The organism is Acetobacterium wieringae, from assembly GCF_001766835.1.
GTDB classification, from domain to species: domain Bacteria; phylum Bacillota; class Clostridia; order Eubacteriales; family Eubacteriaceae; genus Acetobacterium; species Acetobacterium wieringae.
The window spans coordinates 57672-156997 of sequence record NZ_LKEU01000030.1 but is presented as its reverse complement, the minus strand read 5'-3'; the positions used below and the strand labels follow the sequence as shown (position 1 = coordinate 156997).

Annotated in this window: 82 protein-coding genes and 3 riboswitches (1 of these 85 only partly in view); of the genes, 24 read left to right on the top strand and 58 right to left on the bottom strand. The window is 46.8% G+C overall.

Going from position 1 to position 99326, the window contains the following annotated elements; genetic code table 11:
- Positions 1 to 142 precede the first annotated feature (142 nt).
- Both ACWI_RS10300 and ACWI_RS10295 read right to left on the bottom strand, forming a co-directional pair.
- Positions 143 to 988: a methylenetetrahydrofolate reductase gene (locus ACWI_RS10300; RefSeq protein WP_070371356.1), complete on the bottom strand. Its 846-nt coding sequence runs from the start codon at positions 986 to 988 to the stop codon at positions 143 to 145.
- A gap of 240 nt (positions 989 to 1228) precedes the next feature.
- Positions 1229 to 1822, bottom strand: a complete 594-nt coding sequence (locus tag ACWI_RS10295) for an SLC13 family permease (RefSeq protein ID WP_278278292.1) — start codon at positions 1820 to 1822, stop codon at positions 1229 to 1231.
- A 115-nt stretch (positions 1823 to 1937) separates the two neighbouring features.
- Between ACWI_RS10295 and ACWI_RS10290 the strand changes: the two genes are divergently transcribed.
- From ACWI_RS10290 to ACWI_RS10275, 4 genes are all read left to right on the top strand, one after another.
- Positions 1938 to 3863, top strand: a complete 1926-nt coding sequence (locus ACWI_RS10290) for an oxidoreductase (RefSeq protein WP_070371355.1) — start codon at positions 1938 to 1940, stop codon at positions 3861 to 3863.
- Positions 3864 to 3999: 136 nt separating this feature from the next.
- Positions 4000 to 4815, top strand: a complete 816-nt coding sequence (locus tag ACWI_RS10285; protein ID WP_070371354.1) for a MerR family transcriptional regulator — start codon at positions 4000 to 4002, stop codon at positions 4813 to 4815.
- Between the two features lie 26 nt (positions 4816 to 4841).
- The gene (locus tag ACWI_RS10280; protein ID WP_070371353.1) at positions 4842 to 5777 is read left to right on the top strand and encodes a diacylglycerol/lipid kinase family protein; all 936 of its coding nucleotides are present in this window, start codon (positions 4842 to 4844) and stop codon (positions 5775 to 5777) included.
- A 225-nt stretch (positions 5778 to 6002) separates the two neighbouring features.
- The gene (locus tag ACWI_RS10275) at positions 6003 to 6251 is read left to right on the top strand and encodes a hypothetical protein (RefSeq protein ID WP_070371352.1); all 249 of its coding nucleotides are present in this window, start codon (positions 6003 to 6005) and stop codon (positions 6249 to 6251) included.
- Between the two features lie 65 nt (positions 6252 to 6316).
- Here ACWI_RS10275 and ACWI_RS10270 read toward each other — a convergent pair whose 3' ends face one another.
- Together ACWI_RS10270 and ACWI_RS10265 are read right to left on the bottom strand one after the other, a co-directional pair.
- A complete protein-coding gene (locus tag ACWI_RS10270; RefSeq protein ID WP_070371351.1) occupies positions 6317 to 6643 on the bottom strand; it encodes a type II toxin-antitoxin system RelE/ParE family toxin in 327 nt (108 codons plus the stop codon).
- Between the two features lies 1 nt (position 6644).
- Positions 6645 to 6926, bottom strand: a complete 282-nt coding sequence (locus ACWI_RS10265; RefSeq protein WP_228880672.1) for a type II toxin-antitoxin system Phd/YefM family antitoxin — start codon at positions 6924 to 6926, stop codon at positions 6645 to 6647.
- Positions 6927 to 7183: 257 nt separating this feature from the next.
- Between ACWI_RS10265 and ACWI_RS10260 the strand changes: the two genes are divergently transcribed.
- Positions 7184 to 7684 (top strand): hypothetical protein, encoded by a 501-nt coding sequence (locus ACWI_RS10260; protein WP_070371350.1) that lies wholly within the window; start codon positions 7184 to 7186, stop codon positions 7682 to 7684.
- A gap of 116 nt (positions 7685 to 7800) precedes the next feature.
- Here the strand turns inward: ACWI_RS10260 and ACWI_RS10255 are convergent, their stop codons facing one another.
- From ACWI_RS10255 to ACWI_RS10230, 6 genes are all read right to left on the bottom strand, one after another.
- A complete protein-coding gene (locus ACWI_RS10255) occupies positions 7801 to 8769 on the bottom strand; it encodes an aromatic ring-hydroxylating oxygenase subunit alpha (protein ID WP_070371349.1) in 969 nt (322 codons plus the stop codon).
- Between the two features lie 554 nt (positions 8770 to 9323).
- Entirely contained in the window at positions 9324 to 12353 is a 3030-nt protein-coding gene (locus ACWI_RS10250) for a type I restriction endonuclease subunit R (protein ID WP_070371348.1), read from the bottom strand.
- Positions 12350 to 13495: a restriction endonuclease subunit S gene (locus ACWI_RS10245; protein ID WP_070371347.1), complete on the bottom strand. Its 1146-nt coding sequence runs from the start codon at positions 13493 to 13495 to the stop codon at positions 12350 to 12352. The genes ACWI_RS10250 and ACWI_RS10245 overlap by 4 nt, the downstream gene beginning before the upstream one ends.
- A complete protein-coding gene (locus ACWI_RS10240) occupies positions 13492 to 13740 on the bottom strand; it encodes a GIY-YIG nuclease family protein (RefSeq protein ID WP_070371346.1) in 249 nt (82 codons plus the stop codon). Before ACWI_RS10240 ends, ACWI_RS10245 begins: the two co-directional genes overlap by 4 nt.
- Positions 13740 to 15329 (bottom strand): type I restriction-modification system subunit M, encoded by a 1590-nt coding sequence (locus ACWI_RS10235; protein WP_070371345.1) that lies wholly within the window; start codon positions 15327 to 15329, stop codon positions 13740 to 13742. Before ACWI_RS10235 ends, ACWI_RS10240 begins: the two co-directional genes overlap by 1 nt.
- 415 nt (positions 15330 to 15744) lie before the next feature.
- Positions 15745 to 16401, bottom strand: a complete 657-nt coding sequence (locus ACWI_RS10230) for a Crp/Fnr family transcriptional regulator (protein WP_084633626.1) — start codon at positions 16399 to 16401, stop codon at positions 15745 to 15747.
- A gap of 89 nt (positions 16402 to 16490) precedes the next feature.
- On the opposite strand from ACWI_RS10230, the gene ACWI_RS10225 reads away from it, so the two are divergent.
- The gene (locus ACWI_RS10225; RefSeq protein ID WP_070371343.1) at positions 16491 to 16823 is read left to right on the top strand and encodes a cupin domain-containing protein; all 333 of its coding nucleotides are present in this window, start codon (positions 16491 to 16493) and stop codon (positions 16821 to 16823) included.
- The gene (locus tag ACWI_RS10220) at positions 16820 to 17431 is read left to right on the top strand and encodes a 4Fe-4S binding protein (protein WP_070371342.1); all 612 of its coding nucleotides are present in this window, start codon (positions 16820 to 16822) and stop codon (positions 17429 to 17431) included. Before ACWI_RS10225 ends, ACWI_RS10220 begins: the two co-directional genes overlap by 4 nt.
- A gap of 95 nt (positions 17432 to 17526) precedes the next feature.
- Here ACWI_RS10220 and ACWI_RS10215 read toward each other — a convergent pair whose 3' ends face one another.
- Positions 17527 to 18822, bottom strand: a complete 1296-nt coding sequence (locus tag ACWI_RS10215) for an RNA-binding domain-containing protein (RefSeq protein ID WP_070371341.1) — start codon at positions 18820 to 18822, stop codon at positions 17527 to 17529.
- A gap of 268 nt (positions 18823 to 19090) precedes the next feature.
- Here ACWI_RS10215 and ACWI_RS10210 point away from each other — a divergent pair, with 268 nt between their 5' ends.
- Positions 19091 to 19897 (top strand): Fic family protein, encoded by an 807-nt coding sequence (locus ACWI_RS10210; RefSeq protein ID WP_341465152.1) that lies wholly within the window; start codon positions 19091 to 19093, stop codon positions 19895 to 19897.
- A 305-nt stretch (positions 19898 to 20202) separates the two neighbouring features.
- Here the strand turns inward: ACWI_RS10210 and ACWI_RS10205 are convergent, their stop codons facing one another.
- Positions 20203 to 20652, bottom strand: coding sequence for an Hsp20/alpha crystallin family protein (locus ACWI_RS10205; RefSeq protein ID WP_228880641.1), 450 nt, complete (start codon positions 20650 to 20652; stop codon positions 20203 to 20205).
- Between the two features lie 151 nt (positions 20653 to 20803).
- Positions 20804 to 21361: a DJ-1 family glyoxalase III gene (locus ACWI_RS10200; protein ID WP_070371339.1), complete on the bottom strand. Its 558-nt coding sequence runs from the start codon at positions 21359 to 21361 to the stop codon at positions 20804 to 20806.
- A gap of 252 nt (positions 21362 to 21613) precedes the next feature.
- On the opposite strand from ACWI_RS10200, the gene ACWI_RS10195 reads away from it, so the two are divergent.
- Complete coding sequence (locus tag ACWI_RS10195) at positions 21614 to 22708, top strand: sensor domain-containing diguanylate cyclase (RefSeq protein WP_070371338.1); 1095 nt, start codon at positions 21614 to 21616, stop codon at positions 22706 to 22708.
- 46 nt (positions 22709 to 22754) lie between these two features.
- On the opposite strand, the gene ACWI_RS10190 is transcribed toward ACWI_RS10195, so the two are convergent.
- From ACWI_RS10190 to ACWI_RS10135, 12 genes are all read right to left on the bottom strand, one after another.
- Positions 22755 to 24221, bottom strand: a complete 1467-nt coding sequence (locus ACWI_RS10190; protein WP_070371337.1) for a S41 family peptidase — start codon at positions 24219 to 24221, stop codon at positions 22755 to 22757.
- Positions 24222 to 24499: 278 nt separating this feature from the next.
- Complete coding sequence (locus ACWI_RS10185; protein WP_070371336.1) at positions 24500 to 25306, bottom strand: methyltetrahydrofolate cobalamin methyltransferase; 807 nt, start codon at positions 25304 to 25306, stop codon at positions 24500 to 24502.
- A gap of 30 nt (positions 25307 to 25336) precedes the next feature.
- Positions 25337 to 26722: a uroporphyrinogen decarboxylase/cobalamine-independent methonine synthase family protein gene (locus ACWI_RS10180; protein WP_070371335.1), complete on the bottom strand. Its 1386-nt coding sequence runs from the start codon at positions 26720 to 26722 to the stop codon at positions 25337 to 25339.
- A 229-nt stretch (positions 26723 to 26951) separates the two neighbouring features.
- Positions 26952 to 27614, bottom strand: a complete 663-nt coding sequence (locus ACWI_RS10175) for a Crp/Fnr family transcriptional regulator (RefSeq protein ID WP_070371334.1) — start codon at positions 27612 to 27614, stop codon at positions 26952 to 26954.
- Between the two features lie 16 nt (positions 27615 to 27630).
- Positions 27631 to 28674, bottom strand: a complete 1044-nt coding sequence (locus ACWI_RS10170) for a GGDEF domain-containing protein (protein WP_070371333.1) — start codon at positions 28672 to 28674, stop codon at positions 27631 to 27633.
- A gap of 101 nt (positions 28675 to 28775) precedes the next feature.
- On the bottom strand, positions 28776 to 29258 hold the full coding sequence (locus ACWI_RS10165; protein WP_070371332.1) for a glycosyl-4,4'-diaponeurosporenoate acyltransferase CrtO family protein: 483 nt from the start codon (positions 29256 to 29258) through the stop codon (positions 28776 to 28778).
- A gap of 14 nt (positions 29259 to 29272) precedes the next feature.
- The gene (locus tag ACWI_RS10160; protein WP_070371331.1) at positions 29273 to 30403 is read right to left on the bottom strand and encodes a glycosyltransferase; all 1131 of its coding nucleotides are present in this window, start codon (positions 30401 to 30403) and stop codon (positions 29273 to 29275) included.
- A complete protein-coding gene (locus tag ACWI_RS10155) occupies positions 30400 to 32157 on the bottom strand; it encodes a phytoene desaturase family protein (RefSeq protein ID WP_242871612.1) in 1758 nt (585 codons plus the stop codon). Before ACWI_RS10155 ends, ACWI_RS10160 begins: the two co-directional genes overlap by 4 nt.
- Complete coding sequence (locus tag ACWI_RS10150; protein WP_070371329.1) at positions 32064 to 33956, bottom strand: FAD-dependent oxidoreductase; 1893 nt, start codon at positions 33954 to 33956, stop codon at positions 32064 to 32066. The genes ACWI_RS10155 and ACWI_RS10150 overlap by 94 nt, the downstream gene beginning before the upstream one ends.
- 131 nt (positions 33957 to 34087) lie before the next feature.
- On the bottom strand, positions 34088 to 34987 hold the full coding sequence (locus ACWI_RS10145; protein WP_070371328.1) for a (4Fe-4S)-binding protein: 900 nt from the start codon (positions 34985 to 34987) through the stop codon (positions 34088 to 34090).
- A gap of 289 nt (positions 34988 to 35276) precedes the next feature.
- A complete protein-coding gene (gshAB, locus tag ACWI_RS10140; RefSeq protein WP_070371327.1) occupies positions 35277 to 36266 on the bottom strand; it encodes a bifunctional glutamate--cysteine ligase GshA/glutathione synthetase GshB in 990 nt (329 codons plus the stop codon).
- Positions 36267 to 36379: 113 nt separating this feature from the next.
- Positions 36380 to 38059, bottom strand: coding sequence for a dynamin family protein (locus tag ACWI_RS10135; protein ID WP_070371326.1), 1680 nt, complete (start codon positions 38057 to 38059; stop codon positions 36380 to 36382).
- Between the two features lie 88 nt (positions 38060 to 38147).
- Positions 38148 to 38217: riboswitch (Fluoride riboswitch) on the bottom strand.
- Positions 38218 to 38357: 140 nt separating this feature from the next.
- A riboswitch (Fluoride riboswitch) is annotated at positions 38358 to 38417 on the top strand.
- A 100-nt stretch (positions 38418 to 38517) separates the two neighbouring features.
- Here ACWI_RS10135 and ACWI_RS10125 point away from each other — a divergent pair.
- The 3 genes from ACWI_RS10125 (at position 38518) to ACWI_RS10115 (ending at position 42120) form a co-directional block, all read left to right on the top strand.
- Entirely contained in the window at positions 38518 to 38955 is a 438-nt protein-coding gene (locus ACWI_RS10125; RefSeq protein ID WP_070371324.1) for a fluoride efflux transporter FluC, read from the top strand.
- A gap of 12 nt (positions 38956 to 38967) precedes the next feature.
- Positions 38968 to 39327 (top strand): fluoride efflux transporter CrcB, encoded by a 360-nt coding sequence (crcB, locus tag ACWI_RS10120; RefSeq protein WP_070371323.1) that lies wholly within the window; start codon positions 38968 to 38970, stop codon positions 39325 to 39327.
- Positions 39328 to 39398: 71 nt separating this feature from the next.
- A riboswitch (NiCo riboswitch) is annotated at positions 39399 to 39493 on the top strand.
- Between the two features lie 107 nt (positions 39494 to 39600).
- Entirely contained in the window at positions 39601 to 42120 is a 2520-nt protein-coding gene (locus tag ACWI_RS10115) for a cation-translocating P-type ATPase (protein ID WP_070371322.1), read from the top strand.
- Between the two features lie 158 nt (positions 42121 to 42278).
- Here ACWI_RS10115 and ACWI_RS10110 read toward each other — a convergent pair whose 3' ends face one another.
- Both ACWI_RS10110 and ACWI_RS10105 read right to left on the bottom strand, forming a co-directional pair.
- Positions 42279 to 43238, bottom strand: coding sequence for a D-2-hydroxyacid dehydrogenase (locus ACWI_RS10110; protein ID WP_070371321.1), 960 nt, complete (start codon positions 43236 to 43238; stop codon positions 42279 to 42281).
- Positions 43239 to 43289: 51 nt separating this feature from the next.
- Complete coding sequence (locus tag ACWI_RS10105; RefSeq protein ID WP_070371320.1) at positions 43290 to 43613, bottom strand: cupin domain-containing protein; 324 nt, start codon at positions 43611 to 43613, stop codon at positions 43290 to 43292.
- 221 nt (positions 43614 to 43834) lie between these two features.
- Between ACWI_RS10105 and ACWI_RS10100 the strand changes: the two genes are divergently transcribed.
- From ACWI_RS10100 to ACWI_RS10070, 7 genes are all read left to right on the top strand, one after another.
- On the top strand, positions 43835 to 44962 hold the full coding sequence (locus ACWI_RS10100; protein ID WP_070371319.1) for a helix-turn-helix domain-containing protein: 1128 nt from the start codon (positions 43835 to 43837) through the stop codon (positions 44960 to 44962).
- Positions 44959 to 45828: a CPBP family intramembrane glutamic endopeptidase gene (locus tag ACWI_RS10095; RefSeq protein WP_070371318.1), complete on the top strand. Its 870-nt coding sequence runs from the start codon at positions 44959 to 44961 to the stop codon at positions 45826 to 45828. The genes ACWI_RS10100 and ACWI_RS10095 overlap by 4 nt, the downstream gene beginning before the upstream one ends.
- Before the next feature lie 500 nt (positions 45829 to 46328).
- Positions 46329 to 47114, top strand: coding sequence for an ABC transporter substrate-binding protein (locus ACWI_RS10090; protein ID WP_070371317.1), 786 nt, complete (start codon positions 46329 to 46331; stop codon positions 47112 to 47114).
- A gap of 184 nt (positions 47115 to 47298) precedes the next feature.
- Positions 47299 to 47979, top strand: coding sequence for an amino acid ABC transporter permease (locus tag ACWI_RS18805; RefSeq protein WP_070371316.1), 681 nt, complete (start codon positions 47299 to 47301; stop codon positions 47977 to 47979).
- Between the two features lie 9 nt (positions 47980 to 47988).
- The gene (locus ACWI_RS18800; RefSeq protein WP_070371362.1) at positions 47989 to 48708 is read left to right on the top strand and encodes an amino acid ABC transporter ATP-binding protein; all 720 of its coding nucleotides are present in this window, start codon (positions 47989 to 47991) and stop codon (positions 48706 to 48708) included.
- A 123-nt stretch (positions 48709 to 48831) separates the two neighbouring features.
- Positions 48832 to 49185: a P-II family nitrogen regulator gene (locus ACWI_RS10075; RefSeq protein WP_070371315.1), complete on the top strand. Its 354-nt coding sequence runs from the start codon at positions 48832 to 48834 to the stop codon at positions 49183 to 49185.
- Positions 49175 to 50389 (top strand): cation:proton antiporter, encoded by a 1215-nt coding sequence (locus ACWI_RS10070; protein WP_242871609.1) that lies wholly within the window; start codon positions 49175 to 49177, stop codon positions 50387 to 50389. Before ACWI_RS10075 ends, ACWI_RS10070 begins: the two co-directional genes overlap by 11 nt.
- Before the next feature lie 95 nt (positions 50390 to 50484).
- Here ACWI_RS10070 and ACWI_RS10065 read toward each other — a convergent pair whose 3' ends face one another.
- The 8 genes from ACWI_RS10065 to ACWI_RS10035 form a co-directional block, all read right to left on the bottom strand.
- Positions 50485 to 51429 carry an ABC transporter ATP-binding protein gene (locus ACWI_RS10065; protein WP_070371314.1) on the bottom strand — a complete coding sequence of 315 codons (945 nt, stop codon included), beginning with the start codon at positions 51427 to 51429 and terminating at the stop codon, positions 50485 to 50487.
- A 4-nt stretch (positions 51430 to 51433) separates the two neighbouring features.
- Positions 51434 to 52318: a glycine betaine ABC transporter substrate-binding protein gene (locus ACWI_RS19365; RefSeq protein ID WP_242871608.1), complete on the bottom strand. Its 885-nt coding sequence runs from the start codon at positions 52316 to 52318 to the stop codon at positions 51434 to 51436.
- Positions 52315 to 52956: an ABC transporter permease gene (locus ACWI_RS19360; RefSeq protein ID WP_242871607.1), complete on the bottom strand. Its 642-nt coding sequence runs from the start codon at positions 52954 to 52956 to the stop codon at positions 52315 to 52317. The genes ACWI_RS19365 and ACWI_RS19360 overlap by 4 nt, the downstream gene beginning before the upstream one ends.
- Before the next feature lie 203 nt (positions 52957 to 53159).
- Positions 53160 to 56231 (bottom strand): EAL domain-containing protein, encoded by a 3072-nt coding sequence (locus ACWI_RS10055; protein WP_070371313.1) that lies wholly within the window; start codon positions 56229 to 56231, stop codon positions 53160 to 53162.
- A gap of 120 nt (positions 56232 to 56351) precedes the next feature.
- On the bottom strand, positions 56352 to 59459 hold the full coding sequence (locus ACWI_RS10050; RefSeq protein WP_084633623.1) for an EAL domain-containing protein: 3108 nt from the start codon (positions 59457 to 59459) through the stop codon (positions 56352 to 56354).
- Between the two features lie 239 nt (positions 59460 to 59698).
- Positions 59699 to 60703, bottom strand: coding sequence for a 4-hydroxythreonine-4-phosphate dehydrogenase PdxA (gene pdxA, locus ACWI_RS10045; RefSeq protein WP_070371312.1), 1005 nt, complete (start codon positions 60701 to 60703; stop codon positions 59699 to 59701).
- A 71-nt stretch (positions 60704 to 60774) separates the two neighbouring features.
- A complete protein-coding gene (locus ACWI_RS10040; protein ID WP_070371311.1) occupies positions 60775 to 63144 on the bottom strand; it encodes a bifunctional diguanylate cyclase/phosphodiesterase in 2370 nt (789 codons plus the stop codon).
- A gap of 3 nt (positions 63145 to 63147) precedes the next feature.
- Positions 63148 to 64272: an ABC transporter substrate-binding protein gene (locus tag ACWI_RS10035; protein WP_070371310.1), complete on the bottom strand. Its 1125-nt coding sequence runs from the start codon at positions 64270 to 64272 to the stop codon at positions 63148 to 63150.
- Positions 64273 to 64775: 503 nt separating this feature from the next.
- Here ACWI_RS10035 and ACWI_RS10030 point away from each other — a divergent pair.
- Together ACWI_RS10030 and ACWI_RS10025 are read left to right on the top strand one after the other, a co-directional pair.
- A complete protein-coding gene (locus ACWI_RS10030) occupies positions 64776 to 67961 on the top strand; it encodes a methyl-accepting chemotaxis protein (RefSeq protein WP_070371309.1) in 3186 nt (1061 codons plus the stop codon).
- 219 nt (positions 67962 to 68180) lie between these two features.
- Positions 68181 to 71357: a methyl-accepting chemotaxis protein gene (locus tag ACWI_RS10025; protein WP_070371308.1), complete on the top strand. Its 3177-nt coding sequence runs from the start codon at positions 68181 to 68183 to the stop codon at positions 71355 to 71357.
- A 52-nt stretch (positions 71358 to 71409) separates the two neighbouring features.
- Here ACWI_RS10025 and ACWI_RS10020 read toward each other — a convergent pair whose 3' ends face one another.
- From ACWI_RS10020 to ACWI_RS09935, 18 genes are all read right to left on the bottom strand, one after another.
- On the bottom strand, positions 71410 to 72702 hold the full coding sequence (locus ACWI_RS10020) for a polymer-forming cytoskeletal protein (RefSeq protein WP_070371307.1): 1293 nt from the start codon (positions 72700 to 72702) through the stop codon (positions 71410 to 71412).
- A gap of 299 nt (positions 72703 to 73001) precedes the next feature.
- The gene (locus ACWI_RS10015; RefSeq protein WP_070371306.1) at positions 73002 to 73388 is read right to left on the bottom strand and encodes a hypothetical protein; all 387 of its coding nucleotides are present in this window, start codon (positions 73386 to 73388) and stop codon (positions 73002 to 73004) included.
- Positions 73389 to 73390: 2 nt separating this feature from the next.
- A complete protein-coding gene (locus ACWI_RS10010) occupies positions 73391 to 73951 on the bottom strand; it encodes an RNA polymerase sigma factor (protein ID WP_175440934.1) in 561 nt (186 codons plus the stop codon).
- A gap of 149 nt (positions 73952 to 74100) precedes the next feature.
- Positions 74101 to 74649, bottom strand: coding sequence for a hypothetical protein (locus ACWI_RS10005; protein ID WP_070371304.1), 549 nt, complete (start codon positions 74647 to 74649; stop codon positions 74101 to 74103).
- Positions 74650 to 74697: 48 nt separating this feature from the next.
- The gene (locus tag ACWI_RS10000) at positions 74698 to 75300 is read right to left on the bottom strand and encodes a hypothetical protein (RefSeq protein WP_070371303.1); all 603 of its coding nucleotides are present in this window, start codon (positions 75298 to 75300) and stop codon (positions 74698 to 74700) included.
- A 266-nt stretch (positions 75301 to 75566) separates the two neighbouring features.
- A complete protein-coding gene (locus ACWI_RS19025) occupies positions 75567 to 75722 on the bottom strand; it encodes a hypothetical protein (protein WP_175440933.1) in 156 nt (51 codons plus the stop codon).
- Positions 75723 to 75729: 7 nt separating this feature from the next.
- The gene (locus ACWI_RS09995) at positions 75730 to 76233 is read right to left on the bottom strand and encodes a hypothetical protein (RefSeq protein ID WP_070371302.1); all 504 of its coding nucleotides are present in this window, start codon (positions 76231 to 76233) and stop codon (positions 75730 to 75732) included.
- Positions 76234 to 76308: 75 nt separating this feature from the next.
- On the bottom strand, positions 76309 to 76719 hold the full coding sequence (locus ACWI_RS09990) for a VOC family protein (protein WP_070371301.1): 411 nt from the start codon (positions 76717 to 76719) through the stop codon (positions 76309 to 76311).
- 167 nt (positions 76720 to 76886) lie between these two features.
- Positions 76887 to 79529 (bottom strand): cation-translocating P-type ATPase, encoded by a 2643-nt coding sequence (locus ACWI_RS09985; protein WP_070371300.1) that lies wholly within the window; start codon positions 79527 to 79529, stop codon positions 76887 to 76889.
- Between the two features lie 246 nt (positions 79530 to 79775).
- Positions 79776 to 81677, bottom strand: a complete 1902-nt coding sequence (locus ACWI_RS09980) for a lectin like domain-containing protein (protein ID WP_070371299.1) — start codon at positions 81675 to 81677, stop codon at positions 79776 to 79778.
- Between the two features lie 38 nt (positions 81678 to 81715).
- Positions 81716 to 81934: a hypothetical protein gene (locus ACWI_RS09975; protein WP_070371298.1), complete on the bottom strand. Its 219-nt coding sequence runs from the start codon at positions 81932 to 81934 to the stop codon at positions 81716 to 81718.
- 205 nt (positions 81935 to 82139) lie between these two features.
- Positions 82140 to 84038 carry a phosphate/phosphite/phosphonate ABC transporter substrate-binding protein gene (phnD, locus tag ACWI_RS09970; RefSeq protein WP_084633620.1) on the bottom strand — a complete coding sequence of 633 codons (1899 nt, stop codon included), beginning with the start codon at positions 84036 to 84038 and terminating at the stop codon, positions 82140 to 82142.
- A 33-nt stretch (positions 84039 to 84071) separates the two neighbouring features.
- Complete coding sequence (locus ACWI_RS09965) at positions 84072 to 85301, bottom strand: aminopeptidase (protein WP_070371297.1); 1230 nt, start codon at positions 85299 to 85301, stop codon at positions 84072 to 84074.
- 220 nt (positions 85302 to 85521) lie between these two features.
- Positions 85522 to 86589, bottom strand: coding sequence for a butyrate kinase (gene buk / locus ACWI_RS09955; protein ID WP_070371295.1), 1068 nt, complete (start codon positions 86587 to 86589; stop codon positions 85522 to 85524).
- A 60-nt stretch (positions 86590 to 86649) separates the two neighbouring features.
- Positions 86650 to 87810 carry an ArsA family ATPase gene (locus ACWI_RS09950; protein WP_070371294.1) on the bottom strand — a complete coding sequence of 387 codons (1161 nt, stop codon included), beginning with the start codon at positions 87808 to 87810 and terminating at the stop codon, positions 86650 to 86652.
- Between the two features lie 35 nt (positions 87811 to 87845).
- Complete coding sequence (locus ACWI_RS09945) at positions 87846 to 88091, bottom strand: hypothetical protein (protein WP_070371293.1); 246 nt, start codon at positions 88089 to 88091, stop codon at positions 87846 to 87848.
- A gap of 23 nt (positions 88092 to 88114) precedes the next feature.
- Positions 88115 to 89281, bottom strand: coding sequence for an ArsA family ATPase (locus tag ACWI_RS09940; RefSeq protein WP_070371292.1), 1167 nt, complete (start codon positions 89279 to 89281; stop codon positions 88115 to 88117).
- An 89-nt stretch (positions 89282 to 89370) separates the two neighbouring features.
- Positions 89371 to 89868, bottom strand: a complete 498-nt coding sequence (locus ACWI_RS09935; RefSeq protein ID WP_070371291.1) for a MarR family transcriptional regulator — start codon at positions 89866 to 89868, stop codon at positions 89371 to 89373.
- 205 nt (positions 89869 to 90073) lie between these two features.
- Here ACWI_RS09935 and ACWI_RS09930 point away from each other — a divergent pair, with 205 nt between their 5' ends.
- Positions 90074 to 90901, top strand: a complete 828-nt coding sequence (locus ACWI_RS09930) for a metallophosphoesterase (RefSeq protein WP_070371290.1) — start codon at positions 90074 to 90076, stop codon at positions 90899 to 90901.
- Between the two features lie 2 nt (positions 90902 to 90903).
- Here ACWI_RS09930 and ACWI_RS09925 read toward each other — a convergent pair whose 3' ends face one another.
- A complete protein-coding gene (locus ACWI_RS09925; RefSeq protein WP_070371289.1) occupies positions 90904 to 91221 on the bottom strand; it encodes a hypothetical protein in 318 nt (105 codons plus the stop codon).
- Between the two features lie 175 nt (positions 91222 to 91396).
- Positions 91397 to 92224, bottom strand: coding sequence for a DUF4391 domain-containing protein (locus ACWI_RS09920; RefSeq protein WP_070371288.1), 828 nt, complete (start codon positions 92222 to 92224; stop codon positions 91397 to 91399).
- Positions 92225 to 92527: 303 nt separating this feature from the next.
- On the opposite strand from ACWI_RS09920, the gene ACWI_RS09915 reads away from it, so the two are divergent.
- Positions 92528 to 94357: an HD domain-containing phosphohydrolase gene (locus ACWI_RS09915; RefSeq protein WP_070371287.1), complete on the top strand. Its 1830-nt coding sequence runs from the start codon at positions 92528 to 92530 to the stop codon at positions 94355 to 94357.
- Between the two features lie 318 nt (positions 94358 to 94675).
- A complete protein-coding gene (locus tag ACWI_RS09910; RefSeq protein ID WP_070371286.1) occupies positions 94676 to 95740 on the top strand; it encodes a GGDEF domain-containing protein in 1065 nt (354 codons plus the stop codon).
- 741 nt (positions 95741 to 96481) lie between these two features.
- Here the strand turns inward: ACWI_RS09910 and ACWI_RS09905 are convergent.
- The 3 genes from ACWI_RS09905 to ACWI_RS09895 form a co-directional block, all read right to left on the bottom strand.
- Positions 96482 to 96958, bottom strand: a complete 477-nt coding sequence (locus ACWI_RS09905; RefSeq protein WP_070371285.1) for a universal stress protein — start codon at positions 96956 to 96958, stop codon at positions 96482 to 96484.
- Positions 96959 to 97823: 865 nt separating this feature from the next.
- Positions 97824 to 98456 (bottom strand): DUF47 domain-containing protein, encoded by a 633-nt coding sequence (locus tag ACWI_RS09900; RefSeq protein WP_070371284.1) that lies wholly within the window; start codon positions 98454 to 98456, stop codon positions 97824 to 97826.
- 28 nt (positions 98457 to 98484) lie between these two features.
- Positions 98485 to 99326: the 3' portion of an inorganic phosphate transporter gene (locus tag ACWI_RS09895; protein ID WP_070371283.1), read on the bottom strand. The gene runs 208 nt beyond the window's last position; the window shows 842 of its 1050 coding nt (coding positions 209-1050); the start codon falls outside the window, past its right edge; the stop codon is at positions 98485 to 98487.

The following is a 99326-nucleotide window of genomic DNA, read 5'->3' as shown; positions in this document are numbered from 1 at the left end:
CTCCAGCTTGTTTGTTTGTTTTTCGCTAATTCAATTATAACAAATCTGGTGTTTTCATGCTATTTTTATGCCTGTAACATCGGTGTTAAGGTATTTGGGGTCGTTTATTTATGTGCGAAGTTTGAGTTATTTAATTTTAAATCTAATTGTTATTGGCCAACGAAGCCATATTTAATACCTCTGAAATTGTGCTTGTATTATTGCCACCCAAAAAATGAAATCCATTGATCCCCAATTTTTTTAACGCATCAATTTGTTTAATCGTATAGTCGATCCCAGCTTTTTTAAAGTCCTGGGGATCATCACCATAACGCCCAATAATTTTTGACAATTCTTTTGGTATCGAGATGCCATTTGCAAAACTGATTTGTAATATGCTATTCTTATTCGTAACCGGTAAAATGCTAATGTCAACAGGTACATGAATATCATTTTTCTGACAAAGATCCAACCAGTCCGCAATCGCACATCCATCAAAACATATTTGAGTAATGATCTTATCAGCCCCAAACTCCTGCTTTAATTTTAAATGCTTGATATCGGTTTTAACCGAATCAGCCAAAATGTGAGTTTCCGGATATCCTGCAACTGAGACATGTATATCGGGGTTTAGCTTTTTTATTGTCTTAATAAAGCTAAAACTATTGGGGAAGGCGTCGCTTCTTTGCGAATGGTACTTGGAATCCCCCCTTATAACAAAATAATGCTCAATCCCAATTGAAACATAAGTTTTTAGACGATCCGTCAGTTCTTTTTTTTTCTTACCACCAATTGCAAAGTGTGTCATCGGAACCGTTCGTTTATCCAACTTCAGTAGTTTGCACATTTCTAAATTACGCTCAAAACTTACATCTTTTATCCCACTGATACTACAGCTGATATAGTTCGGATTAAATGAACAAAGTTGATCAATTTTCTTTTTTTGACTCTGAATCTTCTGGATACTTTGTATCGGACTTATTTCAAATGAAATAACCATCTTTTTCATCTCGCTCTCTGCATTCTATTTTCAGCGATTCAATCATCAGCGTCCCCGTGTGTTCATGGTTTACAATGCCCCTATTAAACATCGCACCGCTCTTTTGTTATTATCGATATTCGTTCCATTATAATAGAAAAGCGACAAAATAGCCATCTTGTCGCTTGATTGTTTTTTATTTAATTTTAAAAACCGGGATCAATGGGTCGTGCACTGATCTGTTCACCGCTTGCTTTGATAACCATTTTGTTAGACGAGTCCAGAAATCAATCCGGCCAATGGCAGCCACAAGGTCGCTAAGATAATAAAAGCCAGCTGCATCCAGATAGTCGCCTTGGGCATATCGGTCATTTTGTAATAGCCAGCGGTGTAGGTGATCAGTGGAATCGTATCGATGGGAAACAGATAACAGTTACCGGCGCATAAGCCCAGGGTAATGATCAACAGAGCCGGGTTGATTCCCATGGTGGCCGCCAAGCTGACAATTACTGGTGTCAGCACCCCGATCAGGGCCGGAGCCACCGGAACAACCAGCATGATCACAAAAATCATCACGGCTACAAAAAAGACCCCTCCCATGGTCGACAGTGACAGTGACGAGGGCAGTACATAAGTAACAAACCACTCACTGACGCCATTGGCGACAATGGTGTTGGCAATACACAAGACCGTCCCGATCAGAATAAAGGAGGTCCAGCTAACGGCCTTCATGTACTGTTCCCAGGTGAGAATCCTGATTCCGGGCAGAAAGAACAAGGTACAACCAAAAAGTGAAACCACGGCCACCTCGATAACCGGAAAAAAGGAGCTCATCATCCAGAACAGCATCATCACCGCAGCAATGATGATAGAATAAGCAAAAGAAATTCTTTGTTAATTTTATAATTAACAGCTTGACCTTGAAGTGACTTGAGGGTTTATCCTATCAGTAAAACCAAATATGAAAACGAGGTACAAGATGTTTACTAAATTATTTACGCCCAAGAAAATCAATCAGTGTGAGATTCCCAATCGTCTGGCAGTCACCGCCATGGTGGCCAACTACTGCAATGAGGACGGCACCGCCACCGATCGTTATATTGCTTATCACGAAGCCAAAGCCAAGGGCGGCTGGGGCCTGATTATTACCGAAGATTATGCCGTCAGCCAACATGCCATGGGCTATCAGTTTATTGCCGGGCTGTGGAATGATGATCAGATTGCCAGTCACAAAAAACTGACCGACACCATTCATCAGTATGATTCCAAAATCTTTGCCCAGATCTATCATGCCGGCCGTCAAAGCGCCAGCTTCGTAAATGGCGGCGTTCAGCCGGTGGCGCCATCGGCAATCCCCTGTCCGTGGTTGCGGCAACTGCCCCGGGAGCTGACCATTCCGGAGATTGAACAGATTGTTGAAGATTTTGGCGACTGTGCCTTACGGGCTAAACAGGCTGGCTTTGATGGCATCGAAGTGCATGCCGGACATGGCTATTTAATTGCCGAATTCATGTCCACCTACGTCAACAAACGTACTGATAAATACGGCGGTTGTCTGGATAATCGCTTACGCTTCATCAAAGAAATCTATACCAATATCCGCAGCAAGGTCGGCGACGATTTCCCGGTCATGATCCGTTTTTCGGCTGACGAAGTGGTTCAGGGTGGCCGCGACATTTCTGAATCCCGGGTCCTGGCCAAATTATTTGCCGAATGGGGCTTTGATGCCCTGCATGTTTCCAGTGGTGCCTATGGCGATCATAATAAGGGGATTGTTTCGCCGATGTATGTCTCCCATGCCTGGTCTGTCGATTTTGCTGCCGAGATCAAACAGCTCGTCGATATCCCGGTCTTTACGGTCAACCGCATCAATGATCCCCGCATGGCCGATGGTCTGCTGGATATGGGCAAAGCGGATTTCATCGGAATGGGTCGGGGTTCTTTGGCCGATCCCGATCTGCCGAACAAGGCCAAGGCTGGCGATTTAACCTCGATCCGCTACTGCATCGGGTGTATGCAGGGCTGCGTTGGTAAATTACTGGTGGGTGAAGCCATCACCTGTCTGGTCAATCCCTCCCTGGGTCAAGAATATCAGTTGGATTACAGCAAAGCCACCACACCAAAAAAAGTCCTGATTGCCGGCGGCGGACCCGGTGGCCTGGAAGCGGCTCGGGCAGCGGCGATCAAAGGCCACGAGGTCACGCTTTATGAGCAGGGCAGCTTTTTAGGCGGTCAGTTTAAATCAGCCGCTTATCCCCCCTGCAAAGGTGAGTTGGCCACTTATACCAACTGGATCACGAGCGAACTGGATCAGTTGGGCGTAACGATTCATCTCAACAGCCAAGTGACCAAAGAACTGGTCGCCGCTGAAAAACCCGATACCGTTATCGTCGCCACCGGCGGAACCCCCTGCAAACCCGCCATCAAAGGGATCGACAAGGCCCTGGTTGTCACTGCGGAGGATGCCCTACTGGGTAACGTGGCCACCGGTGATCAGATCGTTGTTGCTGGCGGCGGTGAGGTCGGTTCGGAAACGGCGGCGCATCTGGCGATGCAGCAACGGGATGTGACCATCATCGAAATGCTACCCAAGATCTGCAGCGATCTCGATGGCGTCAACAAGTTCAATCTGATGAAAATTCTCTGCGAATATGAGGTCAACCAAATGACCCAAACCAAAGTGGTCGAAATTTTGGATGATGGGGTAATCATCGAAAACAGCCAGGGCCAGCAGACCCTGCCTGCCGATACCGTCGTCATCGCTTTAGGCTACCGTCCCAACAACCATCTGGCCGAAGCATTATCAGCCGTACACGGTAATGTCATCGTTATTGGCGGGGCTGTTAAAACCAGCAATGCCATGGTAGCGATCAATGACGGCTTTAATGCGGGCTTATCGCTGTAAAAAATCCCGTTCACTGCTAACAATTAAAGATAAAAAAAGGATCGGTGCTTATAAAAGCCCTATCCTTTTTTATTTGTCTTAGTATATTAATGTGATACAATGAAAAAAACCTGAAGCCACTATAGGGAGGAAAATCATGGCATATCGCATTGGGGAAGTCTCCAAACTTTTGGGTCTGCCGGTGGAGACCATCCGCTATTATGAAAAAGAGCAGATTATTGCGCCCAAACGTCAGGAAAACAGTGACTACCGCACCTATGAAACCTGGGATATCTTTTTTCTGATGGAATGCATGCGCTACCGCAGCTTTGACATTTCGTTAAAAGATATTTCCAAGATGCTTCATAATGATTCGCTGGACTTTTTTGTCGAGCGGATTGGCTTTAAACAACAGGTCATCGATGAAAAACTGCGCTATTATCAGATGCTGGAGCGCAAGATTTCCGCCTACAAGGATAAACTGGCAAGTCTGCCCTATAATGTCGGCTGCTATTGGTTCGTCAATACCCCCGAGTATCGTTATTTTACCTATGTCCGACGCGAAGACGGTGATCATTATGGTGAGGTCGAAGAAAAGCCCTTATTTGCCAACTGGCTCAAGCAGATTCCCTTTGTCGAGTTTACCCATCACATTTCCTTTGCTGACATCGCCGACCCCTGCATCGACCGCGATGCCTGGGGGCTGTGTGTCGAAAGCGCTGACGCCGCGCTGTTAAATCTGCCGCTGAACGCGGAGGTGCAGATCCGGCCGGCGAGTTTATGTTTGTGTACGGTGATGGATCTGGGCCACTATGGCAATTTAACCTTACGCCAGTTTGACCCGCTGGTAGCCTATATCCGCGACCACGGCATTATGCCGGAAGGCGATATCATCGGGAAAATCCTGACTCGGGTCCATGCCGATGGAAAAATGCACCGTTATATTGAGTATACGATCCCAGTCAGGAAATAAAAACCAAAAAAATGGAGGACTAAGCGATGGAAACTTTAAAAACCAACCAGCTGCCGCAGCGCGTTAAACTTATTTTTAATCCCGGTTCTGGCGCCAATGACGAATCCCCGCTGCAGATTATGGCCATCGTTAAAGAAATGCAGGCCCGGCAGTTAATACCGGAACTTTATTTGATTGAACCCGACAGTAACTTGCAGGAAGTGGTCGATGAGGCCATTGCCCAGGGCATTGAGCTGTTTGTGGTGTGTGGCGGCGACGGCACCGTTTCTTCGGTCACCAAGGCACTCTACAGTTCAGCGGCGACGCTTGGCATTGTTCCCACCGGAACCCGCAACAATATCGCCTTGAGTCTCGGTATCCCCACCGATATTGCGGCGGCCGTCGCCATCCTCAACGAAGGACAGCGTTTAAAAATAGATCTCGGCCTGGTCATTTGCAACGGTGTCAGTACACCATTTATCGAACTTTGTTCGGTGGGATTATTTTCGACCCTGTTCCCCGCCGGGGATGACATTCAGCACGGTAACATCACCCGGATCGGTGATTTTCTTGGCATTCTGACGACTGCTCCGCCCTCAGACATCCATCTTTTTCTGGACGATAATCAGGAAATCAGCGAATTGGGTCATGCCGCATTAATTTCCAATATGCCCTATATCGGTCGTAATTATAAAGTCGGTGCACCCGATGCCTATCATGACGGCTTACTGGATGTGATGTTTTTTGCCGATCTATCCAAACTCGATTTAATCAATTATATTCTGACTGGCGTCGGCACCGATAACCCCGAAGATCCCCGGATTATGCACTATCAGGTCCGTGAAATGGTCATCGACACCGAACCGGCCATGGCGGTAATGGCCGATGGTATCAGTTTAGGCGAGGGGTCAGTGCGTATCAAAATCCAGCCACAGGCTTTGTCAGTCATGGTTGGAGCGACTGCGTCACATGAAGGGCAATAAGCCGGGTCTGGCTTGATGGTGCGATGCTGGGAACCGCCTGGGGCCTGTTAGGCGTGATTCTAAATAATTCATTTTGAATTTAACAGTGGCGGATGATTTGGTATTTATTTAATGATTGTTGCGCGCTATAGATCCAAATTCTTAAAAATGACTAATTAATATTTTAAACCGGATGCAAAGGGGTATTCATTTAATAACCGTCATTATATTGGGGAGGTGAAGAGAATGAATATTGAACAAGTGATCAAGAACCTGAAAAAAATTGATGGTTCCCGGGATATCTGGCGGGATATTATTAAAGCATTCGAGGGCTTTTCTTTTAATGGGATTACCGAAGTCGCCATCGAATCGCAAATGGATGACGAAATTGTCCAGGCTTTTATCGATACCGACGGCTCGCCGGTGATCCAAATCGCCCTGGATCAGTGGGCCGATGGCAGCTATGTGGTTATCGATGCGTCGCAGCTCTGTTGACCAACTTTTTTAAGCCCTAAAAAACACGCTGTCAATGGTTTGTTGTTCCATTGACAGCGTGTCTTTTATTTTAACAGCAGTTTTTTTAACAGCAAATCTTCAAGGTTGCGGCGACTGTCGAGAACGGCCAAGATCAGAACCCGTTGCTTCTCGACCTTATAGATGATGCGCCAGGGTGAATAGACAATTTCCCGGTAAGTCAACAAATCAAAGGCTTTTAACTCCGGCACAAATCGGCCGCTTTCGGGCAACTGCTCCAGTCGTGTTACCTGCGCTTCAATTTTCTCGAGAATCTTCACCGCCAGGGCTTTATCCTCAAAGGCAATGTATTCAATGATTTCAAACAAATCCATTTTGGCCTGATCCGACCATAGAATTGTAAATTCTTCCATTTCAGATCGCTTCGATATTCTTTCGCAGCTCAGCAAAAACATCTTTGTTCTGATGAAGCTCTCCTTCACCGATGGAATTCTCCGAAATCTGGATCAGCTTCATTAATGACAAGGCATTAATCATATTTTGATACGATTCCACGTCCAGCAAAACGCCTCGAGCCTCACCGTTTTGGGTCACAATGATGGGATTCTTATTGTCATTGATATACTTGAGCATATCTGCAGCATGGGTTTTGATATATGAAATGGGTCGAATGTCTTCTTTGAGATTTATATTCACGGGCACACCTCCTCGTTTCAGTACCTATATGATACTATATTAAGACTGATCTGTCAAAGTTCACGATCTTCCTCCTTGCTAATCGTACACTTACTATTTGTTCAATTAGCATTTATGTAGTTAACATATCAGCTTTCACATGGTTGTCAACGGATTGTGACGTTCATTCTGAAAATATTGACCAAATCTTTTTAAAATGTGCCAGAGAGGGTATTCATTTAATAACCGTCATTATATTGGGGAGGGAATCGATTGTGATGAAAAAAATAATCATCAGCGACACCATGCAAAAAGGCTCTTATTACTTAAGCGAAGCGATGGGCGCAAATTTTGATCCTGATTTCAAACCGGAGCTCTCACCCAAAGAGCTATTAGCTTTGGGCCTTTTCGGAGGCAAGTACATGACTGATTGCCGGTCCGAATTTCCGGAGGATTGGTTTGACCATGCCAAACTCTCGCCGACCCGAAAAGATATTTCTTTAAATTATTATCAGGTCGATGCCTCACAGCCGCTTAAAGTCTGGCAGGCCAATGGCTGGATCAATCCCATCGATCCCCGGGGCTGGTTTCAATGGTATTGCCGTTATTATTATGGTCGCCGAGTTCCTGACGAAGACCGTCGCCAGATCAAACGCTGGAAGGCGATGGTGCGCCATATTGGTGCGATTAAAAAGAATTGCGAAAAAATGGATCAAAGCTGTCGCCAAAAACAGCGTCAGGCCCTGCTGCACTGGGCCTATGATAGTCGCAAACTTTAATCTGTCAACCGACGGTCAGTTACCGAAACGCTAAATCCGTTTGCTAAAAAGCGCTGCTCTTTATCTTTTTTTGTGATCATTTTCTTCGCATTTTACGATCGATGGCGGTGCTCCCGTTATTTCCGGCGCTTCAACTCGTCCCGAATGCGCCGATACTGGATCACCGGCCCATCCCCAGACAGCAGGTTTTCCTTGGAGATAAACGCCGAAGCTTTGGGTTTTTGGGTGATCACCACCCGCCTGTCCTGGCGCTCGATCAGCCGGTTGCCAAATTTTCCGAACCAGGCAATCAGAGCATTAACTGGCCTGAGTCTGGTTGACCGGCAATAGAAACGGAGGTACAGGATCGTGTTTTCATCATCCACCGGCGCAAAATAAATAATGACCTTGGTGGCTTCACTGATATGGTTCATCCAGATGTTTGGAAACAGGAATTTCAGATAGGTGGCTTTAATGACGCAATCATCCGCCGCTTTGGGAGTTTGTCCGACATCTGTTTCATTATTGGCACTGGTTACCAGGCCCCCGGGGACAAACTCAATTTTGGGTCCGTTAACCAATGTCTTGTTGCCCCGTCCGATGGTGTTGTGGTGGACAAATGGCAGGTGAATCACATCCAGCTGGTTTTCAATACAGCGGGAATAGTGGGTCGGCCAGTGATCTTCAATTTCGCTACAAACAAAAGAATCATCGATATCGCCATCAAAAAACGGCAATTCCCCAGTCTGTTTTTCCGGTTCCCCATACCACAGATAAATGATGCCATGGCTTTCCCGCACCCCATAAGCCTTGACGTTAAACCGGCTTAAATCTGCGGTGGAGGCTCTCCCGTTGGCCGGGACAAAAGTGCAGTGGCCCTGGGGGTTAAACTCCAGACCATGAAAGGGACACTGGAGACATTCCCCCTGTAGCTTCCCGCGGCTCAAGGCCGCTCCGCGGTGAGTACACTGATCGACCACACAGCCAAGTTCTCCGTCCCGGTTGCGGAACAACACGAGTTCCTGATTCAGCCGTTTAACGCTGACAACCGCTTCTTTTTTCACTGCCTTCGATGGCAAAATGGCATACCATTGATTACTGATCATCGCTTCTTCCTTTCCCTTTTGGTAACTTGCAGTTTTTTTATGATCCGAGTGATATAGCCGCAGAGCGGCACTGCTTATTACGCGCATCTGACTTCTATTCTAGCAGAAATCCAAGCTCAGGTAGAGAGAATCGCCAAAAATCATCACGTTTTTCAGGAATTTTCCCTATATTGATGTAATAAAGCTGTCAAACCGGCAGATCCCTGAATTCCGGTCTGTTCTGATAAGCAAAAACCCCGACACTGTGGCGGGGTTTGAGGTTGTCGATAAACTACCGTACCGACCAATGACCGAGGGGTCAAACCCTTGTTAATCTGTTGTTCGCTGCGCCATGCGAAATCCGCTTTGCTCCTTTCGCATTGGTCGCGGGCAGTCGCCAACTATAAGCAAGCTTATGATTGGCTCGTTGCCTGCGCGCAGAATCGGACAGGCTCTGCCGTGTCCGCTCCGATGCGTAGGGTCTGACCCCTCGGTCACAAGATGATGTAACAATTGTCGGTACTGGGTTATCTTTTTTAACAGTTTTTGGGTGTAATTGTGGACGCTGGTGATGACTATTCCGACACCAGCCCGAAATACTTTTCAAAGAATTTCATCAGCTTGTCGCCGACACTTTGCTTTTTGGCGGCCCGGTTGCCACCTCCAAAGCGTGATACTGGCGGCATGATTTTATCGATGTCGGTGCCGCTAGTTTTCAGCGCCCCATCACGGAAGGCGTTATCGATAAATTTTCTGGTTTCCTCCGGTTTCAGTTTTTCGGCACTGATCAGTGCGGTCAGGTCGCTCTCTTTCTGCACATCGACAAAGCGGCGCCACGCCTCGTCCACCTTGGTTGACGCATTGACGGTCTCAATAAAGTGTTCAATCAGAACCTTCTTGCTGCGCAGCTCAATACTGGCGCCGATGGCCTTATCAATCGCCACCAGGACACTCTTGTCCTCACAGTTGGAAGCATGGTATTGGGCCACCAGCATCAGGATATAATCGATGTTGATTTCAACCTGGCGGATCAGTTCAATTTCAAAGACGAGGTCGTCGTTGATCCGTTCCTTGTCAGCCTTGTGATCATCAACAAAGTCGTGATAGAGATCCAGATAGAGGCTCTGATAGTCCTGAAAATCCCGGTTGGTCAGAATTTCCCGGCCGGAAAAGTTGTCAAAGGCCGTCAGGATATTCTTAAGCCGCAGGATTGCCCCGAACAGCCGGATAAAATCCTTCTGGTTCTGTTCGCCAATGATCGCCTGCCCCAGCGGAAATTTTTGACCCAGCTCGGCGATCAGCTCGGTGTAGCCGGGGTGATGCTGGCCATCTTCGTCAAAGCCATAATAATAGCTGTCAAAGTTTTTTAGCAGCACGATGCTGCCGGCATCCTTATCGCCAAAGAGGGCGATGGCGGCGTCGGTTTGCTCCTGCAAATCCCGGAAACAGACGATGTTACCATAGGTCTTAACCGCATTGAGGATCCGGTTGGTCCGCGAGAAGGCCTGAATCAGGCCGTGCTGCTTGAGGTTTTTATCGACCCACAGGGTGTTGAGGGTGGTGGCATCAAAGCCGGTTAAAAACATATTCACGACAATCAACAGATCGACCTCCCGGTTTTTCATCCGCAGCGACAGGTCTTTATAGTAGTTTTGAAACTTGTCGGCCGAGGTATCATAGTTAGTATTAAAGGCTTGATTATAATCGGCAATTGCCGCTTCCAGAAAATCCCGGGAGGATTGATCGAGGCTTTCGGTATCAAAATCCTCGTCCGGGAAGACATCCTCGGGATCGGCTTCGTTGGTGGAAAAGCTGAAAATGGTGGCAACATTAAGCGCCCGGCCCTGGTCGGCCAGCTGTTTTTTCAGTTCAAAATAATATTTTTTTGCCACCGGGATCGAACTGACCGCCAAAATCGAGTTAAAGCCGGCGACCCGCTGACCCTTAAGCGAATAGAAATGGTTGCGCTTGGTCTTCTGGTCAAAATGTGTAAGCAGATAAGTGACAACCGCCCGGATCCGGGCCGGGTCGGCCAGGGCTGCTTCGGTATCAATGGCGGCCACCGCTTTATCCGCCAGCCCATCTTTCATCTTGACGGTGTTGATATAGTCAATCCGAAAGGGTAGCACGTTGCCGTCATTGATGGCATTGACAATGGTATAGGTATGCAGCTTGTCGCCAAAGGCCTGGGGGGTGGTGCGCATGGCCGGGTTGCCGCCGCTGCCAGCATTGGTGGCAAAAATCGGCGTTCCGGTAAAACCAAAAATGTGATAGTGCTTAAAGGCGGTGACGATTTTTTTATGCATATCACCAAACTGAGACCGGTGGCATTCATCAAAGATGATCACAAAATGTTTTTTAAAGGCGGCATGACCCTTATTTTTGGATACAAAGACATCAAGCTTCTGAATCGTCGTGATGATGATCTTAGAACTGCTGTCGGCCAGCTGCTGCTTAAGAATTCGGGTGGAGGTATTGCTGTCGGCGGCGCCCTTCTGGAAACGGTCGTATTCCTTGATGGTCTGGTAGTCCAGGTCTTTCCGGTCGACCACAAACAGCACCTTATCGATATAGGGCAGGGCCGTGGCCAGCTGGGCGGTTTTAAAGGAGGTCAGGGTTTTGCCGCTGCCAGTGGTATGCCAGATATAGCCGCCAGCAGCCAGCGTCCCGGTTTGCTTGTAGTTATGAGAAATTTCGATCCGCGAGAGGATCCGCTCGGTGGCGGCAATCTGATAGGGCCGCATCACCAATAGCAGCGCTTCGGTGGTAAAGACACAGTATTTGGTCAGGACGTTTAAGAGCGCGTGTTTAGCCAGAAAAGTCCGGGTGAAATCGACCAGGTCGGCAATGGCGGTGTTGCTTAAGTCCGCCCAGTAGGAGGTAAATTCAAAACTGTTGCTGGTCTTCTTACTCTTTTTGCGTTCCCCGGCAGCGCTTTCCCTGACGTGGCTGGCCCGGGTGGTATTGGAGTAATACCTGGTGTGAGTGCCATTAGAAATGATAAAAATCTGGACATACTCAAACAGCCCGCTGGCGGCCCAGAAGCTGTCCCGCTGATAGCGTTTAATCTGATTAAAGGCTTCCCGGATGGCGACGCCCCGGCGCTTCAGTTCGATATGAACCAGCGGCAGGCCATTGACCAGAATGGTGACGTCATAACGGGTCTGGTGAGTGCCGCCGGTTTCCTGATACTGGTTGATCACCTGCAGGCGGTTGTTGTGAATATTTTTCTTGTCGATCAGACTGATATTTTTGGTGGTGCCGTCGTCACGCTTTAGGTTCTGGATGTGGTCGGTCTGGATTCGACGGGTTTTCTCTAAAATCCCGTCATTGGCACCAACCACGCATTTTTTAAAAAACCAGTCCCATTCCGAATCCGAAAAGCTATAGTCATTGAGGGCTTCCAGCTGGCGGCGCAGATTGGCCACCAAGGCGGCTTCATCGTGAATGCACAAATACTCGTAGCCCTGGGCCTGAAGCAGGCGGAGCAGTTCCCGCTCCAGCTCGGCCTCGCTCTGGTAGGCATCCGATCGGCTGTAATCGGCCCGGTATTCGGCCACGACGGTGCTTTCGTTGGAAGCCACAACAACGTTGTAAAGGCTCATTCACTCACCTCCTGGCCATCGGTCCGGCCGACCTGCTTGTTCGCAGGGCCCGCCTGTCCGGCAGGCAGGCAAGCCTTAAAAGTCAAAAGCTGGTCGCGGTAGTATTCGTATTGCTGCTGCCGGGCGGTGATTTCAGCCGGCAGGCCGCTGGTCAGGTCGTTGCAGAGGGTGTCGAAGCGGTCGAGGATGGCAACGATCCGGGCTTGTTCAGGAATAGGAGGGATTGGTATTTTAATTTGTTTCAATTTTCCTGCAGTAATCAGTGGTTGACCACCGCCGACTGCTAAATTGTTTAACTTCATATTTAGAAGTTGATAATAAGCAAATGATTGGTCGTAACTTTCTTTTGGTTTAACAATTAGTGTATTATCCGACACATCATATTGACCTGTCGCTCTATGAACAAAACCTGCATTGGCTCCTACTCTCGCGATTAACAGTAACTCCTCACAAAATTTATAGGAGTCCGAATAGGCAATAATTCCCGTTGAACCATACACAGGAAATTCTCCGCTGTCACTTTTGGATTTGTTGTTTCCTGATGAAATATTCTCACAGACATCACTCAATGTCCTCCATTCCACTTCATCACCAAAAGTCAGCAGTTTATTCCGATAATACTCATATTGCTTTTTCTGTGCTGACAGCTCCGCTGTAAGCTCCGCTGTAAGCTCCGCTGTAAGCTCCGTGAAATTGTCCAGAATCCGGACAATTTCACCCTGCACTTGCAACGGCGGGAGGGGGATTTTAACAGAGTTAAGAACAGCTTGCGTCAGGCTTGGCACACCACCAGCTGTATTGAGTCTTTCAAGATGTTGGGCTTGCAAATAGTAAAAAACATATTTAGGTTCAATTATATCAGTATTTATATCAGTATAAAAAATTGTATCTACTGTCCAGAACGGTACATCCACGTAATACAATTTATCAATTGAACCTTTACGTGGTATTAGTACCGAAGGTTTTTCAAAAGCAGCATGGTCGATGTAAGTCATAATACCGCCAGTACCATAAACCGGTATATTACCTTTATCAAACCCCTTATAATCTTTGCCATTTTTAATTGTCAGCACTTGTGAAAGCTCTTTAACCTCCACCCCATCCGGGCACAGCTCCGCCATCAACGCCTCCAGCCTGCTCATGGGTTTACCTCCTTCTTTAACCACTCCCGGCCAACACCTGTTTTTAGATATTTTTCCCGTTTTACCGCTTCTTCAAGCGTATCTAACCGCTCGTAATAAACCATTTTAATCGGCTTATGCCATCTCGTGTGCTGTGCCCCATTTCCGCTGCAGTGTTCTTTGTATCGTCGTTCTAAATTGTCGGTATGGCCTTTATATAAAGAACCATCATCGCAAAGAATTACATAGACAAACCAATTCTTCATTAGTCAATCCACCCCTGCCTGCCGGCAGGCAGGTCAATCTCGGCAATAATCCTGGCAATCTCATCCCGCAGCAGCTGCTCCCGGGCGACAATCGCTTCAATCTCGGCATTAAGAACGGTGATATCAATCACTTCCCGCAGATCCGGCGGCTCGACGTAAGACGACACCGACAGGTTATAATCCTGGGCGGCAATCTCGGCATTGGGCACCAGCCGGGCAAAATGCACAAGGTTCGCCCGGTTTTTATAGGCGCTGATAATCGCCTCGATATTGGCCGGGGTCAGTTTGTTATTGTTGGTGACCTTGACGCATTCTTTGGCGGCATCAATAAACAGGGTGCTGTTTTCACTTTTGGACTTTTTTAACACCATGATGCAGGTGGCAATGCTGGTGCCAAAGAAAAGATTCCCCGGCAATTGGATGACGCAGTCAATGTAGTTGTTGTCGATCAGGTATTTGCGGATCTTCTGCTCGGCGCCGCCCCGATACATCACCCCCGGAAAACAGACAATTGCTGCCGTCCCGGAGGTTGCCAGCCAGGCCAGAGAATGCAGAATAAAGGCCAGGTCGGCCTTGGACTTGGGTGCCAGCACCCCGGCCGGGGAAAAACGGGGATCGTTGATCAGCAGCGGATTGGCATCGCCATCCCAGCGGATGGAGTAAGGCGGATTGGAGACAATCGCTTCAAAAGGTTCATCATCCCAGTGCATCGGGTCGGTCAGGGTGTCGCCATGGCCGATATCAAACTTGTCGTAGTCAATATCGTGGAGAAACATATTGATGCGGCAGAGATTATAGGTGGTGATGTTGATTTCCTGGCCATAGAAGCCCTGGCGGACGTTTTCTTTGCCGAGAATCTTGGCAAAGTTCAACAACAGTGAGCCGGAGCCACAGGCCGGGTCATAGACCTTATTGACCTCCGTTTTACCGACCAGGGTGATCCGGGTCAACAGTTCGCTGACTTCCTGGGGGGTGTAGTATTCGCCGCCGCTTTTGCCGGCGTTGGAGGCGTACATCCCCATCAGGTATTCGTAGGCGTCACCAAAGGCATCAATGGTGTTATCCTGATAGCCGCCGAGATTCATGTCGCCGATGCCGTCTAAGAGCTTGACGAGCATTTCGTTGCGCTTGGCAACGGTGCCGCCGAGCTTGTTGCTATTGACGTCAATATCATCAAACAGGCCTTTAAAATCATCTTCGCTGATGCTGCCCTGGGCCGAGCTTTCAATATTGCAAAAGGCCTGCTCCAGCGTTTCATTGAGGTTCTCGTCCGCGGCGGCGCGGCTCCTAACGTTCTCAAACAGCTCACTGGGCAAAATAAAGAAACCCCGGGTCAAAACCAGATCAGCCCGGGCTTCTTCGGCTTCGGCGTCCGATAGTTGGGCATACGAAAAACCGCTGTTACCAGCTTCATGCTCGCCGCGGTTAATGTAGTCGGTCAGATTCTCTGAGATATAGCGGTAAAAGAGCATCCCCAGCACATACTGCTTAAAATCCCAGCCATCGACACTGCCACGCAGGTCATTGGCAATATTCCAGATGGTCCGGTGCAGTTCCGCCCGTTGTTGTTCTTTTTTATTATCAGCCATGTGTTCTTCTCCATCTCTGCTTTTTTTGTCGCTTCGCATTTTGTCCGATCAGTGCCAGGCGCTGACGGTCATACGGTATCATTTTAACTCAGCCATCAGAAAATCGCAACTGCTCTTTATAAAAGTGAATGAAAGGCCAGCATGACCAGCGACACGGCAGTAAAAATAAACCCCTCATAAAAATAGCCAATCCCGGCACTCCCGCTGGGATTGGTTGATCGTTTATTTCGTTTTTATTACTCCTGTTCTTCCCACAAATCAAAATCATCATCAATTGACTGTGCTTCCTGATTCATGATTTTCTGGTATTCGATGGTTCCGACTTTTCTCTTTCATACAAAATAATTTCATCCTCCATGACATTTTTTTGACGTTTTCATCCAAACCTGCCATATCGGCCGGGTGACAGACACGCCTAAGCTTTAATCGTAATCGTTTTGGCATCAAAATCCAGCAACCCGGCTTTTTTCATTTTGGCCAGTTCCCGGCTCAGGGAAGTCCGCTGCACACCCAGCCGCTCTGCCAATTCTTTTTTGGAGCAACCCAGGGTGATCACCGGGCTTTGTTGGAGCTGGTATTGATGACTGAGGTAATCGTTAATCCGCTGGCGCACGGTTTTTAAGGAAATTACCGTCAGCTTATCTGTCAGAATCATCGTCTTTTCCGAAATCGACTGCAGCAAGCCTTTAAGAAAGTCGGCATTTTTCTGGCAGAGGGACAGAACCAGTTCCCGTTCTAGATGCAGCATCATGACTTGGGTGGCCGCCATCACCGTCATTGGATAACCGTTTCTGACGGCAAAGAGCAGATTTTCGCCAATACTTTCCCCGACGCCAAAGACGTTGACAATCAGCATGTTGCCATTTTCATCCAGATTCAAAACCGCCACCCGGCCCGACAGAATCACATCCATCCGCTGACAGGGTTCATCTTTTAAATGAATGACCTGATCCTTAAGATATTCTCCGATCTTCGTTTTTGGAGAATGGATTATTTCTGCCAGCTCCGCTTCACAAAAGCCACTAAAATAATTGGCGCTGGTCAATAAGCGCAAGATCTCATTATTTTTCATTTTTATCCCCTTGTGTTACCATAGTAACACCTTTTCTTTTATTTTTCGATTATACTCGATTATATCTTGAAGTAAAAGGAGATATTATCATGTTAGAAAAAATTTATGCATTTACCCGTGGCAGCGAAAAACGGATCGAAAAAATTATCGATGACCAGCCGGTGATGATCAATCACATGATTTTCCCGGAAGGCGAAGGTTTAAAAGAACACTTTTCCAATTCCAACGTCTATATGATTGTCATTAAAGGGACACTTACTCTACAACTGGCTGACCAGGAAGCGCACCGCTATGAAGCCGGAGCGATCATCAATATTCCCTACCACATCAAAATGAATGTTAATAACCGAGATCCCGAAATTCTGGAAATTTTCGTGATCAAAGCCCCCAGCCCGGCCTTTTATCAGCCGGACCAGCAGTGACAACCGTCTGGCGTCGGGTCATCCAACTGGCTTTTCTGGGCCTGTTCGTGGCCCTGTTTATGACCGGTAAAATTCAGCTGTGGATGGGCGTTTTTGTGCTGGGGGTGCTGGCCTCTTTGTTCTGGAGCCGTCTTTATTGTGGTTGGATCTGTCCGATCAATACGGCGATGGAAGGGATCACCTTTGTGAAAAAGAAAAGCCAGCTGAAAAGTTTTAAGATTCCCCGCTGGCTGTCAAAACCCTGGCTGCCCCTGGTGATCCTGTTGCTATTTTTGCTGGTCTTTATCTTTGTGATCGTGACTGGCCAAAAACTGCCGATTCTGCCGCTGCTCTTTGCTGGCGGTGTGATCCTCACTCTTTTCTTTCCGGCGGAGCTGTGGCATCGTTTTTTATGTCCCTACGGGACGATCTTAAGTCTCAGTGGAATGAAAGCGCGTTATGCCATGGCCATCGACCCGGAAAAATGCAACAACTGCGGGGCCTGTCAAAAAGCCTGTCCGGCGGGAGCGATAAAAAAGCAGTCAAAACATCAGATTGTTAAACAGGATTGTCTGGTTTGCCTGAAATGTCAGCAAAGCTGCCACCAGCAGGCCATCCGCTATCAGTAACGGCTTTAGCAAAACCACCCCGCCCGATCCAAAAAATCAGCCAATCCCGGCGTTCCCGCTGGCATTGGCTGATCGTTTTTTTGTGTGTAAGCTGCTTAACTTGGCTTTCGCAACCGATAACGGGTATTTTTGCCCTTGCCCACCGTTTCCAGCAGGCCGTTTGTGACCAACTTTTTAAGGTACCGGCCTGCAGCTGTTTGGCTCAGCTCCAGGGTGGTTTCAACCTCACGCCGAGTGAGCTCGGGTTGTTTTTTTAAAAGCGTCAGAATTTCCGCTTCGATCCCCATGACCGTTTCATTCCCGGTTTTTTCATTGCGATTGGGCAGCGTTATCTTGAAGGCGTTTTCTGTCGCTTCAATTTTTGGTTGAATCCGTTCCCCTTGATAAGCTTTGAGAATTTTTGGTACCCCCGTGCCATAAGCTTCAATCAGCGCCAGACGATAAAAGATACTGGCCAGATTTTCGTTCCGGGTCATTGAAATCCCCAACATCATGTCTTCAAAGGTGATTCCCCGAACCAATCCGCCCACCGAGACAAACTCCAGATGATCATCAAAAATGCTGATCAGGGTGCCGGCACTGTATCCGTAATCCCGATGAACCAAGGCATTGAGTAGAGCTTCCCGAACGGCTTCTGGTGGAAAATTTCGTTTATCGGAGCGATACAAACCAACAATTTCGGCGCGGGTTCCATTATAAAGATCAATAAAATCATAGGCTTCGTTTAGTTGTTTGAGCAGCGAACCGGTGAGTTCCCGCCGGTCTCTAAACACTGATTTATCATTCCCCTGAAAAACGGCCATTTTAATTTTGTGATTGCATTGATCCGACAGGAGCATTCCCAAGTTGGTGAAGATGCCAGCGGTACTCATCATCTTCAAGCTCTTGAACTGATTTTCGCCAAAGGGTACGCCCCGCTTTTTAAATTCTTTGGCAGCCTCCTGAAAAGTCAAATCCTGATTGAGGGAACGGGCCGTCTCAAAGCGCTCGCCATCGGTTTCTTTTATCATTTTGATGATCGCCGTTTCTGTTGCCGGAACGGATGAAGCCCCTTGTCTGACATAAACACCCTCGGGACGGATTCCCTTACCAGACAAATAATAAGGACAAGCCGTTCCCTTTTGAACCGTTACCTTGACGATGGTTTTATCTTCCATGATCACCGGTTCCGTTTTGACAAATACGGTGACATCCGGCTTGATGGCATCTCGAATGGCATTTGATGCTTTTAACATGATTTCATCCGCATCTGTTACCCCTGCGATGGAGCCGTCGTCGTTAATCCCGAGATACAAAATACCACCATTGGTATTGGCAAATGCGACGATTGTTTTTTTTATCTCGTCAACATAGCTTTGTTTAAATTCAGTTGTTTCGCTCTCAATTAGCATTCTCTCATCAACTCCCCTGTCATTCTTGTCACTATTCTAACCGATTCTAACCATTCTTGTCAAGTTTAGTGGTTAGAATCGCACCAATAAAAACGCCCTATTTGCGGGCTATCTGCTGCAAATAGGGCGTTTCTTGCCTACGTGCCTAACTTATAAATCAATATGTTAATGCTCGTTTCGATTATTCTACCTAAGAGGATTGACTTCTGCACAATTAGTTGATAATATTGTGCAGAAAGAGAAACGATTAGGCAGAAAGGAATCGAAAATGCGAAAGTTTGATTACACAAAACTCCCTGATGAGTTAATGCATTATGAGTTAATGAACTTAATCTCGGCAATTCATGAATATAAGGGAAAGCAGGAGTTGTTCATTGAAGCGAAACCCGATATCCTTGAGTCCATGCTGGAAATTGCAAAGATTCAAAGTACTGGTGCTTCTAACCGAATCGAAGGTATTTATATATCCGATGAACGTTTGGATGCGCTGGTAAAACTAAAGGCTGAGCCACAAAACCGATCAGAGCGTGAAATTGCCGGTTATCGGGAAGTGTTAAGTTTGATTCACGAAAACTACGATCACATTACCCCAAACACAAATGTTATCTTACAATTACATCGAGACTTATATCACTTCAGTCCGTCTTCAAGTGGTGGAAAATTTAAAAATTCAGATAACATTATTGCTGAAACCGATGCAAGTGGAAAACGTAAGGTAAGATTTCAACCGCTTTCTGCATTTGAAACACCTGACGCAGTCGATCGTTTAACGACGACTTTTATTGAAGCAGTGAACGCTGATAAGTATGATCCGTTGCTGTTAATTCCAATGTTTGTGCTGGATTTTCTTTGCATCCACCCTTTCAATGATGGAAACGGGAGATTGAGCCGATTGCTGACCTTACTGATCTTATATCGCTCCGGATATATTGTCGGGAAATATTTGAGTATTGAAATGATTATCGAAAATACCAAAGAAACCTATAATGAGGTGTATATGACAGCTCAATTGGATGGCAGGAAGAAAACAACCGCTATTTTACCTTTGTTAAGTATTACCTTGAAGTCATCTTGAGGGCTTACAAAGAGTTTTCGACCCGTGTTGAATTGTTTCAGGATCGAAGCCTAACCAAACAAGAACGGATAAGAAAACTATTTGATGACACCCTTCAAAAGCTGTCAAAGCGAGTAATTTTAGAAAAATGCCCCGATATTAGTACATCAACAGTTGAGGTTGCGTTGGCATCTTTATTAAAAGAAGGATATATTATTAAAACTGGGGCTGGTAAGAATACCGCCTATATCCGAAATACTAATAAATAAAAACTTTAAAAACGCCCTATTTGCGGGCTATCTGCTGCAAATAGGGCGTTTCTTGCTTTATTCAATTTCAATTTGTTTGGTCAACTCCGGCTTGGCCTGCTTGGGCACCGTGATGGTCAGAACCCCATCAGTCAGCTTGGCTTTGATGTCGTCCGAGGCGGCGTCAGCCAGAAAGACGTTGCGGGTCATGGCCGTGAATTTTCGTTCCCGATGAACATAGTTTTTATCCGTTTCTTCTTTTGTTTCTTCCTTCTTGACGGCTATCTGAAGTCGACCCTCTTCCAGGGATAGACTGATTTCATTTTTCTGGAAGCCGGGGAGCTCGGCCTCAACAATATACTCTTTTTCATTGTCCTGGAGGTCAATTTTAAAGGTGTCACCCGCTAAGCTTCTTCGCATCGGCCAACCTTCTGCAAAAAAGTCGTCAAGCATATTCTGGAAATCATTAAAACCGGTATTCATCAAATCATTTCTTTTTCTGTTAAACGGAATCAGTGCTGTCATCATAACTACTCCTTTACATTGTATTTTGTTAGCACTCTCACTTAGCGAGTGCTAACTATGGTTATTTTATACCATCTTTTTTTTTATCTGTCAATACTTCTGTAAAGCCTTTTAAGTTATTTTTAAGGCGGTCAGTTAATCCGATGATGGGTTTTTACTTCCGGTCATAGAGAATATTTTTACGCAAGGTTTCGGCCGCTTCCGCCCCTGCCAGAACAGTCACCAGTTCCAGGGCAAAGTCCACCGCTTTTCCCGGCCCCCGGGACGTAATGATACGGCCGTCCCGCACCACCGCTGCCTGCTGGTAGCAAGAATCCGGAAAGGCATCTTCAAAGCCGGGATAGGAGGTCACATTTCTGCCAGTGACGATCCCCGCCTGGGCCAGCACAATTGGTCCGGCACAGATGGCGGCGACTACTTTCCCGGCCGCTTCCATCGCTCTGACCACGCCAATCACCCGCGGGTCATCTCTTAAGTTGGCCGCCCCGGGCATTCCGCCGGGAATCACGACAGCCTCATAACTATCAAGGTCACTCAGCTCATCAATATGCTGGTCGGCCTTGACTTCAATCTGATGGCTGCCCGTCACCATCAGCCCCTCAGCAATGCTGATCATCTCAACGTTTAGCGAGCTGATGCGGCGCAAATAATCGACAACCGTTAACGCCTCCACTTCCTCAAATCCTGGTGCTAAAAAAACAATTACCTTCATCCTTCTCCTCCTTTATGCGTTTATCTTATTCTAGTCCCAAGCAGGCTAAATAACAACGACTATTTAAACGCCCGACAAATTTTTATTCTGCTTTTTCTATCGGGATGTGCTATCATTTCCTTTCAAGCCAAACCCCAGTTTAAGTGCCAGTCCTTGCATGTTCACTTGGCGATTGGGTATAAAGCTACTGACATCAATGCCAGCCACTGTGTTTTTATTTTGGCAATTCCCCTGACGATAAAGGAGATTATTATGGAAGATACCCACGCCCTGATTGCTTATCTCAATGCCCTGCTGGATGGAAAAAAGCCACCGCTACCAGCTGGTTACGCCGATGACCCCGATTTTCTTTTGCTGATTGAGAAGCTTGGACACATCGAGGCATTTGTTAGTGAGGCCCAAAAAACGGATACCGGCGACATCTGTGATCTGGATGAGTTGATCGCCCTCAAGAAAAAGCTTAAGGAAAGTGAAGAACATCATCGGCTGCTGATTGAAAACGCCAGCGACATTATCAGCACCGTCAACCTCGATGGTGAATTTACCTATATCAGCCCTTCGGTGGAGCGGATGACCGGCTACACGGTGGACGAGGTCACCCATCATTTTCTTGAAATCAACTATTTTTTGCCGGAAACCTTAAAGGTCATGGAACGCACCATGGCCCTGGTCAGACAGACAATTGCCCGGGGCCAACGCTTTGATTCGGTTCGTTTTGAACAGATGCAATATACCAAAAATGGTCAGGCCTTCTGGACCGACACGGTTCTAACCGGGGTTTATGATGATCAGGATCAGCTCAAAGGATTGCTGGGCGTATCCCGGGATATCACCGAGCAGGTGCGGCTGCGGGAGGAAATCATCCGGCTTTCACAAACCGACAAACTGACCCAGCTTTACAATCGTTCCCGGATCGAGGATCTGCTTGAGGATGAGTATAAACGGGCCAACCGCACGGATTCGACCTTTGCCGTCATCTTTCTGGATGTCGATCATTTCAAGTGGGTCAATGATCGTTTTGGCCATCAGGCCGGGGATCTGATCCTCAATGAGTTGTCGACGGTACTGCTTGACAACATCCGCCAGACGGATCGGGTCGGGCGCTGGGGCGGCGAAGAATTCGTTTTTATTCTGCCCGATACCGATGCCACCGGAGCCCTGCTTTTTGGTGAAAAAATCCGGTTAAAGATTGCCAGACACCCGTTTACCAATCCGACCCACATCACTGCCAGTCTGGGGGTGGCGGTTTATCAGGGCCGGGGCACCCTAATTGACCTGCTTGCCCGGGCCGATGACGCCATGTACGCCGCCAAGAAGGCCGGTCGCAACCAGGTGCAGTTGGGCTAGATCCAACGTTTTAAGCGACCATCAGCACAGACCACAAATAGTAGTCTTAGTTTTGCAGTACCTGGATGGCCTCAGCCAACTCGACATCTTCCCCATTGGCAATCCGGATGGCATTTTCCGCCGTCATCGGGATGACCAGATCCGGCCGAACCCCGCCACTGCCATTACGACTGTCCAGCTGGATGTTTTTCTGTTCGTCCAGCGACTGTCCCGACGGCCAGTGGACCGTCAGTGAACCGGGCATCAAGGCTTCAGCGCCAGCCAGGCCAAATGATCCATTGGTGCCATAAAAACCCAGCGTTCTGACATTGGGCAGTTTCTGAAGCCCCATCGCCAGCCCTTCTCCGGAACTGACGCACTTGGGATTGATCAAGACAATCACCGCTCCCCCATAATGCGGTTGGGTCGGCGCAATGGTCAGACCAACACTGCCGTCTTCATTTTCTTGAATTTCAAATGCCCCTGTTGCCGGATTATAGAGATTCTGGTATTCATAAAAGGCTGGCTGATCATAAAAAAATCCCAGCATATCCACCGCCATCTGATCCAGTCCGCCAATATTATTCCTAAGATCGATAATCAGCCCCTGACTGCCATTTTGTTTGGCAGAAGCAATGGCATCACGAAGCAGCTCCAGGGTTGACTGCGTTTTTCCGGTTTCCTGAAGATCAGCATCGAGTTCTCCCTGAATTTTTACATAAGTGATCGTATCAGCCACCGTTTGGCTTTCCACCATCGCCGTTGGCACCGGATCCGGGTTATCGACCCCGACAAACATATCCCTAAGTTTATTGGAAACCACTGCATCCGGATAGTTTTTGCGAAGCGATTGGCCCCCATCATCAAAAGCAACCAACGTTGCCAGGGTTACCTCATCAGCCCCCAGATAGCCGATCTCAACCGGCTGGCCAATCGGAGCCCGAACCAGATAGGCCAGCTTTTTCAGATTCAGATATTCGGTGGTGGCCGATGTTCCACAAAGCAGCGTTTCGGTTTGATCCAGCGCCGTCCGGATCGGCTGACCATTCCAGGAAACCACTTCCGTACCGGGTCGCAGCCCGGCTGCAAAGGCCTGCGACGCAGGATCAACCCAACTGATGATGATGTTATGATCACTGCTGTTTGCAAGTGCCAGCCCATAGCCGCCACCAATAAATAAATCATCAATTTCTTTAAGATTGTTGACCCGGACATGGCCATCGGGTATTTCATTGAGATAAGCCCGCAGCGTCAAATAGTAGCCTTTAAAATCCTGACTGCTTTGGGCGGCGGCAATCTGGGGTGCATAGGTGGCATGAAGGGAATCCCAATCAATTCCCTTCCATTCTGTGAAGGCATATTCCTGCGCGAGGGTTTCGTGTAGCGCTTCAAAGGCTGCTGTCCAGCTGAGATCACTAAAATCGTTGGTTGCCTCCGATTGGGTCGGTGGCCGGTCAAAATAGGCAAGAATCCCGGCAACGACGATGACGATACAAAGAATCGCAAGTAGTTTTTTTATTTCCCTGGTTTGCATAAGAACTCCTTTCAAAGCTTGCGGAAATCCCCGAGACTTCTGCCATCAACAGCAAAATTTCAGCGCTTGACGGTTTCTTTTTTTAACCGACGAGCCACGAGCCCTGTTACGATAATAAAGCTCACTCATTTTGCGATTACAGGTTTTCCGCCGAGTTTAAATTAAGGTTATTATATAACACTTTAAGTCATTTATCCAATAAATTTAATCCGCTTGCTGATCGTCGGGTTAAAAAAATACCGGATTGCGGCGCTTCGCCACGACCCGGTATTGTTTATTTATTGCCCCACCGGCCCGATGATCCCGGCCCGATAGGCTTTGCTGTATTTGCGACAGTGCTTATCCTGTCCCATCAGGGCATAGGTGGCGAAGATGGTGCCCATCATTTCCCGATTTGTCGGATCCAGCACCGCCGAATCCATCCCCGCTTCCATGGCAAAGGCCATGGCCGTTTTATTCAGCAGCGGTCGTACCGGTAAACCAAAGGAAATATTACTGATCGCCCCGGTGACGTGGATAGTCGGATAGAGTGCCTTGATGGCTCTGATTTCGTTGCCCAGGTTGACCAGGGCATTGTTATCGGTGGACAGGGCCATCACACAGGGATCAATGTGAATCCGATCCGGGGTGATCCCCAGTTTATCAGCCTTTTCCACCATCCGGCCGGTGATTGCCAGCTTGGTTTCCAGATCACAGGGAATTCCCTTGTTGTCACAGGTTAAGCCAACCACTTCCCAACTATTTCCGGCCAGCAAAGGCAACAGGATCTCGCACTTGTCTCCTTCTTCGGAAATCGAATTGATCATCCCCGGTTTGTTGGCATCTTTAAAGACGGCTTCAATGGCCCGGGGATTGGGGCTGTCAATACACAGCGGCGTGTCCACCGCATCCTGCACCACCGCTATCAGCCACTGTAGCGTTTTGATCTCCTCTTCCGGCGCAGTGCTGGCACATATATCAATAAAATCCGCTCCCGCTTCGGCCTGCTTGATGGCCCGGTCAGCGATAAAAGCGGCGTCCCGTTTTTCGATGGCCGCTTTCACCGCCGGAATGCTCCCGTTAATTTTTTCTCCGATAATAATCACTGCATTTCTCCTTTTTGTCTGTTTTCCTCATTATATCAGCAGATTCATGTAAAAATCAAAGGTTTCCTTGCTAAACCGTTCAAAATTGGCCCGGGCAAAATCCGGGGTCAACGGATATTTTTGTTTAAAGCTGTCCCAATCAAACAGGTAGCGTGACCGCGGTTTTGGTACCTGGTTCTCATCAAAAACAAAACCTTCATTATTAAGCGGTGTGCCAAAAGCATCCCCGGGGTTTTTATAGGTCGCATAATCCCGGATAAATTCGGTCAGGGCCGCCAGGGTGTCGAGGTTTACTTCCTTTAAGGTCAGCGGGTTTTTATCAAAACCAAAAATATAACCGCCGCCAGGCAGCATGATATCCAAAAACGCCTTGGCCCGATCAACAATCTGGGCTGGGGTATCGGTCTTTAATGCGGCGCTGGGGAATAAGCCAGTCAACAGGAATTTTTTGCCCAGCTTGTCTTTAATGGTCTGAGGGTCACCATATTCAAAAGCCAGCTGGCAACCCGCCGGAATTTCTGACTCTAGAATATCCAGATAACGGCTCCAGTCGTGTTCGCAGAACATATTGGGACGGGCCCCCACCGCCGCAAACTGCTTAAGCATCGTTTGATAGGACGGCAGGTAGATTTCCACAAAATCCTTTTCCCGCATAAAGGTCGGCATATGCAGCGGTATAAAGACCGAGCCCTGGGGATTAATATTCCCCGGCAGACCCCAATGAAAGAGCAATGGCATCACGGCGTCAGCTGCTTCCTGAAGCTGGCTTTTATGTCGGCGGACATCCATGCTGATGCCGGAAAAACTGCGCAGCTGATCAGCAATAAAATCCAGTGGGGCTTCGGTAAAATTAAAGGAGCCAAGCGGACTGCCGGGATAATAGCCATGAGTCTGGATCAGTTCAAAAAATGTCGGCAGAAAGGCCATTTCGTCATTTGTAAGCGCCTGCTTGCCCATCTGAATGGCAGTTGCCATGATCAGGGGATTCTTGGGATCGAGGTTTTTATGCTGTCGGGGAATCACCGTCTCAACCAGAAAATCAAAGGGGTTGTCAATCAACTGGGGGTATTCATCAGCCAGCATCCCGACCACCTCCGGATGTTGGACAAAACCGCCATTACCCATCACAAAGGACTGGGAACCATAGAGCTGATACATCGACGGCGTACGGGACAGCAAAAAATTAGCCGGAGCCACCGGACAGGAATCCGAATAGATTTTTTTGCACAGGTCGCGGGCCGGATCGGCCAAAAGCGCATAGTTAAACTGAAAATCAAACAGATTCTGACCCCCATATTCGGCCACCAGATGCTGGGGCAGGGTGATCCCAATCGGCATCCGCTCGGGAATGGTATTGGCATAGAAATCACGGTACAGTTGACTGCGTTTTTGTTGCAAGGCTAAAACATCACTCATTTTGTTCCTCCATGTAAATTTATTTAAAATGACCAGACGCCTCATAAAACGGCCAATCGGCTGCTGTTTACTCATTACCTTCTGCTTTTTTAAGCAAAAGTAATTTTTTCTGATTGACCGTTAAAGGTTTACAGCTCTATCAACATCATAGCAAAATCTAAACCGCCCTTCTGTCTCGCAAAAGACATAAGGGCGGTTTTTTTGTAAACTTTTATATTTTTAAGATTATCTAAATGGTTTGTGAGCAAAATTGTCGCAATTTTTCCATGTTTATAATAAAAATCTGGTTTCGCCGGGTATCAATGATCTGCTCCTCCCGGAGAATCTTTAAATACTTGGCCACATTGGCCCGGTTGAGTCCCACGAATTCGGCAATCGCCTGCTGGGAAAAGGGAATTCGCTGATCATGATCATTGGTGTTTTTTAAATAGATATAAAAAAAATTGCAGATCTTCTCCATGCCGGTGGAAAATAACTGGTTGGCCAGTTCCTGGCCATTGAGCGAGACCAGTTTGATATAAGCCCGATACATCGCCATATTCAGATCCGGATTGGAATTAACATACCGCTCAAAGCCGACCCGGTTAAAGACAAACACTTCCAGATCGGTGACTGCCGTAAAGGCAAAAGACCGCATCATCTCAATCTCGCCCGGAAAATACAGCGGTGCCAGATAACCCTTACCATAAAACGATGACGTCTTGACGTTCCCGGATTCATGAATAAAGGAGCCCGACATGGTTCCGGAGGTAATGTAGTACATCTCATCGAGGGGCTCGCCAAAGCCGTTAACAGGCTCGTTTTTAAGGTAGCGTCGAACCGTTTTTTTAATCCCGGCGAAATAATCTTCAAACGCCGAAAAATCATCGGCAAAATAATATTGCAGCTCCATTGTGCCTGCCTTTCATCTACAAATCATTGGTGTCAGCTTTAGCTGCAGTTTTATTTAAATACATTTTTTCATCGGCTTTTTCCAGCATCTGTGGGAGTGAGTCACCGCCATATTCATAACCAACGGCGTATTGGATTTTCAGTTGCTCTGACTTTTTGTTATACAGGATCGTGGCCAGTTCGATCTCCTTTAGCAACTGCTGTATTTGTTCCTCACGATGATTTTTGATAATCATTATGAATTCATCGCCGCCATAACGGCCAACAAAGACATTTTCATTGGTCAGATGGTTTAAAATATCTGCAAAAGCTTTAATCAGAGTATCCCCCGCACTATGACCGATGGTATCATTGACCCATTTCAGATTATTAAGATCCATCATCACCATACAATAGGGGCCCTGTTTGCGATCCATCGGTGTCCAAATCTTCTCTTCACAGCTCAGCCGACCGGGTAGTCCGGTTGGTTTATCATAATAAGCCGCCGTGGCCAGCTCTTTGTTTTTTCTTATCAAATGGATTTCGGTGATGGCCTGTTGGAGTGAAATGACAATCAGCAGGCCCAATAGGATAACCATCACCAATTCCAGGCTGGTGAGAACTTTTGTTTTTTGTTCCAGATAAAATTCTGCCGTTCCGACCACGTCGTTGGCCATATTAAAATAGGTTTCACTCATCTGAACGACTTTCTCCTTGTTGCCCGGATCGCTCCGATAGATCATAATTTCTGTCTGCAACTCATCCCAATAATCATTCAGCTCCGAGAGCTTTTCAAGATAGGGAATGTCGTCCAGTTTATCCAGATCGTACTGTCCTTGCCCGGTCTGGAGCTCATTGAGAATTCCGTCCAGATATAGCATCAGATCATCCTTGGGGATGCCGTTGGTTTCCAGCTTAACCAGTCGCTGGGTGCCGCCACGGATAATCCCGGTATAGTTGATCACCCGTCCGGTTCCCTGGATAATGTCCACCAGCTGGAAAATATTAAACAGCACGATCCCTAAAATAACGACACAGACCAATTGTACAACTTTATATAGCAATTTTCGATTACTATTCATACTTTTATTATCCTCAGTTTTTTATCTTTCATCGTATCTGTTTCTGGTTTATCTGTCAACTCTAATTTTGAATGTTGAAAGTAATGAAGCTAAACCGCTTATTACTTCCGTCGCGCCACAATCCGGACAATCCGCGGTCGGTTATAGCGCTGGGCAATCACACAGGGCAGATTGATCGCCAGGGCATAGATCAGCATATAAAGCATCACGATCGGTGGCGTAAAAAAGCCGAAGATCCAGAAAGGCAGAATCGCCAGCCAGTGGATCATTTCGGCGCGGCAGGATTCCCGCAGGTATTTGTCGAGATTATCGGTGTCAAAACTGACCAGCTTTTTCTTTTCAAAACCGCCCTTGACCAGCGAACCGCCATCCGGTAGGTATTTTTTCCAGCGCCGCACCTGCAACCACTTTTGATAGATCTCGCCATCGTTTTCCCAGCGATGGGCCCGGTAAAACCAGGCACCGTAGTCTAAAAAGCGATCCGGCAGGCGGGTGCAGAGCAGGGCCGCGCTTACCTGAAGCAGCGGCCAGACGATAAAACACAGCAGAATCGTCAGTCCCTGGGGCAGAAATATCAGTTGCATCCGCTGCTCCTCTCTTATTTGTCCAAACGAATTTCCCGGTATTTCCAGATCACTGGGAGACCCAAGATTCTTTTAACCAGCGACCGTAAAAAGATCAGCAGATAGAACAGCAGCAACAGTGGATAACAGACGATGTCGATCACTGAAAAACTGCCAATATGGCGGGCGATGCGGGTCAGTTCCAGCACCCAGATGCCATAGCAGGCGGCCATTATCCCGGCCTCGAGCCACTGCTGCCCAACCAGATTAAGAGCCAGATAAAAGGGCGCAGAAGCGACTGCGGTGATCCAGAAAAAAACCAGGATAATTACAGACAGTGGCGTTTTCGCCAGCCCGGCGGCCTGATTTTTGGTCCAGCCCTGAACCAGCTGCCGCAAGCCGCCGCCGTACATCCGATAGGCAACGTCATGATCGCCCAGAAACAGGGCGAAGGGTATCTCTTTGGCGCGCAGTTTTTGACCCAGGGCGATATCATCGACAATGCTGTCTTTAATCGCGGCATGACCGCCGACCGCCTGGTAATCAGCCTGACTGATCAGGATCACCGGGCCATAGAGGCCAATCTGATAAGGATTGGTTTGCTTGTTTTTACCACGCCCCTGCGGCAACCCCAGGCCATTGGCGCCCATCTGCAGGCAATTAAAAAACAGCGACAAGGCCTCGGTTCTGCTCGCGATCTGATGATAGGGCATCACCGAAACCACCTGACCGCTCCTTTGCTGGGCCTTTAACAACTTACCGATCCCGGCCGGACTGAGCCGGACATCGGCGTCGAGAAATAAAAGCAGCTCGCCACTGGCAGCTTCCCAACCCTGGTGACAGGCCCAGGCCTTGCCCAGCCAGCCGGCTGGTCGCGGCGCCGCGGTAATCAGCTTCGCCCCTGCCGCAGTAGCGATGCTGGCGGTGTCATCGCTCGAGCCGTCATCGACGCAGATAATTTCATGAATCCAGGCCTGCTGCCGGCTTAAATCGCCCAGCAATAAGACTAGGTTCTGTTCTTCATTGCGGGCCGGAATAATAATTGACAGCTGCGGATTTTGGTTGCCCGATTCCTGTGTGTCCCCTTGCTCCAGACCAGGAAAGCGGTTAAAGAGCAGCCAGCTGGCGACCAGCCCCAGCAGCAGCATCGCAGTTACCAGAATCATCGGTGGGCCTCCTGATCATCCCTGAAATCTCCCGCCCGGGACTTTTTTGCCAGTTGCCTGATTACCGCATCCGCGGCCAGCTTGCCTGTCAGGATCGATACCGGTAGTCCCGAGGGGCTAAAGGTCCATTGCCCGGCCTGAAAAACATGGGGCAGCGGGGTCTGGGTGGATTTGGCAATTTTTCGAAAAATACTGACCGCTGGCAATTTCCCGGCGGTTGCATCGTCACGAAAAGCCCAGCCAGTGATGGCACCACCGGAATTGCCAGTGCGCCGCTCAAGCGTTAACGGGGTGGAACAAAAGCTCAGCTCAACCTGCCCGGACAAATCAGGAAAGAGGCTTTTTTCCAGCACCGCCTGAATCTGCTCTACGCATAAGTCTTTAAAGTCCGCATACCAGCCAGCGTCGTCAATCGCTTTAACCAGCCGATAATCCATCAGGGTGCTGACAATCACTCCGGTTTTTCCGGCCGTGGCCAGAGCCGGATCCCGCAGTGCCGGGCAGGAAATCTCATAGGTGGTCAACGCCAGATAGTCCCGAATCCAGGCTTTCATGGCCCGCTTCCGATCCGCCGCCGACCGGGCCGGATCGGCCAGCACCGCTGCCCAGGGTTCGGCCTCAATGGCCGACAACCCCGCCTTGCTGGGGGTGTAAAAGCAATGGGGGCCACAGCGGGCAGCAAAATAAGACGGTGCCAGATCAACCCCCAGATAGACGGTCAAAATCGAATCACCGCCACGGTTTAGACGGATTTTTTGTTGCTGTTTTCGAACCCGCTGGCCCAGCGGTGCCGATTGTGTATCATCAACAGCCCGGTATAGGGCCTGCATATCGGCACACCAGATCAGTTCGCAATAGCCAAAGCAGCGGCCATCCCGGGTGATCACTTCTCGGGCATTTAAATCGATCTGACTGATCTCGGTGCCCAGCGCCAGCTCGCCCTGATGGGCCACAATATAATCTCCCATGGCGTTAACCAGGTGTCCGGTGCCGCCAATGGGATAGCTGTAATCGCTGTAAAGACCAAAATAGCTGAGCGCAAAAAATGTCGGCATCTTATCAAAAAAATGCTGGATAATCACATCAATCAAGGCCTGATTTTTGGTAAAACGACGCAGATAGGTGACAACCGGTTCATTAAAACGCTGGGCTTTGCGGATGTTGACCTGATATTTAAGCAACCACGGCAGCAGGGTTTTAAAAAGATAGTCTTTATCCCTGGTCAGATCCATAAACAACGGGTTTTCAATGCCGTAAAGCACGTCCATGTACCCGGTCACCTTGCGGATTTCGTCAATTATGGCCGCAATATCAGCTTGGTTATCGGGAAATTTGGCACTTAGCATGGCGGCATAAGCAGCCAGACTATTAGCTCCATCCAAGGTCATCTGAGCATCTTCAATGCCAATCACCACCGGGTTCTTAACAAACGCCAGCTCAATCCCCAGCTGCCTAAGCATTGGAAAAACGATTCCGGAGTTTTCAAAGGCCCGGATTCCGGCATCAAAGGTAAAGCCCTGGCGCATAAAGCTCCCCACCAGGCCACCAACTTGTTGGCTTTTCTCACAAAGCAGGGTGCGATAGCCCGCTTTGGCGGCATAGGCAGCGCTGGTTAAACCAGCGATCCCGGCTCCGACAACAATCACATCATATGCCCCGGTCATTGGTTCTGCCTCAAAAGCGCCTGAAGCTGGTCGATCACCGCCTGAATTTCCACCGGCTGACCGGTTCTGGTGTTTAAAATACACTGGCATTCGCACTGCGACAGCTCCAGACTTTCACAATCAATTTGCAGCCGGTGTTCCTGGCAATAAGCCGCCAGCCGTTTCCCGGCCCCAACCAGATTTCCCACTGCCACCCGACGCATGATTCCCCGGATATCCAGATTCCTCAGGTGCGCTGGCATTCCCAGTCCACAATAGGGATGCTCACAATATTCACAGCGGGCGGCTTTTTGCATCAGGGTTCGAATTTCTGTGGGAACATCGGCATAAAGTTTTTCAGCGGTCACCGGCCGCTTAAGAATTCGCACCATCTGCTTGCGCTCCGGTTGATACACATAGGGTAACAATCCCCTTTTCTTGAGCACCGCATTGGCGGCGGCAATCCCCGAGGTGGTTACGGTGGGGGTACCGGTCCCCATCACCGTGGATTCACCACAGCAGAACAGATTGTCCCATTCGGTGCGGGTGTGAAGCCGCATAAACATGTGCTGCCCCAGCATCTGTTTGGGGCCTGCTACCGCGCCACCGTTTTTATTGGTATAATAGGCAATCGTCCGGGGGCTAGCCAGCTCGGCGAAGCGGATGCTCTTTTTAAAGCCCGGGAAGCGTTCTTCCAGCACCCCCATCAGCCTCACTTTTTCCTGCTCTTTGCACTCCTGATAGGCCCCCTCATTGGCCGCTTCCCAGTCTTTAAAACTGGGGCCAATGGCCAGCACCACATGGCTGTCCGGATCACAGAGGGTTTTATCATCAAGGCTGGAAATATAGACGGTGACCTCGCTTTCATCGAGACGATCCGGGTTACCCACCAGCATCTCCACCGGCTGGGTGTCCAAAGGAATCACCGCTTTGTCAACCTGGGCATAAAGCACCACACTGGGATAGGTTGGCACCTGTCGGGCCGCCCAGCGGGCCCGCTCCAGGCTCAGGTTGGGCCGGTCAATCAGCTTGCCATAAAGATTCCAGACCGTCCCCGAATAGATCAGATCACGACCATAGACGGCTTCACCACTGCTTAAAACCACCCCCACCGGTCGATTATGTTCAAAAATTATTTTTACAACCTCTTTTTCCAGAACCATCGTACCACCATATTCTTCAATCACCTTTTCCAGCTTACCGGGCAGAAAAATGGTTGAACCGGCGGGATAATAGCTGCCACCAAGGTGGTTGTCGACAAACATCACCGCCGCCAGCACCGCCGGGGCTTCTTCCAGGGTCGCATAGCAATAGGTTGAAGTAATCTTATCAAAAAACTTGAAAATCTCCGGGTCAGCAAAATAGCCCTCCAGCAGACTGCGGGCACTCTTATTTAAATAGCCCAGAAAGCGGGCATAGGACAGCGGGTGTTTGATCAGGCTTTTAAGTGCCCCTTTGGCCGGGATTTCATCCGGCGTGGTGTAACTGGGACTTTCCACCATCACATCCTGATACATTTTTTCCAGATCCCGGTAAAAGCGCCGAATATTGGCCCGTTCACTGGGGAACACCGTGCCCAACTGAGCCGCAAACGCATCAATATCGGCCCCAAAGCGAATCACCTGCCCCTTGAAATGGATGCAGTAAAGCAGCTCATGCTTGACTACCTCAATTGGTTCCTCAAGACAGTCAAAAACAAAACGATGGGCATTAAAGCCCTGTTCACCAAAGCCAAACAACATTGCCGCCCCAATATCAAAGGTCACACCATTACGTTTAAAAATCCCGCAGGAACCGCCGGGATTATAGCTTTTCTCAATCACGGCGACCTTTAGTCCACTTTTAGCCAACAGACTCCCGGCGGTCAAACCAGACAAACCGCCGCCAATTATAATTGCATCATATTCCATTTCCAGTCCCTCTTTGCCCTTGTTTTTTTGTAATTGATTCTATTTCATATTCTTACCCCGAATCCTTTTAATTAGCCATCTTTTATGGAATTTCTGCGAATTGATTTGCTTCTGACAGAGTTTTCATCCGGCTATCTCAGCTTTTCATCGTTTAATAAGACCGTTTCAACTGCATCAAAGCCGATCCGCTCGATGGTCTGGGCTAACCGTTCCCGTGGCAAACCATTGTCTGAGTAAAAATTGACTATTTTTTCAACGGTGTCCAGAAGTTCTTTCTGATTTAAAATGATCCGCTTCAATGCATGTCCCCGATTTACCTGTTTGCCCCAACGACCGCCAATCACGATTTTATAACCCCGATCGCCACCAACAACCGCCTCAAAGGGACATTTGCCAATACAGATGCCGCAGTTGAGACATGCCTGAGCATCCATTTCGATCTTTTCGTCAACCAGTTGCATAGCACCGACGGCACAGGCTTTGACAACACCACAGTTTTTGCAGTGCCGACATGCTGACTGATTAACAATCGGTTGAAATTGACCGATGATGCCGACATCGTTAAGATCCGGCTTGACACAATTATTGGGACAGCCCCCCACCGCAATTTTAAATTTGTGTGGCAGGGTGACATTTCGCATCCCGGTATAAAAACGGTCATGAATTTCTTTGGCAAGCCCAAAGGTATCAATTAAACCATATTGACAGGTGCTGCCTTTACAGGACATAACCGGACGGATCTTTGCTCCGGTTCCCCCGGTTTCGATTCCAGCTTCTGCCAGATAATTCCGAAAGGCATCGATCTGCTCAAAGGGAATCCCCTGACACTCGATGGTTAAACGAGAGGTTAACGCTAAATAGCCATTGCCATATTTTTCGGCGGCCTCCACAATTTTTTTAGCCTGTTCCACAGTGATTAAACCATTTTCGGTAATCACCCGACCCGAGAAATTGTCAGTTCCCTTATTACTTAAAAACCCCAATCCTTTAACTCGTTTTTCTTCTGCTTGACTGATTGTCAGTGTTGTCATCTTTATTCCTCAAAAATAGGTCCTATTTCTTCGCTTTCTTTTAATTACATGCATGTTAGGTTAAGTATAACCCTTGCCATGTTATAAGTGAAATGGTATTATTTTATATAATTCATACTGGTTTATCATAAAGACAAGCATCTAAGCCCGGCCATGTCCGATTTTATGGAGGTTGCCCGAAACTATGACAATACCGGCAGTGTGACAACTATTCCATCGGGCCAGCTGAGTTAGCTGCCAAAAAACCAGCCGCTTCTTTTCAAACGACTGGTTTTAGGGTTTTATTCGCTTAAAACCCCAGCAGATCAAGAACCTTGTCATCGACGTGGCGGTTCTGCCCGACAAAGGGGTAATTGTGAATGTGCAGGGCCGGATTAAAGTTTAGCTCAATAATACTGTAGTTGGAGGCATCCGGTTTGGCCTTGATATCTGAAATAATGATATCGGCGCCGCAGATGTTGGTCCCCACCGCTTTGGCAGCTGCCACCGCTATGGCCTTATAGTCCTCACGAATCGCATCGGTAAAATCGATGCTGTCGCCGCCAGTGCTAATATTGGAGTTTTCCCGCAGATAAACGGTTTCGCCCGCTTTGGGAATGGTCGCAACCGTTTTATGCTGTTCGCCAAGAAAAGCGATTTCGGTATCATCCAGCGTAAGCTTCTCCAGCGGCGTCACATAGCCCTTACCCCGGAGCGGATTGCGGTTTTTTTCGGCCACCAGCTCGACAATCGTATGAATTCCATCTCCCACCACATTGGCTGGCACCCGATGAAGGATTCCCACCACCTCAGCGCCAATAACCAGAAAGCGATACTCTTTTCCGGGGACAAATGTTTCAATCAGCACTGTTGTATCATACTCAAAGGCCTGGACCACCGCCAGCTGAAAACAACCTGCACACTGGAGATTTTTGAAAATCGCGATTCCCAGACCAAAATTGCTGGATTTGGGTTTGACCACCAGATCCCGACCCCGAAAGCTTTCAAAATGGGCCATCGCTTCATCCACCGATTGCACCATCATCCCGGCTGGCACATTGATCCCCAGCTCCCTCAGCACCAGTTTGGTGACTTCTTTATTCTCCATAATCAGTGGCGCAATATAGGTATCCTTTGAAGTCCGTGTCGCCTGCTTGACGTATTCGGTTTTTTCGCCTTTTGTAAGCCGGATAAAATTATCCTCAGCATCCAGAATCTCAACCGTAATGCCCCGCTTCTTTGCTGCAGCGATCAGCATTGCCGTTGACAATTCGAGTCCCAGCTCATTGTTCTCAAACATGATGTATGCCTCCTGAAGTAAATTTACTATTGTCTTTTAGTATACCCCGTTTGCTTGATGTTGAGCAAATTTTTTATTCCGGCGTTTTTAATCTCTCGTGACCCCTGTTCTTCTCACAGCGTCTCAAGTGCCGCTTGCAAGTGCACACAGGTCTCATCCAGCATCCGGATCTTATCGCCCAACTCTTTTTTTGTATCTTCCTTATCGGCAATGACCCGGTTAACCAGATCGGTGAGATCAGTTTTTAAAGTCGCCGACTCCTGTTCCAGTGCGGCCGTAAAATCCCTGACGCTTTCGCGGATTTTGTACTGATAATTATAAATCATGTTGTTGACATTATGCTCAGTATCGGTGGCCATCTTCTGCTGATAACGGGCGTAGATCTTTTTATTGGCGTAACCCCGGGGCAACAGGTAAACCATATCATTGATATCCACCAAAAAAGCCGCCGGTTTCTGATTGACCTTGACGTAGAAATCATCCCGGGAGGACAAAGTATGCACAGTGGTATCAACCTGATAGTTTATGCCGAAGAGTTCCGCCACCACCTGACCCAGAAACGCTTTGAGATCATCAATCTGCTGATTGAGAATTGCCGCCAGATGCTCATAACCCCGGGACAGGCTGTTAAGCCCGGTCTCGCTGAGGTCGCTAAGATGCTGGGTCAGGCAGGTATCGAGCAGCGCCATCAGCACGCTCTCAAGATCTCTTGTTTTATTCTGCTGATGCTGCTGATAGGCTGCCGCCAATTCCTCAGCCAGCTTCTTCCCAATCTCCCTGGCGCCATCCTGCAGCACTGCCCGAATCTGCTCCAGCAGCTCGTCAATGTTGCGTAGCAGATAAAAGCTGGCATCTTTGGTAAGCTGATCCAGACTTCTCAGTTTTTCTTCCAGTTCGCAGCGTTTTTCTTCCAGATTGTCCAGTGGCATACTATAAGCCTGGCGGTATAGCATAAGATGGGACAGCGCCGCTGCCAGCGACTCCCGAAACTTAATCTGGACCGAATCAAGAATAATCCGGTCGGCCGAAACCGCCATGTCCCCGGTGATTTTATCAAAAAGCGCAGCCATTCCAGCTTTGGTTCGGGCACTAATGGCAAATAGTTCAATCGCTTCCACCTCCATGATCTGACAGAGAATATCATGACAATAACCCAGATAGGCGCTCAAATCGGCCGGGCTGATGGTGTCGATCTTATTGATCGCAAAATAAAACTTGGCGGCGTAGTTGCGGGCTTCGCTTAAAAATTCCCGCTCAATTTCGTTAATCGGACTGTCCACCGACAGCATAAAAACAATCGCATCGCTGTCTTTCATCAAGGCATAGGCTTCATCCGTATTATTCTGATGAATCGATCCGACCCCCGGGGTGTCCACCAGAATCAGCCCATCCTTTAAAAAAGGGTTGGGCAAAAACAGGTTCACAAAGGAAACCCCTTTCTGATTATTGGGGTTTTGCTGCTCGGCAATATAGCCGACTAGCTGCGTAAGCGGTACTGGCTGACACTCTCCGGTTTTAAAACAAACCTCGGCCAGGGCGCCACCGTACTGAATTTTGGTGGCCACCGAGGTGACTGGAATAATCCCCACTGGCAGTACTTCAGCATCCAGCACCCCATTGATGAAGGTGGTTTTACCTCGTTTAAACTGACCAATCACCGAAATAACCAGCTCCCGGTTTTTAATTTTTTCTTTTAAATTCCCAATTTTTATGGTGTCTTCTTCGCAAACCCCGGTGGCCCGGAGTAAAGCAGCCACCTCATCGATGGCGGTGATAGTCTCATCTTTACTCATATTCACACTACCTCTCCTGGTTGGATCTCTGATAAAAACGTGGGCCGCAAAAAATGCTGCGGCAATCAAAAAAAGCCAACGATTCTGTATTTTAACAGAAGTCATCAGCTTAACGCATTTTGGCGGTTGCCAGGGCGAACTTCATCACCTGTTTTATAGTTTAATCGATCAAAATGAAAATCTCAATTATTTATTGAAAAAAACCTTCAAATCTGACCACACTTATTTCGGTTTTATTTTGATTTCGATTTCAGCACCACCTTTTATTGACACGATTATTTCCTCATGATAACATTATTTCATAGAAGGTGATGGAGTTCACCAAAATTGCTTATCAGCTGATGACTCCTGCAGGATTTGTAATGCTGCAGGTTTTTTATTGTCTAAAATAACCCACCTCACAAAATTTTAATCCCTTCGTGTCGAAATGTTTTGTCACTTAAGTCAGGAGGACTGTCATGAAAAAATACTACTTTATCGCCGCTGGCGGTGCCCTGGGTGCGCTGCTGCGGTTTGAGTTAAAAAGCTCCCCCAACCTTTTTCAATTCTCTGATCCGCTCATTAATCTGGCCTTAACAATTCTTTTTATCAATCTGCTTGGCTGTCTGATTCTGGGGTCACTGAATGCCATTTTTTCTAAAACCGAACGGATCAGCACCGATTTAAAGCTTGGCCTAACCGCCGGACTGGTGGGCGCCTTTACCACCTACTCAACCTTTTGCAAAGAAAGCCTGAATATTCTGGACGCCGGTTATCTGCGGTTTTTCTGTACCTATGTGGCGGCCTCCATTATCCTCGGAGTCGGTGCGGTTTACCTGGGCCATCTGCTCGGCCATCATATTTTACACCCAGTGGGAAAAAATCTGGCAATCCGATTCAGCCTTGATAGCAATTAAGGAAAACACCTGATGGAAACTTTATGCGTTATTATAGGCGGAGCTTTGGGTAGTACCACCCGTTTTTATCTGGGCAAACGCTTTGCCACACGGCATCAACACCTCCCGATCGGCACCTTCGTGATTAATGTTTCCGGCGCCTTTCTACTTGGTGTTGTCACCGGTTTTGATATTTCAACCCTGCTTTATGGCCTTTTTGCCGAAGGCTTTCTGGGGGCCTATACCACTTTTTCGACCTTTATGTTTGAAGACTTTGTGCTGCTAAAGAACAACCGCATCCTCAGTGCCATCTTTTATGTGGTGGCCACCCTCGTACTCAGCTTTGGCGCCTTTTATGGCGGTTTCCTGATGGCAAACACCCTGATCGGCTAGATAATTTACGCTTGACAAATGCGATTCCCGGCCTTAAAATAAACGTATCTCTTTGCACTGCATATTAATCGACAGTACAACCTGATCAGGCCATCAACATACGTGTTTTTGGAGCCGGGCCGCTACAGCGGCAGCAGATTTGATTTTTCGCATCTGTGGGACAGAATTTTGTTCCATGGGTGTTTTTTTTATACCTTTTTGAGAACAGATAAGACCATCTCCTGAGTGCTGAGAGTTTTTATAATCAGGCAAAACAGAAAATGGAGGAACCTTATGACCGAAAACTCAAATAACCCGGTGGGACTGACCACCAAAGAAGCCGCCCTGCGACAACAGCAGTATGGCAAAAACGAATTGGCCCCCCAGAAAAAAGAAAGCTTTTTTCACAAACTACTGCACATTATCAGCGAGCCGATGTTTGTGCTACTGCTGGTGGCAGCTGCCATCTATTTTGTCCTCGGAGAACCCCGAGATGGTGCCATCATGCTGATCTTTGTCATCGGCATCATCAGCATCGATGTGATCCAGGAATGGAAAACCGACAAAACCCTCAATGCCCTGAAAGATTTATCGGCGCCCCATGTCAAAGTCATTCGGGACGGTCAGGAAGTCACCATCGCCAGCGTCGATCTAGTGCCCGGCGATCTGATGATGATCCATGAAGGCGTTAAAATCCCGGCTGACGGCTTTGTGATTCGCTGCAATGATTGTTGTATTGATGAATCGTCATTAACCGGAGAAGCCGAGGGCGTCTGGAAAATTGCCACCCGCAACACCAATCCCACTTCAGATCACTGGCGCAACGACTATTGCTACGCCGGTACCCTGGTGACCCAGGGGACGGCTCTGGTTCAGGTCGATAAAATTGGCCCCACCACCGAGTACGGAAAAATTGGGATCCACGTCGCGCAAGCGCCGGATGAACCGACACCGCTCCAGAAGCAGACTGGCAGCCTGGTGAAACTCTGCGCCGGCATTGCCGCCGTCCTCTGTGCCCTGGTTGGCGTGATTACCTATATCAATATTCCCGACCACGCTCTGGGCGACCGGCTGATTGAAAGCATCCTGTCGGGGATTACCCTGGCGATGGCCATGATCCCCGAAGAATTCCCAGTCATTTTGACCGTCTTTCTGTCGATGGGCGCCTGGCGGCTGGCTAAAAAGCAATCATTGGTGCGTAAACTGCCGTCAGTCGAAACGTTGGGAGCGGTATCGGTGCTCTGCGTTGATAAAACCGGCACCATCACCATGAATCAGATGACTGTCCAGGAGACCTGGGCGCTTGATGGTAATCTCGATACCTTATGTGAAATCATGGGCCTGGGCTGTGAAACCGAAGCCTACGACCCGATGGAAAAAGCGATGCTCAACCACTGTGAAGCCGCTGGCATTTCCCGGGATCACCTTTTTGGCGGACGTTTGATCAGCGAATATGCCTTTACCAATGAACTCAAAATGATGGGCCACGTCTGGTTCCACGACGATGAGATTATCATTGCCGCCAAGGGCTCACCGGAACGAATTCTGACGATCGCAACGCTCACGGCCAGCGAGCGGACTCGGGTAGATGAAAAAATCCGGGCCATGTCCGAACAAGGACTGCGGGTGATTGCCGTCGGTATGATGAAGCCCAAAACCGAAGCCGATATTCCCGAGACAATTGAAGATTGCCAGCTGACCCTATGTGGTCTGATTGGGTTGGCCGATCCCCCCCGGGAATCGGTCAAAGCCGATATTGCCAGCTGTAATCAGGCCGGTATTCGGGTGGTAATGATTACCGGTGACAACGGCATCACCGCTGCCAGCATCGCCAGAAAAATCGGCATGCCAAACTGTGATCATATCATCACCGGGGACATGCTAAATCAGATGACTGATGCCCAACTTTGCGAAAAAGTTAAAGATGTCAGTATTTTTTCCCGGGTTATTCCCGAACACAAGATGCGGATTGTCAAAGCCTTTAAAGCAAACGGCGAAATTGTCGCCATGACTGGTGACGGTGTCAATGATGCCCCGGCCCTGAAATATGCTGATATCGGGATTGCTATGGGCAAACGGGGCTCCGAGGTCTCCCGGGAGGCCGCCGATCTGATTTTAATGGACGATAATTTCTCGACCATTGTCGATACCGTTGCGGACGGCCGCCGGATTTTTGACAATATCCGCAAAGCGGTGGGCTACGTCTTTACCATTCATATCCCGATTGCCTTTGCCGCCTTGCTGGCCCCACTGATGGGAATTGCCCCGGCCAGCCTGCTGTTATTGCCACTGCACGTGGTCTTGCTGGAGCTGATTATCGATCCCACCTGCTCGATTGTACTGGAACGCCAACCCGCCGAAACCGATATTATGGAGCGACCGCCCCGAAATCCCAAGGAAAAACTACTCAATGCTAAAATCCTGTTAAAAAGCGTCAGCCAGGGTCTGGTTCTGTTTGCCGCCTCCTTCGGCACCTATCTTTATATGCTGAATCAGAATCCGGGTAGCCCAGAGCTGGCCCGAACCATGGGTTTTGCCATTATTATGCTGGCGAATCTCTTCCTGGTCCAAGTCAATAGCTCCGATCATGATTTTGCTTTTCAGTCAATGAAACGGCTGGCAACCGATAAAGTAATGTGGACTGTAAGTATTGGCACGCTGGTGGGGCTCTTTGTGATCCTGTATACACCCTTAAATGCCTTTTTGAAATTTGCTCCGCTCACTCTTTTCCAATTTCTTATCGTCTTTGTCATTGCCGGGATCTCGGTGCTTTGGTATGAGCTGGTTAAGCTGATCAATAAACTTAAAAAGTAATGCCACTACCGCATTACTTCTTTAGTTTTGCTCACCAACCATCCCTGACCTAATAATCGCTTTAAAAAAGAGGCTCCCCACTATCTACTTTTACGTGGATGGTAGGAGTCTCTTTGTTTTGAAATTTTTTATTTCGTGTTTTTTGTATTTTAATTTTATCAACCGCTCACCACATTGCGCTGCTCACCTTTTAAGTAGCAAAGCAAATTGTCAACGGCAATGTCTAATAGCCGCTGTCTGCTTTCCCGGGGCGCCCAGGAGATATGCGGGGTGATAATGATGTTTTTTGCCTGCAGCAAGGGGTTGTTCAGTTTAATCGGCTCGGTCGAGACCACATCCACCGCTGCACCGCCGACCTTACCGCTGTTGAGGGCGTCCCGAAGATCTGCTTCGTTGATCAACTGACCCCGGGAGTTATTGATAATCAAGACGCCATTCTTCATTTTGGCAATACTGGTCGCATTGATCATTTCCCGGGTATATGAAAAAAGTGGCACGTGCAGAACAATCACATCAGCTTTCTGATACAATTGATCGAGACTGACGTAGTGGCAGGTCTCTGATTCCAGCTCCGGATATTTGGTCACATCATTGGCTAGCACCGTCATCCCCATGGCCTGGGCAATATGGCCGGTCCGCTGGCCGATTTTTCCATAGCCGATGATCCCCATGGTTTTTCCGCTGAGTTCAATCAGCGGATGGTTCCAATAACACCAGTCCGGTTTATTGGCCCAGTCCCCGGCCAGCACCGAATCGGCATGGTCGCCAATCCGATGGCACAATTCCAGCAGCAGGGCAATGGCAAACTGGGACACTGCATCGGTACCATAGCTGGGAATATTCGTCACCGTGATACCCCGTTCCGTGGCTGCTACCACATCCACCACATTGTAGCCAGTGGCCAGCACCCCGATGTATTTTATCTGCGGGCAACGCTCCAGGGTTTCTTTGGTGATCGGGGTTTTATTTGTGAAAATTATTTTGGCATCACCAATCCGCCCTGCCACCTCGGTTTCTGGGGTACGGTCATAAACCGTCAGCTCCCCTAATTTTTTGAGACTATCCCAACTGAGATCACCGGGATTCAGGGCATATCCATCCAATACTACTATCTTCATTTCTGTCACCTGTTTCTGTGTAATTTTTTCTTCATTGCTAATTTTGCTTCTTTACTCCGGTAATTCAGCCGGTGGTGGGGCCTTGATCAAAATCAACTCCAGGGTTTCCGGATTGAAGTTATTAAGAACCATTTTGGTATTGATGGGTATTTTTAACACCGTCCCCGCCGGATAGGCATAATAGTCCTGATCACTAAGCTTTAGCGAAACAATCCCCCGGACCACTGTCATATAGACCACCGCATTGGTAAAGTGTTCGGGGAAACCGTCACTCTGATTAATAATCACATGCATATAATGAAGGTTTTCATCGAGAATCACCTTTTCAACGACCTTGTCATTGCCGCCTGTCAGTTTAAATATCTGCTCAACCATTGTCTTTCTCCTTTTCTTTACGCTGCTTTTATCATTCAAATGATACGATGTATTTTTTATACCCATATTTAACGGGTTTAAAAACGCAAATATCAGATCTTATTATTTTTTACGATTAAGCTTGGTTAAATCACCTGTTAGTTGATTTATTCAACCAAAATCAACTGCAAATCCATTGTGCTTTTTCTTGAAAAATCCTATAATCAGGTTGAGGTGATGAAATGAAAGAACTGAATATTGGCAAAACGATCGTAACCAAACGCCGGGAAAAGGGCCTGACCCAGGAAGATCTGGCTCATTATCTGGGAGTGTCCAAGGCCTCGGTATCCAAATGGGAAACCGGGCTAAGCTACCCGGATATAACCTTACTGCCCCATCTTAGCGCCTATTTTAATATTTCCATCGATGAACTGATGGGTTATTCCCCCCAGCTGACCCCGGCAGCGATCAAGGCCCTTTATCATCGGCTGGCCGATGACTTTGCCAGCAAACCCTTTGCTGAGGTTCTGGCCGAATGCCAGCTCATCATTAAGAAATACTATTCCTGTTTTCCGCTGCTGTTGCAGATGGCCGTGCTGCTGGCCAATCATCATATGCTGGCAGCTGATCCGGCAGCCGCCACTGCCGTACTGAATCAGGCGGTGACCCTCTGTCAGCGGATCAGAGCTGAGAGCGACGACCGGATTCTAGCCCGGGATGCGCTCTCTATTGAAGGCACCTGCTATCTGATGCTGGGTCAACCGGCTCAGGTGATGGATCTGCTGGGCGAAGATGTCCGGCCCTTCCCCACCGATACCGAAATGCTGGCTCAGGCCTATCAGATGGCCAGCAACCCCGATAAGGCCCGGCAGGTTCTGCAGATCAGCAGCTACCAGCATCTGCTGTTTCTGGTTTCGACGGCTTCCGCCTATCTGATGCTAAATGCCAGTGATCTTGACCAGGTCGAAACGATTCTGGCCCGCACCCTGGGGGTCGCCAAGCTTTATGATCTCGATGCCCTGCATCCCAATACCATGGCGCAGGTTTATCACGCCGCCGCTCAGGTCTATGCCATTCATCAGGACGCTGACACCACCCTGGCCTTTCTGGCGGATTATACCGAGGTCTGCGTTTCTGACTTTTTTCCCTACGCCCTTCACGGTGATGACTATTTTGACGCCATCCAGCCCTGGTTTGAGACCTTTGATCTGGGCGTCGGCCCGCCCCGCAGCGAAGACGTCATTAAACAAAGCATGCTCGACGGCCTGGTGGCCAATCCCCTGTTTGATTTTCTCAAAGAGGATCGCCGCTTTGTGGATCTGATCAAAAAATTGGAAGCACATTTAATTGATGAAGGAGACAAACAATGAAACGAATTGGAATTTTTTTAGGCATCACTTTCTTACTGACCTGGGCCCTGGAATTTGCCTTAATGGCCAATGGCGGGCTGGGAAACAGCTACGCCATTGCGGTGCTGTCAGCCGTGATGCTGATGCCCGCTCTGGGGGTGGTGGCCACCCGGCTGATTACCCGGGAAGGCTTTCAGGATTTTGGACTTAAGCCCCATTTTAAAGGCAATGTCCGCTATTATCTGGCTGCCTGGTTTGGTCCGGCGCTACTGATTATTTTCGGGGCGATCCTCTATTTTTTGATCTTTCCGGCCCAGTTCGACCCCTCCATGAGCCAGATTACTGCTCAATATGCCGCCCAGGGCATCACGCTGCCCGATGGAAGCATGACAGCCATCTTTATTTCTCAGCTGCTCTTGGGGATTTTTCTCAGCCCGTTGCTTAATATCATCACCACCTCCGGTGAAGAAATCGGCTGGCGGGGTTATCTGCTGCCCAAGCTGATGGAACACTACAGCCCCCGGGTTTCTATCGTTATTTCCGGAGTGATCTGGGGTCTGTGGCATGCCCCGATTATTGCCATGGGGCATAATTACGGCACCGGCTATCCCACTGCGCCCTGGGGCGGGATTGTGGCGATGGTGATCTTCTGTGTGGTAGTGGGCGCCTTTTTCTCATTGCTGGCGATCCGCACCAAGAGCTTTCTGCCCGCTGCCATCGCTCATGGCTCTTTAAATGGTATGGCCGGGATCTCCCTCTTTTTTGCCCTGGGCACCCCCAGTCCCTTTATCGGGCCGCTGCCGGTGGGGATCATCGGCGGGCTCGGGTTCATTGTTGTCGGGATTTTATCGTTTGTCCGGGTGGGCAGTAAAAATACCATTGATTAATTATAAAAAACACCAAAAAACAAACAATCATTCTTGGCTTTTAATATGAAAATGATTTTAGGTTGACATAATGATATAGCTTTGATATAATATGTCCAATAAAGTTGTGAAGTATGTACTTTGAGTAGTTTTCCTGGTGAGCTTGTTTACGTGTTGAGAAACGTGGAAATGTGTAAGCTGGGAGCTTAATAAATGAAACCTGTACAGAAAAACATTTTATGGAACTGGGGCTTGTGTAGGATCGAGAGGTCATACACTATACTATTGGACATTTTTGTCACAAATGGTATATTGTGAGTTATTTTTTATAGCGAAGCTAGGGCACTCTAACTCTGTATTTACAGAGTTGGAGTGCCCTTTTTTTTATAAATTTTTCCTTTAAAATTTTGGATTTCTCGACGAACTCGGTAGCTATTGCTTTTCCTTGATTTTAATCACTCAATCGAGAAAAGATTAAATCAAGTTTATATAAATTTACTAATTTTATTCAGGAGGAAGAAATGAAAAAGTTAATGATGATGATTTTAGGGGTGCTGTTGGTCGGTATTTTAAGTGGCTGTTCCGGAGCATCTGCTGACGAAACCACCTATTCAAAGATTATCGAAAAAGGTGAGATGACCTTTGCTATGACCGGAGCTTATCCCCCGTTTAACTATATCAATGAAAATGGTGAACTGGCCGGATTTGATATTGAAATTGCTGCTGCCATCGCCGAAAAAATGGGGGTTACGGCCAAGCCCATTACCGTCGAATGGGACGGTATCATCGGCGGTCTGACCGGTAATCGTTTTGATATGATCATCGGCAGTATGGCGGTGACAGAGGAACGTCTGAAACAGGTTAGTTTCACCGATCCCTACTACTATGACGGGGCACAGTTTTTTGCCAAAGCCGGTTCGGGATTAAATAGCATCAATGAACTGGAAAATGGTAAGGTTGGCGTCGTTACCGGTACCACCTTTCATGAATACCTGGATGGCATGACAAATATTGCCGAAATTCTTCAATTCCAGAGTGACGTCGATAATTTCAAAAGTGTCGATCAGGGCCGTTCTGATGGGCTGGTGACCAGCAAGGTCGTTGGCGCCCGAGCCCCGATTGATTATGGCGTTGCCATTGAACCCGTCGGTGATCTGCTGTATACCGAAAATATCGCCATCGCGATCCGTCAGGATGATAAGGAGCTGCTGGAAGCCGTCAACAAGGCTTTGGCCGCCATCATTGCCGATGGTACCTACGCCGAAATCAGCAACCGCTGGTTTGGCATCAATATTCTCGAAAAATAACCGTTATGCATTCAGGCAGTCCGGATCTTAACCGAACTGCCTGAACCCATTTAAATCGGATCCGGGTGGATCTGAATGAAAAAATCTAAAACTGTGACATCCGTGTCTTTTTATCGAGACGACACGGATGTCATCATTTTATGGTTATTCTAATTTCTACTCATTCAAAAAAAGGAGGTATCCCATGGATGCTGTCATCAACAATAGTATTGAATTTTTTAAAACCGTGGTGGAGTTTGCGCCGAAGTTTATCCCCGGTGTCATCTTAACCCTGCAACTGGCGTTCTTTTCCATCATTCTGGGGATGATTATCGGTCTGGTGGTGGCCGTATTAAAACTGACCAAATATAAGTGGTTAAAAAAAACCATGGACGTCTATATCACCATCGTCCGGGGAACCCCCCTATTGCTGCAGCTGTATTTTATCTTTTATGGACTCCCCAGCCTGGGTATTATGATTGACGCTTTCCCATCAGCAATCATTGCTCTGGCCCTGCACAACGGCGCCTATATCAGTGAAATCTTCCGGGGTTCCATCGAATCCATCGACTACGGCCAGCGGGAAGCCGCCCGCTCGCTGGGAATGACCAAATGGCAGGCCATGAAACGGGTGGTGCTACCCCAGGCGTTTAAGCGATCAGTCCCGGCTTTGGGAAATCAGTTTATCATTGCCGTCAAGGACTCTTCCCTTGCCAGTGTGATCACGATCACCGAAACAATGCTGTTGGCCCGTCAGTTTAGCGCCGCCACCTTTAATGTCTTCCCGATTTATTTCACCGCCGGAGTGTACTACCTGATTATTACCATGGGACTGACCAAAGTTCTCAGTCAGGTCGAATTAAAGTTAAAAGTGAATGAGAGGTAAACAATGAGCATGATTGAAATTAAAAACTTACACAAATATTTTGGCGAACTGGAAGTGTTGCGTGGCATCGATTTAACCGTTTCCGAGAGTGAGGTCGTCTGTCTGATTGGTTCCAGTGGATCGGGAAAAAGCACCCTGCTGCGCTGTATCAATTTCCTGGAAGAAAAAAACGAGGGTGAAATTTATATTGATGGGCAAATGGTAACGGCCAAAGAGATCAACGAAATCCGCCAGAAGGTGGGCATGGTTTTTCAGCGCTTTAACCTTTTTCCCCATATGACGGTGCTGCAAAATGTGATGGAAGGTCCCATTACGGTTAAAAAAATGGATCGGAAGAAAGCCCGGGAGCTGGCCATGACATTGCTTGAAAAGGTTAACCTGCTGGATAAGGCCAACGAATACCCGGCCATGCTCTCCGGTGGACAGCAGCAGCGGGTGGCCATTGCCCGCTCGCTGGCGATGGAACCCAAGGTGATTCTTTTTGACGAACCGACCTCGGCCCTCGATCCGGAGCTGGTTGGCGAGGTCCTGGGCGTCATGAATGACCTTGCTAAAGAAGGCCGAACGATGATTATTGTGACCCATGAAATGGGCTTTGCCAAAGAGGTGGCGGATCGGGTCATCTTTATTCATGAAGGTCTAATTGCTGAAGAAGGTACCCCGGAAGATATTTTTGATCGCCCGGAAAACGAACGACTGCAGAACTTTCTGGGGCAAATTTTAGTCTAACCGACAATTTTGCCTGAACCAAAGTACCAGTCTCCGCATCAATCTCTTTTGATTTAGCTATGCTGAAGTGCTATACTGTTGATACGACAAATTTTAATCCACAGTCAGTACAGGAGGAAATCAATGAAGTTATTTGTATATGTCTTAAGCCAGCCGGATAAACTGGATCCACTGCTGGCAGCCTTGGCGTCCAAACAAATATGCGGAGCCACAGTGCTGGAAAGCCGGGGCATGGCCCGACACCTCAGTCATCTCCACGATGCCGATGAAATCCCGATTCTCGGTTCGTTAAGATCCTTTCTCAATCCGGATGTGGCCCAAGGCAATGTTATTTTTGTGATTCTCGAGGACGAAAAAATAGGCCAGGTTATCGACGTGATTGAAGCCACGGTCGCCAATCTGGATGAACCGGATTCAGGGATTGTCTTTACCATCCCCGTCGACTTCGCGAAAGGTCTGTGTTCAATTGGAAACTAAAATCATCATCGAAATTGCAATCATGCTGTTAGCCGGAATTCTGCTGGGACGATTGGCCAAACAATTCAAAATGCCCAATGTCACCGGATACCTGTTTGCCGGACTTATTTTGGGCCCTTCGTTTCTCAATCTCATCTCGATGGATATGGTCAGCGGTTTTGTGGTGATCTCGGATATTGCCCTGGGTTTTGTCGCCTTTTCAATTGGCAGCCAGTTTGACCTCAACTATTTTAAAAAGGTCGGGATTGCTCCGGTTGTGATTGCCACGGCGGAAGCCCTGATGGCGGTAATTCTGGTCACCCTGGTACTGATGCTTTTCGGTTTTGATCCCAAGCTTGCGATCATGCTGGGGGCCATTGCCGCCGCCACCGCCCCGGCCCAGACCATTATGGTGATCAAGCAATATGATGCCAAAGGCCCGCTGACTTCGATGCTGATGAGCGTCGTCGCGATTGATGATGCGATTGCTCTGATCACCTTTGGTTTTGCCGCAACCATTGTCAATGCCATGAATTCAGCGGTCGAAACCAATCTGCTCCTCTCGATTCTGGCCCCCTTTTATGAGATCCTGATTTCATTTATCCTGGGTGCCGTCGCCGGAATCGTTATGAAGCTGTTTTTTCGGTTTTTCAAGAAACCCTCCAATCAGATTTGTATTGTCATCGCGATGATTCTGCTGACCTACTGGGTCGCTGATTTGCTTCACGGTTCCCCATTGCTGGCTTGTATGGCCCTGGGCGGTGTCCTGGTCAACATTTACCGCGATCATATTGATGCCCTGATGAAAACCATCGATGCCTTTACCCCACCAATTTTTATGGTCTTTTTTGTCATCTCCGGGGCTGGCTTTCAGATTTCCGCCTTACCCGCAATTGGACTGATCGGGATCATCTATGTGGTCGTCCGGGTTATCGGCAAAATGGCCGGGGCCTGGTTTGGCGGAAAAATCACCCATCAGGACGAAAATATCTGCAAATATATGGGACCAACCCTGATGCCCCAGGCTGGCGTCGCTTTAGGACTGGTGGTCGTAGCCGCCAAGGTTGTGCCGCTTTATGCCGAACAGATTCAGGTCGTTATTTTATGTTCCACCTTTATCTATTCGGTGGTCGGCCCGATTGCCGCCAAATATGCCCTGATCAAAGCCGGTGAAATCACACTGCCCGAAACCAGACCGGTTTCCCCTAAAAAAATTCATTCCTAAACCAGTAGTGGCGATGCTTCCTTTAAATAACCGGAAGCATCGCCATTATTAATTTATTTCCCACGCCATGGTGCCACTAAGCGCTGACGCCCTTTTTAAAACTTCAGCCGCGACAAACAGCCCAGGTCAAAGGCGCCCACGACTTGGCCGGCGCCATCCCGGACGCCAATCTGATTGACGCCGTTTTCCAGACAGATCCGGATCCCGACAATCAGCGGATCAGCGGCGCTGACCCACAGGGTTATCTCCTTTTCGGAGACATTGCCGTTAAAGGGACAAACCACCTGTTCGATTTTGACAATATTCAAATAGGATAGAAAGCCCTTGTTACCGATAAAGTCATCGGCAAAATGACTCTTGCTGTGAAAGACAATGGCATCCCGGGAACCCATTTCCATGATTTCGCCCTGATTCATCACCACAATTTTGGTCCCCAGCTTGATGGCTTCCTCAATGTCGTGGGTGACAAAGACAATGGTTTTATTCAGGGTTTGATAAATCCGGATGATTTCATCCTGGAGCACCCCCCGATTAATCTGATCCACCGCCCCCAGGGGCTCGTCCATTAAAATAATCTCCGGATCCGCCGCCAGCGCCCGGGCAATACCTACCCGTTGCTTCTGGCCGCCGCTTAATTCGTTGGGATATTTGGCCAGATAATTTTCTTCCAGACCGACCAACTGGATCAGCTCCCGAGCCCGTTCCTTCTTTACTGTTTCGCTGGCTTTTTGAATATCCAGGGCATAGGCAATATTTTTTTCAATAGTCAGATGGGGAAACAGCCCCACCTGCTGAATGACATAACCGATGTTCCGCTTCAGGGTTATCGGATCCCACGCTTTGAGCTCTTTTCCCTTAATCCGGATTTCCCCGCTGTCGGGCTTGATCAGGCCGTTCATCATCTTTAACAGGGTCGTTTTGCCGCAGCCGGAAGGGCCGATCAGCACCACAAACTCGCCTTGTGAAACGGTCAGGCTCAAATGTCTTATAATTGGTTTCCCGGCTTGATACTGCTGGCTGACATCACGAAACTCGATCATCGGCTTATAATAAGCCCTTGGCTTTCAGGAATTCAGCGGCAACGTCACCAGCATCCCGGTTTTCTTTTTCCACATAGTAATTCATTTGCTGCATTTCCTGATCATTAATCTTTCCACCTAACTGATTGAGAATGGCCTTCAGTTCCGGGTATTTATCCAGAATTTCCTGACGGATCACCGGGGCAGCTTCATAAGCCGGGAAGAAGCCCTTGTCATCTTTTAGCACCTTTAAGTCATATTCGGCCAGCAGTCCGTCGGTGGAAAAGTTATTGATCACATCCACCTGACCCTCGCCGATGGCCTTGTATTTCAGACCGATATCCAGTTCTTTGGTTTCCTTGAAATTAAAACCATAGGCCGTAACCAGTCCGGGATAACCGTCTTCGCGTTCGTAAAAATCATACTCCGCTCCCAGGCTCAGGTTATTGCTCTGGGCCGCCAGATCCGAGAAGGTATTAATCCCCATGCTATCAGCTTTGCTTTTATCCATGGCCAGGGCGTAGGTGTCATTAAAACCGTAGCGATCCAGCCAGGCAAAATTATATTTTTCCTGATACTGGCTCTTAACCCCTTCATACAGGGTTTCCGGATCGGTCACCAGCTCATTTTTTAACACAAACAGCCAGCCGGTGCCGGTATATTCCGGGTAGATGTCAATTTCGCTGGCTTCCATGGCTGGCTGAATATTGGAGGTTCCGCCGCCAATGCCCATTTTATATTCCACCTTAATATCAGAATTGGCTTCGATCAGCTGGCCCATCATTTCAGCAATGATATAGCTTTCCGCCATCGGTTTTGACGCAATAACTACTTTCTTTTCCTGATTTTGACAACCGGCTGCTAACAATACCAGCATGACGAGTAATACTAAACCCATCCACTTTTTCATTTTGTCCTCCTTAATAATCTTTTTTCAATTATTCCCAATATGCCATCAGCTACAAAGGCCAAAAGAGCTACCAGCAGACTGCCAGCCACCGTCATTTCATCAAAATTCGTGGTAATCCCCCGCCAGATCGCCACCCCCAGGCCCCCGGCACCGATAAAGGAAGCAATCCCGGCCAGAGCGATGGTCATCACCACCATGCTGCGGATCCCAGCGATAATCACCGGTAAGGCCAGGGGAAATTGAATCTTTGACAGCAACTGCCAGGGGGTGCTGCCCATTCCCACCGCCGCCTCAAGAATCTGATCATCTACTTCAGTGAGCCCCACATAGGTATTGCGGATTACTGGCAGCAGCCCGTAAATCACCAGGGCGATGATCGCTGTGGTATTGCCGATGCCGGTGATTGAGACAAAAAAACCGAACATGGCAATAGAGGGAATGGTATAAAGCACGTTAGTCAGGCCAATCACCACGCTAGCCGCTTTTTGTGATTTGGCAATCAGAACCCCGGTGGTCACCCCCACTACCGTAATAATCACAATCGCAATCAGACTCAGCACCAGATGCTGGAGCAGCAGTTCAATAAAAAAGTCGCTGCGGGTCTTAAGCAATTCGCCTAAATTTTTGATGAATTCCATGTAGTGTCCGTCTCCTTCTGATTATTTTCTTTCCTTAGGTACGCATCTAAGCAATTAGATTATAACAAAAATTATGTTGATACGTTATCATTGATACCCCCAAAAATAAGATTCAAGCAACACTCCAGATTGCGGAAACAAGACTTCACTCTGGTCCCCTAAAACACCAACGACCTCCACATCAGTGGAGGTCGCTTTATAGCTTAATGTACTCGGCTCAGCTGCTTCTCAAAGTCAGCTGCAGTCATCGGTTCGCCCCAGTAATAGCCCTGAGCCTCATGACAGCCTTTTTCTTTTAGAAAAGCCAGCTGTGCCTGGCTTTCCACACCTTCGGCTACCACCTGAAGCCCCAACTTCTGGGCCAGATGGATCATCACAGAAATAATCGATTCATCCTTGGGATTGATTCCAATGCCCCAGATGAAGGAACCATCGATTTTGATGCGATCCACCGGCAGGTCGTTTAAGCGGCTCAAGGACGAAAACTCGGTACCAAAATCATCAATGCTAATGCCCAACCCCAGTGCCTTAAGCTGGTGGAGGGTCAGAATCACCCCACAAGATTCGGCCATGGCGATGGTCTCGGTGATTTCCAGCTCCAGATATTGCCCGGCCAGGCCGGTTTCGGTCAGGCATTTCTCAACAATAGCAGTCAGATCATTGTCAAATTGCGCCGCCGACAGATTGACCGCTACCGGCAATGGCCTAAATCCCTGCGCCTGCCAGGCTTTGTTCTGGGCGCAGGCAGTCTTAAATACCCATTGGCCAATTTCACTCATCAACCCTTTTTGCTCGGCAATCGGAATAAATACCCCCGGCGAAACCATTCCCAGTTCCGGATGTTGCCATCGGAGCAGGGCCTCACAGCCAACCATCGTTTGGCTGCTTACATCAAATTTGGGCTGATAGTAAAGCGCTAGTTGCTGCCGCTCCAGAGCCCGATGGAGACTGTTGGTCAAGATCATTTTTTCCCGGATACAATTTTTCATCTCCTCAGAACAAAACACTACTTGTCCCTTGCCATTTTTTTTGGCGTCATACATGGCCAAATCGGCATGTTTGATCAGTGCCGAAACCGTCTCCCCATCTTCTGGAAAGACAGCGATTCCGCCACTTGCCGAAATATAAAACTCCTGCTCCCCCAGACACACGGGCTCTTTAAAAACTGCCATCAGTTGCCTTGCCACATCAAGCAGCTCATTCTTATGATTCAGCTGTGAAACCATGATCAAAAATTCATCTCCGCCAAACCGGGCCAGAGAATCGCCTTTACGCATATTGTCTGACAACCGTTGGCCGATATGGTTAAGTAGGTGATCGCCCCAGTCATGCCCCATGGTATCATTGACTTCCTTGAATCCGTCAAGATCCACAAAAATAACACCCAGCTGACTACCGTTTGACTTCATAGCGGCCATTGATTTTTCCAGTTGTTCATGAAAAAACACCCGATTGGGTAAACCCGTCAGCGTATCATAATAAGCCCGGCAGTGAATTTCGTTTTCATTCTCAACCTTACCGATGGCATCAGCCAGCGTATTCGCCAAGACGCGCAACAATTCCGGATCCGTCAGCGCTGGCACTTTGGCTTTTCCGATTTTGTCAAAGCCCAGAAAGCCAATGATTGTTTCCCGGCTCTGAATCGGAATCAGTAGCATTGCGGTGATTCCCTGCTGCACCATCATCGCTTTTTCCGGTTGGGCTTCAGCCGGTAGTTCATCGCAGGATCGCAGATAAACCAATTGATTATTAAAAATTGTTTTGGTAAACCAGGGGAACTTAGTCTGCCGGATATCTTCGTTAAGATTCACCGACGGAAAGTAGGGCTCGGCCAGCCACTCATTGGTGCAGCGCAGTTCACCCGAATCCTGAAAAAAACGTCCCACAAAAACCCGGTCGGCATTCATAATTTCACCACTGGTTTTTAATAAATACTGAACTTTTTCGTCAAAGTTGCTGGCAGACACCGACACAAATTGAGTCGTGACCTGGGAGATCATCTTTTGAAAACTGATCTGGCGGTTATTCTCGGTCAGTCTGGCAATATAAATGCGATTGGTATAACCCGCCAAGAGAATGGCCACCAGGCAGATAAAAAGTCTGGCCAGATATTCCCGGGTGCCCACATTGACCCATTGATCGGATTTCCATGAGACCATCACCAGACCAGCAATAATGGTTGCGGTTGCCAACAGAATAAACATTTTCTTTTGCTTAAAAACGATGGTTACGGTCAAAAAAATCAGAGGCACTACCCAGATCACATTGGTCAGATAGGTATCGGGACGGAAGATGGTCAGGGGAATCGCAACCACCATAATCCCGGTGATAATCCGATCCTGATTGGCAATTGACAGTCCCGAAAAAGGCAGACTGTAAATAAACAGCCCCAAAAGCAGATTGATGGTGCTGATCACCATCAAGCGCCATAATTGGACTGGGTAGAAACAAGCATTTCCAAAACTGATCACGCTGATCACCACAAAAATCATCGCTATTGATCGAAACAGGCCCCGATGGGTTTCATCGCTGAGAATTTCACTGAACTTAACTTTTTTGTCTGATTTCTCGGGAACCATCAGTTTATACTTCTTGACATCAAAGGCAAAGGCCGTCACCGGAATCAGTATAATAATCGGTGCCACCGAGGGAATCGGGTAAGCCAGCAGGTTGTTGGCCATCATTTCTGTGAGTGTGCCCATAGCGATCGCAATGGCAAAGGCCAGTAATAGCCAAAATGCCTGTTGTTGTTTTCGGCGGTCTGGGGTGCTCCGGTACCACTGAAACAAAAGTCCCAGCGTCAGCAACGAAAAACTCAGGTAATAAAGATTGTAAAAGATATCCCAGAAATTGTTGACAGGAATATTTCCCCATCCCATTGGGGTTTGAACCAGATTGTACTGGGCATCAGCCAGCTGGGGAAACAGGGCAAAAACTGCAATCGTGATCACTGCTGGCAGATAAATGGCAATTCGAATCTTAAGATTACCCAACCACTGCTGGTGTTCGGTTAAAATCAACATAAAATGGAGCATCACACTAAAGGCAACACCCCACCCCAGGGCCGCAATCCGCCGCCAGATCAGCACACTCTGGACATCACTTAGGGTATTTGAAATGGCAAAGCCAAAGGCCCATACCGCATAGCTCATGCATAACCAGAAAAAAACCTGATTGAGCTGTTCTTTTTTGTTGAGAAACAAACAGAAAAATCCCAGGCAGCTATATAGAATAAATATCAAATAGAATAAAATAGAAATTTGGGTTTGCTGCATTTTATCCCCTTACGCTCTTTTTATGTACTTGCAACCGGTCCTGGCTAGCCGTTTACGCAAATTTTTCTTGCGCCAGCCGCACTTCCTGACAAACGATCCTACTCGCCCCATCGCTTACCGTTAGTTTATCCCGGCAAACTGCCTGGCATAAATTTCTGCTTCAATTGCTGCCGCCGATACCGGCTTGGAGAAATAAAATCCCTGGATTTCATCACATCCCTGTGTCTGAAGAAAAGCCAGCTGTTCGGCTGTTTCCACCCCTTCGGCAGTGACGGCCAAGCCCAATTCACGGGCCAGATCGATCATGACCGTGACCAACACTTCATCCCGGGGCTTCACCCCGATTCCCCAGACAAATTGACGATCAATCTTAATCCGATCAACCGGCAGATTCTTGAGTCGGTTCATCGATGAAAAAGCCGTGCCAAAATCATCAATACTGAGATCCAAGCCCAGCTTTTTTAAGGCTTGCAGTTGCCGGATAACGTACTGGGAGCTTCTCATGGCAACCCCTTCAGTGATTTCCAGTTCCAGATATTGGGGTTTAAGCCCAGTTTCAGCCAGACAATTCTTAATAATCCGCTCCAGATTGGAACTCCGAAACTGCTCCACCGATAAGTTCACCCCCATCCGCACTGGCTTGTAGCCCTGATCCTGCCACAACTTGTTCTGAGCACAGGCGGTTTTTAAAACCCATTCACCGATACCGCTAATGAGTCCACTTTGCTCCGCCAGCGGAATAAACACCTCCGGGGAAATCAGTCCCCGCTCAGGATGCTGCCACCGCAACAGCGCTTCAAATCCGTTTATTTCCAGGGTACTGGCACAAATCTGCGGTTGATAATGCAACAACAGCTCTCCTTTTGCCAGCGCCTGATGAAGACTGGTCGTCAGTGTCATCTTTTCCAAAACTGCTGCTTTCATCTTCCCGGAACAGTAGGCAATCCGACCCTTGCCGCTTTTTTTAGCGGCGTACATGGCCAGATCGGCATTTTTTATCAGGGTATGAACCGTTTCACCATCCTGAGGATAAACAGCGATCCCGCCACTACCGGAGAGGTACAGTTCCTGTTCAGCTACCAGCATCGGCCGATGAAAAATCGACATCACCTGCTCAGCCATTCTTTCCAGTTCACTGGGCTTTGAAATCTGCGGAACCATAATCAAAAATTCATCGCCACCAAACCGCCCCACCAGATCAACGTGTCCAAGACAGTCCGTCAGGCGTTTGCCAATCCGGGATAGTAACTGGTCTCCCCAGTCATGGCCCAGGGTATCGTTGATTTCCTTAAAACCATCCAGATCAAAAAATATTACGCCCAAGCTCTTTTGGGTTTTTCGGGCCAGATCGATAGCCTGTTCCAGCCGCCTAAAAAACAACGACCGATTCGGGATACCGGTGAGCGGATCGTAGTAAGCCAAATAATTCATATCATTCTCAGCATCAACTTTGGCAATGGCGTCAGCGAGAATATTGGCCAGCAGCTGCAACCAATCCCGATTAATCCCCCTCAGACCCTTGCGGCCATCCAGTACATCAAAACCCAGTAACCCGATAATACGGTGATTACTCTGAATCGGTACCAGAATCCGGGATCGGACTTTTTGCTTTTTAAGCGCCAACTGCTCTGCCTCCGCTTCAGCTGGTAGCCGATCAACACTGGGGATGTAGACGATATCATTTCTTAATATCTGGCTGATACTCCAGGACAGATGTGCTTCGCCTTCATCGTGTTCAATTGAATTCTTCAGCGATCTGATTCCATCTCCCGACCATTCATGGGAATATATAACGATGTTGTCATGACGGGAAAAGCGCCCCAGATAAACCCGATCCGTTCCGGCAAAAAGACCGCTCTGCTCAAGCAGGCGATTGACTTTCTCATCAAAATTATCACGGTTTGTGGTAACAAAATCGGCCGACAGCTTTGCAATCATTTTTTGAAAGGCATCCTGTCGGCTGTTTTCCTTTAGTCGTAACACATAAATCTGAGTAATAATAGCGGTCAGTCCGATGCCAATCATGTAGAACAAGAGCCGGTAACAATAGAGCCGCTGATCCACAAGGATCCCATAATCCGGTAGCAGTAGCCAGAATATCAGTTCCAGTAGCAGTGTTAAGAATCCCAGACCCAAAAATATATTCCGGTTATTGAAAATCACCGTGAGCATCATAAAAAAGATTGGAACCGGCCAGATAATATTGCTGAATTCTGCATTAAAATGCAGCAGCATCACCACAGGCATCATAAACCCCACCATCAAACCTAAGGCATTCTCCTGCGCCGTGATGGATGTAAGAAAATAGGGAATGGCCATCACAACCGCCCCCATCATCACCAGTAAAAAATTTAAAAACATACCGGTAATCCGGGTATCACCATTGGCGATCCGGCCATAAAAATTCAGGACACTGCCGACAATCAATATAAAGCTGATGTACTTGTAGAGCCTGGAGCGGCTAAACGCTGTCAGAATCATGCCTTCCTGCTGGGCATCGTTGTGACTGTCTGGGGCTGATATCATTCCATATTTATGGATCAGATAAAAGATTGCCGCCACTGGAAAAATCACCTCCACCGGAGCTAGCGACGGAATCCAGCGGTCTGGCTGGCTGGCCAACACAAAATCGGTGATGGTTCCTAAAAAAAAGGCCCCACCAAAAGAAACCATCAGAAGCATGGCTTTGGTTCGATCCGCAGAATTCTTTCGTTTTTTATACCAGCGAACCAGTAACAGCATCGAAACATAGGTAAAACTGAGATAATAACAAAGAAACATCAGATTAAACCATTTCGCATCTGTCGTGGAAATCCATCCGCCATCGGTTTTAACCATCGCGATGTGACCATATTCCGGCATGCTATAAATCAAAAAAGCGATAAGATTAATCAAAGCCGGGATATAGAGCACCGCTAACAACAACCCTTTTTTATCGGCTTGACTCCAGGGAGCATTTCTAAGAAGAATAATGACGTGCAGAAAAATACTGTAAGCCACCCCCCAACCAAGTACCGAGAAACGCCGCCAGAACAACGCTTCGGCAGCTGTCGCTGCCGAGTTGGTGGCCGCCCCGGTCAAACTCCAGAGGGCATAACAAAAACACAAGGCCGCAAAGACCCGGTTCAGCCGGGCGTCCTTATTGAGGGTTAAAGTATAGGTGCCCAAAACCACATAGATGACAAATGTCAGATAGAGAGTCATGGAGATGCTATTCTGAAGTGTCATTTGTCCTCCTAAAAATAATTGATCAACGCTAATTTTTCTAATTATACTATATATATAGTCGAATAATCAATTGGATATTCATTTATTGCGGTAATCAGCACTTATTTTACTGACTGGAATTTAAATGGATTCAAACGAATAGAAAAATGGCCTCTAGCGTCTGGAGGCCATTAAAATCCAAATTAATACCTAGTTTAAACACATCGTAATTCGGTCTGCTCCGCCACTCCGAGCAAAACTCACTGGGACTGTTTAAAAAACGGGGCATACAAAGCCCCCAGCCGGATCGCTTCAATCAGGCTCACCGGGCTGGCAAGACCCTTTCCGGCAATATCCAGGGCCGTTCCATGATCCACTGAGGTACGCAGAAAGGGCATGCCGATGGTAATGGAAATTGTTTTTTCAAAGTCCACCATTTTGGTGGCAATGTGGCCCTGATCGTGATACAGCGACAAAACCGCATCGTATTTGCCTTTTAATGCCAAATGAAAAACGCTGTCGGCACCAATGGGACCCTCCACATCGATGCCACCGCGACGGGCCGCTGCTACGGCTGGAATCACAGCCTCCACCTCTTCCCGGCCAAACAGACCATGTTCACCACTATGGGGATTCAGACCGGCCACCGCCAGCCGGGGATTTGTCACCCCCAGCCGCTTAAGGGCGATGACACACTGGTCGATAAAAGCCGCCAGATTTTCCTGGGTAACCAGGTCGCAGGCCTGACGCAATGAAACATGGCGGCTGAGAAAAAACACCCGCAGGTTATGAACCTGAAATAGCGTCAGGGGATTTTTGGTTCCCGTGAGGGCCCCGATTATCTCGGTATGGCCAATGTAGGGCACCTTTGCCGCTTGCAGCGATTCCTTGTTAATCGCAGTGGTCACCAAGACCTGGGCTTTTTTATCAAGACAAAGCCTGGTGGCTACTTCAATGTATTCATAGGCAGCCTTTCCCGTCATCGCCTGCACCGCCCCCAGTTTTAATTGACTAAGCTCTATATTACCCAGATCAATCAGATTAAGAACCCCGGGGAAAAAGTTGCCCTCCCGGGGTTCGTTAATGCGATTGATGGTCAGCTCGACCTGTGAATACCTCAGAGCTTGCTTAAGCACCTGTCCATCCCCCACCACAACCAGGTGGGCCATTTCGTTTACAGCTTTATTTGCCAATGCTTTGACGGTTATTTCCGGGCCGATGCCAGCGGCATCCCCCATTGGAATGACCAGTATTGGTTTATCCATCGTATTCTCCTTACTGCCAGGTCACTTATCAAATTCTGGCCTGTTTTTGTGAAACGTTCATCAACAGTTTTTTAATCGAGATCCTGGGCTTGAGCATCAATCAGCTGGTTCAGCAGTGCTTCCAGCTGGCTTTCATCGATGGGCCGGGAAAAATAGTAACCCTGAACGTGATCACATTGATAGATTTTTAAACAATCCAATTGTTCCAATTCTTCAACTCCTTCCACAATCACATCCATGTGAAGGATATGGGCCATCATAATAATCGACTCCATTAAATTCTCATTGGACTTCCTGATAAGCAGATCCCGGGTAAATGCCTGATCAATTTTTAAGGTGTCAATCGGCAGATTTTTAAGATAAGCCAGCGACGAATAGCCGGTACCAAAATCATCCAGTGACATCCGGATGCCGATGGCCTTGAGGCTTTTGAAAATACTGCTGGCCTCTTCAAAGGAATTGATAAAGAGATTTTCGGTAATTTCCAGCTCCAGTAAGCTCGGTTCCAGCTTACAGCGTTTCAAAACCTCAGCGACCATTGCCGGAAAATTTTCCTGACTTAATTGAACCGGAGAAACGTTAACCGAAATCATCAGCTCCGTGGCCATTTTCTGGTTGATCGCCACGATCTGACGACAGGCAGTTTCCAGTACCCAGGCCCCAATCGGGACAATCATGCCAGTGGTTTCGGCAATATGAATAAATTCCAGCGGTGAAACCCGCCCCAGCTGAGGATGATCCCAGCGGATCAGGGCTTCAAAACCCCGAATTTTTTTATTCCTGACATCGATTTGCGGCTGGTATTGCAGAAAAAACTCGTTATTTTTCAGCGCTGACCGCATCGAATTCTCCAGGGTCATATTCCGAATCAGATTTTGCTTCATGGCACTTTCAAAAAAAGCATGCTGGGAGCGGCGTCCCTGCTGTTTGGCAATATCTGCCGCAGTATTGGCATATTGCAAGAGTTCTTCAACATCCAGGGCATCATCAGGATAAATTGCGATGCCAACGTGAAAACGGAGATAGACATTATTCTCATGATAGGTCATAGCATGGTTTAAAACCCCCTGAAGTCTTTCAATCTCGACCAGGGCATCGTCTGCTTGTTCCAGCTCCGTTAGTACCCGGATAAAATTGGAACCATTAATCCGAGCCACAAAGCCATGGGCACAGTTTAAGGCCAGCAGCCGGGCCCCCATCATTTCCAGAATCTTATCGCCAAAGGAAGGGCCATAGGTATCATTGATCCGCTTAAAATTATGGATGTCAAAACAGATCACCGCAATCTTCCCCTCATTATTCTGAATCAATTGGCTAAGCTGCTCCGTCAGATAGGCAGCATTGGGCAGTCTGGTCTGAGGATCATAATAAGCCAGCACCTTTAGGGCATCATCCCGCTCCTTCACCGAGGCCACCATGCCGTTAAAATTAGTCGTCAACTGATCAAATTCGTCAAAACGATTATCGGTATCAATGGGATGATAATCGCCAGCGGCAATTTCCTTTGTCTGGCGGTTCAGTTCCCCAAAGGAATGGTTAATGTCTTTAAACACCAGACGGGCAACAAACCGTGATAACAAGACCAGCAACAAGGTGAACAACAGCATCATTCCGACAAACGACCGCAGGGCACCATAAATTGAATCATAGGATTCATAAACGAAGACATGCCAGTCGGCATTGATAACATCCGCATGACTGACCATGGCGGTTTTGCCTTCGTAGGTAAAGGCATGAATCTGATCGCCGGTTTTTGCCTCCGGATGAATGGCCTGATAATTGGCTTCAATTTCCCGCTGGAAAACCTTGGTGATATCCGGATGGGAAATAAAAACTCCATTGCCGTCGGTAATGGCGACGGTTACCGTATCCCCAAAGGTTCGGATATGATTTCCAGACAGCATGCTGATTTCTTCCAGATTTAAATAAGCCACCAGAACCCCATCACCGTGTGGAATGGCAATGGTAATGGTGGGCTGTCCCGTTTGTTGCGAAATGAAGGAAGACGATACAAAGGGTTTCCCAGTTGCTTTGGGTTCGGTAAAAAATGGCTGTCCAGTACGATTGGCCCCCAGAATATTGGCGTTTTGGGGGGCCGTGTTTTTGACAATTCCCTGGCCATCTAAAATTTCAAAGCCCTCAATGGAGTCCGAATTTTCCAGCATTCCGTTTAAATAACGCTGGATGGTTGTCTCATCCTTTAGTGTGCCATCATCAAGCAAATCATTAATCTGTTCCAGCTCCTGAAATGAATCATCCATAAAATCAGCCATCCGTTGAGCGATAGTTGCTGCAATCATGGTGTTTTTTTGATCCATATCTTTCCGTAGATAATCATAAATTATCGGCGTCGCCAATACCCCCACAAGAATCAGCGGGATGATGATGGACAGCATGTTGTTAATCAGAATAAAATCTCGCAGTTTCTTAATTCGCTTCATTTGCTACTCCGCCTTTGTAAATTGACCATTCTTTACGACGTATTCATAAATAGTCCGGCTGGCATCACCGTAGCCATCAATGGTTATTTCGTTCTGCAGCCCCGGATAGATGCCTTTTTGCAGGATTGCTTGTTTGACCGTTTCCGGGTTGGGATTAGCGGTTTCTGCTACGGTGTTAAGCAGTAACATGGTGGCTTCATAGGTGTATACCGCTGCAAAGGTCGGTTCCGCACCATACTTTTTTAAATAGTTGTCCCGGAAAGCCATGTAGGCCGGGGCCTGCGATTCCAGATCAATGAGGCTGGTGATTGTGACCCCTTCAACTGCTGCGCCCCCCTGTAAGAGCAGATCATTATTCATCGACCAGGCCGCCAGATAAATCGGTGTCTGATTATTCAGCTTATAAAACTGCTGACAAAACATGGCGGCATCAAACGATGAGACCAGAATCACAATGCTATCGGACTGCGTGCTTAAAACCCGCTTAGCAATATCCAGGTAGTTGGTGCTGTTACTCGCTAAAAAGGCTTCTTCATAAATAATTTGCCCACCCACGGGTGCTATTTCCTGAGCAATTCGGTCTTTTACTGTTTTGGTGTATGCCAGATTCTGAGATTCATAAATCACTGCTACCTTCTTCCCGACGCTATCTTTTACCATACTCTCTTTGATGACTGCCGCCTGATCACTGTTTGGTGAAATAACACCGATGACATGGTCGTCCTGACCAAACAGGGTGGTTGCACTCATGGTCGGATTAATCATCAACATATCCTGACTGTTGACAAAGGGCACACTTAAGGTCGCCATGTTGCTGGTCATATGACCAACGATAAAAGAAATCCCGGCTTCCTGAAGTTCCCGATCAACCGCCAGGCCCACTTCCGGGTTATTCTGATCATCCTTAATTACCACTTCCACTGCCTTGCCATTAACGCCCCCGGCCGCATTTACTTCTTCCACTGCCATCAAAAGGCCATTGCGTCCGTTTACCCCCAGCTCCGAGGTGCTGCCCGTAAGACTGGCTACAAAACCAATCAACACTGGTTTTTGTGCAAGACACGAGCTCAGACATAAAACAGTGACGCTCAACAGCACCAGTGTTGAAAAGAGCTTCTTTGATTTCATGGACAGGACCTCCTTTGGGTATTCGCTGATGCAGGTTTTTAACCCGATCAATTACTAAAAAAGTGATTGCTATCAGTATACCCTTATTTGTCTCCTACAAACCTGTTATGCTGGTCATACCTGCTAAATTTTTACACACTCTCCCCTGACGGGTTCGACTACCGCATCATGCCCAGATCCGACTTGCGATTATTCCGGGAAAAGTTTTTAAGAATTATCTTAGACCATTTTTCGATCCAGAACAAGTGATAAATTGTCAAGCTTATGGTTATTTTTCTCGGCTGGTTCAAGGCGTTTTTAAAATCTACCAGAAGCTCAGTAAAAATTTATATTTAGCCCCGCTCAAGCTGTTTATATTTTTAATCCCTGGGTAAAAATCTGATCAACAAGTTGCTTTCTTATCGCTTGATCTGATGTCTGTTTTAAGCTAAACTAGGGCTACTCTGTTTTATCAACGACGATCAATTTTTTCATCAGTGATGATGAGTCAAAGGAGAAATAAAATGAACCAGAAAAAAGGATTACTTGTAAAAATGTTACTGTCCATCGGCTTGCCAGTTGCGATTATTTTTGCCATTGTGGCAGGGATATCGCTGTATGTCGTGAATCAGGCTATCACCCGGATCACTGTCAATGAGCTATCGGCCCGGTCGCAGGCAGTTTCAAACGAAATTGAAAGCTATTTTACTACCTATCTGGAAACGGCCAACCAGTTGTCGACCAACCCCGAGATTCGCAGCTATTTTGAACAGGTCACTCCGGGCGTTGGCATTACCACCACCCCCAATTTTCCTGAAATTAAGCAGACCCTGGACAATGTGGTTGCCACCGATCCGGAAAATATCCGGGTAGCCTGGGTAGCCGATGTCGACTCCAGTCAGTTTACCCAATCCGATGGTTCCTCGTCCGACGGAACCTACGACATCAACGCCCGGCCCTGGTATCAGGAGCTGGTGGCCAAAAAAGAGGTCTTCATCTCCGAGCCCTATCTGGATGTAGTCACCAATGAAATTATTGTCAGTGTGGTAGCTCCCGTTTTTAAGCCCGGTACCCAGGATCTCATCGGTGCCACCTGTGTGGATGTCTCCATTGATCGGATAAAAGAAATCATCGCTGAAAATAAAATTGGCGAAACCGGCTTCTTCGTGGTTTCCACCAACAGCGGAATGGTCTTTGATCATCCCAACCCAGATTTTATCAACGGCCCCCTCAGTGACACCGATCTCTCGGAGAACATCATCGCTGCCCTGACTGATAAGACCGCTGGCCCCATTGCCTATGACTCGGCGGGCACTGCCAGCCAGGGTTATGTTACCGAAATCGGGGATACCGGCTGGGTCCTGGCCACCGGTCTACCCACTGCCGAATTCAATCAGTCTTTTGCAACCATCCAAACAATGATGCTGGTGATCTTTGGCCTCGGTCTGCTGGTTATCATCGGCCTGATTGTCCTATCCACCCGCAGCTTTATCCGGCCGATTACCAAACTAGCCGAAGCCGCCGATCAACTGGCTCTGGGTGCCGTTGACATCGACTATAGCATGGCCAATGATGCCAAAGCCGATGAAATCGGTGAACTGACCAAATCCTTTGTCAACATGGCCGAAAATATCCGGGATCAGGCTGAAGCGGCCCAGAACATAGCCCTGGGTGATTTATCGATTGATATCCAGCCCAAGTCAGAAAACGACGTGCTGGGAAACAGCATGGTTTCGATTAAAAAAGCCATCAGCCGCCTGGTTGCCGATACCATCATGTTGTCCGATTCGGCCATTCGTGGTGATTTTACCAAACGGGCAGAGGTTAACAACCATGCTGGTGACTATGCCAAGGTTATTGCCGGTGTCAACCAGACACTGGATACCGTCGTTGATAATATGTTCTGGTATGAAGCAATCATTGATGGTATCCCCTTCCCGGTTCACGTCACCGACATGGATATGAAATGGACCTTTATGAATCGGGCCTTTGAAGATCTGATGATCAAAAACGGCGTTATCAAAGATCGGGTTTCCGCCTGCGGTATGGATTGCTACAATGCTGGTGCCAATATCTGTCAGACTGAAGGCTGTGGAATCCGCCGTCTGGTTGATCAGGGTCTGGCCGACTCCTACTTTGAATGGGTTGGACGCAATAATAAGCAGGATACCGCTTATCTCAAAAATAAAAAAGGTGAAAACATTGGCTTTGTCGAAATCGTCACCGATTTAACTCCAATTATCCGGGTCAGTGATTATACCCATGCTGAGGTTACCCGTCTGGGTGAAAATCTGATGCGTCTGGCCGAAGGTAATCTTGACTTTGACATGAATATTGCCCCAGCCGATGAATACACCAGTCAAGTCAGCACCCAGTTTAACGAAATCAGTCATAGTTTAACTGCTGTTAAAACTTCCATCGGTGACATGATTGAAGGTGCCTCGATGATTTCCAACGCCGTAATTGATGGAAATCTTCAAACCCGAGCTGATGCCGCAAAATTCAAAGGTGCCTGGCAAGATCTGGTCGGCGGCATGAATGCCATTCTGGACGAAATCAACAAACCACTGGGCGAGGTCATGGTCGTCATGGATGCCATATCAAACGGTAATCTCCATGAGCGTATTACGGGTAATTACAGCGGTGATGTGGATGCTCTGAAACAAACGGTTAACACTACTGCCAGTCGTCTGGAAGCAGTTGTTAGTGAAATTACTGAAAAAATCGAACAGCTATCCAAAGGGAATCTTAATATCGAAAACGCCCGGGAATTCCGGGGCGATTGGATTACCATTTCAAATGCCATTAATGTCATTATTCAATCGCTGAATGATGTTATGGGTGATATCAACGTGGCTGCAGAGCAAGTTGCCTCCGGCTCCGGTCAAGTCTCCGCTGGCAGTCAGTCCCTGGCCCAGGGCTCCACCGAACAGGCCAGCTCGGTTCAGGAGCTTACCGCCTCGATTGCCGAAATTGCCGATCAGACCAAAAACAACGCCGTCGATGCCAATAAGGCCAGAGAACTGGCTGATACCGTCAAAGACCACGCCGCCAAAGGCAATGCCCAGATGTCACAAATGCAGAACTCGATGGTCGCCATCAATCAGTCATCGGAAGACATTTCCAAAATTATCAAGGTCATTGATGACATTGCCTTCCAGACCAATATTCTGGCCCTCAACGCCGCTGTCGAAGCTGCCCGGGCAGGTCAACACGGCAAAGGCTTTGCCGTCGTTGCCGAAGAAGTTCGTAGCCTGGCAGCCCGTAGCGCCGACGCCGCCAAGGAAACCACCGCTTTAATTGAAGGCTCCATTGACAAGGTTCAGGAAGGAACCAAAATTGCCGATGACACTGCCGCCGCTCTGGATGACATCGTCGCCGGTATCGAAAAGGTCACTACCTTAATTGGTAATATTGCCGTCGCTTCCAATGAGCAGGCTTCGGGAATTGCCCAAATTGACACCGGTGTGGAACAGGTGGCCCATGTCGTTCAGCAAAACTCCGCCACTGCCGAAGAAAGCGCCGCTGCCAGTGAAGAGCTGTCCGGCCAGGCCGAGCTGCTTAAACAGCTGGTTGACACCTTTAAGCTCCGCAGCAAAGGGAAATCCTATGCCGCTGCAACCCCTGCCGTTAAAGAAGTTCAAGAAACCATAAAACCAGTCCCCACACCCAGCATCGACCTGGGCGATATGGACATGGATAAATACTGATTCCCTAACCTAAATTTAAACAGACGCCAAAATCGGCGTCTGTTTAAATAAAACCATCATATCCAACAAACCCATAGACGCAGACACCATTTCGACAGCAATGAATGTAATCGATTGCTGTCGAAATTTGGCGCTTTACCGCCTGCCTCTTTATTCAATTTTTCAGTAGCCACCTGTTCCTGTGTTTATGGAATCTGTTATTTTGAAAGGAGCATCATCATGAAAGCAGCACAATCACACGACCCCCATCAAACAACGGTAAAAATCCGTTTATCCACTAAACTCACGGCCTTCACCACTCTGATTCTGACCTTGGCTGTTATCACCCTGGGCCTGATTGCGATCAATTTGGGCGCAGCGGCCCTGACCAGTGAATCCAGTACCCAGGAAGAGGCCTTTGTTACTGAAGGTGCCGGTCATATCGGCGCCATCGTTTCCGGTAATTTAGGAAAACTGGATGAAATCGCCCTCCGGGCCCGAACTGCCACCATGGACTGGAACACCCAGGTGGCCTCGATTGCCGGGGACGTGGAACGTTTAGGCTATCAGGATATTGCCGTCATGGATATGAATGGTAATGCCCGCTATATCATCGGCGGCGGCGAATTTAAATCAGAAGGTCAATTCTGGTACGAAGACGGTTTTGCCGGCAATACCTCGATTTCCGATGTCGCCATCAGTAAGGTCACCAACGAGCCAGTGGTCTTTGAAGTAGCACCGATCAAAAACAACGGTCAAGTGGTTGGCCTTCTGGTCGGTCGCAGAGATCCCACCTTTATGCTTGACATCACCAATGCCATGGGCGATGGCGAGCGCAAATACGGCATGGTTATAAACGAAAATGGTGCCGTCATGGCCCATCCCAACGAACAATTAATCTTGGATCAGACCAATGTCTTTGATGAAATAGAGGCCAATGGACCACTTAAAGAGTTTGGTCTGGCGATCCAGGAATTGGGAACCGGACAAACGGGCAGTATCGCCTATAATTACAAGGGTGATCAGAAATTGGCCTACAATGCCCCGATCCCCGGAACCAACTGGACTCTCATCGTCACTAAATTTGAGGATGATGTCCTGGCCCCGATCAATCATCTGCGAAATGTCATTCTGATTGCCGCCTTGATCATTTTGCTGGCCGGTGGTGTGGCCACCTTTATTCTGGCCCGAAAAATTTCCAACCCAATTGTATCATTAAACCAGATGATTAAAGAAATGACCCAGGGACATCTTAGTGACCGTCTGGAAGTGGCATCCCGGGACGAGGTCGGAGAAATGACATCTTCGATGAATCAACTAGCAGATGACCTCCAAAATGTGGTTATTGCCACCATGAACCAGATTTCCAACGGCGATGTGTCTGCCGATATTGAATTGCGGGATTCCCGGGATGAAATTGCCCCAGCCCTTAAACTGACCATCGAAACCATCCGTGGTTTGATCTCCGAGTCCACCATGCTGTCTCAGGCCGCTATTGCTGGTCAATGGGAAACCCGGGGCGATGCCGATGCCTTTAAGGGTGGTTTTAGAGAAATCGTTCAGGGGGTCAACGCCACCCTCGATACGGTAGTGGATCAGATGGTCTGGTACGAAGCAATCATCGATGCCATCCCCTTCCCCCTTCATGTTACCGACAACGATATGAAATGGACCTTTATGAATAAACCGTTTGAAGATTTGATGATTGCCAATGGTGTCATTAAGGATCGAAATTCTGCCTGCGGTATGGATTGCTACAACGCCAATGCCGATATCTGTCGAACTGAAGGCTGTGGAATCCGCCGTCTGGTCGATCAGGGCTTAACCGACAGCTACTTTGAATGGGTTGGCCGAAGTAATAAGCAGGATACTGCTTATCTTAAAAACAAGAAAGGTGAGAACATTGGTTTCGTGGAAGTTGTCACCGATTTAACTCCGATTATCCGGGTTAGTGACTATACTAAAAATGAGGTCACCCGGCTCGAAAATAATCTCAGCAGCCTGGCTCAAGGCGATCTCAACTTTGATATCAATGTCGGCGAGCCGGATGAATATACCGCAGAAGTGAGTATTCAATTCCACAAAATCGGTGATACCCTGGCCGAGGTTAAGCAATCGGTGGGCAATCTGATTGATGATGCCAGCATGCTGGCCCAGGCCGGTATTGATGGCAAACTCAGTACCCGGGCCGATGCCAGTCGACATCAAGGCGACTTTGCCAAAATTGTCAATGGCGTCAACGCCACTCTAGATGCCGTTGTTGCTCCGGTCAAGGAAGCGTCTGATACCCTCCAGGATCTTGCCAAAGGCAATCTGAACACCGGCATGGTTGGCAATTATAACGGCGATTACACCCGTATTAAAAATGACATGAACCAGACCGTCGCCTTCCTGAAAAACTATGTCGATGAGATCGCCAAAACCCTACTGGAAATGGGTCAGGGTAATCTCGATATCGAAATCACCACCGACTATCTCGGCGATTTCCAGGCCATTAAAACCGGTCTCAACGGCATTGCCGCCACTCTCAGCGAAACCATGTCCGAAATCAATGAAGCTGCCGGTCAGGTTGAAGCCGGTGCCCGCCAGATTTCCGATGGCGGACAGGCCCTGTCTCAGGGCACCACTGAACAGGCCAGCGCCATCCAGCAGCTCAACGCCTCCATCGAAGAAGTAGCCGGTGAAACCAAGAAAAACGCCACCAATGCCAATGAAGCCAACGAACGGGCTTTAGAGGTTCGCAGCAATGCCGAAGTCGGCAATGAACAAATGACCAAGATGGTTTCAGCGATGATTGACATCAACGAATCCTCCAAGAGCATTTCTAAGATTATCAAGGTTATTGACGATATCGCCTTCCAGACCAATATCCTGGCCCTCAACGCCGCTGTTGAAGCCGCCCGGGCTGGAAGCCACGGCAAAGGCTTTGCCGTCGTCGCCGAAGAAGTTCGCTCGCTGGCCGCCCGCAGCGCCGAAGCGGCCAAGGAAACCACCGGACTGATTGAAGGCTCAATTGACAAGGTCGAAGCCGGTACCCGAATCGCCGATGAAACCGCCGCCAGTCTCGTTGAAATTCTCAACGAAATTGAAAAAGTAACCGGTCTGGTCGGTAACATCGCCCGGGCCTCCAACGATCAGGCCACCGAAATCGCCCAGATCACCCAGGGGATCGAACAGGTTTCCACCGTTGTTCAGACCAACTCTGCCACCGCTGAAGAAAGCGCCGCCGCCAGTGAAGAACTGTCCGGCCAGGCTGAAATGCTCAAACAGATGGTGGGTGCTTTTAAACTAAAGAAAAAAGGTGCCGCCCATCACACCTCTCCCAGGCCACCGGTCGAAAAACCAGTGAAGCAAAAAGACACTGCCGAAACTTCACCCCAGATTGTTCTGGATGATCTGGAGATGGACAAATATTAAACAAAAAAACAGGCATCCGCTTTGGAGCCTGTTTTTTTTATCTGTAATCGAACTATTTTAGGGTATCTTCACCATCTTGTCTAATGGTTTCGGTTGACGCTTCGATAATTGCGGTTCCTTCTTCCATGTCAATGATCTCATCAATCATAAGCAGCTCGCCGTCGCCGTCATTCCGTTCATCTTTTAGTTTTTTATTGGCGAACAGCACATTGTAACAAATGAAGCCCACGCCAACAACATAGAGGAAAAGATAGACAACAAAATTGATAAAGGGAATATAGCCCAGAATGATCGCTGCCGCAGCGATGATCAGGATTGAAACAAAAGAGCTAAGCAGTGGTTTCATCTTATCATCAAAGAAGCGGATCAACAGTTTGGATAGAACCACCGCAGCCACCGGCATCGCTAGAATCGTCAATGCGATAATCCCAAAGGTCATGGCAACTCCAAACGGTGCATAAATAATAAAGGACACAATCAACAACAATGGGGTAATGAAGAAAAATCCGGCCCCGATTCCCAGCGATGCCAGAATATGCTTTTTGGCTATCACTGAAGTATTGGCGTTAAATTCTTTGGTCATAAAGGTAATCAGCACCCAGATGACCAGAATAAAGGCCAGTTTGGTAATGATTGATAAAAGAATCGAGCCAACAGATGGTCCTTTATCTGCTTCAACTGTCTGTTCTTTCGATACCTTTTCCCAGCTGACTTCCGGCGCATTGGCACCGGGTGCGACAATCGCTTCATTGGCACTACGGTTATTAATTGGTCCGACGATCGTTGCACCATTGTTTATGGTTAACTGATCCACGTCGGTTTCCACAAAACCGTTAATCGTGCCGTTAATTAAGACATTGCCAGCACCAGCCCGAAGATTTCGACCAACGATTCCATCAATATTCACATTGGCTGCCGCAAGATAGGCATCCCGGTTAATAGTGGCTGATTTGCTGATGGTCAGATCAGAACAGCCAGCAAAAAGATCCCGGGTTACCTCACCATTGATGATGACCTGGTTGGCACCGGTATAGAGATTTCCGTTAATTTTACCGTTGACCGTTACCGTATTTGCCGCTGCAAAAACGTCACCGTTATATTCCCCATCCAGAGTGATGGCATTACCGGCAAAAAAGGTGGTGGTGTCAAACACCGAATTGGCAGTGATGTTTGAACCGGCAAAGGCGAATTCCGTATTGGGAACCGTTGCTCCCTCAATATTTACATTTCCCGCTGAATCTTCGTAAGGCCTGATATCGCTATTGGTGGCCCCAAAAGCGGTGGAAACCGTAATAAGCAATACCATCACCATCATAAAAAACGACATACTCATTCTTTTTAACATTTTTCTTCTCCTTCAAATTTTTTTTATTGGTAATTGCGAAACTGCCGTGAGCTTTGCGCCCAGTTTTGCACGAAACACCAGAAGAAATCGCGATGCGAATTTCTTCGAGGTCGCGGGCAGTCGCCAACTACAAGCAAGCTTGTGATTGGCTCGTTGCCTTCGCGAATTTTTACACTGTACGGCGGACAGTTCTCTGAACTGTTCGCCTACACGTTACAAAATTGTTTGTGGAAACTGCACACAAAGCAACCATTGTTCGGTGTTTTTTCATTTCGCAATTACCTATTTTTTTATTAAGTCTAACAGAAGTGACTCTCATTTTTTAAATAATTAATCATCACTCCGGTTCCGACACAAATAACGATTGAAATTAAAAACGACATGGCAGTAAGACTGTTCTTAAGCACCTCCGAATAACGGATGACGATGCTGGTGAAGACCGTCATGATGGTTACATCCCCGGTTTGGGCAAAGACAATAAAGCGCATTACCATCACTGAAAAGGCAATGGACAAGATATAAAATAAGGCAAACAAATCTGAATTTCTGGCTTTTTCCAGGCTGGCCTGATTGATCTGCTTCATAATCTCCAGCTTTTTGCTGGAAAAGGGAATGGCATTGCCATAATTTTTCACAGCGGTTTCATTAAAGCCCAGACAGGCCATCATTTTATCCAGTTCATTCATGATCACATTCCTCCTTCGTACATGTTTTTGAGTTTTTTACAGGCCCGATTCAACCGGGAAGACAGGGTACCCATGGGAATATTTAAAAACTCACAGATTTTTTTATAATCCCAGTCATAATAATAGCGGAGGATCACTGCACCTTTCAGCTCGTGTGGTAACTGATCCAGTGATTTTTGAATCTCCCCAAAATCCAGAGAATCGATATTATCATAGCTCAGGGCTTCGTCTGTAAAGAGACGCTCGCTATTCTCCTGATCATCCAGATAAATCATGGTTTTGTTTTTTCGTAAGAGATCAAAGCTGGTATTATGGACGATTTTCAAAAACCAGTTTTTAAAACTGCTGCCTTGCCGATATTGTCTGATTTTGCTAAATGCTTTTAAAAAACTTTCTGCGACCACATCCTGTGCGTCAAATTCGTTCTTCAGAAGAGAATAGGCATAAACATAGGCATACCGCTCATACCGCTGGACAAGGGGTTCAAAATACTCGGAATTTCCGGTTGCGATATACTTTTTAATCAAGGCATCATCGGCCTCCTCTTCCCTATGTTCCTTCAACAAATTTCACCTCCGTTTTATCTGCACATCTATATAACGCTTAAGCCCCTGTTTTTCTTCCCATAAATAAATATTTTTTATAAAATATTCTTACTCGGAAAATACCCGCAAAAAAGCACTGATTCAAAACCAGTGCTTAACGAATCTGGCTATTTCCAGAATTTAACGCTCTTAACCGTTCCCTGATGCCCTAAAAAAGTTACGTAAAACCCGGTTTGATCATCATTAAACCAGATCATCATCACAATGGGATTATTGGGATCAGCCGGATTGGCCATTTCAATAATCTCTGTTCCTTCCGATCCAAGCAGTGATTTGACCTCATCATAGGGCATCCCTTCGGTGATACTGGCCATTTGATCTTCGGAAACACTGGCTTCACTGAGGCCCATAATCTTACTGTCCTGATCGTGATATAATACTTTTGAAACAACCAGATCACTAGCATCGTAATTGATCTGAACGCCAAAGCCGGTTTGATCGTCCCGATAAATATAGGTGCCCTCCACCTCTTCCGGTTTAACCCCCAAGGTCGATTCAACCTGACTTTTTTCCATTCCCAAATTGACCAGCTTGTAAAAATGGTCCGGGTTGTGGTCTGCTTCATCCTTGGTTGCGCTACAACCAGCAAGCACTAACAACATACTCAGGATCAAAATCCCGGAAAATACAACAACCGATCTATCCCGCTTTAACATGGTTTTCAGCTCCCTTCTTCGAACTATGACTAAGACCAATCCACATTTTTAAAACAAACTTTCTTTAAACTCTGCAGCCAGCACGGTATTGGTATCGGAATCAAAGGTTACCACCAGCACCGAACCATCGGCATTGATCCAGGCCAGAGCATAGGCTTCCTTGTCTGCGCCGCTGGGAATGACCATTCGCAGCATTTCAATCCCCTGTCCCGTTAGCGCCTTCTTAACATTACTCTGAGTCATTCCCTGGGAAATTTTGGCGGCCGCTTCTTTTGTGACACTGGCATTGCTCAGCTCAATCAATTCCCGGGCGCCGGTAGTCGGCACCAAGACCTTTAGGGTAACCAGATCCTTGGCGTTGAAAAACACATTAACGGCGTAGCCGGTGTCCGGATCCAAATAAACATAGGAACCTTCGGCTGAGGTGTTTCCGGTAGCACCCAAATCTTTCTCAATATCTGCCTTTTTGTCATTGATGTCAATCTGATTATAAAGATCGAAGATGGCATTGTCCCTAATGTCATTTTCCTGGGTATCCTTGCTCCCATCTTTTTCTGAGCTTTGCCCCCCACCAGCTGAACATCCTGAAACTAATGCGATTATTGTCAGAACCAGTACAAACCAAATCCCCTTTAACCACCTTTTCTTCATGTCTGTCTTTCTCCCTTTCAAAATAACAACGCCATTGACACCTACTGTTTAACGATCAACTCAGACTGATCAGACGGCTTACCATCACCGATCTGTTCTTGTAATTTTTTTACCCGGAAATCACAGTTTAAAACATCGGCAGATTTCATTTTAATCCTAACAAGGGGGCCGTTATAAGCTCCGATAATTTGACCATATCAAAAAAAGTGGCTGGTGTAAAAGCTGTCCCCTTACGCCTGCCACCGAAAACGAATGGTGGTTATTATTTATTTCTTATTTAAAAAGGTAACTATCTCATCAAGCAGCTTCTGAACCGTTTTGAGCACCTGTTTTTCGTCCTGATTGGTGATGACATCAAAAAGCTGGTCAATATCCTCATCACCGTATTTTTCTGTTAAATGCCGGTTTAAAAAGGCATTCATAAAGCCATCAAACTGCCCGCAGAATAGTGATATTTTCCTGTAAAGCCCGGAGCATGGCGGCTTTTTTTCCGCGGTTGATTAAAAAATCCAGCTGCATCACGTTGATCATATAAGGAGAGCTGTGATAGCCCAGCCATTCTCTAACCTGCTGATTAAAATCCTGTTTTTCAATGGTGGCATAAAGTTTTTCATGAGTCAATTCTGCAAATTCAATGTTATCCAACAACAGCAAGCGGAAATCAATGGTCAATTTTCTGGCGTTGTTCCAGATCTCCGCAATCAGACGCCTTCTTTCCGTGACATAGCCCACGATTGCGACAATCAAACTGACCAGAGATCCGGTAAAAATGCCGAATAAGAAGGCGTTGTAGTTGTCCATATTATCAAGGATATGCCTTTTCATTGTATCACTGACCATACCCGGAATCACATCATCAATGGCAAAAATGGCGATTGCCGAAAAAACCGTCAGAATCAGGGTTACAATGGTACTGTACTTAAATGCTTTCATCTACTTCTCATCACCCCCAATATTTTTACCATTATAACCAAAGCCATGACCCCTGTAAACAATTTGGTCTCATTATTATTCAGCCGACATTTGCCAGCCAATTCCAAATTTGTCGGTTAAAGATCCATAGGCTTTGCTCCAGAAGGTTTCCTGAAGCAACATTTCAACCGTGCCGCCTTTGCTTAATAAACCAAACAACCGCTTAATCTCTTCCACATCCTCATGGGTGATAATCAGAGTAATGTTATTACCCTTGATAAATGGCATCCCTGGTGGTACATCAGAAAACATGATCATGTTTCCTCCAATATTCATCTGGGCATTGGCCACCAGATCCCTGATGCCATCTAGCATCGGAAAACTGGGGTCTTCCGGCATTTCTCCAAAGGTCATTATTGTGGGTTCATCGGTTTTAAATATTTCGGTATAGAACATCACCGCTTCTTTACAGTTTCCCGGAAAATTAATGTAGGGTCCAATTTTCATCTTCTTTCTCCTTTGTTATTGGTCACTTAAACCATTTTGATTCTTGAAGTCAATATACCCTACTAAACAATCGTTTAACATCGTCCTGGCAGCTATTTGGCGTAAACAAAAAGGGGCCGCGGCATAAAAACGCACCACAGCCCCTGTCCATAACAATCAATAACAAACTAGACTCCCAGCTTTCGCTGGAAAAATTTAACCAACTCAACAATGGGAATGACCACGATCGCCAGGCCCATGGCCACAAAATATTCCATTAAACTGATGGGTTCAAACTCAAAGGCGGCAGCGATGGTGGGAATATAAATAACTGCCGTGGTCAATACCAGCGAAACCGCCATGGCCAAAAACAAGAATTTATTCTGGTGCTGCATCTTAAAGATCGACTGGCGACGACTGCGCATATTCAGCGAATGGAACATCTCTGCCATCGACAGGGTCAAAAAGGCCATGGTCATACCATCAGCACTTTCGGCAATTTCCCAGACTCCGGCTTCGATATAATGCCCGACAAAATAGGCGACGATGGTCACCACGGCCACCATGAGGCCCTGCCAGATCACATCAACTCCCAGTCCCCGGGAAAATACACCTTCCCGAGATTCTCGGGGCGGATGTTTCATGGTGTCGGCTTCTTCGCCTTCGACACCCAAAGCAATGGCGGGGAAGGAATCCGTAATCAGGTTGATCCACAGTAAATGCACTGGCTTGAGAATCGTGAAACCCAACAGAGTCGCCATAAAAATGGCGATAACTTCCGATAAATTAGAAGACAGCAAAAATTGAATAGCTTTACGGATATTATCGTAGATCCGCCGCCCTTCCTCAACGGCATTGACAATTGTGGCAAAATTATCGTCTGCCAGTACCATATCGGCCACATTTTTGGTCACATCGGTGCCTGTGATCCCCATTCCTACTCCGATGTCAGCCGTTTTAATGGATGGCGCATCGTTGACGCCGTCACCAGTCATAGCGACAATCATCCCCTGCTTCTGCCAGGCTTTGACAATCCTTACCTTGTGTTCCGGTTGAACCCGGGCATAAACTGCGTAATGGCCAATTTCTTTTTGCAGCTGGTCTTCGCTGATTTCATCCAGCTGGGCTCCGGTGATGGCTTCTTTGGAATCAGTGATGATCCCCAATTGTTTGGCAATCGCAATCGCCGTATCCCGGTGATCACCCGTGATCATGACCGCTCGGATTCCGGCCGACTTACACTGGGCAATGGCATCTTTTACTTCTGGCCGGATTGGGTCAATCATTCCGGTTAAACCAACAAAACACAGCTCCTGCTCCAGAAAATTCGGTGACTGATCGGTCGGCATGGTCTTCCAGTTCCGGAAGGCTCCAGCCAGCACCCGCAGAGCCTGGTCCGCCAGACTTTTATTGGCTTGTCTGATTTCTTCGCAAATAGCATCGGTCAGCGGTAACTCTGCATTACCATCCCAATAGGTGGTACAACGGGAGATCAGTACATCGGGAGCCCCCTTTACATACTGGGTCAAGCTGCCATCTGCCATTTGATGAATGGTACTCATCAGCTTACGGCCGGAGTCAAAGGGTGCTTCGCCCACCCGGGGCGTTTGTTCTTCCATCGCCCGCTTATTTAGTCCCAGTGAAAAAGCATAATTAACCAGCGCCGCCTCGGTGGGCTCACCTTCGGCTTTGTTTTCTTCATTTAAATGGGCATCATTGCACAAGGCCATCGTTCTTCCCAGCAAATGCTCATCAAAACCAAAGTGATCGACCACCGTCATCTTGTTTTGGGTCAGGGTTCCCGTTTTATCCGAACAGATTACCTGGGTACAGCCCAGGGTTTCAACAGCTGTGAGCTTACGAATGACCGCCTTTTCTTTGGCCATGTTGGTCACCCCCAGCGAGAGTACAATCGTGACCACCGCCGCCAGACCCTCGGGTATGGCAGCAACCGCCAGCGATACCGCCACCATAAAGGTATCCAGAACACCGATCCCGGTAATGCCGTCGCCCAGGTACAAACGTACCAGACTTAAAGCAAAGATAAAGACACAAATTCCCAATACCAACCAGCTTAGCACCTTGCTTAATTGATTCAGTTTAATTTGTAGTGGTGTGGCATTTTCCTTCGCCTGGGTAATGGCATCAGCGATCTTTCCCATTTCCGTTTGCATCCCGGTGGCGACTACGGTTGCTAAACCCCGGCCATAAACCACGGCACTGCCCATATACACCATGTTTTTGCGGTCACCCAGCGAAATATCTTTTTGATCACCCAGATTCAGTGCGCAAACTACCTTCCCCACCGGAACACTCTCTCCGGTAAGAGCCGCTTCTTCAATTTTTAAACTGGCACTTTCCAATAATCTGGCGTCAGCTGGCACCGCATCTCCGGCTTCCAGTAATATTACATCCCCAACGACCAGATCTTCACTTTTAATTTCACAGATCTTACCATCCCGCCTGACCCGGGAAGTGGCTGCTGAAATCGCCTGAAGCGCCTCGATGGCCTTTTCCGCCTTACTTTCCTGATACACACCCAGTACTGAATTAATGATCACCACCGCCATAATGATGATCACATCAGCAAAGGATTCGCCGGAATAAGCGGCCGTGATGCCCGAAATAACGGCAGCAGCAATCAGGATCACAATCATCGGATCTTTTAACTGATTAAAAAGCCGTACCACCAATGAATCTTTTTTGGCTTCATCCAACTTGTTTTTCCCATTCGTTTCCAGCCGCTTGCTGGCCTCGGCCTGGGAGAGGCCCTCACTGCTGGAGTTTAAATCCTCCAACACTTCTTCTGCCGTCTGCAAATACGTTTTCATTCAAACCTCCTTCAAAAATCTACACCTGGTTATACAAAAAATAAAAAAACCAGATGCCTCTGCACCTGGAAAAAATAAACCCAAGTACAGAAAAACTGTACATGAGTCTCACTCATTAAGATAAGCCAGGTATTACTACCATGCATGTTGACTTATCACGCAAATTGCGCAAATTACTCCCTCATAACTGTTTTATTTTACCCCGGAGTATTATCTTTGTCAAGATAATACTCCGGATTTTTTTTGTTACTTATTTTCAAGAAAGGGTTGACCAGTCAATCCCGGTGCCGGTGACCCCTTTGGCAGCACCTGAATTTCAATGGCTTCCAACCGGTAACCAAAGCCCGCCGTGCCAGCTTCCCCACCATTACTTGCCCAATCCATCCAACCGACATTCTGGGCATGAACCCGGTAATAGACGTCAAACTGCGTCGCATCAGCCCCGGTTAACTGAATCTTAATGGCTTCCAGCCGCAGCGACTGACCTTCGGTACCACTCATGACGCCATTGCTTTTTAGCTCCTGCCAGCCCTGATTCTGGACGTGGGTAGCGTATTCAATCCCCAGATCATAGCCCCTGGTGTCCATTTTTATTTCAATACCTTCCAATCGCAAGGATTCTCCTGAGGTACCGCTGACTCCACCATTGCTCTGCCAGTTCTGCCATCCCTGATCTTGCACATGGGTGCGATAAAGACAATTTGCAAAGGTATCCCGGCTTTGCGTAAAGGCTTTGATACACACATTACTGAGGCTTTTTTTAGACGTATCATACCAACCGCCAGTTCCGGTATTACTGGTAAAGCTTTCTCCGGGGTTGGCCGTCACAGCGCTGCTGTAGTTTTCAAATCGGCTTTCTACCGGTACTGAATCGTTCGTTCCCGGGGTCCGGTATTTAACTACCACCGCAAACTTTTGTCCAGCGACCAATCCCACCGGATTGTCCAGATCAATTGTATAATAACCGCCCCGGGCAAAGGTTTCCGTCTGCGTGGTTCGTAAGGTACCACTGTTTGGCTTGCCATCATTCACATCCGTATAAACCTTGATCTCAGCTGACGTTCCGGGGGTTAAGGCATAGGTACTCACAGCCATCAGATTGTCGCTGGCTGTTGCCGTAAAGATATTGGCACCCCAGGCAGTGTTGTCTCCGTCCGTGTAACCCATGGCTGAGATGTTACCCAGTGGATCATACTGATAAATAGCGCTATAATTATTGGTCGCTTCGGCATTATGAAAAGCGGTCACATTGCTGCCAGCATAGGTATCATAATAGGACATATAGAAATAACCGCCATCTCCCCAATCCGCGCCCCAGCTGTTACGGATAATCCAGGCCCCATCAGCTTCCGGTTTTTTACTGAAATTATCCCGGCTGTAATTGTCATCCCAACCAACAATCGCCACATCGTGATCAGGTTCTTCCGTACCATCGTAATAAAAGGCAAAGGTGTCCGGGTTGTAATACTCTTCTCCATCCAGAGGTACTGAATACATCGAAGTATAAAGCACCCCGCCATCCATCAGTGCCTGCTTGATCGCCGATGGCAGTTCGGGAATCGATTTCACTTCCTGAACATGATAAACCGGAGATAATCCGGTTTTTTTCGGGGTATCGTAGGGGTCACTGCTTTCACTCACCGGGCCACTCCAGCGGGCCAGATAGGCGGTGGCCATGGAATAATTCCCCCCATCATCCGGGCTTCCGTCAAAGCCGCTGTTCCACATCAGATTATTTTCAGAAAAATCAACCGTTGTATCTTTTTTTAAATAGGATTCCAGCGAAGCCAGGCTGGCAAAAGCCCAGCAACTGCCATAATCGCCCTGACTGCGAACCGCCGTAATCCGGCCTGTGTCCCGAAGGTCAAAGGCGGCTGGCAGGGCTTGGGCAGAGGTGATCGCTGTATCAATTGGCTCTTCATAACGTTTTAGTGGTGGTGGGATATAACCCCGACCATGCCCATCACTGGTTGATGTGTTAAGGGTTCCCGCGTTAACATCCTCCAGGTATTGAACAAAAGCCGGATTTAGTGAGGCCATACCCGGCTCGGTAATTTCTTCTTCTGCCCAGGCGCTACCCGGGATCAAAACCGTCAGCATTAAGCTGGTCAGCAGTAATGACAGTAATTTTTTGAGATTATTTTTCATCTTCGCTTCGCTCCTCATTTAGTCGGATCTAAATCCGTTTACTCCCCCGTTCCGAAATCCTTTCCATACTCAATCTTATCAAGCAAATCATTGAATTTTTCAGTGAGGGTATCGACGTTGGTCTTTAATTCGTCATCTCCCGGAGTACAGTTGCCGGGGAAGCCATAGATTCGTCCGCTTCCCACTTCCTTTAATAAAAAAAGAATCTCTGTGATTTCCTGGGCATATTTGTTTCTAATATCCGTTACTTTCTCCATTCTCTCCTCCTGCAGTCGGTTTTTGTCATTTTGACACTGTTTTAAATAATTTTACCCGCTCTGTTTAAAAAAATAACCGCCAGGTTTTTCGGCAGTTATCTTTTCATGATTCAGAACCACTGTTTTACTAATCAATATGATCATGATCAACCTCCCATTATTCTATTCTTGGAAGTTATACCCCATAATCCCTTTTTTTAACAGACTACATTACTTCCCGGATTACATCGTATTTGGCGTCATCACTTTCAACAAAGCCTTCAACGGGGGATTTGATATTGGGTGCCTTGACATAGTCCACAAAAGCCTGTCGTAAACGATCAGTAAATTCTATTGGTAATTTGGGGTTTGCAGCAATGGCATCCTTGGGAATATCCGGAGTTTTGGCAATAATCCGGAATTCGTCGAGATTAATCCCGCTTTTTTCTGCCTCTTCCATAGCCTCGTTATAGGTGGCCCCGGCATCGTATTCCCGAGACAGTACCGCTTTAATGACACTGTCATGACTGCCCAGATAAGCCGTTCTGGAAAAAAGAGTCTTGGGATTCAACCCTTCTGACTTCATGCTATGCTGAGCATAGAGGTATCCCGACGCACTGACTTCATCGACGTAGGCAAAACTACGACCTCTCAAGCCACTTAAGCTGCCAATACCGCTGTCTTTACGGGTGATAATGTAGCCATTGTATGATACTTTACCATGAACTTTTGGCGATACCAATGGTTCAATGCTAACTTTTTCATGAGCGGTGACATAAGCAAAGGGCGAGAACCAGGCCACGTCGATGATGCCTTCTTTCATGCCTTCACTGAGGGCATCATAATCCTTCACAATCATCGTGCGCACCTTATAGCCAATCTTTTTAAATACCGCATTTAAGATCGGCACGTACATTGTTTTGATGTTTTCCGGCGAGGTAAAGGGATTGACCCCAAAGATAATTTCATCTTTATTTTTATTCTTTGCCGTCAGTTTCTGGACGCTGCTGGCCATTTCTGAAAGCTTGGTGCAGTAATTCAGCAATTCAATATTTTTTGACTTCTGGGTCACAATGGTGCTGATTGTATTGGTGGTCACCCGGTGGGTGGTGTCCACCGCATCCGACACCTTGGCAACCGATGACTGGATACCATGGGAGGTATTCACCTGAACGCTTGAAATATCTTTGATTTCATTCATCGATTGATTCAACTCAATCAGGACTTTCTGAATATCTTCGATGACATCCCCGGATTTCTGGGCTGCTCCTTCAATATCTTTGGTGCGGGTAGTGCAGCGTTCAATGGCGGCATTGGAGCGATCCACTTCAACAATCACCTGATTCACAATCTGTTCGATTTCGGTGGCAAAGGTCGCCGTACTGTCTGACAGTCGTTTGATTTCTTCTGCCACCACCGAAAAGCCTTTGCCAGCGGCTCCGGCCCGAGCCGCTTCAATGCTGGCATTCAGCGCCAGCAGATTGGTCTGACGGGAAATATCCTTGATATAATCGACAAACTTGCTGATCTGTTTAGACGAACCGTCCAATTCATCATTAATTCCTGAAGCCTGATTAACCCCCTCAATCAAATCCAGCAGCAGGTCGGAAATGCTGCTGATAGTGGCTCTGTTTTCGCTTAGCATCGCAACGGACTGGCTGGAGTTTTCTTCAATTCTGACAATATTTCCCTGAAGCTTACTGGATACCTGGGTAAAATGATTGATTTCAGCATTGATTTCATAGGTGCTGGCCGCATTTTCTTCGCTGAGTTTGGCAATTTCATGGGCCTGATCGACAATGGTATTAAAGACCTTGACATTCTCTTCGGAAAACCAGCTCAGTTTTTTGATATCAAAGTCCATGGTTTCCAACAGCGAAAAAAGCTCGCTGTTGACATTTTCCTTTTCCTCGTCTTCCATGGTTTTGTCTTTTTCTGCGATAGTGTTAAGCAGCTCTAAAATGTTGTTCATCGTGGCCTTGTTTTCATTTAATATTTCGACTGAAAGCAGTGAACTTTCTTCCAGGCTCCTGATGTTACTTTTCAGTTCTTCCGAGGTTTGAGTAATCGTTTTAACCTCCTGGTGAATATCTGCCAAATTTGTATTTTTTTCTATCTCATCCATGATCTATCTCCGTTCTTAAATTCTTATGACGCTTCAGGCCCAGTTACCGTTTTTGAATAGCGCAATTTCCTGACCATCGCTGGTAATTCCAGTTATCTCTAAATCCTTGGTACCAATCATAAAATCCACATGGGTATCGGACTGGTTGCCACCGGATGCCAACAGCTCATCTTTGGTCATCTTTCCGCCATCCCGGATATTGGTGGGGTAGCATTCTCCCAGGGCAAAATGACAGGCGGCATTTTCATCAAAAAGGGTATCATAAAAAAGAATTCCGGTATTAGAAATCGGTGAATCGTAGGGAACCAGGGCGACTTCACCCAGGCGCCGGGCGCCCGCATCGGTTTCAATCAGAATCTTGAGATATTCCGCCCCTTTGGCGGCCTGATAGTCGATCACCTGACCCTCGTGAAAGGTCAGGCTGAAATTTTCGATCAGGTTTCCCTGATAAGAAAGCGGTAGCGAGGAAACCAGCGTGCCTTCTGCCCGATAACAGTCCGGGGCGGTAAAAATCTCTTCGGTCGGCATATTGGCAAAAAAATAAACCTGATCCGGGGTAAACTCACCGCCACCTTCCCAGATGTGATCTTTGTGAAGACCGACGGTAAAATCTGTTCCGAGACTATTTTTATAACGCAGGGCATCAAAATGGGCTGCGTTGAGGATTTTGCATTTTTCAGCCAGCATCACCTTATGGTCATGCCAGGCTGTAACGGCATCACCTGAACCGATCCGTACCGCCTCAAAGATGGCATCCCAAAGTTTTACGATGGCTTCCTGTTCATAAAGTTCCGGAAAAACTTTTTTGGCCCATTTCGCTTCGGGAACCGCCGCCACACACCACTGAAATTCACTGTTCATCATTTTTTTATAATAGGGTTCGAAGGCCTTGGCCGAGGCCTTGCTGCTGGTTTGCAGTTTTTCGCTGGCCACCCCTTTGTAGGCTTCGGGATCATGACCAACAATAGAAATGACCGCAGCTTTCTGGTCGGCATAATAATTCCGGGATTCGGCCAACCAGTTAGGGATATTACCCAATACCTCCAGACTGACATGATCATAGCGCAGGCGGCTGGTTTTGACATCATTCCAGAAGACGATTACATCTCTGGCTCCAGCTTTATAGGCCTCTGCTACAATCATTCGGCCAAATTCATAATTCTCAACCGAACAATTGATCACCGCTAACTGATCCGGCTGCACGTTTGCGCCGGTGCGGACAATCAGGCGGGCATATTCCCTCAGTTTTTCCATATGGTCCATTTGATCTCCCCCTTTTTAAATATCGTTATGAGCGACCCGACAAAAAAATCCAAGCCGGTTTTGACAGCTTCGGGTCACTGCAAAAACCAGCTGCTTTTTTGTAAAATTCTCATTTTACCGTATTTGCACAACTGTAAAAATTATATCACGTTCATCAGAGAAAGAAACAAGAAAAATTTGTGAAAAGCAGTTAAACCAAGCTTCCACTGGGAACAATTTGTCAACGATATATCCGGGGTTCTTCTTCTCCTCTTAACAGCCGCAGTCCACCCAGAGCCAGGGCTTCCATTTCGTTTTCTCCCGGCAGACATTTAACCGGAGCCAGAAAGGCAATGTATGCCTTGATCATCGTGGTGAGTTTCTCCGAATAGGCCATCCCGCCGGTGAGGATAATCCCATTGATGTCGCCTTTTAACACAGCAGCCATCTCGCCAATGCCTTTGGCAATCTGATAGGCCTGGGCTTCATAAACCTGCTTTGCCCGCCGATCGCCGGACAAAATCCGTTTTTCAATGACCCGGATGTCCCCAGTCCCCAGATGGGCTTTCAAGCCCCCCAGCCCGCGGATTTTTTTTAACAGCTCAGCTTTTTGATAGTTTTTCTCATAAATCAGCTCCACCAAGGCCAATAAGGGAACGCCACCCGACCGTTCCGGCGAAAAAGGGCCGCTATCATCGGCAATCACATCGATGATCCGTCCCTGTTTGTGTGCGCTGATCGAAATACCCCCGCCCAAATGGGCGATGATCAGATTTAACTTTTCATAGCTTGTTCCCATTTCGCTGGCATATTTCCGGCCCATTGCTTTGCTGTTTAAAACATGGCAGAGACTTTTTCTGTGAATCTCCGGAAACCCGGTGAGCCGGGCGACATCTGCCATTTCATCCGACGACACTGCATCATAGATAAAAGCAGGAATCCCCAACGGCTCGGCAATAGCCGCCGCCAGCAGGGCCCCAAGATTGGCGGCATGAGGCGAAAGCTGCCCACTCAGAATCAACTCTTTCATGGCCTGATTGATCCGGTAACCGCCAGCATCTATTGGTGGTAACAAACCACCCCGGCCAACCACTGCCGTCAATCGATTGAGATCAAAGCGGTGTGCACTTAAAATTTTTTGAACGGTCTTTTTTCTGAATTCAAACTGCTCATTTACAGTTAAAAAGGATTCCAGATCGGCACTGGTATGTTCAACCGATTGGCTAAACAGCTCGGTTTCATTTTCAAAAACTGCGATTTTAGTGGAGGTTGAGCCCGGATTGATGGTTAAAATTACAAAATTATGCATCGTTTGCCGTTCTCCTGTTCACTTTAATTGCTTTTTTCCATTGTAAACCCAATTCTTATTTTATGCAAATTTTATCGTCAGCTTACCCTGATCATATCTGGCACTTTGCACCGTTTTATTGCGAAGGACGTCCGGTAAGGTAAAACAGCGTTTTTCATTCTTTATTTGAATCATCAGTTCACTGCCTTTCTGGCCCATATTCATATCCGTTTTTTGGGCAAACGGAAGGTTTAAAATAAACGCATAGCCATCAGCTTCTTTTTTTACTTCAAAAATGGTATCTTCAAATAAAATCCCAGCCGGGTCGGTTCCACCAAAAATCTGCTGTGCAGCTTCATGCAGGATCGCTTCACCGATCAATTCCCGATCAAGTAGCATCAGCGTAAAAACCGGCACCGGGGTAAAACTCTCGCGAATTTCCTGAAGCCCTTCTTCCTGAAGACTGATCCATTTACTGAAATACCCGTCAAGAGCCATCGCCGGATAGACTTTGTTGACGATCACGGCATCGATCGTATAATTGTATAAATGCAGATAGGTAAAATTTCGTTTCGCCTCCTTGATGACAATCCGCTCCGGGGTCGTGACGATGCGGATGCTGAGGATTTCCTTATTGGTCATCAACGCCTGTAGCTGATAGAGCTTTTCATTTAATTGTTCCACATCATCAAAGACATTATCCTCCGGCATCGGAATTTTCATAACCTTTTCAACCATCGGGCCTGCCACCTTAACCGCCTTTTTTTTCATTGGCAGTACAGTTTTAATCATATTGCCAAACATTTCCGGAAACTTCAGCAGCGACAGGGTCTCGCCGGTCGGCGCACAATCGACTATCAACACGTCGTACTGGTTTTCCTCGTAAATGTCGATAATTTTAAACAATGCAAACAATTCTTCCAGTCCCGGAAAAACCAGTAATTCCTCCGCTTCAATGCCCCCCTGCGCCCGGGCCGTCAACAATTCCTTCATGTAGTTTTTCATATTTCCCCAGGCTCGTTCCCCTTCCAGGATCGCATCAATCTCCAGCCCCCAGAGCAACTCACTGATCTTAACCGGGGTGTTTTTAAGCTTTACACCAAATGAATCTGATAAACTATGAGCTTGGTCGGTACTCATAATCAAAACGCGTTTGCCGTCTTTGGCCAGTTTAACCGCCGTTGCCGCCGCTACACTGGTTTTACCGACCCCGCCTTTGCCGGTATATAAAATAATTCGCATGGTCTTCCCCCTTTTTTTATCTTCACATAATAATACTAATCGATAGATACTTTTCTGACTTTTTTGTCATGCTCCGATCCCGCAGTTTTTTCCTGTTCAGCAGTGCTCACCGCTGCGCCAACATCCAGTGCCCATTCCCTGGCCAGGTCAACGACGATCCCTTTTACTTCCTTTTCGATCACCGAAACATGTTGGGCAATCGATGGGGACAGCAGGGACAAAAACGCATCCCGCTCATACTGCTTGGCCAGGATCATGTTCTTGATAAATTCACGGTTCATTATTAAACCTCCTCTTGTTAATTTTATTCAAAGGCAATGACCAGGGTACTCTGGTCAAATTTTGCCGAACTGACAGTCATTCCTCTAAGGCTATTGGGTAGTGGAATATTCCGCTTGTAATTACCAATTTTGACAATCACATCCGACCCGGCCAGATTAACGGCCACCGCATCTTTGGTGATATTTGGCAAATAAAGTTTCAGTTCATAACCCGTTTCTGTCTGCTCATATTCTTCCCCCGCAATATCTGCTTTGATCGCAAATAACTCACAACTGTCGGTGAAGACCTCGGTACAGATCCGGTTGATGGCGTCCAGCCCCAGTAAATCAGTGTCGTACCAGGGAATATAATATTTTGGAATTTGATCAAAACAGGCTTCAATTTCAGCAATGTACTTTTTCTGAATGGTAATCCATTTTGCAAAAAAGGGATTTTCGATTTCCCGGGGCAAGATCCGGTTGATAAAAATGCCATCGACGTTGTAGTTATAGAGCTTCATGTACATATAATTCCGTTTGGTTTCTGCCACCACCATTTTTTCCGGAATGGTCACCAAGCGGACCGAGGATACGTCCTTATTTTTTAACAACTCCTGGAGCTCAATCAACTTCACATAGAGGGTTTCAATATCACTCATGGCATGACGGTCAGGCAATTGAATCTTAAATAATGATTTTGAAACCGGCGACAGAATCCGTACTGCCACCTTGCCGACAGGAAAGAATTTATCCATATACCAGCACATCAGCTCCGGGAATTTAAGCAGCGACAGGGTCTCTCCGGTCGGGGCGCAGTCCACAATAATCCGCTGATAGTCGCTGTCATTGTATAATTCCTGAATTTTAAGTAAGGCGAACAGCTCATCCATCCCTGGCATCATCGTGAACTCATCCATTTCTGCACCATCCGGATTAATTGAGCCGATCATGTTGTTAAAGGCCTGCATCAGGTTTTTAAAATCCGTTTCCATCACATAATTGGGATCGATTTCCAGAGCATCAAGATTGTCAGCCACTGTAACCGCTTCTTTGCCAATTGGATGATTAAAGAGATCCCCCAGATTATGGGCCATATCCGTACTGACGATCAGCGTCTTTTGGCCTTGCTGAGCTGATTTAAGGGCATGGGCTGCCGCTACACTGGTTTTTCCCACCCCACCTTTGCCGGTAAAGATCAATATCCTCTTCATAAGTTTCCTCCTGCTATTTTAATTCCTTTCTCGAATAGTTCGTTGTTCGAAGTATTCAGCTGAAAAGATGCTGCCCGGAGGCAGCCGTTTTATTCAATGATGATTTTTCTGATTTTTGAACTGGTTTGCGTTTCGACGGTCGCGCCGGTATCTTGGTTAATGGTATCGATGACCTTATCCACCAGTTTGAATACCAGATTGACTTCCTCGGAAGTGAAGCTATCCATTATCAATTGTCCGAAACGGATCATCTCCGTGAGGATATTTTGGATTGATACTCGGCCGACTTCGGTCAGTTTAATGGTGACCACCCGTTTATCTTCTGAGCTTCTTTCGCGGAGAACAACCTCCCGTTTTTCCATCCGGGCCACAATCCCTGTGGCCGTATTCAGTGGCACACTGAGATAGTCAGCGATCTGGGTCATATTCACATCACTTCGTCGATACAAAAGCATCAGTACAAACACCTCATTTTTCGAACAATTAAAAATTTCATTGCCCCAGATCTCCGGTGACAAAAGATATTTTATTTTGTCCAGGTATTCAAATATCAATGTTTCCAGATTGCCATTAAGACGATTTTTCATAGGGTTGTTCCTTTATTATATTTGCAAAATACTTCGTTCTTCGAATTAATTTAATTCTACATCCGAAGTACTCTGTTGTCAACCCTTTTTTTGAGCGCCTCTTATAATGTCCATGCCAATCTTAGCCTTCTCCAGAATTTTTCCTGATTATTAAAGACCCTTTAAAGCTTGCGGGTTATAATGCAGAGAGCCGAAAGGAGTCACGATGAAATTTGGAAAATTCTTACTGATCACAACCATTACCTTAGCCTCCCTTTTGGTGGGCTGCTATCCTTATGCCCGATATATAGAACCCAATCTCTTAATGGTTAATCGGGAAAAACTGGTCAGCAGCAGACTTGAGGCCCCCCTTAAAATCGTTTTTTTTGGTGATACGCATTTGGGTGAATTCAACGACAACGGCCAGCTCGAGCAAATTGTCGCAAAGATAAATGCGGAAAATGCCGACCTGGTTGTCTTTACCGGTGACCTGATTGGATCCAGTGGCGATTTTACCGTCAATCCAGATATAATCGCTCAGAGTCTGGCTGGAATCCACGCCACCTATGGCAAGGTTGCCGTTATCGGAAATCATGAGTATGCCTTATTGGATCAATACAATTATTCCGACTTGATGAACGCTGCCGGTTTTGAGGTTCTCATTAATGACTGGCTGGATATTTCTGAGCTTAATTTGCGGGTGCTAGGCCTGGATGATGTTTATCGGGGTAATCCTGATTTGAATCTGACTGATGCGGCTCGGGACGGCGCTTATAATATTCTGCTGACCCATGAGCCAGATATTGTCGATGACATGAACAGTGATGCGGTTCAGCTGGTTTTAGCTGGCCATACCCATGGCGGCCAGATCTCACTGCCCTATCTCACCGAGAAGATTCTGCCCGCCAATGGAAAAAAATATGTCAAAGGGCTGTATGCGATTGGCAGCCAGGGACAAACCAACCTGTTTGTCACCAAAGGCACCGGCATGACCAAATTGCCCTTTCGCTTCCTGAACGTCCCTGAGATTGTCTCAATCGAAGTCAGTCCTTAGATTTATGATTGCTTTTGGGTATGAAGCTGTTTACGGATCTGTTCGACAATCTGCAAAATGGTATAGTATTCCACCTCAATCACATTGATCGTTGTATCAAAGCCATCTTCTTTAATAATCTGGGGTGTAAAAATCAACCTGATTTTATTGCCTTCTTCATCATTCCAATCGACTGTGGTCATTTCCTGTTTTAAACTTCTGAAGTACAATTCGATCTGACTGTCATTCCAGGGCAGATAAAACCCTTCCTGATTCAGTGCTTTATTAATGTCTCTGACTCGTTTTCCGATTCCTTTAATATTCTGTATCCGTTTTAACATCGTTACTCCTTTTCCCAACCCTGTTTTTTGACTGTCTATAATTTTAAGCTTTTTTTCAAAGCCTGGCAATTCATTTTCGCTGATCTGCTTGTTTCCACCCTTCTTCGAATTGCTTTACAAAAAAACACCCTCGACGGGTGCTTTTTCTATATTGGTTTGATGATATAATCATTTTTTAGATTAACGAATAATCAAAGCGGTTTCTTCTATTATCCCGCATCTTCATATATACATTGGGAAAATAAGCGCTTACTCCTTCAGGTTTTTCCTCCTGAGTCGTCACAATTTCCGGTTGATGGATTTCAATATGGGTCGACATTCCCCGTTTAATTTTTTGTAATTCCTCTCGTGTCGTTTTTAAATCTGTCGCTAGTTTAACCTGTTTGCCAAACTGCATTTCTTTTCCCATCTGACTTTCGAGATTTTTAATGGTGGCTTCCAGCCTTTCCAATTGCTCGAACTTTCCTGCTTGTTCTACTTTTTCAATCAGTTCATCATTTTTTTTCTGACTTTTATCGCTCCAGACTGGAAACGCTTTTCCAGCAATCTGCATAAAAAAGTTCTCATAAATCTGATCCAGATTCATACCATTAATCTTCAGTGACAAATCATCAGCGCTCATCCAATTCGTCTGATGATAGTTTTGGCAATTGAACAAACCCGTTTGGGGATTAAGTGTCTGATGATCACAGCACCAAAGCTGACCCCACTCTTCGTATCGAACCAGGAAAACCGCATATTGATCAATTTCCCGGTTGATAATTTCAAGAATCGCGGAACTGATCGCCTGTCGATTTAGGATAATTTCGATGATGGCGATTTCTGTAACATTTTGTCCCGTTGGATGTGCGATTGTTTCGGGTGAAAGTGTATTGATCCAGATGATGCTACGAATTTCATCGATGAAAATCTTTTTTGACGCACTGTCGTCATTTAAATATTTATAAAACAATTCTTTGGGCAGTCGCTTGTATACATTGGTGGTTCCTGGCAAGTCAATCATGGCATCTCCTTCTCAAATTTTTTGTGTGCTGATTTTAAAGACAATGGCTTCTCTGTTTATGTAATCGACTAATCATCCAAAATACTTAGGTATTTTTGAAGCACCACCTGATTAACACCTCTAAAACAAGCCTGGCATATTTTTATCTAAACTTCAGTGCCTTTTACTCCAATTAGCTTTATACTTACCCAGAAATCCCTTTACTAATTATAATAATTAGTCTTCTATGGATGCACCCGCTTGTTTAAGAGCAAAATTTATTGGTATAAATATTACAAAGACTGTTAACTGGAGGCTAAATCAATGAAAAAGTTGCGCATCATATTGTTCATATTCTTTACTGGTCTTTTTTGTTATCTGCTTTCTCCAGCGGTCTTCGCAACGACCAATGATCTGGGAATCTATACTAAAGAGATTTTGATTGTTCAGTCCTATCAACGGGATTATTACCATACTCGAGTTTTGGAAGAAGGAATTGAAGCGGTACTTTTTGATTCAGGAGAAAAGGTTCGCATCCGGTATGAATTTCTAGATACAAAAAGCAGTCTAGATGCTGATAATTTTAAAGCCCTGGCTGAACTAATGACTCAAAAATATCAGCAGGTTTCACTGGATGGTATTATCCTTTGTGATGATGATGCCCTGCTGTTTTACAATCAGTATGGCAAAACAATCTGGCCCAATACCACTTATGTTGTCAGTACGGGCATCAATTCTCTGAGACCTTACAGTCAGGGGATTCCCGGTATGGTCATTATCGAAGAACGGCCGGATGTGTCAAAGAATGTTGCCCTGGCTTTAGAACAAAATCAAGCAAAAGCTATTAAAACGCTGCATTTTATTTATGATGAAACCACCACCAGTAACGAAATGCGCTCAGACATCGTGTCCATGCTTGCCGAAAAATACCCGGAATATGAAAGTCAACACTACTTTGACAAAACACCGGAGGAACTCAAAACAATCGTTGATAATAGCGGTGACACCGATCTGTTTTTCTATGTCTTGTATTCTCGGGATAAAAATGGTATAACCTACCATTATGATGAAGTTCCCCGGTACATTTTAAAAAACGCCAAGAACCCGGTGTATGCACTCTGGGATTTCTACCTTGGTACTGGAGTGGTTGGTGGCTACGTTGCTTCTTCCTATAAATATGGCGAAAGTGCCGCCAATACGCTGCTTGATCTCTGGGCCGGACAATCCGTTTCACCCTTAGTTTATGAGGATGGTTCACATTATCAATATATGTTTGATTATAATGTTCTAAAAACATATCAACTGAGTTATGTTCCGGAAGGCGCTACAGTAATCAATAAACCGGTCTCCTATTTTGAAAAAAACAAAAACTTGATTATTTTATTCTCTGTGATCACCGGGGTACTGATCACCATTATTGGTCTCCTCCTCTATGCCATTCGTGAAAAGAATATTCTTAACCAGAAAACGGTCGAAATCGCTGATTTGAACCAGGAAATTGTGGATACTCAGAAGGTTTTGATTTCTAAACTGGGCGCTGTCATTGAAACCCGCTCGTTCGAAACCGCTAACCATGTCAAAAGGGTCGCCCGGGTTTCTGCCTATCTGGCCAGGGAGTACGGACTCTCCGAGCGTGATGTGACGATTCTCTCTGCGGTATCACCCATGCATGATGTCGGAAAAATCGGGATCGGTGAAAATATCCTTCATAAACCCGGCCGCCTTTCGGAGCAGGAGTTTGAAATCATGAAGTATCACACCAATATCGGTTATGAAATTCTGAAAAGCTCCGAGCGGGAAATGCTCCGTTATGCTTCTCTGGTAGCTCTCGAACATCACGAAAAGTGGGGCGGCGGTGGCTATCCCAGCGGTAAATCAGGGCTGGACATCCATATCTTTGCACGAATTACAGCGATTGCGGATGTCTACGATGCGCTTAGCAGTATCCGCTCCTACAAAGAGGCCTGGTTTCAGGAATCTGCTGTAGCTTATCTCCTCGAAGAAAAAGGAAAATTTTTTGAACCCAAACTGGTGGATATTTTTGTGACCAATATTGTTGAAATCGAAGCCCTTCGCAGCGCAACATCCGAGGATGAACTCAACGATTTCAGCCAGATGTATAAGTATTTGAAGGAACAAATGATGGACGAATAAGCGACAATTAGTCGTCAATTGTTCTTGCGTTGCAATTGTCCGCTTATGGGTATTCTTTAACAATGGTAAAATTTTTTAAGTTTTATTCGACTATTTCTGAATTTTATCCAATTATAGTTATCTCAAAATTAAAATAACGATGCTTTATCGTTATTTTTTCTTTTTTCCCATATCGTGTTTATTCACCTTGAAAAACAAACCGGTTAAATGTTACAATATGAGCCATATCATCCAGATTCCGAAAAAAGGTTGCATCCATAATCGTTTTATGGTTAACCCGACCAGGATGTGTTAATATCTATAAAGGAGGCCAGCATTTTGCATTTAAACAAGAATTGGTACACACACATCATTACATATTTATGGATTGCCATTGGCGTTTCATCGTCAGTGACACTGCTTAATCTGTTTTTTTCCAGTCTGGCTCCCCAATCTTTTTTCCTGGAACGCTTTCTATTCCCGCTTTTACTTGAAGTTATAATTCTTATTGTTTTAAAAAAGCTGATTCGCTTAAATACAACTGTCACCCCTTACTTTATCATCGTTGGATGTCAGGCCATTGTCATGATTCTGTTCATGGTTCATTATCCTGTTTTTTACGTAATGCTCTCGCTTTTTTTGATGCCCGTGCTTATCTCGATTTTTTTTCTGGATCTCAAACTGATTGACTTCTCTTTTTATCTGTCCCTTGCTGTATTTGTTGGCATGAAGTTGTTGTTCCCCCCGCTGTCAATGATGTCAGTAATTGAAGTTACGACATTTTCCGCCATTCTGGTGAGCTCTTATTTTCTTTCCCGGGAATTGACAAAACGATTTTCAGTCGTCTATACCGATATGGTTATCTCGGTTGAAAAAGAAAAAGAACTTTTATACCGTAACATTTACATGGAAAAGCTCACAAAGATGGATTTGGCTACAAACTTATACAATCATAAAACATTTCACGAGTATCTGGATGAGTTGGTGGCCCAATGTCGCAAACAACCCTTTAATCTTTCACTGGGATTGATGGATCTTGACCGGTTCAAAGGGATTAATGACCGCCAGGGCCATGGCAACGGTGATAAGGTTATTGCCACTGCTGCTGCTATCATTCGTGATAATCTGGAAGCCAATGATTTTGCTGCCCGCTACGGCGGCGAAGAGTTTGCTGTTATTTTTACTGAAAAATCACCGGAAGCCTGTCTTGAAATTCTTGAGCGAATACGAACCGATCTTGAAACGGCGGTTTTTGATACCATGCCTGATGAGGTTGTCACCATGAGCATCGGTTTTACCCCGTTCACCCCTAAAATGAGTAAAACTGACTTGTTCGAAGCAGCTGATGCCAGTCTGTATTCGGCCAAAAAAAATGGCCGCAATCAAATTCAATGTGCATCGTGATTCCAGCACTATCTCTTCGTCAGATTGATCCGACTTTCAAAGGCACCAATAACCACATCCTATTTTTAGCAACAAAAAAAGACTAATGCCGATTCTACGCTTTTACCTGTAGAATCGGCCTAGTCCAAAATCTCTGTTGTCATCCGTTTGGATTCCTCCTATGATTTTTTATCAAAAATCTTCTTTTTTCACTTTTCAAGTAAATTTCTCCAATTTTTAGGATGCTCTCGCTTTTAAAATTCGATTTGTTTGATACTCACCCGATTATTATTTACTAAATTTTTTACTTGATATTTTTGACTTCAGAACATTTTCTCGTTTCCAATTTAATATCGGATATGGCTTTCAGAAACCGTGAGAACTTTTCTTTTTTCAAGGATATTTTTCATTCATCGTTCATTTAATTCGTTGTGAGGTTACCTTCTTGTTTTAATTTAAGCACAATTTGTTTTAAAAATTATTTAAAACAAATTTTTCCTTTGCCGTTAATTTATTTGATTTAATCAGTCTCGATTTTTTACGTTGATGCTGATTATCTCATTTATAATTATTGACAACTTGGATCTTATTTACTTTTAAATGATCAGTTGATCTTTGATTAATTGTATTATAGCACCTTTTTGAAATAAGTAAATAGATTTTTTGTAAACGTTTGTATAAATATTACAAATGATTTGTAAAGCCGATTTAAAGCCATTCTCTCTGCTAAGGTACAGAAACCGTTTGTCACCTTTTTAAGCATTATTTAAGATCCTCATGAATCGATAATACCGGACAAGGTGCTTCTGAAATCACCCGCTGGGTAACTGAACCGGTAAAAAAGCGCTTAATTTTTGACATCCCCCGGTTACCCATGACAATCAGATCGAAGGCTTCCTCCCTGGCGATTTCCAGAATTTCAATGGAAGGTTCTCCGGTCACTACTAATTTTTCCAGATCAATACCGGAAAAATCAAATTCTGCCACAATAGTGTCCAGCATCTCTGCGGCCCGTTCTTCCAGTTGTGACATAATCTCCATTTCGACGCCACCGGCTGAAATGATGGAACCATCCACCTGATGCCAGAAGTTCTGGTTTCTGCCATAACTGGTAACATGGTTTTCTTCCACAACTGTCACCAGCTTCATCGCAAAATCATATTTTCGGGCAATCTCCATGGCTTTTTTCAGGGCGTTCATGGATGCCCTGGAACCATCAATGGGTACCAGTAATTTCATGATCATATCCTCCGTTTTTTTTATCATGGCAATAAATTACGATTATTTAGTGCTCTGATGTTACTAAATATACCCCGTTTCGCTTTTAAAAAACAGCATTGTCATTAAAACGATAAACACCTATCGCCTAAATCCGGCCACGATCCGGCCTTAAAACTTTTTTACAATAATCAGCATCATTACTTTGTATTAAGCCAAAAAAGACTAAGACCGATTTTACATTTTTATCTGTAAAACCGGCCTAGCCTAAAATCTCTGTTGTCATCCGTTTGGACTCCTCCTATTGATTTTATCAAAAATCTTTTATCACTTATCTTTGTAAATATCGCCAACTTTTTGGAATCATCTTACTCTTTAGATTGGATTAATAACCCATACAATCGTTTAGAAATCTTTTCGTCATCATCTTCACCGAATGGTATTTCCTGATCCCCAATGATCTTTGACTATTTCTATTAAGAGTTGTTAAGGTTATTACCGCTCTTCATTTCGGAGCAATCTGTTTTCTCATTCAAATTTTTCCCACTGCCATTAAAACGAATCAATTGACCATTTGCTAATAGGTTACTTTAGTCTGGTAATTTTTATTTTACTGGTGAGCTGTGCGATTATTTACTTTTCAATGATCGAAATCACTAAAATTAGAAAATGATTGATGATCTTTGATTTAGATATAGTATATCACGTTATTATAATATGTAAATAGACAAAGTGTAAATGTTTGTATAGTTTTTGTGTACGTTCACATCAAGCCTGTAAATACGCATCACAGGTTAATGAAAAATACACCATCCGCTTTGCAAAAACAAAACGGTGGTGTATATAAAATGGCTACTTAAAACCAGGCGCTTATATTTTCCCTGATTTAGGAGTTTTTTAGAATAATGCTGGAAATAATATCTGCCGCATCCTCGAAAGAATCACAGCTTTCTTCAAAATAATCATAAATACGAATGAGAGCAATGGTTTCGATATGATCCCGTTTATCTATAAATAACTGTCTTACCGAGTGAACATAGAGGTCGTCGCCCTCGTTTTCCAATCGATTGATGGCAATAATTGCCTCATTTAAGGTTTTTGGTTTCTTAAAAGATTTCAGTTCTTTGATCGCTTCATGCAGACATGTCGCACTTCTGACAATCAGATCCATAAACTTAAACATTTCCGGGGTGATCTTTCCAATCTGGAACATATCCAAATATTTGAGGATGTCTTCAATCAGATCGATAATGGTATCCAGCGCACAGGCCAGATTGATAATATCTTCCCGCTCAATGGGGGGCAGAAAATCACTGTACATAAATTCCATCATCTCATATTTGAGGTTATCTGCGGTTCGTTCCACTTCGTGAAGTTTGACCAGCTTCTTCTCCAAGCTTTTAAGATCATAGTCCTGAAGCGTTTCATTGAGCATTTCGGATGCTTTCACGATCAAATTAGAAACAGCAATAAATTCCTTGTAATAGTTATACCCTTTTGTTTTAACTTTTTTTGACATAATGTCTCCCTTTTAAGATAGTGTTGTTTTAGAATATTTGCATAAAAACCCAGGCCATGATAAATCCGACCAGGCCACAACCCGGGAAAGTCAATACCCAGGCTAAAAGCATCTCTCCAACTGTTGACCAATTCACCGAGGAAAACCGTTTAGCGGCACCAACGCCCATGATTGCTGTTGTTTTGGTATGGGTGGTACTGACAGGTAATCCGAAAACAGATGAAATCAACAAACAGATTGCTGCCGCAAGATCAGCACTGAAACCCTGAAAGGATTCCAACTTAACCATATCCATACCAACCGTTTTGATAATTTTCATCCCCCCAATGGAGGTTCCCAGGGCCATAACCAACGAACATAGAATCATCATCCATACTGGAATCACAAAATTCGTGGCGTCAGCATTACCCTGTGCCAGAAATATCCCCAGCATAAAAATTCCCATGAACTTTTGTCCGTCCTGAGCACCATGCATAAAAGCCATGGCCGCTCCGGCGCCAATTTGACCATTCTTAAAAAATACATTTGTCTGCTGTCGAGACATCTGTTTACAGATCAGCATCACTATTTTTACGACCAGAAAACCTAGCCCAAACCCTAACAGTGTCGATGTCCCAAGCCCATAAACGACCTTAATCCAGGCTTCTCCATTAATTCCGCTAATTCCCCCTTGCAGTGCAATGGCGGCACCAGATATACCTGCAATCAATGCATGGCTTTCACTGGTTGGAATCCCGAAATACCAGGCAGCTGTTGCCCAGAGCACAATGGCAAAGAGGGCTGCACACAAAGCGATGAGCGCATCGTCTGAACCGCTGAAATTTACCATGTTGGCTACCGTTTGAGCCACTGTCGCATTGATGGCAGTCA

Bases quoted from the DNA above. Each gene is read 5' to 3' on its own strand.
- ACWI_RS10035 (WP_070371310.1), bottom strand. From the start codon at position 64,272: ATGAAATCAAAGAAGCTCTTTTCAACACTGGTGCTGTTGAGCGTCACT.
- ACWI_RS10000 (WP_070371303.1), bottom strand. From the start codon at position 75,300: ATGAAGAAAAGGTGGTTAAAGGGGATTTGGTTTGTACTGGTTCTGACA.
- crcB (WP_070371323.1), top strand. From the start codon at position 38,968: ATGGAAACTTTATGCGTTATTATAGGCGGAGCTTTGGGTAGTACCACC.
- ACWI_RS10090 (WP_070371317.1), top strand. From the start codon at position 46,329: ATGAAAAAGTTAATGATGATGATTTTAGGGGTGCTGTTGGTCGGTATT.
- buk (WP_070371295.1), bottom strand. From the start codon at position 86,589: ATGCATAATTTTGTAATTTTAACCATCAATCCGGGCTCAACCTCCACT.
- ACWI_RS10250 (WP_070371348.1), bottom strand. From the start codon at position 12,353: ATGAGCCTTTACAACGTTGTTGTGGCTTCCAACGAAAGCACCGTCGTG.
- ACWI_RS10020 (WP_070371307.1), bottom strand. From the start codon at position 72,702: ATGTTAAAAAGAATGAGTATGTCGTTTTTTATGATGGTGATGGTATTG.
- ACWI_RS09985 (WP_070371300.1), bottom strand. From the start codon at position 79,529: ATGAAAACGTATTTGCAGACGGCAGAAGAAGTGTTGGAGGATTTAAAC.
- ACWI_RS10190 (WP_070371337.1), bottom strand. From the start codon at position 24,221: ATGCAAACCAGGGAAATAAAAAAACTACTTGCGATTCTTTGTATCGTC.
- ACWI_RS10145 (WP_070371328.1), bottom strand. From the start codon at position 34,987: ATGACAACACTGACAATCAGTCAAGCAGAAGAAAAACGAGTTAAAGGA.
- ACWI_RS10215 (WP_070371341.1), bottom strand. From the start codon at position 18,822: ATGCTAATTGAGAGCGAAACAACTGAATTTAAACAAAGCTATGTTGAC.
- ACWI_RS10030 (WP_070371309.1), top strand. From the start codon at position 64,776: ATGAACCAGAAAAAAGGATTACTTGTAAAAATGTTACTGTCCATCGGC.
- ACWI_RS10245 (WP_070371347.1), bottom strand. From the start codon at position 13,495: ATGAGCAGGCTGGAGGCGTTGATGGCGGAGCTGTGCCCGGATGGGGTG.
- ACWI_RS10275 (WP_070371352.1), top strand. From the start codon at position 6,003: ATGAATATTGAACAAGTGATCAAGAACCTGAAAAAAATTGATGGTTCC.
- ACWI_RS09975 (WP_070371298.1), bottom strand. From the start codon at position 81,934: ATGGAGAAAGTAACGGATATTAGAAACAAATATGCCCAGGAAATCACA.
- ACWI_RS10155 (WP_242871612.1), bottom strand. From the start codon at position 32,157: ATGCCAGTGTATTTTAAACACCAGAACCGGTCAGCCGGTGGAAATTCA.
- ACWI_RS18800 (WP_070371362.1), top strand. From the start codon at position 47,989: ATGATTGAAATTAAAAACTTACACAAATATTTTGGCGAACTGGAAGTG.
- ACWI_RS10125 (WP_070371324.1), top strand. From the start codon at position 38,518: ATGAAAAAATACTACTTTATCGCCGCTGGCGGTGCCCTGGGTGCGCTG.
- ACWI_RS09925 (WP_070371289.1), bottom strand. From the start codon at position 91,221: ATGTTAAAACGGATACAGAATATTAAAGGAATCGGAAAACGAGTCAGA.
- ACWI_RS09905 (WP_070371285.1), bottom strand. From the start codon at position 96,958: ATGAAATTACTGGTACCCATTGATGGTTCCAGGGCATCCATGAACGCC.
- ACWI_RS10050 (WP_084633623.1), bottom strand. From the start codon at position 59,459: ATGACACTTCAGAATAGCATCTCCATGACTCTCTATCTGACATTTGTC.
- ACWI_RS10110 (WP_070371321.1), bottom strand. From the start codon at position 43,238: ATGAAGATAGTAGTATTGGATGGATATGCCCTGAATCCCGGTGATCTC.
- ACWI_RS10165 (WP_070371332.1), bottom strand. From the start codon at position 29,258: ATGCAACTGATATTTCTGCCCCAGGGACTGACGATTCTGCTGTGTTTT.
- ACWI_RS10135 (WP_070371326.1), bottom strand. From the start codon at position 38,059: ATGAGTAAAGATGAGACTATCACCGCCATCGATGAGGTGGCTGCTTTA.
- ACWI_RS10170 (WP_070371333.1), bottom strand. From the start codon at position 28,674: ATGAATAGTAATCGAAAATTGCTATATAAAGTTGTACAATTGGTCTGT.
- ACWI_RS09935 (WP_070371291.1), bottom strand. From the start codon at position 89,868: ATGAAAAATCGTCTTAATGGCAATCTGGAAACATTGATATTTGAATAC.
- ACWI_RS10255 (WP_070371349.1), bottom strand. From the start codon at position 8,769: ATGATCAGTAATCAATGGTATGCCATTTTGCCATCGAAGGCAGTGAAA.
- ACWI_RS10225 (WP_070371343.1), top strand. From the start codon at position 16,491: ATGTTAGAAAAAATTTATGCATTTACCCGTGGCAGCGAAAAACGGATC.
- ACWI_RS09915 (WP_070371287.1), top strand. From the start codon at position 92,528: ATGAAAAAGTTGCGCATCATATTGTTCATATTCTTTACTGGTCTTTTT.
- ACWI_RS10195 (WP_070371338.1), top strand. From the start codon at position 21,614: ATGGAAGATACCCACGCCCTGATTGCTTATCTCAATGCCCTGCTGGAT.
- ACWI_RS09900 (WP_070371284.1), bottom strand. From the start codon at position 98,456: ATGTCAAAAAAAGTTAAAACAAAAGGGTATAACTATTACAAGGAATTT.
- ACWI_RS10115 (WP_070371322.1), top strand. From the start codon at position 39,601: ATGACCGAAAACTCAAATAACCCGGTGGGACTGACCACCAAAGAAGCC.
- ACWI_RS10260 (WP_070371350.1), top strand. From the start codon at position 7,184: ATGAAAAAAATAATCATCAGCGACACCATGCAAAAAGGCTCTTATTAC.
- ACWI_RS09920 (WP_070371288.1), bottom strand. From the start codon at position 92,224: ATGATTGACTTGCCAGGAACCACCAATGTATACAAGCGACTGCCCAAA.
- ACWI_RS09950 (WP_070371294.1), bottom strand. From the start codon at position 87,810: ATGCGAATTATTTTATATACCGGCAAAGGCGGGGTCGGTAAAACCAGT.
- ACWI_RS10025 (WP_070371308.1), top strand. From the start codon at position 68,181: ATGAAAGCAGCACAATCACACGACCCCCATCAAACAACGGTAAAAATC.
- ACWI_RS10200 (WP_070371339.1), bottom strand. From the start codon at position 21,361: ATGAAGGTAATTGTTTTTTTAGCACCAGGATTTGAGGAAGTGGAGGCG.
- ACWI_RS10270 (WP_070371351.1), bottom strand. From the start codon at position 6,643: ATGGAAGAATTTACAATTCTATGGTCGGATCAGGCCAAAATGGATTTG.
- ACWI_RS19025 (WP_175440933.1), bottom strand. From the start codon at position 75,722: ATGAATGCCTTTTTAAACCGGCATTTAACAGAAAAATACGGTGATGAG.
- ACWI_RS10075 (WP_070371315.1), top strand. From the start codon at position 48,832: ATGAAGTTATTTGTATATGTCTTAAGCCAGCCGGATAAACTGGATCCA.
- ACWI_RS10040 (WP_070371311.1), bottom strand. From the start codon at position 63,144: ATGAAGCGAATTAAGAAACTGCGAGATTTTATTCTGATTAACAACATG.
- ACWI_RS10290 (WP_070371355.1), top strand. From the start codon at position 1,938: ATGTTTACTAAATTATTTACGCCCAAGAAAATCAATCAGTGTGAGATT.
- ACWI_RS10205 (WP_228880641.1), bottom strand. From the start codon at position 20,652: ATGATGACAGCACTGATTCCGTTTAACAGAAAAAGAAATGATTTGATG.
- ACWI_RS10180 (WP_070371335.1), bottom strand. From the start codon at position 26,722: ATGAGTGATGTTTTAGCCTTGCAACAAAAACGCAGTCAACTGTACCGT.
- gshAB (WP_070371327.1), bottom strand. From the start codon at position 36,266: ATGTTTGAGAACAATGAGCTGGGACTCGAATTGTCAACGGCAATGCTG.
- ACWI_RS10285 (WP_070371354.1), top strand. From the start codon at position 4,000: ATGGCATATCGCATTGGGGAAGTCTCCAAACTTTTGGGTCTGCCGGTG.
- ACWI_RS09980 (WP_070371299.1), bottom strand. From the start codon at position 81,677: ATGAAAAATAATCTCAAAAAATTACTGTCATTACTGCTGACCAGCTTA.
- ACWI_RS10015 (WP_070371306.1), bottom strand. From the start codon at position 73,388: ATGAATGAACTGGATAAAATGATGGCCTGTCTGGGCTTTAATGAAACC.
- ACWI_RS10055 (WP_070371313.1), bottom strand. From the start codon at position 56,231: ATGCAGCAAACCCAAATTTCTATTTTATTCTATTTGATATTTATTCTA.
- ACWI_RS10210 (WP_341465152.1), top strand. From the start codon at position 19,091: ATGCGAAAGTTTGATTACACAAAACTCCCTGATGAGTTAATGCATTAT.
- ACWI_RS10300 (WP_070371356.1), bottom strand. From the start codon at position 988: ATGAAAAAGATGGTTATTTCATTTGAAATAAGTCCGATACAAAGTATC.
- ACWI_RS10105 (WP_070371320.1), bottom strand. From the start codon at position 43,613: ATGGTTGAGCAGATATTTAAACTGACAGGCGGCAATGACAAGGTCGTT.
- ACWI_RS09930 (WP_070371290.1), top strand. From the start codon at position 90,074: ATGAAATTTGGAAAATTCTTACTGATCACAACCATTACCTTAGCCTCC.
- ACWI_RS09965 (WP_070371297.1), bottom strand. From the start codon at position 85,301: ATGGACCATATGGAAAAACTGAGGGAATATGCCCGCCTGATTGTCCGC.
- ACWI_RS10160 (WP_070371331.1), bottom strand. From the start codon at position 30,403: ATGATTCTGGTAACTGCGATGCTGCTGCTGGGGCTGGTCGCCAGCTGG.
- ACWI_RS10100 (WP_070371319.1), top strand. From the start codon at position 43,835: ATGAAAGAACTGAATATTGGCAAAACGATCGTAACCAAACGCCGGGAA.
- ACWI_RS09995 (WP_070371302.1), bottom strand. From the start codon at position 76,233: ATGAAAGCATTTAAGTACAGTACCATTGTAACCCTGATTCTGACGGTT.
- ACWI_RS10230 (WP_084633626.1), bottom strand. From the start codon at position 16,401: ATGAAAAATAATGAGATCTTGCGCTTATTGACCAGCGCCAATTATTTT.
- ACWI_RS10065 (WP_070371314.1), bottom strand. From the start codon at position 51,429: ATGATCGAGTTTCGTGATGTCAGCCAGCAGTATCAAGCCGGGAAACCA.
- ACWI_RS19365 (WP_242871608.1), bottom strand. From the start codon at position 52,318: ATGAAAAAGTGGATGGGTTTAGTATTACTCGTCATGCTGGTATTGTTA.
- ACWI_RS10095 (WP_070371318.1), top strand. From the start codon at position 44,959: ATGAAACGAATTGGAATTTTTTTAGGCATCACTTTCTTACTGACCTGG.
- ACWI_RS09990 (WP_070371301.1), bottom strand. From the start codon at position 76,719: ATGAAAATTGGACCCTACATTAATTTTCCGGGAAACTGTAAAGAAGCG.
- ACWI_RS19360 (WP_242871607.1), bottom strand. From the start codon at position 52,956: ATGGAATTCATCAAAAATTTAGGCGAATTGCTTAAGACCCGCAGCGAC.
- pdxA (WP_070371312.1), bottom strand. From the start codon at position 60,703: ATGGATAAACCAATACTGGTCATTCCAATGGGGGATGCCGCTGGCATC.
- ACWI_RS10280 (WP_070371353.1), top strand. From the start codon at position 4,842: ATGGAAACTTTAAAAACCAACCAGCTGCCGCAGCGCGTTAAACTTATT.
- ACWI_RS18805 (WP_070371316.1), top strand. From the start codon at position 47,299: ATGGATGCTGTCATCAACAATAGTATTGAATTTTTTAAAACCGTGGTG.
- ACWI_RS10150 (WP_070371329.1), bottom strand. From the start codon at position 33,956: ATGGAATATGATGCAATTATAATTGGCGGCGGTTTGTCTGGTTTGACC.
- ACWI_RS09945 (WP_070371293.1), bottom strand. From the start codon at position 88,091: ATGAACCGTGAATTTATCAAGAACATGATCCTGGCCAAGCAGTATGAG.
- ACWI_RS10175 (WP_070371334.1), bottom strand. From the start codon at position 27,614: ATGGAGCTGCAATATTATTTTGCCGATGATTTTTCGGCGTTTGAAGAT.
- ACWI_RS10240 (WP_070371346.1), bottom strand. From the start codon at position 13,740: ATGAAGAATTGGTTTGTCTATGTAATTCTTTGCGATGATGGTTCTTTA.
- phnD (WP_084633620.1), bottom strand. From the start codon at position 84,038: ATGGATGAGATAGAAAAAAATACAAATTTGGCAGATATTCACCAGGAG.
- ACWI_RS10235 (WP_070371345.1), bottom strand. From the start codon at position 15,329: ATGGCTGATAATAAAAAAGAACAACAACGGGCGGAACTGCACCGGACC.
- ACWI_RS10005 (WP_070371304.1), bottom strand. From the start codon at position 74,649: ATGTTAAAGCGGGATAGATCGGTTGTTGTATTTTCCGGGATTTTGATC.
- ACWI_RS09940 (WP_070371292.1), bottom strand. From the start codon at position 89,281: ATGAAGAGGATATTGATCTTTACCGGCAAAGGTGGGGTGGGAAAAACC.